We start from the raw sequence: 112,435 nt of genomic DNA, 5'->3' as shown, positions 1-112,435 counted from the left end.
GAACCTTGCCGAGCTTGATCAGCGTCACACCGAACCGTCCGGTGATCGGCTGGCTGATGCCATCCGGTGCCAGCGAGAAGGCAGCATTGGCGACGGAGGGATCGATAATGCCTGCTTTGGCAACCATGCCGAGATCGATGTCGGAGGCGGACAGGCCGCGTTCCTTGGCGAGGTCCTCGAACTTGAATGTATCGTTCAGCCTGGCGCGACCCGCTTCGGCGTCCGCCGCATTCGGGAAGACGATCTGCGAGATCTGGCGCTGCTCCGGCGTGGAGAGCTTGTCCTTGCGCTCTTCGAACACTTTCCTGGCGTCGTCGTCGGACACCGTCGACCACTTCGCCATTTCGTCGGGCGTCAAGGCGAGGAAGGCAATCTTGCGATATTCGGGGGCGCGGAACTGGGTCTTGCGCTCGTCGAAATAGGCAGCGAGTGCTTCAGGCGAGGGCGCGTCAATGGTCCCGGCCTGCGCAGCATCGAGCTTCACGTAATCGACGGTGCGGGTCTCGTTCTGGTAGCGGCTCAGCGCCTCGATCATCGTCTTCGGCGGTTCGACGCCTGACGTGACGGTGCCGGCGATCTGGCGGCGCAGCGATACCTTGCGCTGCTCGGCAATGTAGCGCTGCTCGGTGAAGCCCAGCGAGCGGATCAGCTGCTGGAAGCGCGGCGCATCGAAGCCGCCGGTCGGGCTCTGGAAGTTCGGATCCGCAATGATCTGCCGCATAACTTCGGCATCTGCCACGCCCAGGCCCTTGCGGCGCGCGTCCTCGTCGAGGGCGGCTTCGGCGACGACCTGCTGCAAGACCTGGCGGTCGAGGCCGAAGGCACGGGCTTGATCGGAGGTCAGCGGGCGGCCGAATTGGCGGCCGATCTGCTGCAGCTTGTCGTTATAGAGCTGGCGGAACTGCTCGGTCGTGATCTCGGTCGAGCCGATGGTGGCGAGCTTGGACTGCCCATAGCCCTTGAACGCATCGGCGATGCCCCAGATGCCGAAGCTGACAATCAGCACGCCCATCACGACGGCCATAATCGTCTTGCCAATCCAGTTGGATGAGGCTTTGCGCATTCCTCGAAGCATAGGGTCTTCTTATCTGTCAGGAGGGGAATCGGCTCGCACCAGCAGCCCATGGGCCGGAGGGCGTCGCCAAATAGGAGGCGCATCATAAAGTGGCAAAAGCCGGGTCGCAACCGGCTGGGGGCGGGGCGGATTGAAGCGGTTTCCGGCGCTACCGCGAGGCATTAGCGGCACATGGAACTTTCCGGCCCGCTGCCGCTTTGTTGAGCGGGGCGTTCGGGCCTGCCGGGAGAGATTATGCGGATCGGTTGGCGATCGGGAGTTGCCGCCTGCGGCATCTGGATGGCGCTGACGCCGGCAGGCGCGCAGTCAAATCCGGCGATGCAGAAGCCCACGGTGACGGAGTCGACGAATTCGCAGCCGAAAACAGAAACGCCGCCACTTCCCGGCGCCAATAGTTTCACCGAAGGTCAGGCTCGCAAGTCGTTGGAGTCACAAGGTTATGCCGACGTGTCGCCACTGGTGAACGACAGCCAAGGCATCTGGCGCGGCACCGCTATGAGCGGATCGAAGAAGGTCCATGTCAGCGTCGACTACAAGGGCAACGTCTCGGCGAATCCGCAATGACGGTGGGGATAGCGCGATGAGCAAGGTGACGATCTCCCGGCTGTTCGACGACTACGCCGACGCACAGAAGGCTGTGGTCAGCCTGCACGAGGCCGGCGTGGCCGAAGACGACATCAGCATCATCGCCAACAATGCCGACAAATGGTACGCGCCCGACTATGCCGCGGGCGCCGGCAAGGGCGCCGCGATCGGTGCCGGTTTTGGCGGTGTCGGCGGACTATTGGCTGGCCTCGGACTGCTGGCGATTCCCGGTCTCGGACCGGTCGTGGCTGCCGGATGGCTGGCAGCGGCCGCAGCGGGCGCCGTGGCCGCGGGTGCTGCCGGCGGCGTGATCGGGATGCTGGCCGAAGCCGGCGTCGCCGTGAACGATGCCGAGGTCTATGCCGAGGGTATCCGCCGCGGCGGTAGCCTCGTCAGCGCCAGGGTCGAGGTAGCCGACAAGAACCGGCTTGAGGCGTTGCTGCATCCATCCTCGGTCGATATCGCCAAGCGCCGCAGCGATCTGGCCGCAGCGGGCTGGAGCAAGTTCGATCCCTCGGCCCCGGACCTCACGGCTGACCAGATCAAGCAAGAGCGCGGGTTGAGGGTCTCCAAATCTGCCTGAACTCCAAGTCGGCTTGAGCTGGCGGATCGCCTCTGTTAGCTCAGATAACCTCTTTCAAATGACAGGATATGCTCATGACTGATGCCGTTCGGCCGCTGATCGCCGGCAACTGGAAAATGAACGGCCTCAAGGCGTCGATGACCGAGTTCGAAGCGATGCTGCGCGGCGCGCCGGATGTGCTGGACAAGGCCGACCTGCTGGTCTGTCCCCCGGTCACGCTGCTGGCGAGTTTCGCGTCGAAGGCATCGAGCTTCGGGCAGGAGGGCCGCCACGTCGTCTCAGTCGGGGCGCAGGATTGTCACAAGAACGTCTCAGGCGCGCATACCGGCGATATCGCGCCCGAAATGCTGGCTGATGCTGGCGCGACCGCTGTTATCGTTGGACATTCCGAACGCCGCGCCGATCACGGCGAGACCGATGCCGTGGTTCGCGAAAAGGCGCTGGCTGCCTGGCGCGCCGGGCTCACGGCGATCGTCTGCATCGGCGAGACCCAAGGCGAACGTGATGCCGGCAAGACGCTCGACGTCTGCGGCACCCAGCTCCAGGGCTCGCTGCCGGACGATGCCACCTCGGGCAACCTGATCGTGGCCTATGAACCGGTCTGGGCGATCGGCACAGGATTGACGCCGACAGTCCAGGATGTCGAGCAAGTTCATAAGTTTATCTGCGATCGTTTGACTGAACGCTTTAAGAACGAGGGGCCCTCGATCCGCATCCTCTATGGCGGTTCGGTCAAGCCATCCAACGCCAGGGAGTTGATGGCGGTTCCTAACGTGAACGGTGCGCTGGTGGGCGGCGCCAGCCTGAAGGCGGCCGATTTCCTTGCGATCGCGGCGGGCTGTCCCTAACTCCCACGGAATGCTGCAATTTGCGGTCGAGACCAGTCGGCGCGGGGGTGACAATCCCCCGGTCGATCGTGTAGACACCGCTGGATTCAAACCCCGCAAGACATGACTGCAGCCGGCGATCGGCGCTGCGTGCTTGCGATGGAAGGACACGATGCAAAGCGTCATTATCGTTATCCACCTCATGATCGTCGCGGCCCTGATCGGGACGGTGCTGCTGCAGAAATCCGAAGGCGGCGGCCTGGGCGTCGGTGGCGGCGGCGGTGGCGGCTTCATGTCCAGCCGCGGCACGGCGAACCTTCTGACCCGCACCACTGGCGTCCTTGCGGTGGGCTTCTTCCTGACCAGCCTGTTCCTGTCCTGGCTGGCGACCTATGAGCGCAAGCCGACTTCGATCCTGCCGGGCAACACTGCGCCGGTCTCGCAGCCGGGCTCGCCGCTGGCTCCGCCAACCTCGGGCGGCCTCCTGGATACGCTGAAGAAATCCGACGAACAGCAGGCTCCTGCAGCCCCGGCACCGCCACGCTCGCAATAAAGCAGAGGCGCCATGCAGGATGGGGACTACCGTCCTGCATCAGCAGATCCCATCAAGGGGCTGCAATCATTTCGTTTTTCAAGTCACCCACAGCCTCACCGATTCTCGGCTGACGGCTGCGATTCGTTTTGGCGAATCGGTTTCGGAGCCTTAAAGGTTAAGTCCCATGGCGCGGTACATTTTCATCACCGGCGGCGTGGTTTCCTCGCTCGGTAAAGGTCTGGCTTCAGCGGCGTTAGGCGCGCTGTTGCAGGCGCGTGGCTACAAGGTCCGGCTTCGCAAGCTCGACCCCTATCTCAACCTCGATCCCGGGACGATGTCGCCGTATCAGCACGGCGAAGTGTTCGTGACCGACGATGGCGCCGAGACTGATCTCGATCTCGGCCATTACGAGCGCTTCACCGGGCGGCCTGCCACCAAGCAGGACAACATCACCACCGGGCGAATCTATCAGGACATTCTCACCAAGGAACGCCGCGGCGATTATCTCGGCGCGACCATCCAGGTGATCCCGCATGTCACCAACGCCATCAAGGATTTCGTCCTGTCGGACAATGACGGCTACGATTTCGTGCTGGTCGAGATCGGTGGCACCGTCGGTGACATCGAGGGCCTGCCGTTTTTCGAAGCGATCCGTCAGCTCCGCAACGACCTGCCGCGCGGCGACACCGTGTTCGTGCATCTGACGCTGCTGCCTTACATCCCGAGCGCCGGCGAGTTGAAGACCAAGCCGACCCAGCACTCCGTCAAGGAGTTGCGCTCGATCGGTATCCAGCCCGACATCCTGCTGTGCCGCTGCGACCGCGACATTCCGAAGGAAGAGCGCCGTAAATTGGGGCTGTTCTGTAACGTCCGTGAAAGCGCCGTGATCGAGGCGCGCGACGTCGACAACATCTATGCGGTGCCGGAAGCCTATCACGTCGCCGGGCTCGACGACGAAGTGCTGGCCGCATTCGGCATGACGCCGAAGGCGCTGCCCGAGCTGAAGACCTGGAACACCATCAACGAGCGTATCCGCCATCCGGAAGGCGCCGTGACCATCGCTATCGTCGGCAAATATACCGGCATGAAGGACGCCTATAAGTCCCTGACCGAAGCGCTATCCCATGGCGGCATCGCCAACAAGGTGAAGGTCAATCTCGACTGGATCGAGAGCGAGGTCTTCGAGAACGAAGATCCGGCGCCGTTCCTCGAACACGTCAATGGCATCCTCGTGCCCGGCGGCTTCGGCCAGCGCGGCGCCGAAGGCAAGATCCGCGCAGCGCAGTTCGCGCGTGAGCGTAACGTGCCTTACTTCGGAATTTGCTTCGGCATGCAGATGGCTGTCATCGAAGCCGCGCGAAACCTTGGCGGCATCAAGGACGCCAACTCCACGGAGTTCGGCGAGACCAAGGAGCCGGTCGTCGGCCTGATGACCGAATGGCTGCGCGGCAACGAACTCGAGAAGCGCCACAATGCCGGCGATCTCGGCGGCACCATGCGTCTCGGCGCCTATCCGGCGACGCTGACCAAGGGCAGCAAGGTCTCGGACGTCTATGGCGGCGCCACCGAAATCTCCGAGCGCCATCGCCATCGCTACGAGGTCAACACGGCCTACAAAGACCGTCTCGAAAAGCATGGGTTGAAGTTCTCCGGCCTGTCGCCGGATGGCGTGCTGCCTGAGATCGTCGAATACGAGAACCATCCGTGGTTCATCGGCGTGCAGTATCATCCCGAACTGAAGTCGCGCCCGTTCGAACCGCACCCGCTGTTCGCATCCTTCATCAAGGCGGCGGCGGCGCAGAGCCGGTTGGTCTAATCCGCCGGCCAAGGTTGCGTGGCGCGGTTGGCAAGCCAATCATGCGAGCTACCCCAGAGGCCTGGTTACGGAAGGATGATCCATGCGTGCTTTCTATCACCCGGAGCAGGCGCTCCATTCGCCGCAGCAATTCATGCGTTACGGCCGCTTCGTGCCCGTGAAGGACACGCCGCTTCGCACAGAGCGACTGATCGGCGCGTTGGCACGTCACGGGATCACCCCTGAAGAACCTGCTGCTTACGGCACAGGGCCTGCGCTCACGGTTCATACAGCGGCTTTCGTTCGCTTTCTGGAAACCGCCTGGGAGAACTGGGCGCAATTGCCTGACCACGGACCGGAAGTGTGGCCGCAATATTTCCCTTACTGGAGCGGTCGCCCGGAAGATGCCACGCGACCGGATTGCCCGGCCAAAGGCTTCATCGGTCAGGTCGGCTGGTATCTTGGCGATCTTTCGGTCCCGATGGGGCCTGATAGCTGGCTTTCAATTCTGCGCGCTTCGGAAACGGCGACGGCGGGTGCCGACGCTATCCTCGCTGGCGACCGTGCAGCCTATGCGCTGTGCAGGCCGTCCGGCCATCATGCCCGCGCCGATCGTGGCACCGGCTTCTGCTATCTGAACAACAGCGCGATTGCGGCGCAGCGTTTGCGCGGCCGTTTTAGCAAGGTTGCGATCATCGATGTGGATGTTCACCATGGCGATGGCACGCAACAGATCTTCTATACGCGTCCGGATGTGCTGACGATCTCGGTGCACGGTGACCCGACCGATTTCGGGCCGTACTACACCGGTTATGCGAACGAGACCGGGTATGGTGCTGGAGAGGGCTTCAATCTCAACCTGCCGCTTACTCCAGGCGCTGGCGGCGATGAGATGATTGCCGCACTCGACACGGCGATCGAACGCGTTCGCGCATTTGGCGCCGATGCGCTTGTCGTGGCGCTCGGCTTCGATGCCCATCGCGATGATCCGATCGGCATCCTAAAGCTTGACGCAAAGGACTTCGGGAGCGTCGGCAGCAAGATGCAATCGCTGGGTCTGGCGACGCTCATCGTTCAGGAGGGCGGATACGGCATCGATGCGATCCAGGACTGCCTCGATTCCTTCCTGACCGGCTTCAGGTCGAAACGCTGATCGTAGCAGCTTCAATGCGGGAGCCTTGCTGTTTCCCGCAGGCGGAAAGCAGTCTCGCACCGGTTCCCGCATGGCGCTATGCCCATGCGGTCCACAGGATCGTGTCGCTTAGCTCTCGAAAAACACGAACGCCGCCCAGACCGACGGGTCTTTGGCGGCTGTGATCTTGCCCTGGATCGCTTCGATGCGGACCTTCCGGAGCGCGCTGGCGTAATCGAGTTTCTCGTCGGCCAGCACCTGATAGAACCGCGCCATGAAGTTGGCGGTGCCTTCGTCCGCGACCTCCCACAATGTCAGCAGCGAACGCCGGGCGCCGGCGATGGCAAGAGCGGTGGGCAAGCCGCGTACGCTGCCAATCCGGCTGGGATCGCCGAGCGCCGTTTGGCAGGCGGACAGCACGACAAGGTTGGCCGACGACAAATCCCAGTTCATCAGCTCGTGCGCATAAAGTACGCCGTCATTGTCGTCGCGCTGCGGCGGGCGGCTGAGATTGGGGCGCGAGGCAACGAGGCCGCTGCGCCAGAGCGCGTCGGTGCGGTTGGAGGCGGTCTTGTAGAAGCCGTGGGTGGCCAAATGGAGCAGGGACGCGCCTTTGGCGTCGGCGCGGATCGTCGCTTCGCCGCTGTCGCTGCCCGAGAGGATGGTAACGACAAGGTTGCGCTTCTTCAGATCGGCGCTGACCGTATCGACTTCGGTCTTCGTCGAGGGTAGCTCATTGGCGGCGCCGGCATAGTCGAGCCCGCCGACCAACAGCGCCTTGTCGCCCGATGCAAGCCTGTTGTCGTTGTTCGCAAAGAACAGCGCGTCGGCGCGCGTCATGATCCGGGTGTCGTAGATCTCGTCGAGATAGCGTCCCGTAGCGTCCTGCAACATCGCGAAGGGCAGGCTGTAGAGTTCGGCATCGGGGACAAGAAACAGTCGTTTCACGTCGGCGAGCTGCGGCTTCAGCGGTCCGAGTAGCGTGTCATGGAGGCGGCGGAAGAGCTTTGCGTGATCCGGCGCCGTCGCATCGACTGCGAGGAAGCTGTCGAGCGGGCCGAGATCGACCAGTGCTGGCGCGGTATCGTGGCGGCGGATCACGGCCTGCAGCCGCATCTCCGGTTTTTGCGCGATCGGATTAACGCGGTTGCGGCGGCCGCTGACGAAGAAGTCGACCAGCGCGTCGCTGGGTTCGAGCTTGCTGTCTATTGAAGGGAGCTTGAGATCAGCCGGCGCCTTGTCACCCATCTTCGCCGCAAGCGCCTGCCGCGCGTCCTGCAACTGCTTGAGGACGTCGCGTGCGTCGTCGTCGATCTTGCCCGACGACAGCAATTCCTGCTGCTGGCCGGATAGCCGCAATACGTTCTGCGCCAGTGCCTTGGTGGCGTCATCAGGCAGCCGGTCGGCCGTCTGGCGCAACAGTGTGCGTTCGCCGTCTTCCATCGTCTTCCAGCGCGACACCGCATCCGCATAGGCAATGGCCGCGGCTGGTTCGACCAGCGCGTAGCGGCCGAATTCATACAGGATGTCGTCGGCCAGTTTGCGCATGGTCTCTGCGACATAGCGATTGCCGGCGGTGCCGACCTCACGCAGCATCCAGCGGAACGCCTGCTGCTCGACATCCTTGAAAGTGGCCAGCGTGTCCTTATCGCCGCGCTTCATCTGGGTCATGGCGACACCGAGCAGGGCGTCGAACGTGATCGGGTGCTGACGCGCAATGGTCGTCTGCGAGCGATGATAAGCATCGATCCGCAGCACCAGCGCGCGGTCGGTCTCGCCACGTGTCTCATACTGATCGGCGGTGAGTTGTGCTGCCTTGATGCGCAGGAGATCCGGTGCGCCGTTCCAGTCTTTGATTTTGGCCATCGCCTCCAGATCGGTGCGGCTCATTTGCTGATCGGGATGGAAATAGGCTTTTGTATAGGCGATCCAGACATTGGCCTGCTGGACATGTTCAGAGGAGGGATCGGCGAGTTCGGTGGCGCAGCGCTTCTGTAGTTCGAGTGCGCGCAGCGTCTCGCCCTCGTTGCCCATGGCCAGATGGTTGAGGGCTAGATTGCTCGCGCTCACCAGCGCCTGGATGCTGCCATAGCCATAATGCGCGATGCGCTTGCGCAGCAACGGCTCGTCGATCCCCGCGGCGACATCGGGATGCCCGACCATGCGCAACGCTTCGGCATAGTTGTTCTCGGTGCGCCAGAAGAGCGGTTCACGGTCGCCGAGCGCCTTTCGCGCGTTGAGATAGATTTCCTCCGACAAATTGAGACCGGAAGCGACGGCGCCATTATTGGTCAAGAGCGTTGCGAGGATATCGCCGCCAGCGATGTCCTGCGCCGAATTCGGCCCATAGGCCGCACGCATACGTTTGCGCGCTTCGGTCGCGACGGGGATGCCGAGATCGTATTGATTGCTGCGTTCGAGGAAGCGCGCATATTCGAACCAGAATGTAACCGCATCGCGGCCGCCGTCGCGCGCGGCACGGGTCTTGGCTGCTTCGGCAAAAAACTCCGACGCGGTCGCATTGTCGCGTCGCCGCTCGAACGAACTGGCGGCATTGAGATAGGCCGTGATCGTGAGGCTGTGATAGTTGCTCTGCGTGACCTCGCGCAGTGCATTTTTCAGCCGGTCGCGGCCACTGCCGTCGTTGCCTGCGCGGAGCGCGTTGAACGCATCCTGGATCTTCGCTGTGAGTTCACGCTCGCTGGATGCGCGGCTGTTTTGCGCTTGGGCGTCGGGGATAAAAGCCGGAAATAGGATGAGGCCACCGGTGATGGCGATAGCAAGCCGGCCGGCAACGCCGGCGGTCCATTGCGCCCGGGATGACAAGGACACGTCCGGCCGGTCTTACTTGCAGCCCGACGTGCTGTCGCCGGCACGGGCCATCGGCTTGCCGTTGATGAACACGCCAGTGCTGCCGGAGATTGTCTTGCCGCCACATTCAGTGCTGCCGCCGACGACGGCTGCAGGCTTGCCGTTGATGTAGACGCCTTTCGCGCCTTCGATGATCTTGCCATCGGTGGTGGTGTCGCCGACGCGCGCCGCCGGTTTGCCATCGACCATCACGCCGGTGGCGCCCGACGTGATCTTGCCGGGCTGTTGAGCGGTGGCAGACACGGTCAGTGTCATCAGGGCGACTAACGACAGAAGGGGCTTTTGCATCGTGGATCCAAGTCGGTTGCGTCACAGGCGTCATGATGTAAGCCTGACGGTGCGCAGGCAAGGGATGATGCCGCAACGAGCCATGCGTTAGAGCCCGATAAGGCCGACAAAAAGGGAAGGAACCAAAGCCGATGATCTATGAATTACGCGTCTATCGCTGTTTGCCGGGACGTTTGCCAGCGCTGATCAAGCGATTTGAATCTGTCACATTGAAGCTGTGGGAGAAGCACGGCATCCGGCAGTCCGGTTTCTTTACGACGATGATCGGCGAATCCAATCAGGAGCTCACTTACATCCTCAAATGGGAATCGCTCGCCGAGCGCGAGAAGGTGTGGACCGCCTTCATGAGCGACCCCGAGTGGATGTCGGCGCGTGCCAAGTCCGAAGAGGATGGCCAGATCGTCGGCAATATCGTTAGCCAGCTGCTGGCGCCGACGGTCTTCTCGGCGCTGAAGTAAGCCTGGTCCCGGGGGGCAGGCTGGTCCGCCCGGTGCTGAAGCCGCTTTGGTCGGGTTGGAGGCGGCTTCCGCCGCAACCCTGATATTCCGACCGGCGGGATGGGCCTGATCCGGCTTGCATCCCGCCCGGTCCTGCGGTCATGGTCTCGCGCGAAAAGGAGACCGTTTTGACCGCATCGTCCACAGCCGCGCCCGTCGTCGCACTTGGCAATGTCCGCTTCGGCAACAGCTTGCCGATCTCGGTGATCGCCGGGCCATGCCAGCTCGAAAGCCGGGCGCATGCGCTCGAAGTGGCGCAGGCGCTGAAGGAGATCGCGACCCGGCTCAAGATCGGCCTCGTCTTCAAGACCTCGTTCGATAAGGCCAACCGGACCAGCGCCTCCGCCGCGCGCGGCATCGGCCTCGATGACGCGCTGCCCATCTTTTCCGAGATCCGCGAGACGCTCGGCCTGCCTGTTCTCACGGACGTGCATGAGAACGATCAATGCGCCCGTGCAGCCGAGGCGGTGGACGTGCTGCAGATCCCGGCCTTCCTGTGCCGGCAGACCGATTTGCTGCTGGCCGCAGCAGCGACCGGCAAGGTGGTCAATGTGAAGAAGGGGCAATTCCTGGCGCCCTGGGATATGGCCAATGTGGTCAGCAAGCTGACATCGTCGGGCAATGACAAGGTGCTGGTCACCGAGCGCGGTGCGTCCTTCGGTTACAACACGCTGGTCTCCGATATGCGCGCGCTGCCGATCTTGGCGCGCACCACCGGCGCGCCGGTCATCTTCGACGCCACCCATTCGGTGCAGCAGCCGGGCGGCAAGGGCACGTCGTCGGGCGGCGAGCGCGAATTCGTGCCGGTGCTGGCGCGTGCGGCCGTGGCCGTCGGCGTCGCCGGTGTGTTCATCGAGACCCATCCCGATCCGGACAATGCGCCGTCCGACGGCCCGAACATGGTGCCGCTGCGCGACTTCGAGGCGCTGGTGAAGAACCTGATGGCGTTCGACGCGCTGGCCAAAGCGACGGCGAAGGCGTGACCATGTCACATCGGCCCGCGGCGGCGCGCTGATGCTGCCGCCGGTCATCAAAATCATTGCGCTGGCCTCGTTTGCTGCCGCGCTATCGCAGCGTGCGCTTGATCCGGTGCTGCCGCATGTGGCCGACGATCTGCTCGTGACGGTCGCCGTCGCCGCAGGTCTGTCATCCGCGCTCGCCTTCACTTTCGCCATCGTACAACCGGTGCTCGGCGCCGCAGCCGACATGTTCGGCAAGGCGCGGCTGATGATCGTCTGCCTGGTGCTGCTCGGCCTTGCCAGCATTCTCGGCGCGCTCACCACCTCCTATCCGCTGCTGCTGGCGACCCGCGTGCTGGCCGGTATCGGGGCAGGCGGGGTGTTTCCGGTGACGCTCTCGCTGACCAGCGATCTGGTCGGGCCGAAGCTGCGCCAGGTCGCGCTGAGCCGCGTGATGGCTGGCGCCATGACCGGCAACCTGCTGGGATCGACCGCATCTGGCATCATCGGCGATTTCTTCGGCTGGCGCGGCGTGCTGGTCATCCTCGGCGGCCTTGCGATCGTCGCATCGGTCGCGGTGGCGTATGGCTTCAAGGGCGCCGCGATCATCAAGCCGACCGTGAAGGCTGACTTCGGCAAGCTTGCCCAGGGCTACAAAGTCATTTTCCGTAACCCGAACACGCTGATCGTCTATAGCGCGGTGTTCATCGAGGGCTGCTGCATCCTCGGCCTGTTTCCCTATATCTCGTCATTCCTGTTCGATCGCGGCGTCACCAGCCTGTCGATCGCGGGCCTTGTGATCGCCTGCTTTGCCGTGGGCGGCCTGTTCTACACAGCCACTGTGTCGCGCATGCTGGCGCGGCTCGGCATCAACGGCATGATGATCTATGGCGGCATCGTGATTGCAATCCAGCTTGCCGCGACCGCCTTCAGCCCCAACTGGCAGATCCAGGCACTGAGCCTGCTGCTGATGGGCTGGGGGTTCTACATGCTGCACGGCTCGTTGCAGATCTTCTCGACCGAGCTCTCACAGGAAGCCCGCGCCAGCGCGATGTCGCTGCATGCGTTCTGCTTTTTCATGGGCCAGTCGGTCGGACCGATCGCCTATGGCTTTGGCCTCGCCCATGCCGGCAAGATGCCGACGCTGCTGGTCAGCGCCGCGATCGTGTTCGGGCTGGGCTTCGCGGCGGCGAAGCTGCTGAAGCCAACCAAGCCGGCGGACGCGGGGGGCCTGCGCTGATGTAGCCCGGATGAGCGAAGCGATATCCGGGGCTCGTTGTCCCGCATATCGCTTCGCTCATCCGGGCTACAGGAAGAGCTCATCGGCTCAATCAGCACGTTCTCCAAAATGCCCACTGTTACCATTCGCGATGCCCGCCCAATCTTCCGGTAACACCCCCTCGCGAACATAGCGATGAAACGACGAATGCGGCCACTCGCGCACGTTCGGCACGAGACTATGCCTGACCGGATTGAAGTGAACGTAGTCGACGTGACGCTCGAAATCGCTTTCGTCGCGGATGGTGTGCTCCCAGAAGCGCCGTTGCCAAAGCGCGAGATCACCATTCGATCGGCGCGACATTGGAATTCCGGAATCGATCAGGCCGCTGCTGAAATGCCCCTTGATCCGTCGCCAGCGGCCAGGGAAATCGGTGTCACCAGCCGGCAACGTCAGGATCGCGTGCAGATGATCGGGCAGGATCACCACGGCGTCGATCGCGAAAGGCCGTGCATGCCGAGTCGCACGGAATGCGGAGCGAAGCACGCCGATGTGATCTACGAGAATAGTGGATCGCCGGTCGGCGAGTGTGACCGTAAAGAAGTACGTGCCACCGGGCACAAAATTGCGCCGATATCCGACCATCGGCTGATAGTAGCGCGGTCACAAAAATTTGCCATGGATCAGCGTAGCCCGGATGAGCGAAGCGACATCCGGGTCTGCCTAGCTGTCCCGCATGTCGCTGCGCTCATGCGGGCTACCGACTGCTAGCCCCGCCCACGATACGGCGCGACGCCTTGCTCCGGCACCCAGACGCCCTTGGGCAGCGTTCCGGTCTGCCAGAACACGTCGATGGGGATGCCGCCGCGCGGATACCAGTAGCCGCCGATGCGCAGCCATTTCGGCTTGATGGCAGAGGCGACGCGCTTGCCGATCTCGACGGTGCAATCCTCGTGGAAGGCACCGTGATTGCGGAACGAGGCGAGATACAGCTTGAGAGACTTCGACTCGACCAGCCACTGGCCGGGCACATAGTCGATCATCAGATGGGCGAAATCCGGCTGGCCGGTGATCGGGCACAGCGAGGTGAATTCCGGAGCCGTGAAGCGCACCACGTAATTGGTGTCCTTCTGCGGGTTCGGTACACGGTCGAGTTTGGCCTGCTCCGGGGAGGTCGGCCATTCCACGGCGCGGCCGAGCTGCAAGTCAGCCGGCAATTTGGGGGATTTGCGGGGTGTTTTTGACATAAATATCTCCGTTGCGGCGGTTCATAGCCAATCTCCGGCCCGTCGTCACGCCAGGCGGGGTTTTCCCGCCGGAAGGCTTGCTGTAGAAGCGGCGCCAACGACCCACCCCCAGCACAAAGAGGGCATCCATGACCGCCATCGTCGACATCATCGGCCGCGAAATTCTCGATAGCCGCGGCAATCCCACGGTTGAAGTCGACGTCGTCCTGGAAGACGGGTCGATGGGCCGCGCCGCGGTTCCGTCGGGCGCCTCCACAGGCGCCCATGAGGCGGTCGAGCTGCGCGACGGCGACAAGTCCCGCTATCTCGGCAAGGGTGTGCAGAAGGCGGTCGATGCCATCAATGGCGAGATCTTCGATGCCATCGGCGGCATGGACGTGGAGAACCAGGTTCAGCTCGACGAGATCATGATCGAGCTCGACGGTACCCCGAACAAGTCGCGCCTCGGCGCCAATGCCATCCTCGGTGTCTCGCTGGCCGCCGCCAAGGCTGCCGCGGAGTCCTTCGACATGCCGCTGTATCGCTATGTTGGCGGGACCTCGGCCCGCACGCTGCCGGTGCCGATGATGAACATCATCAATGGCGGCATGCATGCCGACAACTCGATCGACTTCCAGGAATTCATGATCATGCCGGTCGGCGCGTCCTCCTTCGCCGAAGGCTTGCGCTGCGGCGCCGAGATCTTCCACACGCTGAAGGGCGAGCTGAAGAAGGCCGGCCACAATACCAACGTGGGCGACGAAGGCGGCTTCGCACCGAACATCGGCTCGGCCGAAGCGGCACTGGATTTCGTGATGGCCGCCATCACCAAGGCAGGCTACTCCGCCGGCAAGGACGTGATGCTGGCGATGGATTGCGCTGCCACCGAGTTCTTCAAGGACGGCGCCTATGTCTATGGCGGTGAGAACAAGACCCGCAACATCTCCGAACAGGCCAAGTATCTCGCGCAGCTCGTTGCCAACTATCCGATCGTCTCCATCGAGGACGGCATGTCGGAAGACGACATGGACGGCTGGAAGCAGCTCACCGATCTGATCGGTTCGAAGTGCCAGCTGGTCGGCGACGACCTGTTCGTTACCAACGTCACGCGTCTTGCCGACGGCATCAAGAACGGCCGCGCCAATTCGATCCTGATCAAGGTCAACCAGATCGGCTCGCTGACCGAAACGCTGAGCGCCGTCGAGATGGCCTACAAGGCTGGCTATACCGCGGTGATGTCGCACCGTTCGGGTGAGACTGAAGACTCCACGATCGCCGATCTCGCGGTCGCCACCAATTGCGGACAGATCAAGACCGGCTCGCTGGCACGCGCGGATCGTACCGCCAAGTACAACCAGTTGCTGCGCATCGAGCAGCAGCTCGGCACCCAGGCGAAATATGCCGGCAAGGCTGCACTGAAGGCACTCGCGTAAAGCGCAGGCGCGGCCTTCCGGGCCGAGCAAGAACTACGCGATCAACGCCGTTCGCTGAAATAGCGGGCGGCGTTTTTCATTGAATGACCCTGACCGCGCAAGATGACAACGAGGTTCAATTTGTAGACGTCACCATGATACCCCATTGCGGTCGCGAAGGTATCACGTTGCGGGTTCAGCCTTCTCCGGGCAATGCCGACGGAGAGCGTAAATGCCCAACATCTTTAAGGTCCAAGGTTTCGGTGCACTGTCGGAGTGGAATGGACAGTTCTCCAGTGCGTCGGCCGATCAGGCGTTTCAGGCAATGGCGTCACTGGGATCGAATTCGATCGCGTTGACGACGCGGATATGGACCGACACCGGAACCAGCAATGATGTGCTGGCCGTTCCCGCCAAGACCGAGAGCGATGCGAGTCTGCTGGCTGGTTTTCAGAAGGCGCATGCCGCTGGGCTGGATGTTGTTTTCAAGCCGGGCATTACAGGTCTCGACGGCACGATCTCGCACAGTCTGGCGCCGTCGGACGTCGATGCCTTCTTCGCGTCCTACAAGGCCGAGATCGTTCACCTGGCTGAAATTGCAGAGCAAGGCGATGTCGCCAGTTTCGCCATCGGCAACGAGATGAGCAGCCTGTCGGGCGATGCCTATCGCAGCTACTGGGTCGATATCATCTCGGCCGTGCGCGGCGTCTATCATGGCGAAGTCACTTACGCGGCGGCAACCGACGAAGCATCCAAGGTCAGCTTCTGGGACCAGGTCGACACGATCGGCATCAACGCTTATCCACCCTTGACGGCCAGCACGACGCCGACGGTGGCCGATCTCGTGCATGCGTGGAACGAGGTGCCGTATAATCCGTATTACGCCAAAGCCTTCGACTATCAGTCGCCCGTCGATTTCTTTCATTCGCTGGCGCTGGATTACGGCAAGCCGGTTCTGATGACCGAGGTCGGTTATCGCAGCATCGATGGCACGGCGATCAATCCGGGCGGAGGCTCATCCAAGGCGCCTGCGGATCTCGCCGAACAGGCAGATGCCTACAACGCCTTCTTTCAGGTCTGGAGCGCGCATGGCGGTAGCTGGTTGAAAGGCGTCGAGTTCTGGCAGTGGGACCTCAACAACTTCTATTCGGAAACCGGCTATTCGGTCATGGACAAACCGGCGCAGGATGTGGTGGCGCAGTATTTCCAGGGAAACGGGGCGACGCCGGGCGTCACCATCACGGGCTCGTCGATCGGCGATACGATTGATCTCGGAGGCGGCAACGATGTCATCATCGGCGGGCTCGGTCATGACGAGATTTATGGCGGAGCCGGGAACGATACGATTGTCGCCGGGCCCGATATCGCCGGAAAGCTTACGAGTACGACCATCACGCTGACCGGCTACGGTTCGGTAGTGAACGGCATCGGCGCGCAGGCCCAGGTTCTGGTCAATGGCCAACCGGTTTCCGGATTGCTCGAATTCACACCGGCGGTCGATCCGGCCGGTTACCAGACCTACACCGTCACTTTCGACAATCCTGCCAGCATCTCCAGTGTCGCGATCAATCTCGCAAATTCCGAGCCCGGACGCGCGCTGCATTTCAAGGATATCGCCATCAATGGCGTCGATCTGGTGCCGGCCGACGGCACCAATGCCAGCTCGCCCGGCTCGTTCGATCTCTATGTCCGCAGCATCCAGTTCGACACGGCCAAGCATCAGGACTGGTTCTTCGGTGCCTCAAGCGACAACGACGTGGTGCGCGGCGGTGACGGCGATGACTACATTGCCGGCGGGATCGGCAATGACATCATCAATGGCGGCAACGGCACCGACACCGCGGTATTCTCCGGCAATGTGGCCGACTACAGCATCAACCGCAGTGGCGCTCAGACGATCGTCACTGACAGCGTCGCCGGCCGCGACGGCACTGACTATCTTACCAATACCGAGTTTCTGAAATTCGCGAATGCCAGTATTGCCGTCGATACTATCGGACAGGCACTTGCAAGCAGCTCCGGCAGTGAGAACTTTGCCTTCAGTCAGGCGTCCGCGCACACGGAGGTGCAGAATAGTGCGCAGGGCGAGGGCGCTGCGGAGGTCGCTCTTGCTCAGGTCCTGACGGCGTCGAGCCATCCCGTCGCGGCCGCGCCGGTGCATGACGACGCGCTCGGCGCTCCTGATGCCGCGCTCGCGCCGGCGACGCCTCCGTCACATCATGACGTGCTGATCGTCTGAGGATTCCGAATGGCTAAAACAATTCAGCCGAGGTGACGATCACCTCGGCTGAATGCGTTCCAATATTTGCTGCCTATTATTGCGGAGCAGCCGAGACTTGTGCAGGCTTCGGCGCCGCCGGCTTGCGGCGGATGCCACCGCCGGTCACGGCCATGACGCGGGCAATGGCCTGACGCTGCAGGCTGTCGTCCTTGTCGATCGAGAAGTGGTTGGTGGTGGCGTTCTCGTTCACATTGGCGAGCTTGCCCTTGAAGCGCGGATCGGCGGCCACGGCACGTCCCCAGCCGGCGGGTACGTAATAGTTCACGATCTGCTTCACGTTGTTGGGGACAGCATCGGGCGCCACCGGATCGAAGTTCACGATCAGCGCCACCGGGATGTTGTACTGCGCGAGCTTGCGGGCAATCGAGATGGTCACGTCGGCACCGGCCGAGTGGCCCATCAGGATGATCGGTTCGCGGTTACCGGCCTTGTACCGGGCGATCATGTCGTCCGCCTGGCCGCTCCACAGCGTGTGATTGCTGACCGAGGAGGCGACGCCGGCGGCTTCGAGCTTGTAGGCGATCTGATCCATGCCCAGCGAGAACACGTTCATGAGGCCGCGATACAGATAGACATGGCCGGGACGACGACCGGGAGCGGCATCGGCATCCCCGGAACTCGCGAGCGAGACCACAAAGAGCGACGACAGAATCAGCAAAACGGCCGCCGGAGAGGTCCACGACGGCCGTTTGAAGCCCTTGAGAGCAATCGACATAGTGCTTTCTTTCTTCGAAAAAACCCGCGACATGTTCAGACATAAAGGCCTGCCGTCAATCACAGTCCTGCCTCGATTCCCGGAATTGTGATGAAGGGGGTTGCGAAAGAGCGGCTGTGTGACCTGAGGGCGACAAAATCCTGCCGGACGCTTCCGTTTTGGGCATGGGCAGGTTTGTCGGCGCGGGCGAATTTGCTATGCACCGGATCAGAACGGTGCGTGATGCACTCGGGAGCGAACGGACGATGATCGCGCGGCGACATGTCTTTCACATTGGCGGCTACGACCCGATTCTGCCGGACACGCAGCTCGAGCGGTTCCGCCGTTCGTTGTCGAGTTTCGAGAAGACGTGGAGCGTGTCCGCGAAGGCGTCTGGGGTGCTTGATGCTACGAATGTGAGCGCATCCTGGCGGGCCGAGACCTCCGGGCCGAACTGGCAGACAGAAACCACCTACGAAATGCTGCGCTGGGATGATCTCATTCTGCAGGATCACTCGCGGGGCATGCTGTCGCGATTGGGGGCAGCCTTCGTCACGCTCGGCGACTGGCTGGTAACGGGAACCCTGTTCCGCTTCTTTTATGCGAGCTGGAAATATGCCGGCTTCTTCCTGTTCTCCTATCTGTGGATCGCGGGCTTTGCTGCATCTGGCGCGGCGGTGGGCTATGGCCTGACCTGGCTGCTCGGCATGTCAGGCGCGGCTGCATGGATCGCGGGCGGCGTTGTTGCTGCCGCCGTCTTCACGGCGCTGTTGCATCATTACGGCTGGCGCAAGCCGATCAATCATGTGTTCGACGACTGGATTTTCTCGCGGCAATATGTCCATGGCCAGCGCCCGAAGATGACGGCGCGCGTCGATGAATTCGCGAGGGTGATCGTGGCACGCGCACAGAAGGCCGATGTCGACGAGATCGTCATCGTCGGCCATTGCCTCGGCGCGGCGCTGGTCATGGAGGCGGTGGCGCGCGCACTCGCGCTCGACCCGGATCTGCCCCAACATGGCCCGACCATCTGCGTGATGACGGTGAGCGCGACCATCCCGAAATTCGCGTTGCATCCCGCCGGCAAGAGCGTGCGCGCAGCAACGCGCCTCGTTGCCGACACGCCGGCGATCCGCTGGACCGAATATCACGCCCGCGACGACGTCATCAGTTTCTACCGTTTCGATCCGGTGACCTTGAAGCGCCGCAGCCGCGATCGCGACGAGGGCAGGCCGAACATCCGGCGCGTCCAGATGCATGCCATGATGGGCATGGAACAGTTCAAGCGCTACCGTTTCAGCTTCATGCGCATTCACTATCAGATGGTGATGGGCAACCAGTGCCGCGCGCCCTACGACTATTGCATGGTGGTCTGCGGTCCTCTGCCGTTCGACGAGATCACTGCGGGCGAAGGCGGCCTCAAACGCTTCGGTGCGGATGGCGCGCTGCTGGATATGCCGCTGGCCAAAATCACATCCTCTCAATCGCAAGCCGGGGCATCCGTGAATGCCGCATGATGGCCTGATCGGACGACAATGACCGCGTCACTTCTTGGAACATATGTCTGGGCGATCGGTCTGATCGCCTGGTTCATCATTCGCTACCCCTATGCGCGCAAAGCCCGCCGCACGGCGACGCTGCGTGCGGTCGGCTGGAGCCGCGAACGCATTCTGCTGGCGATCGCCACCGTCGGCCTGTTCGTGGTGCCGCTGATCTGGCTGGTGACCGGCTGGCCGGCCGCGCTGAACTATCAGCTGAATTATGCGGCGGTCGTGATCGGCGCGGCGCTCTATGTGTTGTCACTCTGGCTGTTTCGCCGTTCGCACAAGGATCTCGGCAGGCAATGGTCGGCCAGTCTGGAAATCCGCGAGGCTCACCAGATCGTGCGTGCCGGCGTCTATCGCAGCATCCGCCATCCGATGTATGCCTCGTTCTGGTTGTGGGCACTGGCGCAGGCGTTCCTGCTGCCGAATGCCATGGCCGCGCTGGGCGGACTGGTCGCGATCGCGATCCTGTTCTTCACCCGCATCGACTATGAAGAGCGGATGCTGATCGAGGCATTCGGCGACGACTACCGGGCCTATATGCGCGAGACCAAGCGCATCATTCCGGGCATCTACTGACGCGGCACCAGACCGCCGGACATATTGAGGGGGATCGACCATGACTGACGTCACATCCGGACTTGAACTGCGTTCGCTCATCAAGAGCAGCGGCGAACTGGAAATCTCGCTGCAGCAGGTTGCGATCCCGGCGCCGGGCCCCGACGAGGTCGTCGTGCGCATAGAGGCTGCGCCGATCAATCCGTCGGATCTCGGTCTCCTGCTCGGCGCGGCCGATCCGGCCAGCGTAAAAGTCTCCGGCACCGGCGCATCCTCGGTCGTCACGGCGACCGTCCCGCAGGCCAACATGAAAGCGATGGGCGGCCGTCTCGACGAGTCGATGGCGGTCGGCAATGAGGGCGCCGGCACGGTGGTGAAGGCCGGATCGTCCGAAGCCGCGCAGGCGCTGCTTGGCAAGACCGTCGCGATGATCGGCGGTGCCATGTATGCGCAGTATCGCGTCATCAAGGCCAAGGAATGCCTGCCGTTGCCAGAGGGCACCACGGCCACCGAAGGCGCATCCTGTTTCGTCAATCCGCTGACCTCGCTCGGCATGGTCGAGACCATGAAGCGAGAAGGGCATACGGCGCTGGTGCATACGGCCGCCGCGTCCAATCTCGGCCAGATGCTCAACAGGATCTGCCAGAAGGACGGCATCGATCTCGTCAACATCGTCCGCAGCGAGGAGCAGGAAAAATTGCTGCGCGGCATCGGCGCGAAATATGTCTGCAACTCGACGTCGCCGAGTTTCATGGAAGACCTGACCGCCGCATTGATTGCCACCAATGCCACGCTGGCCTTCGACGCCACCGGTGGCGGCAAGCTGCAGGGCCAGATCCTGCAGGCGATGGAAGTCGCCGCCGTCAAGGCGATGAAGGTCTACAGCCGCTATGGCTCGACGACCCACAAGCAGGTCTACGTCTATGGCCGGCTGGATCTACGCCCAATCGAATTCGTCCCTGCCGGGATGGCCTGGGGCATGGGTGGCTGGCTGCTGTTTCCGTTCCTGCAGAAGATCGGCGTGGCTGATGCCGCCAGGCTTCGTGCCCGCGTGGTCGCCGAACTCAAGACCACCTTCGCCAGCCACTACACCAAGGTGATTTCGCTCGAAGGCGTGTTGCAGCTCGACAATCTCCGGGCCTATGCGAAGCGCGCCACCGGCGAGAAGTATCTGATCAATCCGAACATGCCGGGATGACACTCGCCGATCAGTCTGCCGGCGTCGTCACGGATGGCGCGCGGCTCTTGCTGCGCCATCCGCCGTATCTGTACTACATAGTATCGCGCAGCTTCTCGCGCTTCGCCTCGCAAATCGCCGCGGTTGCGGTTGGCTGGCAGATCTATGATCTGACCGGCAGCGCGTTCCAGCTCGGCATGGTCGGCCTCGCGCAATTCGTGCCGATGCTGGCACTGGTCTTCGTCGCCGGCCATATCGCCGATCGGTATGATCGTCGCCGTGTGGTGCAGATCTGCCAGTTGTTGCAGGGGCTGACGGCGATCCTGCTCGCCTGGGGCACCTATGCCGGCTGGATTACGGTGCCGCAGATTTTCGTGGCGCTGGTGTTGATCGGCGCGGCGACCGCGTTCGAGGCGCCGGCCGGTTCGGCGCTACTGCCGGGCGTCGTGCCCGAAGGCCATTTGCAGAAGGCGACCGCGCTCTCGACCGGCGTATTTCAGGTGGCGATGATTTGCGGTCCCGCGCTTGGCGGTATTGCCTATGCGCTGTCGCCGTCGACGCCCTATGTGCTGATGGCGGCGTTCTGGCTGATCGGCGGTTTGCTCAACAGCGCGATCAAGTTGGCGCGCGAGGTGGCGGTGAAGGATCCGCCGTCGCTGCGGACTTTGTTTGCCGGTGTCGGCTTTGTGCGTAGTAATCCGGCGATCCTTGGTACCATCTCGCTCGATCTGTTCGCGGTGCTGCTCGGCGGCGCTACCGCGCTGCTGCCGATCTATGCCCGCGACATTCTGCAGACCGGCCCGTGGGGGCTGGGCCTCATGCGTGCGGCCCCTGCAGTTGGTGCACTGCTGACGACCGTGGTGCTCACGCGCTACTCGATCAACCGCCGGGTCGGCATGCGGATGTTCCAGGCCGTCATCATCTTCGGCCTTGCGACAGCGGTATTTGCTGTGTCGCAATGGCTGTGGCTGTCAGTGGCCGCGCTCGCGGTGCTCGGCGCCGCGGATACGGTCAGTGTCGTGATCCGCTTCTCGCTGGTGCAGCTCGCGACCCCGGACGACATGCGCGGCCGGGTCGGCGCGGTGAACTACCTGTTCATCAACACCTCGAACCAGCTCGGCCAGTTCGAGAGCGGCGTCACCGCAGCGCTGTTCGGCACTGTCCCGGCCGCACTGATCGGCGGCCTCGGCACTGTTGCCATCGCGCTGCTCTGGATGCGGTTATTTCCGACGCTGCGCAATGTCGAGCGACTGGAATAGCCCCGCCTAGCGATCGGCAAAAGCCAGCTTGGCACCGAGCGCGGCAAACGCGCCGGCAAAAGTGCGTCGCATCCAGGTCAGCACCCGCGGCCGCGTGATGACGTGGTTGCGGATCGAAGCCGCAAACAGGCCGTAGAGCGCAAACACCACGAAGGTCATCAGCATGAATACCGCGCTGAGCAGCAGCATTTGCGACAGTGGATGTGTCTCGTCGGCGCTGATGAACTGCGGCAGGAAGGCGAGGAAGAAGATCGATAGTTTCGGATTGAGGATGTTGATCAGGATCGCTGTGGTCGTCACCTGCAGCGCGGACTGCGCGCTGTCGTCGGTCTCGACCTTCAGCGTGCCATGCTCCTGCAGCGTCTTCCAGGCCATATAGAGCAGGTAGGCGACGCCGGCATATTTGAACACCTGAAACGCCAACGCGCTGGTGTGTAAGAGGGCGGCGAGGCCGAGGATAGCAGCGGCCATATGCGGCACGATGCCAAGCGTGCAACCGAATGCGGCGACGATGCTGCTGCGGCCTCCGCGAGAAAATCCGGTTGCCAGTGTGTAAAGGGCGCCAGTGCCCGGCGATGCCACCACGACCAGCGAGGTGATGAGAAATTCGATGGTCACGATGATGGCTCCGGCTCGCAAACTTGGATCGTCAGAATGTCGCTTGCGATCCGGCGAGGCAAGCACGTCGTCAGTTGCAGACCTCGACATTGGTCAGGCCGATCCGCATGTCGCGCGACACCAAGCGGCAGCCGGGACGCACTGGACGGCAGCCGGCATTGTCGCAGACGATCTGGCCGGACGGCTGCGCGCGCGGCGCGCGGGCCTGAATTTGCGGGCGATCAAGCTCATCGCGCTCAAGACGTTCGCGGTGCGGCGCCGCGTTGCGCTTGGCCTCGGTGCGGCTGCGCTTCTTCTCGCATTCGTTATCATCGTTCAGGAAAGTGCCGGCCCGGCACACGATCTTCACGCAGCGCTCGCCGTTCGCCTCTGAGCCATGCGCACAAACCACCGGGCAGACGCGTGCAGACTTGGCCTTGATTGCGTCGAGCGCATCGGTGCTGGCGGCCTTGACATCGAATTTGGTCGACGCGTAGCGATTGAAGCGCTCGAGCGACTTGCGGGAAGCCGCAGTCCAAGTGTTGTCGACTGATCCCAACAGGCAGCCCACCCGTTGAAGCTCGACCTGGACCTGACGGGGCAGATCGGCTGGCGCGGGTGTTCGTGACACATCGGCCGTGGGGGCAGGGAGTGTCGCCAACTGCGGTCCGGCGGCAGGCGTGTCCGGTTTGCCGGCATCGACCCTGGCTTCCGCTGCTGCGCGGGCGCGCTCGCCGGCGGCGGCGCGTTCCTGCTCGGCGGCCTTGAGTTTCTCGGCAGCGATCCGGGCATCCTCGGCGGCCTTGGCATCGGCCGCTGCCTTGGTCTGTTCGGCCTTCCTGGCGCCTTCGGCAGCCAGACGGGCTTTCTCTTCAGCGGCGAGGCGGGCTTTCTCCGCAGCAGCGGTATGGGCGTCCTCGGCTGCGAGCTTCGCCAGCTGGGATTTGGCCAGCGACGCGTAGAAGCCGTCGGGGTGCTGCGTCAGGAACGCGTTCCAGCCGTCCCTGGTTGCAAGCTGCAAAGCCAGCTCGTAGTCGCGGCGAGTTTCCGCCTGGACGCTGATGGCTGGGGAAGAGGTCACTGCGGCTACCGGCACCAGCGGCACGTCGCCGCCGCCGAGCGAACCGTAGACATAGGGTTCCTGGCGGTTGCTGGTGTTCTTCATGACGTCATCGCGGACGAAGCCAAAGGCCTTGCGCAGGTCGAGGCCGGGCGTCGCGATATGGCGTACCAGAGCCGCCGTGAAGGGGCTGTTCTTGCTATCGCCATCCAGCGCCGTCGAGCCGGCCTTGGCCGAGTAGGCGATCAGCGTGTTGGGGCTGGCCGGTTCCACTTTGGCGAGGCCGCGGGAGATCGCGCGCGACGCGGTAGTGCGCTTCATATTCTTGACGAAGGGGTTGTCGCGGCAGGCGTCGAGGATCACCAGCCGCAGCTTCCTGGCCGGCTCGATGGTGACCAGGATGCGTTCCAGCGAGAATGCCTCGTCATAGACGTCGGTGTCGCGCTCCAGCAGCGCGTCGGTCGGGATCAGGTAATTGGTGCCATCGACCTCGATCCCGTGGCCGGCGAAATAGACCAGGGCAACGTCGGCGTCGCGCGCCTTGTCCGCGAAATCGCGCAGTGTCCGGCGCATCTCGGTCGCCTTCAGATCCCGTCGGGCTTCGACGATGTCGAAATTCGCTGTTTTCAAGGTCTCGGTCATCGCCGCGGCGTCGTTGGCTGGGTTGGCGAGCTTGACCACGTTCTGGTAGGCCGAGTTGCCGATCACCAGTGCGACGCGTTTGTCGGCCAGAGCGGGCTGGCTGAGCAAGCTGAAGCCGAACAGGACGGAAGCGACGAGACCAAGGTTGCGCATCGGAAGCCCGCAAATTGCGACGTCGAATTTGAGCAGCCTGGCCAGACGTCGCAGATCAGTCGGGACTGGCTTGCGTGGTTTGTCTCACGTGGTTTGTCGCGCAGCACTCTCCGCAGGTTCGATCGCAGCGGCGTTCCGCGCGTCATCCATTTAAGCGATATCAGCATAACGAGGATTTGTTTGGGCGGGCGAGGCGGGCGTGCCGGTTTGGCCCGATTGCGGTAGTCAAATGCAATCCATGCACTTGCATCTTTTGCCGGGATAGGTGACAGGTTCCATATGCGCTCCGCGCTTTTTGGAAGCAGTTATTCAGGGGATATCTCATGGCCACCTACAGCGTTGCCGTCATTGTCGGCAGCCTCCGCAAACAGTCATTCTCGCTCAAGGTTGCGAATGCATTCGCCAAGCTGGCGCCGCCGTCGCTCAAGCTGAACGTCATCACGCTGCACGACCTGTCATTCTTCAATCAGGACCTGGAAGCCACGCCGCCGGCCGACTGGGTCAAGTTCCGCGAAGCGATCCAGGCCTCGGATGCGGTGCTGTTCGTCTCTCCGGAATATAACCGCTCAGTTTCAGGTGTTCTGAAGAACGCCATCGACGTCGGTTCGCGGCCCTATGGCAAGAGCTCGTTCCTCGGCAAGCCCACCGGCATCGTGGTTAGCTCGCCCGGTCCGATCGGTGGCCTGGGTGCGGCCCTTAGCTTGCGCCAGACCCTGCCGGGGATTGTCGGTCCCATCATGCAACAGCCTGAAATCTATCTGAATGCTGTCGGCGACGCGTTCAGCGAACAGGGCGAGATCGTCAAGGAATCCATCCGTCCGGTGCTGCAGGCCTATATCGACGCTTTCGCCGTCTGGGTCGACAAGCTGAAGAAATAACCCGCGCAAATTCAGGTTGCGGCCCGGTTGTTAGGTTCGCCTTAACCGGGCCGTCGCATTTTCGGGGATGGTCAAGCATACCCGCCTCAAATCGATCCTCACCGGGCTCGTGCTCTATGCACTGGCGGCGATGATGATCAGCTATTTCGGGGTCAATGCCTATACCGGCAAATATGGCCTCAACGCACGCCAGGAGCTCGACCAGGAGATCGTCGCGCTGACCTCCGAACTGGTGCAGTTGAAGAAGGAACGCACCAAGGCCGAGCAGCGCGTGGCGCTCCTGCGATCTGGTGGACTCGATCCCGACATGCTCGACGAGCGCGCGCGCTACCAGCTCGACTACGCGCATCCGCGCGACCTCGTGAAGGTCATCAAGCCAAACTAAGATTCTCTCTTCGGCGGCGAGTCGTCCTCGCGTGAAGCAACACAGCTTTGCATCAAAGCTATGGATTGCTCGCGCCTGCTCATCGTGACGGCAACGTGACCACGACACGCGCTTTCATTCCTCAAATTACAAAACCGATCCAATTCGATTTCGAAAGTTTCGCGCCTTCGCTGCAGTGCGAAACAACCGTGTGGCATTCCGCGCGACGCAATCCCTTTCAAGCCGCAAGCACTTGGAGTAGGAAGGGCCATTCACTCTCGCATCCGGAATTTTCATGGCCGCACCGAAGAAAAGCGTCGCTCCCGCAGGGCAGGCAACGAGCAATGGCGCAACCCCATCATCGCCGCCAGATTTCACCCGCGATCAGGAGATGCACGCGCTTCGCGACATGCTGCTGATCCGGCGTTTCGAGGAGAAGGCTGGCCAGCTCTACGGCATGGGCGCGATTGGCGGTTTCTGCCATCTCTATATCGGCCAGGAAGCCATCGTTGTCGGTATGCAGATGGCATTGAAGGATGGCGATCAGGTCATCACCGGCTATCGCGACCACGGTCACATGCTGGCCTGTGGCATGGACGCCAAGGGCGTCATGGCCGAGCTGACCGGGCGCAAGGGCGGCTACTCCAAGGGCAAGGGTGGCTCCATGCACATGTTCAGCCGCGAGAAGAATTTCTATGGCGGCCATGGCATCGTCGGTGCGCAGGTCTCGCTCGGAACGGGTCTCGCTTTCGCGAACCGTTACCGCGGCAATGATCTCGTCAGCCTCGCTTACTTCGGCGATGGCGCGTCGAACCAGGGCCAGGTCTATGAGAGCTTCAACATGGCCGAGCTGTGGAAGCTCCCGGTGATCTACATCATCGAGAACAATCGCTACGCCATGGGCACCTCGGTGACGCGCTCCTCGGCGCAGACCGACTTCTCCAAGCGCGGCATCTCCTTCAACATTCCGGGCGAGCAGGTCGATGGCATGGATGTCCGCGCCGTGAAGGCCGCCGGTGATCGTGCGGTCGCCTGGTGCCGGGCCGGCAAGGGTCCGTTCATTCTGGAAATGCAGACCTATCGCTATCGCGGTCACTCGATGTCGGATCCGGCCAAGTACCGGACCCGCGAGGAAGTGGACAAGGTCCGCCACGATCAGGACCCGATCGAGCAGGTGCGCAACCGTCTGCTGGCCGCTGACGTGACCGAGCAGGACCTCAAGGCGATCGATGCCGAGGTGCGTGACATCGTCAACGCATCGGCGGATTTCGCGCAGCAGGACCCTGAGCCCGATGCATCCGAACTTTACACCGATGTGTACCGCTAAGCGCGCGGCTTAAAGACCGATCTGGAGTTATAATGGCCATTCAAGTTCTGATGCCCGCGCTGTCCCCGACCATGGAGAAAGGCAACCTCTCCAAATGGCTCAAGAAGGAAGGCGACACGATCAAGTCCGGCGATGTGATTGCCGAAATCGAAACCGACAAGGCGACGATGGAAGTCGAAGCGACCGATGAAGGGACACTCGGCAAGATCCTGATCCCGGAAGGGACCAACGACGTCGCGGTCAACACGCCGATCGCGACCATCCTCGCTGACGGCGAAGACGCATCTGCCGCCGCGAGCGCGCCAGCCCCCGCGAAGCAGGAGAAGGCCGCAGAATCCGCGCCGCCTGCCGCGGAAGCCAAGTCCGCTCCGGCTTTGAAGGACGAGGCTACTGCGCCGGCAGCTCCGACGGCGTCGATCCAGCCCGATCCCGAAATTCCTGAAGGCACCGAGATGGTGACCATGACCATCCGCGAAGCGCTGCGCGACGCGATGGCAGAGGAAATGCGCAGGGATGAAGACGTCTTCATTATGGGCGAGGAAGTCGCCGAATATCAGGGCGCATACAAGGTGACCCAGAACCTGCTGCAGGAATTCGGCGCCCGCCGCGTGATTGATACGCCAATCACCGAACACGGCTTTGCCGGTGTCGGCGTCGGTGCGGCGATGTCTGGCCTGAAGCCGATCGTCGAATTCATGACCTTCAACTTCGCCATGCAGGCGATCGACCAGATCATCAACTCCGCTGCCAAGACCCTCTACATGTCCGGCGGCCAGATGACCTGTCAGATCGTCTTCCGCGGCCCGAACGGCGCTGCGGCGCGCGTTGGTGCCCAGCACAGCCAGGACTACTCGGCCTGGTATTCGCAGATCCCGGGCCTCAAGGTCGTCGCACCCTATAGCGCCGCCGACTACAAGGGCCTGCTCAAATCCGCGATCCGCGATCCGAACCCCGTGATCTTCCTCGAAAACGAAATGCTCTACGGGCATTCCGGCGAGGTGCCAAAGCTCGACGACTACATCGTGCCGATCGGCAAGGCCAAGGTCGCACGTGTCGGCAAGGATGTGACGCTGATCTCGTGGTCGAACGGCATGACCTATGCGCTGAAGGCCGCCGACGAACTCGCCAAGGAAGGCATCGAGGCGGAGGTCATCGACCTTCGCACGCTGCGTCCGCTCGATACGGATACCATCATCGAATCCGTGAAGAAGACCTCGCGCGCCGTGACGGTGGAAGAAGGCTGGCAGCAGTCGGGTGTGGGCGCCGAAATCGCCGCACGGATCATGGAGCACGCGTTCGACTATCTCGACGCGCCGGTCGCGCGCGTGTCGGGCAAGGACGTGCCGATGCCTTACGCTGCCAATCTTGAAAAGCTGGCGCTGCCGTCGGTGGCCGACGTCGTGGCTGCGGCCAAAGCCGTTTGCTATCGGTGAGCCATGGCGGGTCCGAAGGAACAGCCACTGCCGCCGGATGTCATGGACCGCGAGGACGCCACCGAGGTGTTGCGCGCGTTCGTGCTCGACGGCGGGCTGTCCATCGCCTTCATGCGCGCCTTCGAGGAGCCCGACATGTGGGGGCTTTTGCTGGTCGACATCGCGCGCCATGCCGCACGCGCCTATGCGCGTGAGGCCAACTATTCCGAAGACGAGGCGCTGAACCGCATCGTCGAAATGTTCGAAGCTGAAATCGCGCGTCCGACTGACATGGGCAACACCACGCCGCGGTCGCAACAAGGTCACTGACAATGCCAATCAACATTCTGATGCCTGCGCTGTCGCCCACCATGGAAAAGGGCAATCTTGCCAAGTGGCTCAAGAAAGAGGGCGACAAGGTCAAGTCCGGCGACGTGATCGCGGAGATCGAGACCGACAAGGCGACGATGGAAGTCGAAGCCGTCGACGAAGGCACCATCGCCAAGATTCTGGTGGCGGAGGGTACGCAGGATGTTGCGGTGAACGCCGTCATCGCGGTGCTCGCCGCCGACGGCGAGGACGTGAAGGCCGCGAGTTCGGGGGCAGGGGCCGACAAGCCGAAGCCCGCGCCTGCTGCCGAGGCTCCCGCGCCGAAGCCTGCAACTGCTGCACCTGCGCCGACTGCTGCTCCCGCAGCGAAAGCACCGGCAGCGGCCGCTGCGCCAGCTCCGCAGCCGGCCGCTGCACAGAGCAATGGCGCCCGCGTATTCTCATCGCCGCTGGCGCGTCGTCTCGCCAAGGATGCCGGCATCGAACTCGGTCGCATTACCGGGTCGGGTCCGCATGGTCGTGTGGTCGCTGCGGATGTCGAGAAGGCGAAGTCCGGTCAGGGCCTCAAACCAGCAGCCGCGGCTGCCGGCGCTCCCGCAGGTGCAACTGGAGCGATCGGTGCACCTGCCATGTCCGATCAGCAGATTCTCGGGCTGTACGAGCAGGGCGCTTACGAGAGCGTGCCGCATGACTCGATGCGCCGCACGATTGCGCAGCGTCTCACCGCAGCCACCAACTCGATGCCGACCTTCTATCTCACCGTCGATTGCGATCTCGGCAAGCTCTCCTCCGCGCGCGAGGAGATCAACGCTGCGGCCGGCAAGGACAAGGACGGCAAGCCGCTCTACAAGCTCTCGGTCAACGATTTCGTCATCAAGGCGATGGCCATCGCGCTGAAGAAGATTCCGGAAGCGAACGTATCGTGGACGGAAGCGGCGATGCTCCGTCACAAGCATTCGGACATCGGCGTCGCGGTGGCGCTGCCGTTCGGCCTGATCACACCGATCATTCGCCAGGCCGAGATCAAGTCGATTTCGGCAATCTCCAACGAGATGAAGGAACTTGCCGCGCGCGCCAAGGCCAAGAAGCTCAAGCCCAACGAATACCAGGGCGGCGCGTCATCCGTGTCCAATCTCGGCATGTTCGGCATCAAGGACTTCACCGCGGTGATCAATCCGCCGCAGTCGTCGATCCTTGCGGTAGGCACAGGTGAAGAGCGGGCCGTGGTGCGCAACGGCCAGATCGTCGCTGCAACCATCATGAGCGTGACCCTTTCCTGCGATCACCGCGCCATCGACGGCGCGCTCGGCGCCGAACTGATCACGGCGTTCAAGAAGCTGATCGAAAATCCAGTCATGATGGTGGTGTGACGCGGCGTCACGGGACAAGTCGATGAAGTTGTTCGGCATGGTCTTGCTGGCGGGTTTCATCTCGCTGATTTGCGGAGTGGCGGTTACGTCAGCGGCCTCGTCGATCATGCCTTGTTACAGCGACAAAGCCGGTTGCGGTATGGGCGAAGCCTACCGGCTGTTGTTCGTACCCGGATACGCGCTGCTCGCAATGATTGGTTTTGGTATCGCGGCACCTGGCAAGCATCGCGAACGCGCGTTGAAGCTCGCGATGTTGGTGTTGGTACTGGTGGCGGTGTTTGTTATCGCGCTCGGGATGGCGTCGGATGCAAATTCGGGGCGGTCTCCAAATGCGGGCGACCTCATCGATGCAGTACAGATGTCGGTCTCGTACTGGGGCGTCGTCATCGTGCAATGGCTAATGCTGCGGCGTTACCTGCGTTTGCGCGAGGCCGAACGGGAAGCAATATCTTGAATCGCCGCAAGCGCGGCAACGCGTGTTTGAGTTGAACGGGAGCCACAATGGCCGATACATCTTTTGACGTCGTCGTGATCGGTTCCGGTCCCGGCGGTTACGTGACGGCGATCCGGGCTGCGCAGCTCGGCTTCAAGACGGCGATCGTCGAGAAGGCCTATCTCGGCGGCATCTGCAACAACTGGGGCTGTATCCCGACCAAGGCGCTGCTGCGCTCGGCGGAGATCTATCACTACTTCCAGCACGCTGGGGATTACGGCCTGTCGGCGGACAACGTGTCGTTCGACATCAAGGCGGTGATCGCGCGCTCGCGCGGTGTCGTGAAGCGCCTGAGCGGCGGCGTCGAATATCTGATGAACAAGAACAAGATTTCGATCATCTGGGGCGATGCGACGCTGGATGCGCCGGGCAAGTTCACTGTCAAGAAGACGGAAGCCGCGGCGCCGAAGGGCGCGCTCGGGGCGGGCAGCTACACGGCTAAGCATATCATCGTCGCCACCGGCGCCCGGCCGCGCGTGCTGCCGGGTCTCGCGCCCGACAAGAAGCTGGTCTGGACCTATTTCGAGGCGATGAATCCCGACAAGATGCCGAAGTCGCTGCTGGTGGTCGGCTCCGGCGCGATCGGCATCGAATTCGCATCGTTCTACAAGACCATGGGCGCCGACGTGACCGTGGTCGAGGTGCTGCCGCAGATCCTGCCAGTCGAAGACGCCGAGATCGCGGGCTTCGCCCGCAAGCAGTTTGAGAAGCAGGGCATCAAGATCATGTCCGGCGCTAAAGTGACAAAACTCGACAAGAAGTCGGATTCGGTCACCGTGACCATCGAGGATGGCAAGGGGGCTACCCAGCAGCTCACCGTCGATCGCGTCATCTCGGCGGTCGGTGTGGTCGGCAATATCGAAGGCTTTGGCCTCGAGAAGCTCGGCGTGAAGACCGAGCGCGGCTGTATCGTGATCGACAAATACGGCAAGACCAACGTACCCGGCATCTATGCCATCGGCGACGTCGCCGGCCCGCCGATGCTCGCCCACAAGGCCGAGCATGAGGGCGTGATCTGCGTCGAGGCGATCAAGGGGATGAACCCGCATGCAATGGACAAGTCGCTGATCCCGGGCTGCACCTATTGCCATCCGCAGGTGGCCTCGGTCGGTCTCACCGAAGCCAAGGCCAAGGAAGCCGGCAGGGACATCCGCGTCGGCCGCTTCCCCTTCGTCGCCAATGGCAAGGCCATTGCCCAAGGCGAGGACCAGGGCATGGTGAAGGTGATCTTCGACAAGAAGACCGGCCAGCTGCTCGGCGCCCATATGGTCGGCGCTGAAGTCGTCGAGATGATCCAGGGCTTCGTGGTCGCCATGAATCTGGAGACGACCGAGGAAGAGCTGTTCCACACGATCTTCCCGCATCCGACCATCTCGGAGACGATGAAGGAAGCCGTGCTGGACGCCTATGGTCGGGTGCTGAACACCTGAGCCGCTTCGCACGATCCTGACATCGAACGCCGCCTCGAAAGAGCGGCGTTTTTGTTGTCAGCCGCGACCTTCCAACTTTGGTCTAACTCTAAAGGGTTGCCGGGGTGCAACGAATGTGTCGTGGCGGCAACAGTCCCTCAAGATTTAACCCTGTCCCACTGTGGGTATTGCAACCGCCGCTATTTGGCCACACGCCTTCGTGAAATCATTTCTCGACAGCCAGAAGGCTGGAGCGCTTCGAAGATCGACGGGATGTCAGTGGGACTGTCCCGGATCGCCGAAGTGGCCTGAGAAACCAGGTTCGCGATGGACGCCAAGACGAACATCAAGTCGCGTTTGCCTAGCCGTCATATGACGGAGGGCCGGGAGCAGGCGTTGCGTGGCGCCTTTCCGTCCGCGATGAGTCTGGCTATGTCACAAGGCGAACAGCCCGTTGCCGGCCAAGTGCTGCGCGCGGAAGAATCTCGTGCTGTCGAAATCTTCAAAAAGACACCATATCGCACCGATTTGAAGCGGCTGAGCCGTTATGTCGCCAAAGACATATTGGAAGTTGCTGACATACCGTTGCTGAAGACGACATTGCTCGATCACAGCCGGTCGCGGGGAGCGTGCCTCACTGCGACGGGGCAGATGATCGCGGAGAAAATGAAGCCCGTGACGCGGAATTCCCATCAGGACGTCATTCGTTCTGCCGACAAGCCGATCGCCATTGGCGGTGACGCAGTCGGATCGAAGGGGAATCTGGCTTTCGACATCGTCGATTCGGAAGACGGCGCTCCCGTCCGGGGCGGCGCCGACGCGGCTGCCTTTAACGTAAAATTGACCGACAAAGAATTGGCCGCGCACCCGACCAAAGGGAAGTGTCGCGCGACTAACCATACGTCAGGGACGCTGTGGACATATGCCCGGCAGGTTGGATCAGCCATTGGTGGCGCCGTGACCCAACCCGGCCGGGCCCACGAGAAATACTGTTATGCGGATAGTTGAGCGTATCATTTTTGGTGTGTTTGCTTTGGGTGCCGCATCCGTGGCCGCGCCAGCCCTTGCCTTTGACGGTGCACCGGTTGGCAGCAGCGACGCAGCCCTGCCGGTTGTAACGACCATTCCCGGTGCTGCGCCGGTCTTGAAGAAAGCTGCCAAGCCAGAAACCTCGCTGACCGCGCTGCAATACGCCGCTGAGGGCGGCCATCCGATCGCCCAGTGGAAACTCGGCCGGATGTATGCCGACGGTAACGGCGTGGCGCAGGACGACCTGCGCGCCTTCGAATATTTCAGCCGCATCGCCAATGCCCATGCCGAGGACAGCCCGTCTGCGCCGCAGGCGACCATTGTCGCCAACGCCTTCGTGGCGCTCGGCCGCTATTACCTCGACGGTATTCCGAACTCGAAGATCAAGGCCGACACCGAACGCGCACGTGAGATGTTCTCCTACGCCGCGTCCTATTTCGGCAATGCCGACGCCCAGTACGATCTGGCCCGGCTGTATCTGAAGGGTATCGGTACCCCGCGCGACACCAAATATGGCGCCCGCTGGCTTGGCCTTGCTGCGCAGAAGGGCCAGCATCAGGCGCAGGCGCTGCTCGGCCAGATGCTGTTCAACGGTGAATCGCTGCCACGGCAGATGGCGCGCGGCCTGATGTGGCTGACGCTCGCCCGCGACAATGCCGGCCCGGACGACACCTGGATCCGCGACAGCTACAACAAGGCCATCGCCAAGGCCTCCGAAGACGACCGCGCCATGGCGCTGCAGATGCTCGAGCACTGGGTGTCTGGCAAACGGGACTGAGGGTGGGCGAGGACTGGATCGCCCGGTCAAGCCGGGTCATGACAATCTGTGTTTAGGGGGCTTGGCGACGTGGCCTCTACGCCGCCTCTAAATCCAGATCGACCCAGACCGGCACGTGGTCCGACGGCTTCTCCCAAGCGCGCACGTACTTGTCGATGCCGACGTCGACGAGCTTGTCGCTGGCCTGCGGTGACAGCAGCAGGTGGTCGATGCGGATGCCCCAGTTCTTCTGCCAGGCGCCGGCCTGGTAATCCCAGAACGTATACTGGCCGGGCTCGTCGGTGACGGCGCGCAGGGCGTCGGTCATCCCCAGACCGAGCAGGGACTGAAAACTGGCGCGGGTTTCGGGCTTGAACAGCGCGTCGTTGATCCAGGCCGCCGGGTTGTAGGCATCGGCCGCCGCCGGGATGACGTTGAAGTCGCCGGCGAGGATCAGCGGTTCCTCGGTCTTCAGTCGCATCCGGGTGAACTCCTGCAGCCGGGACATCCATTTCAGCTTGTAGGGATACTTCTCGGTATCGACCGGATTGCCGTTCGGCAGATACAGGCAGGCGACCCGGACCACACCGGATTTCAGCGACACTACGCCTTCGATGAAGCGGGCATGGAGATCCTCGTCGTCACCCGCCAGCCGAGGCGTGGCTTCCTCCAGCGGATATTTCGAGAGCAGGGCAACACCGTTGAAGGTCTTCTGGCCGTGGGTGACGACATTATAGCCGAGCGCCTCGATGGGCTCGCGCGGAAACGCCTCATCGAGGCACTTGATCTCCTGTAGGCAGACGATGTCCGGTGAGCAGTCGCGCAGCCACGTCACCAGATGGTCGAGCCGCTGGCGGACAGAATTCACATTCCAGGTGGCAATTCTCATCTGATGGGATTCCGGTAACAACAATGGCAAAAATACGTCAACGTGGCATACCATCATCCCCGCCAACATGATAAGCTTTAAGCCTAAAGCGCACAGACGCTGTCTTTAAAGCTGCCATGGGCGGGAAACGGGGGCGACCCGATCTTCTGTACCAGGTGACATGGACCATATGAAGAAACGCACATCGATCGCTCTACTCGTTCTCGTCGGCGCTGCCGCGGTTGCGGCCTATGCGACGCGCTCCTCCTGGACCGGTGGCAGTGCCAATACACAGGCCCCGCAGCGCGCGCGGATCGTTTCGGTCGAGCTTGCCAAGGCCGAACGCAAACCGGTCCCGGTCGATGTCGATTCAATCGGCACAGTGACGCCGATTTCGAGTGTCGCGCTCAAGTCGCGGGTGGAAACCACCATTACCTCGGTTCATTTTGAAGACGGCGCCAAGGTCAAGGAAGGCGACCTGCTATTCACTCTCGATTCGCGGCAGATTGATGCCCAGATCGAGCAGGCCGAAGGCACGCTGGCCCGCGATCAGGCCCAACTGGCCGGTGCGGAACGCGACGTGCGGCGCTTTACCGATCTGATCGGGAAGGGCGCGACCACGCAGGTGAGCGTCGATAATGCCAAGACCCAATCCGACATCCTGGCCGGAACCATCCGGGCCGATCAGTCGGCGCTCGACAATCTCAAGGTCCAGAAGAGCTACACCATCATCCGCGCGCCGTTCTCCGGCCGGATCAGTGCAGCCAATGTGAAGGTCGGCAATTTCGTGCGCCCGGCTGACACGGCGCCGCTCGCCACCATCAATCAGATGGCTCCGGTCTATGTGTCCTTCGCCATTCCGCAGCGTGTGCTTGCCGATCTGCGCGAAGCGATGGCGGCCGGATCGACGTCGGTCATTGCGACCATCCCGAACAGCGGCCGTTCTGAAACCGGCAAGGTGGCGATGGTGGAAAACACCGTGGATTCCACCACCGGCATGGTCACCGTGCGCGGCATCATGAGCAATCCGAACGAAACCCTGTGGCCGGGCATTCTGGTACAGACCAAGCTGATCGTGCGCACGGAGGACGGCGTTGTTGTGCCCACCGTGGCGGTGCAGCGCAGCCAGACCGGGAACTTCGTGTTCATGGTGAAGGACGGCGTCGCCCATGTTCAGCCTGTCGAAGTCGATCGCACCTTCCAGGGGATTTCGGTGATCACGTCGGGTTTAAAAGGGGATGAGGACGTCGTCGTCGACGGCCAGCTCTTGCTGACAAAAGGCACACGGGTCGAAGCCCGGGCCCGTAAGGCCGGGGCATAAGACATGACCCTCTCGGAGCTCTGCATCCGTCGCCCTGTGATGACCACGCTCATCACGGCGACGATCATCGCGTTTGGCATTTTTGGTTTCCGGCTGCTGCCGGTGTCGGCGCTTCCGAAAGTGGACTTTCCGACCATCGCGGTGACGGCGACGCTGCCGGGCGCCAGCGCCGACACGATGGCGGCCTCGGTCGCCGGCATCATTGAGCGTCAGCTCTCGACCATCGCTGGTATCTCTTCGATGTCGTCGAGCTCGTCGCAGGGAACGACCCAGATCATCATTCAGTTCGATCTCAACCGCAATATCGATGCGGCGGCGCTGGACGTGCAGACTGCGCTGACGATCGCACAGCGCCGGTTGCCGATCGAAATGACGATCCCACCGAGTTTCCGCAAGGTGAACCCCGGCGATTTCCCGGTGCTGTTCATTGCGCTGAGTTCATCGACGCTGCCGCTCTCGGCCGTCAATGAGTTCGGCGATATCACCATCGGACAAGCGCTGTCGCAGATTCCCGGCGTGGCGCAGGTGCTGATCTATGGCACGCAGAAATTCGCCATTCGCGTACAGGCCGATCCGGAGGCGGCGGCTGCACGAGGACTGTCGCTCGAGGACATCCGCACGGCGGTGTCGCGCGCCAATTCCTCAACGCCAGTTGGAACTCTGAACGGACCGAAGCAGGACATCTCGTTGCAGGCATCCGGACAGATGTCCAAGGCCGCCGACTATGGCCAGGTCGTTGTCGCTTGGCGCAACGGCTCGCCGGTCAAGCTGAACGAAGTCGCCAAGATTTATGACGCCGTCGAAAACGACAAGGTCGCGACCTGGTTGAATGGCGAGCGCGCCATCGTGCTGGCGATCCAGAAGCAGCCCGACGCCAACACGGTCGCCGTGGTCGACGGCGTCCGCGCCAAGCTGCCGTCGCTGCGTGCGCAATTGCCGCCATCGGTCGAAGTCAATATGATGATGGACCGCTCGATCTCGGTCCGCGAAGCCGTCGCCGACGTCGAGGAGACATTGCTGATCGCCGTTGTGCTGGTGATCTTCGTGATCTTTCTGTTCCTGCGCTCAGCCTCCGCGACCTTGATTCCCGCGCTGGCGGTGCCGATCTCGATCTTCGGCACATGCGCCGCGATGTATATGCTGGACTACTCCATCAACAACATGACGCTGCTGGCGTTGACCCTTTCCGTGGGCTTCGTGGTCGACGACGCCATCGTCATGTTGGAGAATATCGTCCGGCACATCGAACTTGGCATGAAACCGTTCGACGCGGCGCTGAAGGGCGCGCGCGAAATCGGTTTCACCATCGTCTCGATCACCTTCTCGCTGATCGCGGTGTTCATTCCCGTGCTGCTGATGGGCGGCATTGTCGGCCGCGTGTTCCGTGAATTCGCGGTGACGATCGCGGTGGCGATCATCGTCTCCGGTTTCGTGTCGCTGACGCTGACGCCTATGCTCTGCGCGCGCGTACTCAAGGCGCACAATCCCGAACACAAGGAAAATTTCATCCTACGCGGTTTCGAGCGCATATTTGCGGCCTGGCTGCGCGGTTACGAATGGGCGCTCGATCGCGTGCTCGCACACAAGGGCATCATGCTGGTGGTGACGCTCGCGACCCTCGGCGGCACTGTCTATCTCTACAACATCGTACCGAAGGGCTTCTTTCCGCAGGAGGATACCGGGTTCCTGACCGGTACGACCGAAGCCGCAACCGATACGTCCTTCGAAGCGATGAGTGCGCGGCAGCAGGCGCTCGCCGATCTGCTGAAATCCGATCCTGCCGTCGAATACATCAACAGCACCGTGGGTTCCGGCGGTCCGAATGCGACGGCGAATTACGGTCGTCTGTTCGTCGCGCTGAAACCGCGCAAGGATCGTGATCCCGCACAGGTGGTCATGGCGCGGCTGCGCCAGAAGTCGCTGGCCGTTCCGGGCCTGCAGGCCTTCTTCCAGAGCATCCAGAACCTGAACATCGGCGGCCGTCCGTCGAAGAGCCAGTATCAATATGTGCTTCAGGGCAGCGACACCGACACGCTGTATCGCGTGTCGCCGGAAATGCGGGATCGCATCGCCAATGTGCCGGGCCTGCTCGACGTGACGACAGACCTGTACATCAAGAACCCGCAGATGACGGTCGATATCGATCGCGAAAAGGCGGCGGTCTACGGCGTCACCGTCGATCAGGTTCGTAACCAGCTCTATAATGCGTTCGGCTCGCGCCAGGTCGGCACGATCTATATGCCGACCAACGACTATCAGATCATCCTGGAAGCACAGCCGCAGTTCCGGATCGATCCGAGCGATCTCTCCAAGCTTTATATGAAGACGTCGAACAACCAGACCATTCCGCTGAGCGCGGTCGCGCGTCTGGTGCCGACGGTCGGGCCGCTGCAGATCAACCATCAGGGCCAGCAGCCGGCGGTGACGATCTCCTTCAACCTGGTGCCCGGCTATTCGCTGGGCTATGCGGTAGACCAGATCACGCAAATCGAGGCGGACTCCAAACTGCCGGTGACCATCGCCACGGGCTTCTCGGGTACCGCGCAGGTGTTCCAGGATTCGTTGCGCGGGCAGGGCGTGCTGATCCTGGCTGCCGTGTTCGCGGCTTTCGTGATCCTCGGCATCCTCTATGAGAGCTTCATCCATCCGATCACGATCATCTCCGGCCTGCCATCGGCGGGTATCGGCGCGATCCTGACGCTGATGCTTTTCAAGATGGAAATGTCGGTCATCGCCATGATCGGCATCGTCATGCTGGTCGGCATCGTCAAGAAGAACGCGATCATGATGGTCGACTTCGCGCTCGAGCGTCGCCGCGTCGGCCTGTCGGCCGAACACGCGATCCGCGAGGCTGCGCTACTGCGTTTCCGCCCGATCATGATGACCACCTTCGCGGCAATCTTCGGCACGCTGCCGATCGCGCTCGGTGCCGGTGCCGGCGCCGAATTGCGCCAGCCGCTCGGCGTTGCAGTGGTTGGCGGTCTGTGTGTCTCGCAATTGCTGACGCTGTTCATCACGCCCGTGATCTACATCTATCTCGACCGCATCGACCGCAAGCTGAAACGCAAGCTGCAGCCGCAGCTCGACGAAGAAGATCACGATGATCGTCCGCGCGTCGTGGCAGCGGAATAGGGTGTCTTAATGCTGGTGAGAACACTCACTGCGGCCGCTCTGCTGGCCGCGCTTGTTGCTGCGCCGGCGCGTTCCGACGACCGGATCGAAATCTTCGACGCCCATATGCACTACAACTGGGAGCCGAAGCCGTATTACCAACCCGACGAAGTGCTAGAGGTTTTCAGGAAGAACCGCGTCACCGGCGTTCTCGCCACCAGCCGCCCGAATACCGGCACCCATGTGCTGATGGACGACAAGGCGAAGGGCAAGGCCGGCGATCTGCAGGTCGTGCCGTTCATCCGGCCATATCGTGTGCGCGCCGATATCGGCAGCTGGTTCAACGATCCCGTGATCTTCGATCTGGTGCAGGAGGAGTTCAAGCGCGGCTACTATCGCGGCGTCGGCGAATTCCATCTGACAGGCAAGGCGGCCGATACAGAGATGGTCAAGAAGACCGTCGACTTTGCGGTCGCCAACAATCTCTATCTGCACGCCCATGCCGACGACGAAGCGGTCGAGATTCTGATGCGGCATAATCCGCGTGCGCAGATCATCTGGGCGCATACCGGCTTCAGCCTCGCACCGGACCGGGTCGCAGCGATGCTGGCAAAATATCCAAAGCTCTGGGGTGAGTTATCCTATCGCAGCGGCATCGTGGACGGATCAGGCAAACTGACGCCGCAATGGCGCGTGCTGTTCGAGCGCTACCCCGATCGCTTCTTGCTGGGCTCCGACACTTGGGTGCCGGAACGCTGGGCGAGCTATGGCGATATCATGGATGGCTATCGCGCATGGCTGGCGCAACTGCCGCCGGCGGTCGCTAAACAGATCGCGCACGGCAATGCGCGGGCGCTGTTCGCCGAGAAATAGACCGATCTAAATGAGCCGAATAGAGGTCAGATCGAGAAGCTGGTCCCGCAGCCGCAGGACGCCGTCGCGTTCGGATTGACGACGCGGAACGAGGCGCCGATCAGGTCATCGACGAAGTCGAGTTCGGAACCGGCCAGGAAGGGGGCGGAAGAGGGGTCGACCAGCACGACGGCACTGTCGCGTTCGATCAGGATATCGTCCTCCGCCTTGGCGCGCTCGACGTCGAATTTGTACTGGAAGCCGGAGCAGCCGCCGCCTTCGACCGACACGCGGAGCATGGCGCCGTTGCCTTCGGTCTTGAGGATCTCGCCGATCCGGCGCGCAGCACGTGCGCTGACGGTGAGAGGGGCCTCGGTGACTGCAGTGTCGGTCATATCTGGCTCTCCGGGCAGGATTCGAACCATTTGAATCTGCCGCTTCCCATAGTTAAGTGCGGCAGGCTCAGGAATCAATTGGATCAAGGATAAACACGCCGTGTCGGTTGGAATGGCTGCTCCCCGCGCGCCCTATGCCTGCGACCCCGATCGCAGTCGCGGACGGCTGTTTTCCGAGGCTCCGAGCCGGACCCGCAGCGCGTTTCGCCGGGATTGCGACCGGGTCATCCACTCGACTGCGTTTCGCCGGCTCAAGCACAAGACCCAGGTCTTCGTGTTCCATGAGGGCGATCATTACCGCACCCGTCTCACCCACACGTTGGAAGTGGCGCAGATCGCCCGCGCCGTGGCCCGGCAACTGGGCCTCGACGAGGACTTAACCGAGACCCTGGCGCTGGCCCATGACATCGGCCATCCGCCGTTCGGCCATGCCGGCGAGCGGGCGCTGGACGCCTGTCTCGAGGCCCATGGCGGCTTCGATCATAACGCCCAGACCCTGCGTCTCGTGACGTCGCTGGAGCATCGGTATCCCGAGTTCGATGGCCTCAACCTGACCTGGGAAACCCTCGAAGGCATCGTCAAGCACAACGGGCCGCTGACGGACGCGTCGGGCGCCCCTGTGGGACGTTATGCCACCCATGGCGTGCCGTTCGGGATCACCGAATATGACCGCACCTTTGATCTGGAGCTGTCGAGCTTCGCTTCGCTGGAAGCTCAGGTAGCGGCGATTGCCGATGATATCGCTTACAACGCTCATGACATCGATGACGGACTGCGCGCAGGGCTGTTCACCATCGATGACCTCAAGGCGATGCCGCTGACGCAAGGCATGATCGCAGAGATCGATGGGCGCTATCCCGGTCTCGACGAGAGCCGCCGCGGCGCCGAACTGGTGCGCGAGCTGATTTCCTATCTGATCGGTGCGGTCGTCGGTGAGACGGAACAACGACTAGGCGCGTTGTTGCCGAAATCCGCGGAGGATATTCGCCGCTGCGGGCGCAAGCTCGTTGCGTTTCGTGCCGACGCGGCAGAAGCCGAGGCCGGGATCAAGGCCTTCCTCTGGCAGCACATGTATCGCCATGAACGCGTCATGCGGGTGATGGTCGAGGCCGAGTGTCTCGTCACCGATCTGTTCGCGCGCTATCAGCGCGCGCCCGAGGATCTTCCCCCGGAATGGCTGCCGCCCGAGGGAGCCGAGCCGGAATCGGAGGGCGAACAGGCGCGCCGGATCGGCAATTTCATTGCCGGGATGACCGACCGTTTTGCCATCACGGAACATATCCGGCTCTTTGACTCGACCCCCGAATTGCGTTAGGCGATCCCCGTAAGTGCCTTTCGGGGCTGCGAAATCTGCGATTTTCAGAAGTCTGTATCTGTTTGAAATCAAACAAGTGCAGCGGAACGCATACGAAACCGCTATCCATCCTTGATGCAATCCAGCCGGGAACAGTCCCGGCGCAAGTTCTGGTTCCTGTACGATCATGGCCACATCCGCTCCGACCCCGCATCTGTTTGCTAACGTGCTCGCGCGTGTTCATGCGATCTGCAACGCTCTCGTCAGTGAAGGCGTGCTGCCCGTAGGCATCGATCTGTCGCGCGTCGTCGTCGAGCCGACCAAGGATGCGTCCCATGGCGACATGGCGAGCAATGCCGCGATGGTGCTGGCGAAAGAGGCGAAAGCCAAGCCGCGCGATCTGGCTGACGCTATCGCTGCGAAGCTGCGCGAAGACGATCTGGTGACGTCGGTGGATGTCGCCGGACCCGGCTTCATCAATCTCACGCTGAAGTCGTCCGCCTGGGCCGATGCGCTGCGCGCGGTGTTGCGCGACGGTGCCTCGTATGGCCGGAGTGCGGTCGGAGCCGGTGAGAAGGTCAATGTCGAATACGTGTCGGCCAATCCGACGGGACCGATGCATGTTGGCCATTGCCGCGGCGCCGTGTTCGGCGATGCGCTGGCGAGCCTGCTCGATTGCGCCGGTTATGATGTGGCCCGCGAATATTACATCAACGACGCCGGTGCACAGGTCGACGTGCTCGCGCGCTCGGCGCATCTGCGCTACCGCGAGGCGCTCGGTGAAGCCATTGGCGACATTCCGGAAGGCCTGTATCCCGGCGACTATCTGGTGCCGGTGGGACAGGCGCTCGCGGCCGAGCACGGCGCTGCGCTGAATCAGATGCCCGAGGACAAGTGGCTGCCGATCACGCGCGCCAAGGCCATTTCCATGATGATGGAGATGATCAAGGGCGATCTCGCCGCGCTGAACATCTCCCACGAAGTGTTCTTCTCCGAGCGCTCGCTGATCGCAGGCAGCACCGATATGGTCGGCGCGACCATCGATTTCCTGCGCGCCAAGGGCGACGTCTATGAGGGCCGGTTGCCACCGCCGAAGGGTAAGCCGATCGACGATTACGAAGACCGCGAGCAGACCCTGTTCCGCGCCACCGCCTATGGCGACGATGTCGACCGTCCGCTGCTGAAGTCAGATGGCGGCTACACGTATTTTGCGTCCGATATCGCCTATCACAAGACCAAGTTCGACCGCGGCTTCCTCAACATGGTCGACGTCTGGGGCGCCGATCACGGCGGCTACATCAAGCGCGTGCAGGCGGCGATCAAGGCGGTGACGGCAGGGAAGGCCGAGCTCGACGTCAAGATCGTGCAGCTTGTGAAGCTGCTGCGCAACGGCGAGCCGGTGAAGATGTCGAAGCGCTCCGGCGATTTTGTCACCCTGCGCGAAGTGGTTGACGAGGTCGGCTCCGACGCCGTGCGCTTCATGATGCTGTTCCGCAAGAACGACGCTGTGCTGGATTTTGACCTCGCCAAGGTGATCGAGCAGTCCAAGGACAATCCGGTTTTCTATGTCCAGTACGGGCATGCCCGCGGCCATTCGATCTTCCGCAATGCGCGGGAGATGCTGGCCGACCTGCCTCTGGAAACCGAGGCGCGCACTGCCTATCTGAAAGACGCGGTGATGGAGCGGCTCGACGATGTTACCGAGCTGGGCCTGATGCGGCAGTTAGCATTGTACCCACGGATGATAGAATCTGCGGCCACGGCGCACGAGCCGCACCGCATCGCTTTCTATCTGTATGATCTCGCCAGCGAATTTCATGCGCTCTGGACGCGCGGACGCGATATGCCTCATTTACGCTTCATTATCACTAATGATGCAGAACTTACTAAAGCGCGATTGGCACTCGTCCAGAGCGTCGTCTCAGTCCTGGCTTCGGGCCTCGCCGTTCTCGGCGTTACCGCGCCGGACGAGATGCGGTAGACAGGGGACGGCCGCTCACATGGGGATCTGTGGGTGGTTCTTGATAGCAGCTGTTTCGTTTGAAAAGCGGGTTGGCGGCTTTCCCGAAGGGGATGCGACATCACAATGGCTAATCGATACCAGAACCGACCTTTCCCAACGGATGACGATTACGGCCGCGACGCTCAATCGCGGACGAAGGGCGAGGGCGATCCGCTCGCCGAACTCGCGCGGCTGATCGGGCAAACCGACCCGTTCGCGAGCAACAGCCGCCCGGCGCCCGCGCCGAGCCAGGCTGAACCGGCCTATCAGGACGAGCCGGAATATGAGGAAGAACCCGCGCAGCCCGGCCCGCCGCCGTGGATGCAGCGTGCAGCAGCCCATGAGCCGCAGCAGCAGGAATTCGAGAATCTTCATCCGGTGCAGCGTTACGGCGCTCAGCATCAGGAGCCGCAGCATCTGCAGCCGGAGGCCGATTATCATCAGGCGCCGGCATTTGCCGCGCATACGGATCATCAGGCGCAGGATTATCAGGGCCAGTACGACCAGGCTCACGCGCCGCATGATCCCAATCGTTATGACGATGCGCTGTATGGCCACGCCGATGGCGCAAAGGCCCAGCATCCGCACGACGATCAGTACCAGGACGATCCTTACGCCTATCAGGACGGCTATGCCGAGCAGGAAGAGGCGCCGAAGCGCCGCGGTGGCATGGCGACCGTAGCGGTCGTGCTGGCGCTGGCCGTGGTCGGTACCGGTGCTGCCTTCGCCTATCGGACGTTTATGGGATCGGCGCGCACCGGCGAACCGCCGGTGATCAAGGCCGAGCCTGGTCCGAACAAGATCGTCCCGCCGTCGGCAACAGCCGCGGCCGACGGCAAGCCGATCCAGGATCGTCTCGGCGGCGCAGCTCCCGAGCGGCTGGTGTCGCGCGAAGAGCAGCCCGTCAATGTGCAGGACGCCACCAAGGCTGGTCCGCGCGTGGTGTTTCCGCCGCTGAACCAGAACGCTAACCCGCCATCGACGGCCAGCGTGTCGCCATCCAACAAGCCGATGGTCGGCAATGGCGCGATGCAGGGCGATGAGCCCCGCAAGATCCGTACTTTCGCCGTCAAGGGTGACCAGTCCGACGCTGCGGCCACACCTGCCGCCCGTCAGGCGCCGGCCCGCATCGCCGCTCCGGCAGCGGTTCCTGCAGCCGCGCCCGCTGCGGCACCGCGCGCGACCAACGCCAATGCCAACGCATCGGTCAATGCCCCGATGTCACTGTCGCCGCAGGCCGCGCCTCCGGCTGCAGCCGCTCCTCCGGCGCCCTCGCGTATGGCCTCGACCAACCCGACCCAGCAGGCGCCCCCGGTCGCCCCCGGCGGCGGCTATGTGGTCCAGGTATCGTCCCAGCGGTCGGAGGGCGATGCGCAGGCGTCGTTCCGTGCCCTGCAGACCAAGTTCCCCTCTGTACTGGGATCGCGGGCTCCGCTGATCAAGAAGGCCGATCTTGGCGACAAGGGGACCTATTATCGGGCCATGGTCGGACCGTTCGGCTCGCAGGACGAGGCCTCGCAGGTCTGCGGGAACCTGAAATCTGCCGGCGGACAGTGCGTCGTCCAAAGGAATTAACGGCCGTTTCCTTGACCCTGGGCGTTGATGGGGGCTAATCGGCCCCATGAGCACGCGCGCATTTATCACCGGTGTATCTGGTCTGGAGCTGACCGCTGAAGAGCGCGCATTCCTGCGCGCGGAACGGCCATGGGGCTTCATTCTCTTCAAACGTAACGTTGATAATCCTGCCCAAGTTACTCGACTTGTGGAGGAATTGCGCAGTGCGACCGGCGATCTGGATGCGCCTGTCCTGATCGATCAGGAAGGCGGCCGTGTGCAGCGTTTGGGACCGCCGCATTGGCCGGCCTATCCGCCGGGCGCGGTGTTCAGCGTGCTCTACGACGCCGACCCGGAAGCAGGCCTCAGGGCCGCCTGGCTGAGCTCACGGCTCATTGCGAGTGATCTTGTGGACCTCGGCATCACCGTGGATTGCCTGCCGCTGGCAGACGTCCCCGTGGAAGGCGCCGATGCCGTCATCGGCAATCGGGCCTATGGCACCGAGCCCGGCAAGGTGGCGATCATCGCCCGTGCCGTGACCGAAGGTCTGTCGCAGGGTGGTATTCTACCAGTGCTCAAACACATTCCCGGCCATGGTCGGGCCACGGCCGACACCCATTTCAAATTGCCGATCGTAGATAACTCGAAGAGTGAGCTCGAAGCTTCTGATTTCGAAGCATTTCGTCTGCTCGCTGACCTACCCATGGCGATGACTGCACATGTTGTGTTTAGCGCTCTGGACGCCACCCAACCGGCCACGACTTCTGCGACAATCATCGAACAGGTGATTCGCGGCAGTATCGGGTTCCAGGGTTTGTTGATGAGTGATGACGTGTCCATGAATGCTCTGGCGGGATCGATTGCGGAACGCACGCGCGCGATCGTCAGCGCCGGGTGCGACATGGTCCTGCATTGCAACGGCAAGCTGGACGAGATGCGCGATGTCGTGAGCGAGACCCCGGTTCTGGCCGGGAAGGCGCTTGAGCGCGCCAAGGCGGCGGTCGCCGCTCGCCGTCAGCCGCAGCCGTTCGACCGCACCGCTGGCCGCGCGGAACTGGACGCCTTGATCGCTCGAGCAGGAGCAAGTGCATGAGCGCTGAGATTTTGTCGTTTGAAACCGGATTGCCGGCCGAGGTCGTTCCCGACGACGAGCCGTCGCTGGTCGTCGACGTCGAAGGCTATGAAGGCCCGCTCGACCTGCTGCTTGCGCTCGCACGTCAGCAGAAGGTCGACCTGCACAAGATTTCGATTTTGGCGCTGGCCGACCAGTACCTGCTGTTCATCGAAGCGGCGCGGAAGATCCGTCTGGAACTCGCTGCCGACTATCTGGTGATGGCGGCGTGGCTGGCATTCCTGAAGTCGCGCCTGCTGCTGCCGGATACGACCGTGCCGGGCGAGGGCCCGAGCGCCGAGGACATGGCGACCGCTCTGGCCAACCGGCTGCGCCGCCTCGAAGCCATCCGCGAAGCCTCGAACAGGCTGATGACCCGGCCGCAACTCAACCGCGACATCTTCCCGCGCGGCGTTCCTGAGGGCATCGCGGAGATCAAGCATCCCCGTTTCACGGCCACGCTTTACGATCTGCTGTCGGCCTATGCGACCCAACGTCAGGCCCGCGTGCTCACCCGTGTGCATCTGGCGAAGCGTACCGTCTGGTCGCTGAGCGAGGCCCGTGCCTCGCTGGAACGGCTGGTCGGGATGGCCGAGGACTGGAGCCGCCTCGACGAATATCTGCTGGCTTACGTCGCCGACCCCGCGCAGCGCGCGACGGTGATGGCCTCGAGTTTTGCAGCTGCGCTTGAACTGGTCCGTGAGGGCACGCTCGACCTCAGCCAGAAAGAAGCATTCGCGCCTTTGTATTTCCGCAAGCACATCGCCCAGCCTGTGCAGGTGGAGCCGGAAGTTCCGGCCGAGTAAGTGGAAGAAGGAGATCCAGACATGGCAAGCCTCGCCGAGAAACGCATCGACGATGTCGAGGATCAGATCGTGCAGTCCGAGGGACAATCCGAGGTCCAGTCGGAGGCGCGCCCCGAAGAATTGCGCCTGCTTGAAGCGCTGCTGTTCGCATCCACCGAGCCGCTCGACCAGTCCGCGCTGGCCAAGCGCATGCCGGATGGCGTCGATATCAAGGCGGCGCTGGCGCAGTTGCAGGCCGATTACGCCATGCGTGGCGTCAATCTGGTTCGCGTCGCCAACAAGTGGACGTTCCGGACCGCCGGTGACCTGTCCTGGCTGATGACCCGCGAGACCACCGAAACCCGCAAGCTGTCGCGTGCGGCGATCGAAGTGCTCGCCATCGTCGCCTATCACCAGCCGGTGACCCGCGCCGAAATCGAAGACATTCGCGGCGTCATCACGTCCAAGGGCACCCTCGACGTGCTGCTGGAAACCGGCTGGATCAAGCCGCGCGGTCGCCGCAAGACGCCGGGCCGGCCACTGACCTTCGGCACCACCGAGAGCTTCCTGTCGCAGTTCAGCCTGGAAGCGCTGGGCGATCTGCCCGGTCTCGAGGAGCTCAAGGGTACGGGTCTGCTGGATTCGCGTTTGCCCTCCGGATTCAGCGTCCCAAATCCGTCCGACGATCCGACGCTCCGCGAGGACGAGGATCCGCTGGAGGGTGGCGAGCTGGAACTGGCACTGTCGGCGCCCGATCCGGAATTCCCGGAATTGCAGATCAAGGAACCGGAAACCGGCGCCGTCGAATTCGCAGGTGAGGCCCAGGCATTTGCCGAGGCCAAGGCCGAATTCACTGAAACGGCAGATGTCGTGGAGCCAGAGAGCGAAGTGGCCGAGGTCACGGAGCTTGAAGCCGGTGATCTCGACGTGATCGGATCCGAGCAAGGCGAGGCCGAAGCGGCTGAAGTCGCAGAGCCCGAGTCGGATGAAGACGAGACCGCTGAGCCCGAAACTGCCGAACTCGACGACGATGAAGACGATGCCGACGACGCGGAAGATGACGAGGACGATCAGGACGAAGATGAGCCGGATGACGCTGAGCCGGACGCAACCGACCGGGACAACGACCGCAAGCACTGATCGCGGCATTAACGCTCGCGGCATTGCGCCGCGACATCCGCGATTCCACGAGGGTTAAGTCCTTGTTTTTGACACCCCCGCAGCCTACGTTCCGGTCAGATCAGGCCGGGTGACTGGCCGCGTGTTTGGAGGGTTAGCAGGATGGGTTCACTCAGCATTTGGCACTGGATCGTCGTGATCGGAGTGGTCCTGCTGTTGTTCGGGCGCGGCAAGATTTCCGACCTGATGGGCGACGTTGCGCAGGGTATCAAGGCCTTCAAGAAGGGCATGGCGGACGACGACAAGCCGGCAGACAAGCCGACCGAGCCGGTCCGCACCATCGACCAGACCCCGCCGGCGCCGACCGCCAACCGTACGGATGTCGGCAGCAAGGTTGTCTGAGGTTCCGAAGGGATTGTCCTGAGGGATCGTGGCGGCCATTGAAGGAGACGCGGGCACATCCAGCCCCGCGTGAGCGGATTTTTTCATGTTCGATATCGGGTGGAGTGAACTGGTCGTCATCGCGGTCGTCGCGCTGATCGCCATCGGCCCGAAAGAACTGCCCGGCGTGCTGCGCATGGTCGGGCAGTGGATGGGCAAGGCCCGCAAGATGGCCTCGGAATTCCAGGGCCAGTTCAACGAGGCGATGCGCGAGGCCGAAATGGCCGACGTCAAGAAGGCTTTCGACGACGTCAAGGACGCCGCCTCCGGCTTCACGACCAACAACATCATGACGTCGCTAACCAAGGACGTCAGCGATGCCATGGCCATCGACAAGGCCGACAATCTCGATACGCCTCCGGCCGTGCCCACCACGCCCGAGCCGCCGACACCCGAGACCTTCGTTGAGGCCGAGACGCATGCGCAGGAAACTGCTGTAGTGAACGAACCACTGGCCATTACCCGGGAAGTGCAGCCGTCGCCGGTCGAAACTCCCGCTGCCGCCCATGATGGCGCAGCAGCCCCCGACGCGGCCAATCCCGACGTTCTGAAGGACGCCAAAGCGTCATGAGTGCCGAAGATATCGAAGCCTCCAAGGCTCCCTTGATGGATCACCTGATCGAGCTGCGGTCGCGGCTGATCAAGGCGCTGCTCGCATTTGCCGTGGCCTTCATCTTCTGCTTCTTCTTCGCCAAGCAGATCTACAACGTGCTGGTCTGGCCGTTCGTCTGGGTCGCCGGCCCGGAGAACTCGAAGTTTATCTACACCGCGCTGCTGGAATACTTCCTGACCCAGCTCAAGCTCGCGATGTTCGGCGCCGGCTTCATCTCGTTCCCGGTGATTGCCGCGCAGATCTACATGTTCGTGGCGCCCGGCCTCTACAAGCACGAGAAGGGCGCGTTCCTGCCATATCTGATCGCGACGCCGTTCTTCTTTGCGCTGGGCTCGCTGCTGGTCTATTTCCTGGTGCTGCCGATGCTGATCCGGTTTTCGCTGGGCATGCAGCAGACCGGAAGCTCCGATACCGCGCAGATCGCGCTGTTGCCCAAGGTCGGCGAATATCTGTCACTGATGATGTCGCTGATCTTCGCCTTCGGCATCGCCTTCCAGCTCCCCGTCATCCTGACACTGCTTGGCCGCATCGGCATCCTGACCTCGAAGCAGTTACGCGAAAAGCGCCGCTACTTCATCGTCATCGCTTTCGTTATCGCGGCCGTGCTGACGCCGCCCGATGTGATCAGCCAGGCCTCCCTCGCGATCCCGCTGCTGATCCTTTACGAAGGTTCGATCATCGCGGTCAGCATGGTCGAGAAGAATGCCGCCAAGGCGGCTGCAGCCAAGGCTGCGGAGACCGGTACAGACGTGACGCCGGCGGAGTAGGGGCGTTCCCAAGCAACACTGCCAATCCATTTGATGTTCCAAATCAGCGGGTTTCGGGGTAGTCAGGGCCGCGTTGACCTCCGCCATTGACGGTGTAGGTCAACATTCCAGCGCCATCGCCAGGACTTTCTCCATGCACGACATCAAATCGATCCGCGACAATCCCGAAGCCTTTGACGCCGCGCTGAAGCGGCGGGGACTGGCGCCCCTGTCGGCATCGCTGCTGGCGATCGATGAGAGCCGCCGCACGGCGATCGGCCATGTCGAGAAAATGCTAGCTCGTCGTAACGCCGCCTCGAAAGAAATTGGCGACGCAAAAAAGAGGAAGGATCACGCGCACGCCGAAGACTTGATGATTGAGGTTACCCAACTGAAGAGCGTTCTTCCCGAGCTGGAAAAGACGCCAAGAGAACTTGAGGCCAAGCTCAATGGCCTTCTTGCTCAGATTCCGAACCTGCCGCTCGACGAGGTGCCGGAAGGCACCGACGAGCACGGGAATGTCGAGCGCCATCACTTCGGTGCCAAGCGCAATTATGCCTTCACGCCAAAGCCGCATTACGATCTCGGCGAAGCCATGGGCTTCATGGATTTCGAGGCTGCGGCCAAACTCTCGGGCGCACGCTTCGTCGTGCTCAAGAAAGGCCTTGCGCGGCTGGAGCGTGCCATCGGGCAGTTCATGCTCGATTTGCATACGAATGAGCACGGCTACACCGAAGTGAACCCGCCGCTGCTGGTGCGCGACGACGCGATGTTTGGCACCGCGCAGCTGCCGAAGTTCGAGGAAGATCAATTTCAGATTGAGATGTATTCGCCTGAGCAAATCGCTACCTATGTCGATAATTTTGCTCAGCAATATGTTCGAGGTGAAGTCGAGCGGTTTATCACGGAGAATGCTGGTAAGATTGAAGAGTTTTCTCGAAGCAAAGACTTTCCGACTATTGAAGCTCTCGTTCAGGCATTTGTCGCTGACGAGAAGGCAGAGGCTAGAGCGCGTGCTCGTCCTAAGATGATCGAGGAATTGAAGCGGTTAGCCGGGGACAATCGCCGTTGGCTCATCCCCACCGCCGAAGTCCCGCTCACCAATCTCGTCCGTGAATCCATCCTCGACGAGAAAGAACTCCCGCTGCGCATGACGGCGCTGACGCCGTGCTTCCGCGCCGAGGCTGGCGCTGCCGGCCGCGATACGCGAGGCATGATCCGCCAGCATCAGTTCACCAAGGTCGAACTGGTCTCGATCACCACGCCCGAGGAAAGCAAGAACGAGCATGAGCGCATGCTGTCCTGCGCCGAGGAAGTGCTGCGCCGGCTTGGTCTGCATTACCGCGTCATGACGCTGTGCACCGGCGACATGGGTTTTGCTGCGCAGAAGACCTACGACATCGAGGTCTGGATGCCGGGCCAGGGCGAAGGTGGCGCTTACCGCGAGATCTCATCCTGCTCGGTCTGCGGCGATTTCCAGGCGCGGCGCATGGATGCGCGCTCGCGCGGGCCGGATGGCAAGCCGCGCTTCGTCCATACGTTGAACGGCTCGGGCACAGCTGTTGGCCGCGCGCTGATCGCGGTGATGGAAAACTATCAGCAGGAAGACGGCTCGATTGCCGTGCCGGATGTGCTGCAGCCTTATATGGGTGGACTCAAAGTCGTCCAGGCCGGCTAGGCGACGTCGCAAGCCAACCGCTCACGCGCGGCTGGCTGTCACCAGCGCGCATTTGGCTTTCTCGGCTTTTATGTTGACAAAGCCCATATGCGTCATCGGAAACGCTTTGCGGCTTTTCGTGCTGACGGTCTCCGCGATGACGCGGCGCCGCTCCGTCACGTAACGCCCATCCCTGCTGCGGAAGGCGCAGGCGATTTCGAGGTCCTTGACCGGATAGTCATTGGCGTTGCGGACGGTGAAGGTCATCAGCGCCCTGGAGCCGAGACCACCGCGGCGAAACGATTGGCGGGAGAGGCTGAGACGGTTGAGCTCTGCGGCGTCGGGGACGCTGACGAGTTGTGAGGGAGTGGGTTTGGCAAAGTCCTCCTCACTCAGCTCGTCAGGCATTGTTGCCATCACCGCCGTATTGAGGGTGAGATCGGGCTTGGTCTCGGCCAATCTGGGAAGCAGCAGCCACCCCGTCAGGGCGACAACCGCGATCGCCGGCAATCCGATGATCAACACCCGTTCGAGCTGTTTCGCCATCTCCGTCGCCCTGTGGGGGCGCTGCGACCAAGGCCATCCGGGTCGAGCGCGCATGCTTCAGACGCAATTGGCACTCACCTACCTAGATAAGAAATCGCGGCGACGCCGAAATGTTCCGGCCCGCGGGAAAATCACCATTTTGGCCGCCGCGCTGCGCACAAGCAGCGCCCAAAATGGGGGTGGCAAAAGCGGGCACATGCTGGCAAAAACCGGTGCTGGCCAGCGGCCCTCCCGATCGAAAAGGCACCTCACGAATGCGCATTCTCTGCACCAATGACGACGGCATTCACGCCCCCGGCCTGAAGATCATCGAGCAGATCGCCAAGGAATTGTCCGACGACGTCTGGGTGGTGGCGCCCGAGCTCGATCAGTCCGGTGTGTCGCATTCATTGTCGCTGAACGATCCGTTGCGGCTGCGCGAAGTCGGCCCCCGACATTATGCCGTGCGCGGCACGCCGACCGACTGCGTCATTATGGGCGCGCGTCATATCCTGAAAGACAAGCAGCCCGATCTCGTATTGTCCGGCGTCAACAAGGGCCGTAACGTCGCCGAGGACGTGGTCTATTCCGGTACCATCGCCGGCGCCCTTGAAGGCACCATTCTCGGTTTCCCGTCGGTGGCGCTGAGTCAGGAATTCTCGATGGAAACGCGTCACAATCCGCAATGGGAGACCGCGCTGAAATTCGGACCTGACGTGCTGCGTAAGGTCATCAAGGCGGGCGTGCCGAAGAACACGGTCATCAACGTCAACTTCCCGGCCTGCGCGGCCGACGAGGTGAAAGGTGTCGTTGTCACCCGGCAGGGCAAGCGCAATCAGGGCTTTCTGCGCGTCGATGAGCGGCGCGATGGCCGCAACAATCCGTATTTCTGGATCGGTTTCGAGCGCATCGTCGCCGCGGAAGCCCCGCTGGAGGGCACCGATCTCGCAGCCCTTGCTGCGCGCTATGTCTCGGTTACGCCGCTGCGTCTCGATCGCACGGACGATATATTCTCCGAAGCGCTGACCAAGGCGCTTGGCTGAGATTTCGAGATAGGCGAGGGCTCGCCTAGACGGCGACGCCTTTGAGCGTCGTGGACAGCACCTGCGCCAGCGTTTCCATCTGGAACGGCTTCTGCAGCGTCGGGCGGTCACGAAATTCTTCCGGCAGGCCTTGCGCGCCGTAGCCAGTCGCGAAGATGAACGGGCGGTTGCGCGATGCGATCACTTCCGCGACCGGCGAAATCACCTTGCCGTTGACGTTAACGTCTAGGATCGCGATGTCGAACTTGGCAGTATCTGCCAGCCTGATCGCTTCGTTGATTTCACCGGCTTCGGCGGCCACGCTGTAGCCGAGTTCCTCAAGCATATCGGCGACCATCATGCGGATCATGACCTCGTCTTCGACCAGGAAGACGGAGCCGCCCGGCGGGTTCGTTGCAGTCATGGCCGGTTTCCTTGCCCCAATCTTCTGAACAAAATCGCAAATTCCCGGGTTGAACGCAATCTCGACGCATTGCCATTTTCGTGACCCAAAGACGCAGGTCGCGTGTCCGGTACCAGATAGAGCAAGATCAGGATATCAGCGCCCCGCCCATAACAGGCTGGTATGTTGCTGGTTCCGCGCGCGGAACAATAAAAGTTGTCGTTAGGCTATCGCGGTTCCGATCGCAGAAATACATCAATCTATCTTTGCTAGATCGAGAGTGTTTCTAACCTGTGCTGCGTGAGGCATTTCCATGATTACCGTCGGACAGCCGCCCGAACAGATGACGTTTCAGCTTGGTCTGCGGCGCCGTGGGATCAGCGATCGGCTGGTGCTGCGCGCAATGGAGGATATTCCACGTGATCGCTTCGTCGAGCCGAACGATCGCGCCCACGCCTGGCGGGATACGGCCTTGGCCATTGCCTGCGGTCAGACCATCAGCCAGCCCTTCGTGGTGGCCTATATGACCGAACAGCTGCAATTGAATACTGGTCACCGTGTGCTCGAGGTCGGCACGGGATCGGGCTACCAGGCCGCGATCCTGTCAAAGCTCGTCCGCGACGTGCTCAGCATTGAGCGCTATCGCACGCTGGCCGACGCCGCCCGGACCCGTTTGGAAGCACTCGGCCTCCACAATATCGAGGTCATGCTCGGCGATGGCCTCAATCCGGCTGCCAATTTGGGATCGTTCGACCGGATCGTCGTGACCGCCGCTGTGGAGGAGGTGCCCGCGGCGCTGACCGACCGGCTTGAGGAGGGGGGTATTCTGCTTGCGCCGGTTGGGCCTCACAATGGCGTCCAGACCCTGGTCCGGATCCGCAAAACCGGGGATCGGTTGGAGCGGAAGGACCTCGTGGACGTGCGTTTTGTGCCGGCACTTCCGGGCATCGCGCGCGAACTCTGAAAAAAGTTCGTGAACGGCTGTCACGTGTTGGTCGCAAGGTTAAAGGCTTGGTAACGGAGACGGTGTTTACTCAATTCAGTTGTTTGTTGCGTATGAGTGAGTAACCAATGTCCAGCGTTGTCGAGTTGCTTTACTCGCGCCGCGCTCCGCAGGTCGCGGTGCTGGCGCTGATGTCTATCGGTTTTGCCGGCTGCAGCGCCGACATGCAGACACGGCTATCTCAGAATCCAAATTTTGACTCGGGACAGTCCCGTGGCTTTGGCTGGCAAGGCGAAACCACCGGCTCGGTGCCGCAGCGAGCACCGCGCGCGCCGGTCGAACGCCATGAACTGCCGCAGTATCAACGCCCGGCCTATAATCCGCAGCCGCAGTATCAATCCCAGGCTTTGCCGCCGCCGATCTCGGCGCCGCAATCCTATCCGACAGCTCGTCCGGTTGCGTCGGCTGCACCCGTCAGCGGGGGCGGCAACGGTATGTATACGCCGCCGCCCGCACGTGCGCCGATCGAAACCACCGGCTCCACGGCGCCGCGCTCGGTTGCAGCGACCAACGGCCTTGCCCGTGATGGCGGCACCTCGATCATCGTCGGCACCAGCGATACGCTCGATGGTCTGGCAAAGCGCTACAACGTCTCGTCGGCCGCGATCCTGCAGGCCAATGGCTACAAGGGTCCCCGCGCGCTGTCGCCCGGCCAATCGCTGATCATTCCGCGCCAGGGCGGCGCCGCGCCGGCTTCGGTCGTCGCTGCTGCTCCGAGCAAACCTGCTGTCCGCGCATCGACCACGCATTTCGTCAATCGCGGCGATACGCTGATGAGCATCTCGCGCCGGACCAACGTGCCGGTCGCCGAACTCGCGCGCGCCAATGGTCTGGCGCCGACTGCCCAGTTGAAACTCGGCTCCAAGATCACGGTACCCGGTGCGCGTACGGCCAATGCAGCTCCTGTAGCCGCGCCGCTCGCTGTGCCCGTCGCAGCCGTGACGGCTGCTCCGGCTGGCGCAGTCACGTCCGCTGCCGTGGCCCGTGTTGCTTCTGCCGAACCCGCACAGAAGGCCCGTCTAGCAAGTGCCACGACGACGCCTGAAGAAATCGCGCCGGAATCGCCGACTAAAGCCGCTGACGCAACCGGCGCTTTGCCGACGTTCCGTTGGCCGGTGCGCGGCCGCGTGGTCACAGGCTACGGCGCCAAGACCAATGGCAAGTCGAATGACGGCATCAATGTCGCCGTGCCGGAAGGCACGCCGATCAAGGCTGCCGAAGACGGCGTCGTTGCTTATTCCGGCAACGAGCTGAAGGGCTACGGCAATCTGGTTCTGGTTCGTCACTCCAACGGCTACGTCACCGCATATGCCCATGCGAGCGAGCTGATGGTGAAGCGCGGCGAGACCATCAAGCGCGGTCAGGTGATCGGCAAGTCCGGCCAGTCCGGCGAAGTCACTTCGCCGCAGCTTCACTTCGAGATCCGCAAGGGATCGTCGCCGGTCGATCCGCTGCAGTTCCTCAACGGCGCGTAAGCGCAATCCACGAAGTGTAGTCGCATTCACGCAAGCCCGGCCTCGTGCCGGGCTTGATGCGTTTGATCTCGGGGCTGCGGCCCACTCCAGCTCCGGAATCTTCAACGCGCCGCTGCGTGTGGGCAGAGTTAGCCCGCGCGCACTCTGTTGACTGCCGCGCGATGTTGCCCATATGTGAGCATGTCGTGGTTCTTCGGGAAGGTTTGCCCGAAGCTAAGAGGGAAGCCGGTGAGGCGTTAAGCCAAGGCCGGAGCTGCCCCCGCAACTGTAAGCGGTGAGCCGCTGTCCATTAAAGTCACTGAGACCTGCAAAGGTTTTGGGAAGGCCGGACAGCAGCATTGACCCGCGAGCCAGGAGACCTGCCTCGACAACATAAACGTCCTCGGGCGGGGTGTCCCGGTGGTGCGGTTGCGATTCCGCGACTGCCGTCGTGGAATCCAGACGTGTCACTTTGGCCTTTTGCCCCCAATCATTGGGGTTAAGCCATGTCTACTGTGTCAAAGTCTACTTCTTCCAAGTCTTCTGCCAAATCTACGTCCTCGCTTCCTGTTGCTACATTGGGAACGCCACGGATCGGTCCGCGGCGTGAGCTCAAGATGGCGCTGGAAAGCTATTGGTCCGGTGCAATCGACGAGAATGCGCTGATCGATGTCGGCGTCGGGCTGCGTGCCGCAAACTGGGCACGTCAGAAGTCGCTCGGGATCACGGTCATGCCGTCGAATGACTTCTCTTTCTACGATCAGGTGCTCGATACCAGCGTCATGGTCGGCGCCATTCCCAAAGTCTCTGGCTGGAAGGGCGGAGACGTTTCCTTCGCGACCTATTTTGCCATGGCGCGTGGATCACAAGGCTATGCGCATGACGAGGCCTGCACGCACGGCTCTCATGCGGGTGGCACGTCGCAAGGCGTACCAGCACAGGAGATGACCAAGTGGTTTGATACCAACTACCACTTCATGGTGCCTGAACTGGCGCAGGATCAGACGTTCAGTCTCGCATCGCGCAAGCCGATCAAGGAATACGAGGAGGCGAGATCGCTGGGCTATCAGACGCGGCCTGTGCTGGTCGGGCCTGTGACCTACCTGAAGCTGGCCAAGAGCGCGGATACTTCATTCGATCCGGTGACGCTGCTCGATCGATTACTGCCCGTTTATGTTGAGGTACTCGGCGAACTGGCCGACAGAGGCGCCGAGTGGGTGCAACTGGATGAGCCGTGTCTGGTGCTCGATCTCGACGCAGCGGCCCGGCAGGCGCTGCAGCGGACTTACGCCGCCTTTGCAGAAGCGGTCCCGCAGCTCAGGATCATGCTGAATACGTATTTTGGCGAGCTGGGCGATAACCTCGATCTGGCCGTGTCGCTTCCCGTCGCCGGGCTTCATCTCGATCTGGTCCGTGGACCGGAGCAGTTCGACGAAGTCGCTGCAAAGGCGCGGAAGGACCTCGTCCTCTCGCTCGGCGTGATCGACGGCCGTAATATCTGGAGGTCCGATCTGTCCAGTTTGCTGGATGGGTTGGAGCCGATGGTCGATCTGCTGGGGCCGGATCGCGTGGAACTCGCGCCATCCTGTTCGCTATTGCATGTGCCGATTGATCTGGGCCTCGAGACCGATCTCGATCCGGACGTCAGAAGCTGGCTGGCATTCTCGATCCAGAAGATGGAAGAGCTGGCCGCGCTCGGAGCGGCACTGGCTGGCAGTCGCGCGAATGTTGCTGCAACGCTCGCGGCGTCGGATGCCGCGGCAGCCGCGCGACTGGCATCGTCGAAGATCCACGACCTTGCTGTCGCGAAGCGCGTGGCCTCTGTTGATGCGACCATGCGTCGTCGCGGCAGTGACTTTGCCACACGTGCGGGCGAACAGCATCGACGCTTCAAGCTGCCGGCATTCCCGACAACGACCATCGGCTCGTTTCCGCAGACCGCGGAAGTGAGAAACGCACGCGGGGCCCATGTCAGGGGTACACTCAGCGATGCCGCCTACAAGACGTTCCTACAGAATCAGACGGCGAGGGCGGTTCGCTGGCAGGAGAATATCGGTCTCGACGTGCTGGTGCATGGCGAGTTCGAGCGCAACGACATGGTGCAGTATTTCGGCGAGCAACTTTCCGGCTTCGCCTTCACCAAGCATGGCTGGGTCCAGTCCTATGGCTCCCGCTATGTACGGCCTCCTGTCTTGTTTGGAGATGTGTCCCGGCCGCATCCCATGACCGTCGAGTGGTGGCAATATTCGCAGTCGCTCACCGAGCGGCCAATGAAGGCAATGCTGACAGGGCCTGTCACGATCCTGAACTGGTCATTCGTGCGTGACGACATTCCCCGTGAAGTCGCCTGTCGCCAGATCGCGCTCGCGATACGCGATGAGGTGGCTGACCTGGAAAAGGCTGGGGCCGGCATAATCCAGATCGACGAAGCGGCACTTCGCGAAGGGCTTCCGCTGCGCAAATCGGAATGGAAGTCCTATCTCGATTGGGCCGTGGAGAGCTTCCGCATCTGTTCGTCGGGCGTGCGTGACGACACGCAGATCCATACGCACATGTGTTACTCGGAGTTCAACGACATCATCGACGCGATCGGTGCCATGGACGCCGATGTGATCTCCATCGAAACGTCACGATCGAAGATGGAGCTGCTCGATGCGTTCAGGACCTACAAGTATCCGAACGAGATAGGTCCTGGGGTCTATGACATCCACTCGCCGCGGGTACCTGAAACGCGCGACATGGTCGATTTGCTCAAGCTTGCACGGCAGCGGCTGGCGGACTCCCAGCTCTGGATCAATCCCGATTGCGGGCTCAAGACCCGCAAATGGGAGGAGGTGCGGCCTGCGCTCGTGAATATGGTCGCGGCGGCACGGGAGTTGCGAAACCTCGCCTAAAGGAAGTCGGGCGCCGCCCCGTTATCATGACGGGGCGGCATTCGCCGGTCACTTTGCCGCCGGTTACTTCGTCGCTAGCTTCACGCCCAGGCGTCCCGCGAGTTCCTGCACGAATTGCCAGGCGACACGGCCTGACCGCGAGCCGCGGGTGGTGGACCATTCCAGCGCGTCGCGTTCCAATTCGGCGGCGTCGGTCTTGATGCCGTAATGGCTGCAGTAGCCGCGCACCATGTCGAGATATTCGTCCTGGCTGCACTTGTGGAAGCCGAGCCACAGGCCGAAACGATCCGACAACGACACCTTCTCTTCGACGGCTTCGCCGGGATTGATCGCCGTGGAGCGCTCGTTCTCGATCATTTCGCGCGCCAGAAGATGGCGGCGGTTCGAGGTCGCATAGAGGATCACGTTGTCCGGCCGGCCTTCGATGCCGCCTTCCAATACCGCTTTCAGCGATTTGTAGGACGCATCGTTGCCGTCGAAAGAAAGATCATCGCAGAACACGATGAAATAGAAATCCGAGGCGCGGATCTGCTCCATCAGCGCCGGCAGGCTCTCGATGTCCTCGCGATGGATCTCGACCAGCTTGAGGCGGCCGGCGACGGACTTGCTGGCATTGACCGAGGCATGCGCGGCCTTGACCAGTGATGACTTGCCCATGCCGCGCGCGCCCCAGAGCAGCGCGTTGTTGGCCGGCAGGCCGTTGGCAAAGCGCCGGGTGTTCTCGATCAGGGTGTCGACCTGCTGATTGATGCCCTGCAACAGCTCGATATCGACCCTCGAAACCTTGGGTACCGGGGCGAGACGACCGTCGGGATGCCAGATGAAGGCTTCGGCGCTGGCCAGAGAATCGGCATTGGAGCGCTTCGGGGCCGCGGCAGCCATGCCGGCGGCAATGGCTTCGAGGGCGAGTGCGATACGCTCGTCGATCCGGGGGGTGGCGGCTGGTCGCGGACGTTTTGCCGCGGTCGTGCGGACGGTCTTGGATGAGCGGGTCGCAGGGGCCTTTTTGGCGGGGCGACGGCTTGTTTTATTGGGCTTTTTTGACATTTTTGACTTTCCTCGGCGCGCACCCATATCGAGCCCGGAACACATCCGCAAGCAGTACAAATCGCAGACAAATCAGAGGGGTTACCGCCGTTGCAATTGGGACGCCGGCCGCTATAGTCCGCGCGAATTTGCCCAACCGGCCGAACGCCAACGCGTCGCCGGTTATTCCCCAGCGTTCACGAGGACTTCCGATGTTCATTACCCCTGCGTTTGCCCAGGCTGCAGCTGGCGGCGACACCAACAGCATGCTCATGTCGCTGCTGCCGTTCGCGCTGATCTTCGTGATCATGTATTTCCTGATCCTGCGTCCGCAGCAGAAGAAGGTGAAGGACCACGCCGAAATGGTGAAGAACGTCCGCCGCGGTGACACCATCGTCACCTCGGGCGGTCTCGTCGGCAAGGTCACCAAAGTGGTCGATGACGAGCAGGTCGAGTTCGAGCTCGCCGAAGGCGTTCGTGTGCGCCAGCTCCGTACGATGATCTCGGGTGTGCGCACCAAGGGTGAGCCCGCCAAGGAGAAGGCGGACAAGTCCGAGGCCAAGGACGACTCGACCGCGAGCTGACGCGTTTACGCGTCGCCATTTCAAGAATCTGACGGGTCATCTCGATGTTGTATTTCACGCGGTGGAAGGCGCTGGCGGTCATTCTGACGGCGCTCGTGGTCTGCCTGTGCGCGGTTCCTAATTTCTTTCCCGAAGCCACCGTGAAAACCTGGCCGAAATGGGCGCAGCGCCATCTGGTGCTGGGTCTCGACTTGCAGGGTGGCTCGCACATCCTGCTCGAAGTGGACGCGAATTCGGTCAAGAAGGACAAACTTGATCAGGTGCGCGACGATGTTCGCCGTACACTGCGTGATGCCAAGATCGTCTATACGGGTCTCGGCGTTCGCGGCGACAATGTCGAAGTCCGTATCACCAAGGACACCGAGTATCAGACCGCGCTCACCAAGCTGCGCGAACTGTCACAGCCGCTCGGAGGCCTGATGGGACAGAGCGGCCAGCGCAGTCTGGAAGTCTCGGACGCAGGCAACGGCCTGATCCGTCTCTCGGTGCCGCCGGCCGCGATCAATGACCGCATTCGCCAGTCGGTCGAGCAGTCGATCCAGATCGTCGAGCGCCGCGTCAACGAACTCGGCACCGTCGAGCCGCTGATCCAGCGTCAGGGTCTCGACCGCATCCTCGTTCAGGTGCCGGGTCTGCAAGATCCGACCCGTCTCAAGGAACTGCTTGGCAAGACGGCGAAGCTCGACTTCCGCATGGTGGATACCTCGATCCCGGCCGAACAGGCGCAGGGCAGGGTGCCGCCCGACTCCGAACTTCTGATGAGCTCGCAGTCGCCGAAGACGCCCTATCTCGTGAAAAAGGAAGTGCTGGTCTCCGGCGCTGACCTGACCGACGCTCAGCCAGGCTTCGATCAGCGCACCAATGAGCCGATCGTCTCGTTCCGCTTCAACACCTCTGGCGCACGCAAGTTTTCCGACGCCACGGTGAAGAATGTCAATCTGCCCTTCGCCATCGTGCTCGACAACGAAGTCGTGTCGGCCCCGGTCATTCGTGAACCGATCACCGGCGGCTCCGGCCAGATCTCCGGCAGCTTTACCGTGCAGGGTGCTAACGATCTGGCGATCCTGCTGCGCGCCGGCGCGCTGCCTGCGCCGCTCTCGATCATCGAAGAGCGCACCGTCGGTCCGGGCCTCGGCGCCGACTCCATCGCCAAGGGCGAACTCGCCGCCTATGTCGGTTCAATCCTCGTCATCGTCTTCATGCTGCTGACCTACCGCCTGTTCGGCCTGTTCGCCAATATCGCGGTGACGATCAACGTCCTCATGATCTTCGGCATCCTTTCGCTGCTCAACGCTACGCTGACGCTGCCCGGCATCGCCGGCATCGTGCTGACGGTCGGCATCGCTGTGGACTCCAACGTGCTGATCTATGAGCGCATCCGCGAGGAACTGCGCGCCGGTCGCACCGCCATCTCGGCGATCGACGCGGGCTTCAAGCGCGCGCTGGCAACCATTCTGGATTCCAACATCACGACCTTCATCGCCGCTGCGGTGCTGTTTTACATCGGCACCGGACCGGTCCGCGGCTTCGCCGTGACCTTTGGCATTGGCATTATCACGACGGTTTTCACGGCCTTCACCGTGACCCGTCTGATCGTCGCCGGCTGGGTCAGGTGGAAGCGGCCGACCAGCGTGCCGATTTGAGTTTACGGAGCAGACTTTGACAACGACACAAATGGTTCTGGCCGGTCTGGGTGCACTGATCGTCATTCTGTCGATCGTGGCGATCTTCGATCTGTTGCCGTCGCTCCGCATCGTCCCCGACGATACGAAGTTCGATTTCACGCGCTTCCGCCGCATCTCGTTTCCGATCTCGGCGCTGCTGTCGATCCTTGCCATCGTGCTGTTCTTCACGCATGGGCTGAATTTTGGCATCGACTTCAAGGGCGGCACGCTACTCGAAGTGCAGGCCAAGTCTGGCACGGCCGATATCAGCGCGATGCGCTCGACGCTCGCCGCCCTGCAACTCGGCGACGTGCAGCTGCAGCAGTTCGGCGGTGCGGCCGACGTGCTGATCCGTCTGGCCGAACAGCCGGGTGGCGATGCCGCGCAGCAGGCTGCCGTTCAGAAGGTTCGCGCGGCGCTCGGTGACAGCGTCGAATACCGCCGCGTTGAAGTGGTGGGTCCGCGCGTGTCCGGTGAATTGCTGGCTTACGGCATGCTCGGCCTGATCGTCGCGATCATGGGCATCCTGATTTATCTCTGGTTCCGCTTCGAATGGCAGTTCGCCCTCGGTGCCATGATCGCCAACGTCCACGATATCGTCCTGACCATCGGCTTCATGTCGATCACGCAGGTCGATTTCGATCTCACCAGTATTGCGGCGCTGCTGACCATTCTCGGTTATTCGCTGAATGACACCGTGGTCATCTACGATCGTATTCGCGAGATTCTGCGTCGCTACAAGAAAATGCCGATGCCGGAGCTGCTGAACGAGTCGATCAATTCGACGCTGTCGCGTTCGATCATCACCCACGTCACCGTGACGCTGGCGCTGCTGGCGCTCTACGCGTTTGGCGGCCAGGCGATCCACTCCTTCACGGCGGTCATGATCTTCGGCGTCGTGCTGGTCGGCACCTACACCTCGATCTTTATCGCGGCGCCGCTGCTGATCTATCTCGGCGTCGGTGAACACCGCGAAGACGCCGACAAGCCAGCGGCGAAGTCGAAGCCCTGAGATGCCGGTCGATCCCGAAGCGCCGCACCTTCCGCGCTCGGCCGCCATCGAAGCCTACGGCAAGGGCGGCTTCCACTTCGACACCATGTCGCATCAGGGCTCGCTGCTCTGCCTGCCTGATGCGGTCTGGGCGTGGTCGGTGACCAAGGCCAGTGACATCGACCGCCATTCTCTGCGGCGCGTGTTCGAAGGCGCCGCGGGCATCGACACGCTGATCATCGGTACCGGCAATGACGTCTGGATCGTGCCGAACGATCTCCGCAATGCCTTGCGCAATCTGCATGTGGTGATCGATGCGATGCAAACCGGTCCGGCGATCCGCACTTATAACGTGATGATGGGCGAGCGCCGCCGCGTTGCCGCCGCGCTGATCGCGGTGCCATGAGTGGTGCGAATCAGAGCTCCGCGGCTTTCTGCGCGGAGTTGGTGCGCAGCCACGACTTCGACCGCTACGCGGCGACCTTGTTCGTACCCGCTGACAAGCGTCGCGCGCTGCTGGCGCTCTATGCGTTCAATACGGAAATCTCGCGCGTCCGCGAGCTGGTGAAACAGCCGTTGCCTGGCGAGATTCGGCTGCAATGGTGGACCGACATGCTGGTCGGCGTGGGCCATGGCGAGGTTGATCAGAACCCGGTTGCTGCCGAATTACTGCTGGCGATCCGCACGCATGACCTTCCCGTCGACCGGCTGTCCAAGCTGATCGATGTGCACATGTTCGATCTCTACAACGATCCGATGCCGGATCTCGCGCTGCTGGAGAGCCACTTTCGCGACACGCTCGGAACCTTGCTGTTCGCGTCGGCAAAGATCTTAGGCGATGGCTCGGAGGCCAGCGCGCATATTGCCGAGCATGCCGGGCTGGCTCAGGGCGTTGCGCGGATCATTGCGCGTCTGCCCTATGACACGATGCGGCGGCAATTGTTCATTCCGCAGGACATGCTGCTGCAGAACGGCAGCAGCGCCGATCAGATGTTTGCCGGCAAGATGACGCCGGGCATCCGCGCAACGCTGGATCGGCTGATATCAGGTGCACAGGAGCAGCTCGCGACAGCGCAGGGAATGCTCGCCGATGTGTCACAGGCTGCGCGTGCTGCATTCCTGCCGATGGCGCTGGTGAAGCACGATCTGGCGCAGATGGCGCGGCCGGATCACGATCCGTTCGAACTTCACATCAGATCGCGGTTGCGGACCCTCTGGACGCTGTGGCGCGCTTCGCGATCAGTGTGACGTCAGTTTCTGGTCTGTCGTCTCGAAATTGAACCGATCCCGAAGGTTCTTTCGCGACTCCAGAATGCCCTTCAGGAACGCGCGGTCGGCGTCGCTGGTCATCAACGGCTCCAGCAGATCGACCTGGTTCATTGCGACGAGCTGCAGCACCTCGGTGCGAATGTGGCCGGAGGCGTCGCGGGGCAGGGCTGCGACGACCTGCAGATGCTCAGGCGGCTTTGCTGCCTTTGCGGCAGCCAATTCACCCTGCAGCTTCGTTTCCAGCGCGACGTCATCGGCTTCCACGAATGCATAGAGGCCGACGCCGGTGCGCCGGTCGGCAAAGGCGACGATCGACGCGTCGCGCACCGCCGGGTTCTGCTTGATGATCTCGAGCAGAGGGGGCGCGTCGTTGACCAGACGCTTGCCGCCGCCCTCGCGGTCGGTGAAGTTGAAGATGCCGCGTGTGATGGCGCGATAGACCTTCTTGCCGGTCATCAGCCAGATCCGTGCCGGCAGCGACTTCTTTGACAGGATCGCCTTTTCCTTCGGCGTCAGCAGTTCTGGCGCGTAAGTGCGCTTGTGCTTCAGGAGGTGACGCAGATCTTCGTAGGCGGCGATGCGAAACAGCTGGCTGCGAGACTTGAAACAGACCGCGAGCTGGAAGTCGGTGACGTAGGCGAGGCCATCGCTGCCGCGCAGCCAGTTCTGCTCCTTGGCGAGATCGTTATGGCACACGCCCATGCGATGCAGCTTGCGTAGCGCCAGCTTCGCGGATTTGAAATAGCGCGCATCGTGATGCGGCTTGGCGAGATGCAGTGCGACACCGTCGATGAAGCCACGCACCAGCGCGCGGTCGCCGGCCCAGAGCAATTCAGGCCCGACGCGCAGATCACGCGCCAGCGTTAGTGCGCGGCGTTCCCGCGTGAACAGATGCAGCGCCAGCAGATATGACCACCACGGCACCTGGTCGAGCCGGCGCAGCACCGCATCGACTTCGCCTGATGACATGCGATAGCGGCCGCGCTCGACAGTCGAGAACACGTCGCGTTTCAGCAACACACCTTCGGTCCAGGTCTTGGACAGCGCAGCGGCGTCCTGTGGCGGCAAACTCATTGAACAATCCTGAAATTCAAATCGCCAGCGTCATGCCGCGGCTGCGACGGGCAGGCTGGCGGCGATCCAGCTATCCATGTCAGCCAGCGCCCGCGCGCTCATCGCCTGCTTCTTGGCAACGGTCTTCTCATTGCCGCGCAGCCGCGATCCGTCGGGCTTTTTGGTCGGCGCTTGGGCCAGCGGCGGGAACAGGCCGAAATTGATGTTCATCGGCTGGAACGAGCGCGGGCCTGCGTCGACAGTTTCGATGTGGCCACCGGTGATGTGGCTGAGTAACGAGCCCAGCGCCGTCGTCACGGGCGGCGGCGCCAGCGACTGGCTCTTGGCATCTGCCGCTGCATAGAGCCCGGCGATCAGGCCGACGCTGGCGGACTCCACATAACCTTCGCAGCCGGTCATCTGGCCTGCAAAGCGCAGGCGTGGCTGCGCCTTCAGGCGGAGTTGTTCATCCAGAAGCTTAGGCGAGTTCAGGAAGGTGTTGCGATGCAGGCCGCCAAGCCGTGCGAATTCCGCGTTCTGCAGGCCGGGGATCATGCGCAGCGCTTGCTGCTGCGGGCCGTATTTCAGCTTCGTCTGGAAACCGACGATATTGTAGAGCGTGCCGAGCTTGTTGTCTTGGCGCAGCTGCACGATGGCGTAGGGCTTCACGAGGGGATCGCGCGGATTGGTCAGTCCGACAGGCTTCATCGGGCCGTGACGCAGCGTTTCGCGGCCGCGCTCGGCCATCACTTCGATGGGCAGACAGCCGTCGAAATAGGGCGTGTTGGTTTCCCACTCCTTGAAGTCGGTCTTTTCGCCAGCCAGCAGCGCATCGATGAAGTCGTCATACTGCTCGCGGGTCATCGGGCAGTTGATGTAGTCGGCGCCGGTGCCGCCGGGCCCGACCTTGTCGTAACGTGACTGGAACCAGGCGATCTCCATGTTGATCGATTCTTTATGGACGATCGGCGCGATGGCATCGAAGAAGGCGAGCGCATTCTCGTCGGTCAGCCCACGGATGCCATCCGCGAGCGCCGCCGAGGTCAGAGGCCCCGTGGCGACGATGACATTGCGCCAGTCGGCGGGCGGCAGACCAGCGACTTCAGCGCGGTCGATAGTGATGAGCGGGTGGTCGTTGAGCGCCTTGGTCACGGCATCGGAGAAGCCGTCGCGGTCCACTGCCAGCGCCCCACCGGCGGGCACCTGGTTGGCATCGGCGCAGCGCATGATCAGTGAGCCCAGCTTGCGCATTTCGGCGTGCAGCAGGCCGACAGCGTTGTTAAGCGCGTCGTCAGAACGGAAGGAATTGGAGCAGACCAGTTCGGCGAGGCCATCGGTGCGATGGGCGTCGGTCATCTGGTGCGGCCGCATCTCGTGCAAGATCACGGGAATGCCGGCATTGGCGACCTGCCAGGCGGCTTCCGAGCCGGCAAGGCCCGCGCCGATCACATGGACGGCATTATCCGCCAAGGATGCGTATGAGTTTGGGGCTGTTGTCATGGCCCCGCATGTAGCGCGTTTCGGCGCGAAGTGGAATTCGCTTCGCGGAAATTCGGCCGGTTAGCCAAAGCTTTGAAAACGCTTTGGTTCGAACACGTCTGGCTCTGAAGATGGTGGCTTCAGGGAACCACGATCGCGCCCGCGCGAGGCGGGCGCAATCCGTGAAACGTCAGGCTGGACGTATGACCGTCCCGACGGATCAACCGTTGTAGGCGCCAGAAGCAACGCGCGGAATGTCCGAACGGTCGAGACCGATGTCGGAAAGCTCGCGATCGCTGAGCTGGGAGAGTTCGGCAACGTTGCGCTGATAGTCGCGGAACGCCTGGATCATGCGGATGAATGAAAGCAGCATCTTAGTTCTCCTTCGTTAGGCGATTCATCTCTTGCGAGGTGCTTCGCTGTTGAAGTGAATATAGATGACGATATCGCAGTGCAGCAGTGGAGATGTTGCGATGCAGCTACTCAAGGATCGCATAGCTCGCGCAAGGAATGATTAACCTCTTGGCGCTGGGAGGTGATTTTACAGGCATAGTGCGTATTAGGGCACCTCCCGTCACCAATTCATGCGTTAATTAGTCAGTTAAATCATGCGTTTGGAGCGGTTCCAATAGCTGAATGCGTTGGCCGGTGAAGTGGCATTGGATCAAGCCGTTCTTTCCGAAATAGAGCGTTGGATCCAACGGTTCTTCGTTAGGCTATTGCCATCATCGCTATGCGCGAATCGCATACGCAGAATAGATGTGAATTTATAATCATCCTTACGTGGGGCTGATCAGAAGCTTATTCCACGTTACAGCTGCGTGAGGATATTTATATCTGCAACCCGGAATTTCCAGACGGTAGCGATCGTGTGCTCGCGTTGCGTCGTGTTCGGCGAGACGGATGCGCGTTCAGTGATCGAGTTGAATTGTGGGATCGATTGCTGGCCTGCGATCGGATCGTGCTTCGATGCATAACGAAGAGCCGAAACCGCGACATGCGCGATCCCGCGGGAATTACATTTGTGTAAGTTTGTTGCTCGTGATGTCTGAAGCGACGAAAAACTGAGTGTTGTTGGTGGCGATCACAACCGCCTCACGTTCAATTCACTGCGCCTGTTATTCCCTGGATCGCAGCCGGACGTATCAATCCTCCTACAGAATCCGGCAATGACGCTGGCTCTGTTGCGAAGGGAAAGTAACATGATCACAAGATTACTGGGAACGGCCGCAATGGCTGTTGTTGCATTTGCTATGGTTCCGGCTTCGGCGGCTCGGATGGAAGGCTGCAGCGGCAAGAACCTGGAGAAGATCGAGACCGCGATCGAAGCGATGGCGGACGGCGATGCGAAGTGGGTTGCGTTCAAGGAGATGACCGACGCGCAGACCGCGTTACTGGATGGCAAGATGGGTGCATGTGCTGTCCATCTCACCAAGGCGATGCATATCGACACGGTGAAGTAAGATCACGGGAGGGGCCGCTTGCTGAGGAGCGGACGGCCCTTCCATCATCCCTTGCGAGCTTACGGTTCTTTGGCGAGCTGACTGGCGAAAGTGGCGATGGTCTTCGAATAGACCTCGCTCTTGTTCCACTGCTGAATGACCGCGAAGTTCGCAGTCCCCGGCGCAAAATCCTGATCGCGCTTCCAGCCATAGCTGGCGAGGTAGTTTGCTGTTGAGGCCAGCACGTCGGGCGCGCTGCGCAACAGGTCGCGATGGCCATTGCCGTCGAAGTCGACAGCGAATTTCAGGTAGGACGATGGCATGAATTGCGTCTGGCCGATTTCGCCGGCCCAGGCGCCATGCATCTCGGCAGGCGCGAGGTCGCCGCGGTCGACAATGCGCAGGGCATCGAGCAATTCACCGCGAAACATCTCGGCGCGGCGACAATCATATGCGAGCGACGCGATGGCGCGGATGGTAGGGAATTTGCCGACGTTCACGCCATAGTCGGTCTCCAGTCCCCAGATCGCCACCAGCACCGGACCGGGCACGCCATATTGCTGTTCGATGCGTCCGAGCACCGAGCCGTAACGCTTCAGCATGTCGCTGCCGCGACGCAGCCTTGGCGGCACCATGCGTCCGGAGAATTCCTCGAAGCTTTGTTTGAAGACCTGCTGGCCGCGGTCGCGCGACAGTACGCTGTTGTCGAGGGTGACGCCGGTCAGTGCCGCATCGACGGTCTTCTCCGAAATGCCCTTACCGACGGCTTCCGTCTTGAAGGCGGCGAGCCAACCATCGAAACTGCCGGTGCCGCAGGAGGGCGCAGCAAGGGCCGGCGCTAGCGGCGAGATCAGGACTGTACCAAGCAGGAACGTACAAAGCAGGGCGCGCATGGTCTCAAGGCTCTCATTCGATGATGAAATCGTGTGTCGCGAACGATAGTGCGCGATGAGCCTTCCGGTGAACCACGGCCAAAACAAGGCTTGCGCAGTGATATCAGAACAGCATGACGGCCTCTCGCGCAATTCTGCGAGAGGCCATCATTGGGCGAGATCAGACTATCGGGTCCACGTTACTCGTCGTTGCGCCATTGAAGATGATGAGCTGCCAGCCTTGGCGTGGTCAGCACCTAGCGCCGTGGCTCACGCCTCGGTGAAAATGTCGTCCGACATTCACAGCGCTGCAATGCAGCGGCCGGGCTTTCGCCTCAATTCGGGCGGACCTTGCTACCGATGTCAAACGATCTGCCGAGGACTTTGCCAGCTGGCTTGGGCAGTTGCTTGGAACGACTCTTCCCCGCAGTCTATCGCGTCGCATTGGCAAGCGAACGGTGGGCGGATACAAGTACGAACCGGCTGGTGCTGCCGGAACCAAACACGGCACGACTTCTTCAATCTGTCACGAAAGCTATTGGGAGCGACATATGAGCATTTTCGGAAAGATCATGGGCGCGATTTTTGGCACCAGCGCCAGTGCAGCATCCCCTGATGCCGCGCCGGCCGCCGGCGGTTCGGCTCCCGCAGGCGCCGCGCCGATGGACAGTGTTGACGTTGCTGCGATCCTCGACAAGGCCGTGGCGGCCAAGGGCGAGAAGCTGGAATGGAAGACCTCGATCGTCGACCTGATGAAGGCGCTCGACATCGACTCCAGCCTGACGGCCCGCAAGGATCTCGCCAAGGAGCTCGGTTACACCGGTGACACCAGCGATTCCGCCAGCATGAACATCTGGCTGCACAAGCAGATGATGACCAAGCTCGCTGCCAATGGCGGCAAGCTGCCGGCCGACATCAAGCACTAAACTTCCCATTTGGGACGGAGTTGAAGGCCCGCGCTCGCGCGGGCCTTTTTGCTGTGGTATACCAGCACGCATAAATACAAGGCCATAAACAAGACAAAACATACGAGGAGAAACGCCATGGACCCCATCAACCGCAGAACGATTCTGACCACCGGTGCCGTTGCCCTGGCTGGCAGCGCATTGGCGGGCGAGGTCGCGCAGGCGCAGGCCGGTCCCAAGGGCATATTCTCGGTCGCGACGGTGACGATCCCCATCGTCGGCGAGACCGACGTGTTTCCGGTACGCCGCATCTATTGCATCGGTCGCAACTACGCGGCGCATTCCCGCGAGATGGGATCGGACCCGACGCGCGAGCCGCCGTTCTTCTTCCAGAAGCCAACCGACGCGATCCAGAACGTCAAGATCGGCGAGGTCGCCGATCACCCGTATCCGTCGCTCACCAAGAACTATCATTACGAGGTTGAACTCGTCGCCGCGCTGAAATCCGGCGGCACCAATATCCCCGTCGATAGAGCGCTTGACCACGTCTATGGCTATGCTGTCGGACTCGACATGACACGCCGCGATCTGCAGCGCGCCATGGGCGATGAGAAGAAGCCATGGGAGATCGGCAAGAGTTTCGACCACGCCGCAGTCATCGGCCCGATCCATCCGGTCGCCAAGACCGGCCATATGACCAAGGGGCCGATCTCGCTCGCAGTCAATGGCACGGTGAAACAGACCTCCGATCTCGACAAGATGATCTGGAGCGTCGCCGAGCAGATATCGAAACTCTCGGACGCCTTCGAGCTGAAGGCCGGCGACATCATCTATTCCGGCACACCGGAGAATGTCGGCCCGGTCGTGAAGGGCGACGTGCTGCTCTGCAAAATCCAGGGCCTGCCGGACATGTCGATCAAGGTCGTTTGAGGTTTATCACCTAATCTCGTCATTCCCCGCCACTCCAATTGGAGTGGCTGAGGATGTGCGTAAGGCGGCGCAGCCGGCTGAAGCACAGACCCGGAATCCCGATGTAAAGAAAACTCAAAACATTTCAAGATTCCGGGTTCGCGCGAAGACGCGCGCCCCGAATGACAGCCTCCGGCTCAGCCGACCAGATCCGCATATTCCTCATGCCGTCGCAGATAATCCACCACGAAAGAACAACCCGCGACAACCTTCAGCCCATCCGCACGGATCAACGCCAGCGCTCCCTTCACCAGCTCTGAGGCAATGCCGCGGCCGCGCAGGGCAGGCGGTGTTTCGGTGTGCGTGATGATGACGCGATCGCCGGCACGGCGATAATTCGCAAAGGCGACGGTTTCGCCGACATCCAGCTCGAAGCGGTTGAGCGCCTTGTTGTCGAGAACGCCGCTCATGCCGCGTCTTTCAGCAAATCCTGATAATCCGCATGCTTCGCGATATATGCCGCGATGAAGGGGCACTGCGCCACGACCTTCAATCCCTGTGCACGGACGACATCGAGCGCGCCGCGGGCAAGCTGTGAGCCGATACCTCTGCCGCCCAATTCCTGCGGCACGACAGTGTGGACGAAAGTGATGGTATCGGACGTCCGGGTATATTCGGTGAAAGCAATATGGCCGTCGACCGCAAGTTCGAAACGGTGAAGCGAAGTATTGTTGTTAACGGCGCTGCTCATTCTCATTCCATCCACAGGTGTCCGGGAGAAGGTAGCAGTCATTTCCAAACGGGTGCAATGCAGCCGCCGCATGCTTCATCTGACCGGCGAAATCCGTGTTGCAGCGCAGGACTTTCTGTCGATCCGCGCGCTATGAAAAATGGCTTTGGCGTGGCCTTGCAAAGGCAAAGCGGGTTCCTACGTCAATTATAGACATACGCCCCGAAGCGGCCGGATCGGTCGTTTGACAGTTGGAGTGTCATGCCAACGGCCGCTGACGTATGCCTCTTGTTGGAGGAGGTCACGATGTCAGACTCTCGGTTTCTCGGTACGCATCGCACGTGGGAAGACTGGTTTGGCATGGCGCTTGGCGTCCTGATTGCGCTGTCGCCCTGGTTTCCTACGCAGAACGGTCATCAATATGCCGGGGGGACCCCCAGCGCCATAATCATTAACACGGTGGCGGTTGGCGTCCTGGTATTTGGCGTTGCCCAGCTTCAGTATGTCGCGCTGCAACGCTGGGAGGAGGTGGCCGCGATCGTTCTCGGCCTGTGGCTGATCGCCTCGCCACTTTTCCTTGGTTATTCCGGCGACGGCATGCTCAGATTCATCCATACCTGCCTCGGCGGTCTCGTGGTGCTGGTGGCAGCACTGCAGCTGTGGCAAGACTGGGATTTGAGCGACGGGGAAATGGCCCAGCACGGGCAGTGACAACAAGCGATCAGGCCTGCCGGTCTTGTCGTGAGGCCGGCGGGCCTCGTTTGTCTGTCGCCGGCCGTTAGCGCCTTGGCACAGGTTAGCGTCCTGGCACCGCCAGCGCCGCGATCACCTCGTCGATCCGGGAAAACAGATAATTCGGCGCGCGCGCTTCCAGCGCTGCTCCGCTGGTATAGCCCCACGTCACCGCGCCGAAATCGATCCCGGCCTCGCGCGCAGCGTCGATATCGCGGATCTCGTCACCGATGCTGATCGTGTCATCGACAGAGATGCCGGTGAGCTCAAGGATGCGTTGGAATTTCGCCGTCTTGCCGAACAGGCCGGCGCCGCAGGCGAAATAGGCGACGTGCTGGTCGAGATCGCCGAGCACGTGACGCACATTGTCCTCGCTGTCCGAGCTGACGATCGCAATCGTCATGTCACGCGCCTTTAATTCACAGAACATGCGGTCGACGCCTGGGAACAGCGAAATGCGGTCGATCTGCTTCGCCTTCATCTTGCGCATGTCGCGCGCAATCAACGGGATCCGCCATTTAGCGACACCGAGCAGCCGGATGAGTTCGCCGGCGCCGACGCTCCGCAACTCGTCGATGCGGTCGCGTTCGACGCGCTGAAACTTGTGCTTGTCGGCGACGGAATTGATGACGCTGAGGAACCACGAAAAGCTGTCGGACAGGGTCCCGTCGAAGTCGAAGATGGCGAGCTTATAGGGCATGGCTAACGGGCGGGAAGGTGGCCGGGGTCTCGGCTGGATGTTTGGCAGTGGCGGTCACGGGCTGGGTCTCGTCTGAGTCGTGGCCGATATGCGACCTTTCGCAAGGATGACCCCATCGGACCCGGTTTTCAACCCGCATCCGCGCGGCGAAACGATGCACGAGCGGCAGGCAAGCGTGCTAGACGGGTCACAACAGTTTCACATCATCCGCAGGAGCCAACATGGCAGACGATAGACCCAACCAGAAAGGCCCCAACACCAAGAAGAAGCAGAAGTGCAAGAATTGCGAAGGCAAGGGCCTGCTGAAGAAGGGCGAGAAGGTGGTGAAGTGCCAGCGATGTCACGGGACGGGGCTGAGGTAACTAGCTGAACTTTTTGCAAGAGATCGAAGGCTCGTAGTCCGCAAAGTGAAATGCAAGGTTTACGTCACTTGTGTATTGCGTCGTTTTTCCTAGCCATGCTCGCCGATGCCGCGTTTGTCAGCTGCAAAATAGACTACTGCGTAGGTCGGCGAAGGCCCTTCCAATTTCTTCAACCTCAGGTAGGTTACAGAAGGGGGTGGGGCGATGTTACGAATATTGCTGCTGGCTTTTTTCCTGGCGGGGATGGGGAGTAGAGCGGAAGCCCAATTATTCTCAATTGTTAGTCCCCGGTTTTCGAGTTTCGTCGAGGATGACGGCGAATATACTATGCGTAGTCCGATCGTGGAACCGGGTGGCTCTATTGCTCGACGAATACTAACTGACGAAGCTTTATATTTTTCGTTCGGTGTCGAAGTGACCGAAGGAACGCTCGATTATCTCACAAGGCGCAGACACCTTTCGGTACGATGCATTGTCTATGCTGACGGATATAGTGAAGAGTCGATAGAAATCGGCATTTCCCCGGCAACTTGGGCGCGTCAAAAAAACGCTATCACACAGGCGGTTCGTCAGAACGGATCATTTAAGTGGCGCACGTATCTGAATACATCGAAGATTGATGCGAAAGTTATATCGATAGTGATCAAAGATGACTTCGGGCGTAGCGTAAAGCCGGGCGGATTTCTTGGAAGTTTTGAAGCGAAAGTATCGATTGAACCCTGAAAGGGAGACTTCAATGAATCAAAATGAGTTGCTTATGCGTTTTGCCCCGCTAGTCGGGAGAACAGACATTCCCGATGACGTAAAGTCTTTGATCAGTGCGACGGTTAGCGAAGCAGATCCGCTTCGCAACGATAAATGGATTTATCGAACCGTAGTTGTCATTCTTGGCGTAGCTGTAATTGCGACCGTATTTGGCGGAATCTATTTGGCGATCTTGGCAAAGGCCGATCAATCGGTAAAACTTCCAGACGCGATAGTTGCCATCGGGTCTGCTGCCGTGGGAGCCCTTGCTGGCTTGTTAGCGCCATCTCCTAAGGGGGATTAACTATGACAAGGCGAGGCAGAGCAAAAACGGTTCTCGATCACTCCGCTGCTTCGCTCGCCTGCTTCCGCTTCTTCGGCTTCCCCGCCTTTTCCAGCACCGGCTTCAAGAACTTACCCGTGTAACTCCGCGGTGCCTTGACGATATCTTCTGGCGGGCCCCAGGCGACGATTTCGCCGCCGCCGTCGCCGCCTTCGGGGCCGAGGTCGATGACCCAGTCGGCGGTTTTGATGACTTCGAGATTGTGCTCGATCACCACCACCGTGTTGCCCTGCGCCACCAGCTCATGCAGCACTTCCAGCAGTTTGGCGACGTCGTGGAAGTGGAGTCCCGTGGTCGGCTCGTCGAGAATGTAGAGCGTGCGACCGGTCGCGCGCTTGCTCAACTCCTTGGCGAGTTTCACGCGCTGCGCCTCGCCGCCGGATAGCGTCGTCGCCTGCTGGCCGACATGGATGTAATCCAGTCCAACGCGATGCAGGGTTTTAAAAGTCTCGCGCACACGCGGCACCGCCTTGAAGAACTCGGCGGCTTCTTCCACGGTCAGGTCGAGCACGTCGGCGATCGACTTGCCCTTGAACAGGACTTCGAGCGTTTCGCGGTTGTAGCGTTTTCCTTTGCAGGTATCGCAGGTGACATAGACGTCGGGCAGGAAGTGCATCTCGATCTTGATGACACCGTCACCCTGGCAGGCCTCGCAGCGGCCACCCTTGACGTTGAACGAGAAGCGGCCGGCCTCATAGCCGCGCGCCTTGGATTCCGGCAGGCCGGCAAACCATTCGCGGATCGGCGTGAAGGCGCCGGTATAGGTCGCAGGATTGGAGCGCGGCGTGCGGCCGATCGGCGACTGGTCGATCTCGATGATCTTGTCGATATGCTCCAGGCCCTCGATGCGGTCATGCGGTGCTGCGCCTTCGCTGGCGCCGTTGAGCTTTCGCGCGATGGCCTTGTAGAGCGTGTCGATCAGCAGTGTCGACTTGCCGCCACCGGAGACACCGGTCACCGCGGTGAACAGGCCAAGCGGCACTTCTGCCGAGACATTCTTGAGATTGTTGCCACGCGCATTGATGACCTTGATGGTGCGGCGATGGTTCGGCGGCCGGCGCTCCGGCACCGGCACCGACATCTCGCCGGTGAGATATTTGCCGGTCAAGGAATTCGGATTCTGCATCACCTCCTGGGGCGTGCCCTGGGCGACGATGTTGCCGCCATGGGTGCCGGCGCCCGGACCGACATCGACCACGTAATCGGCCGCGATCACCGCGTCTTCGTCATGCTCGACCACGATCACGGTATTGCCGAGATCGCGCAGCCGCCGCAGCGTATCCAGCAGCCGCGCATTGTCACGCTGATGCAGGCCGATTGACGGCTCGTCGAGCACATAGAGCACGCCGGTCAGGCCTGAGCCGATCTGCGACGCCAGCCGGATACGCTGGCTTTCGCCGCCGGACAGCGTGCCGGAGGATCGTGCGAGTGTGAGATAGTTGAGGCCGACATCGAGCAGGAAGGAGAGGCGCTCGCGGATTTCCTTGAGGATGCGGACGGCGATCTCGTTCTGCTGCTTGTTGAGCAGCTCCGGCACGGTCTCGAACCAGTCGCCGGCCTTGCGCACCGACATTTCCGAGATGTTGCCGATATGCTTGCCGCCGATCTTCACTGACAGCGCTTCCGGCTTCAGCCGATAGCCCTCGCAGGTATCGCAGGGCACGTCGGAGAAATACTTGCCGAGCTCCTCGCGCGCCCATTCGCTTTCGGTCTCGCGGAAGCGGCGGTCGATATTGGTGACGACGCCCTCGAACGGCTTCTTGGTGTCATAGGCGCGCACGCCGTCTTCATAGGAGAACTTGATCTCGTCATCGGCGGAGCCATGCAGGATGGCGTTCTGCGTCTTCTTCGGCAGATCCTTCCACTTGGTGTCGAGCGTGAACTTGTAGAACTTGCCGAGCGCCGTCAGCGTCTGCACGTAGTAAGGCGACGACGACTTTGCCCAGGGCGCGATGGCGCCCTTGCGCAGCGTCAGCTCCTTGTCGGGAATGACGAGGTCGGCATCGATGGTCTGTTCGACGCCGAGGCCGCCGCATTTCGGACAGGCGCCATAGGGATTGTTGAAGGAGAATAGGCGCGGCTCGATCTCGGGGATCGTGAAGCCGGACACCGGGCAGGCGAATTTTTCGGAAAACAGGATGCGTTCCGCACCGGTCTTGTCGTGAATCTTCGCGACCTTCTTGTCGGACTTCTTCGCGGTGCTGTCTTCGGCGGGAGCAGCAGGCGCATCGGCATATTCAATGACCGCAAGGCCTTCGGCGAGCTTCAGCGCGGTCTCGAAACTTTCAGCGAGGCGCTGGCCGATATCCGGTCTGACAACGATGCGATCGACGACGACGTCAATGTCATGCGGAAACTTCTTGTCGAGTACGGGCGCTTCAGCGAGTTCATGGAAGGTGCCGTCGATCTTGACGCGCTGAAAACCCTTCTTGAGATATTCGGCGAGCTCCTTGCGATACTCGCCCTTGCGGCCGCGCACCACCGGCGCCAGCAGATACAGCCGCGTGCCTTCCGGCAGCGCCAGCACGCGATCGACCATCATCGAGACGGTCTGGCTCTCGATCGGAAGACCCGTGGCCGGCGAATAGGGAATGCCGACGCGCGCCCATAGCAGGCGCATGTAATCGTGGATCTCGGTGACGGTGCCGACCGTCGAGCGCGGATTCTTCGAGGTGGTCTTCTGCTCGATGGATATGGCAGGCGACAGGCCGTCGATCTGGTCGACATCCGGCTTCTGCATCATCTCCAGAAACTGCCGCGCGTAAGCCGACAGCGACTCGACATAGCGGCGCTGGCCTTCGGCATAGATCGTGTCGAAGGCGAGGGACGACTTGCCGGAGCCGGACAGGCCGGTGAACACCACCAGCTTGTCGCGCGGGATCGTCAGATCGACATTCTTGAGATTGTGTTCGCGCGCGCCGCGGATGGTGATGCTGCGCATGTTCACGGCAGCCTGCTGCCGCTTCGCCTTGATGATCTCGTCCATAACAGGCAATTCCCCGACGCGTCAGATGCGCACATCCGGGCGCGCACCGCCGGCCGGGCCGGGATCAACGCCGATTGATTGTCATTGGAACATAGGAAGAACGAGAAGAGATTTCCAGTGCTCCGCACAAACCTTCAACGGTTTGTTGGCGAAGGGGTTGCGGGTAGGGCGCTGATCAGCCCTCCAAAAGCAAAAAGCCCGGCGCGAAGCCGGGCTTTTCGGTTCAGAGGTAAGTCTGAAGCTTAGTACTTCGCGACGACCGGGCCACCCCAGTTGAAGCGGTAGTTCAGGCCAGCCTTGACGGTGTGCTCGTCGTTGCGGGACGACAGGCCGACGATGCCAACCGGCGACGGAGCAGCGAAGGTGGTCTTGCCGAAGTCGTAGTACTGGTACTCGACCTTGCCCGACCAATTCTGGGTGAACAGGTATTCGAGGCCGGCGCCGACGGTGTAACCGTCATGCTTGGTGCCAGCTGCGAAGGCAACCGGAACGCCGGTGCCGGTCACGACCAGCGATTCGCTGTAGTCGGAGTAGGCGTAGCCGCCCTTCACGTAGAGCAGTGCCGGACCCCAGGTGTAACCGATGCGACCGGTGACCGAGCCGAGGCCCTTCTGGTTCAGGTTGTAGGTGACGCCAGCCGGAACGAAAGCGACGTTGGTGTTGTTCGAACCGACCCAGCTGTACTGACCTTCGATGCCGAACACCCAGTTCGGAGCGAACTGATAATCATAGCCGATCTGCACGCCGCCGAGGAAGCGACCGTCCGAATTGTCGGTGGTGCCGCCGAAGCCGTTCGAACCGTTGAACGCGCCGCCGACGTGACCGCCGATGTAGAAACCGGTCCAGTTGTAGATCGGGGCGGGAACATAGGCCGGAGCCTTGGTGTAGGGACGAGCAGCGAGGTCAGCGGCCATTGCCGGAACCGAAGCACCCAAGGCGATCAAGGCAACGGTGCCCAACAGAAACTTCTTCATGTGAATTCTCCCCTTAAATTGCTTCGCGTCGGCGAAGCCCCAATGTCCCGGCGCAGGCGCCAAATCCAATTCAGTGATTGAAATATACGCAAGTCTGCCAAAAAGTCCGTCACCCAAATAACACACTCGTCTTCGATGTTTGGTCGTTTCTAAGTTAATGAAAGGTATATGAATTTTGGCGGAGCGCGGGTTCCCTTCGGGTTCCACTATTGCTCCACTCAGACGCGACAGCGACGACTCGGCACCTCGCCGTCGCCCAACAATTCGCCAAGGGGTGTTCTTGAGAACAAAAATGGAACATGCTATATGGGAGGACGATCATATAAGAGATCGTGGATAACCCAGTCGCGGGGGCCTGCGCGGGAGCGCGGACCGTATAGGGTCCCATCATCAGCGGCGTTTGCGCGCGGGCCGGGGCCTGCGCCGGCGCCCGATCAGCAAATTCAGATTCGAGAGTAGGAGAGCGGTATGGCGGGTAGCGTCAACAAGGTGATTTTGGTCGGCAATCTCGGCAAGGATCCCGAGGTTCGCCGGATGCAGAACGGCAACCCGGTCGTCAACCTGACCGTCGCAACCTCGGATACGTGGCGCGACAAGGGCACCGGCGAGCGCAAGGAAAAGACCGAGTGGCATCGCGTGGTGATCTTCAGCGAAGGTCTCGCCAAGGTCGCCGAGCAATATCTGAAGAAGGGCGCCAAGGTTTACATCGAAGGCGCGCTGCAGACCCGCAAATGGACCGATCCGCAGGGTGTCGAGAAATACTCCACCGAGATCGTGTTGCAGGGCTTCAATTCGACGCTGACCATGCTTGATGGCCGCGCGGGCGGCGGCGCAGGCGGCGGCGGTGGCTATGGCGGCGACGACATGGGCGGCGACTTCGGCTCCAGTGGCCCGTCGAGCGCTCCGCCGCAGCGCCGTGTGGCAGCACCGGCCGGCGGTGGTGGCCGCGGCAGCGACATGGATGACGACATTCCGTTCTGATCTATTGTGAGGACGTCCTGAACGTCTGCATCGCGCGCTGTGAGCTGATTGCTCGCAGCGCGTTTACTTTTTGAGGGTGCGGTTAGATGCGGCAACGTGGCGGGCCATATGATCTTTACAATGGAAGATTTCTGCGATGGTGAGCTGACACTGCCTCTTGAATGCGAGGGCCACCATGTCGCTGCAGCCATTGCTTGATGCCGTTGCCCCGATCCCGCTGCATGCTTTCGCGGCCATGGCCGCATTCGTGCTCGGTGTCGTTCAATTGATCGCGCCCAAGGGCACGCTGCCACACAGGACGCTCGGCTGGATCTGGGTGATCCTGCTCGCCACTGTTGCGATCAGCTCGTTTGGGATCCATGGCGATAGTTACCGGCTGTGGCGAGACTGGAGCCCGATCCATCTGCTGTCGATCATGGCGCCGGTGATGCTGGTGGTCGGAGTGGTCGCCGCACGCCGGCACCGCGTCAGGGCGCATGCCATCACCATGATTTCGATCTTCGCCGGCGCCCTGGTGATCGCCGGTGTGTTCACCCTCGTGCCCGGCCGGGTCATGCACACCGTGGTGTTCGGTCGCTAGATTGCCGCAAGACGGCCGCATGATTTTCGCAAGATTCGGCCGCCTTGGGCTGGCTTATTCGGGGCCACTTCACAAGCCCTGTATAGCTCCCGTAAGCATTTGAAAAATCAGCAGGAAAATAGAGCCGCGGGCGTTGTCTACGGGGTGGCTTGAAGGCGCGCGATGCGCTATATGATTCCCAGCAAAACCTGACCGGAAATCATCCTTGTCCGACACTGAAGACCAGAAGCCTGGGGAGCCACCAGCCCCCTCGGATATTCGTCCCGTATCCATCCTCGATGAGATGAAGCGTTCGTATCTCGATTACGCCATGAGCGTGATCGTGGCGCGTGCGCTGCCGGATGCGCGCGACGGTTTGAAGCCGGTGCATCGGCGCATTCTCTACGCAATGTACGAGAACGGCTTCGAGTGGAACAAGCCGTATCGCAAGTCGGCGCGAACCGTCGGCGACGTCATCGGTAAGTATCATCCGCACGGCGACCAGTCGGTCTATGACGCCATGGTCCGCATGGCGCAGGACTTCTCGATGCGCGTGCCGCTGATCGACGGTCAGGGCAATTTCGGGTCGGTGGATGGCGATCAGGCCGCCGCGATGCGATACACTGAATCGCGCCTGACCAAGATCGCGCAGTCGCTGCTCGACGATCTCGACAAGGACACCGTCGACTATCAGGACAACTATGACGGCTCTTTCCGTGAGCCACGCGTGCTGCCCGCGAAGTTTCCGAATCTGCTGGTGAATGGCGGCGGCGGCATTGCCGTCGGCATGGCCACCAACATCCCGCCGCACAATCTCGGTGAAGTCATCGACGCCTGCGTCGCGCTGATCGATGATCCGTCACTCACCATTGACGATCTGAACAAGATTATCCCGGGTCCGGATTTCCCGACGGGTGGCATCATTCTCGGCCGCGCCGGGATTCGTACGGCCTATCACACCGGTCGCGGCTCGATCGTGATGCGCGGCAAGGTCTCGATCGAGCCGGCGCGCAAGGACCGCGAAGCGATCATCGTCTCGGAAATCCCGTACCAGGTGAACAAGGCCACCATGGTGGAGCGCATCGCCGAACTGGTGCGCGACAAGAAAATCGAAGGCATTTCGGATCTGCGCGATGAATCCGACCGTGACGGGTTTCGTGTCGTCATCGAATTGAAGCGTGACGCGGTGCCGGAAGTGGTGCTCAACCAGCTCTACAAGTTCACGCCACTGCAGACCAATTTCGGTGCCAACATGGTGGCGCTCGACACCGGCCGTCCGCTGCTGATGAACCTGAAGGATCTGCTGACGATCTTCGTCGCGTTCCGCGAACAGGTGGTCACGCGTCGTACCAAGTTCCTGCTGAACAAGGCCCGCGACCGCGCGCATATTTTGGTCGGCCTTGCCATTGCGGTGGCGAATATCGACGAGGTCATTCGTGTGATCCGGACTTCGCCGGATCCTGCTACCGCGCGCGACATCCTGATGGAGCGCCGCTGGCCGGCGCAGGATGTGGCGACGATGATGATGCTGATCGACGATCCGCGTCATCGCCTCGAGGAAGACGGCACCGCGCGGCTGTCCTTCGAACAGGCCAAGGCTATTCTCGATCTGCGACTGGCTCGCTTGACAGCTCTGGGCCGCGAAGAAATCTCCGACGAGCTGGACAAGCTCGCCGTGGAGATTGCGGACTATCTGGAGATATTGCGTTCGCGCGCGCGCGTCCAGGGCATCATCAAGGACGAACTCGGCGCGGTGAAGTCGGAATTCGCGACGCCGCGCAAGACCGTCATCATGGAACAAGAGGGCGAGGTCGAAGACGAAGACCTGATCCAGCGCGAAGACATGGTGGTGACGGTGTCGCATCATGGCTACGTCAAGCGCGTGCCGCTCTCGACCTATCGGGCGCAGCGCCGCGGCGGCAAGGGCCGTTCGGGCATGGCGACGCGCGACGAGGATTTCGTCTCGCGGCTGTTCGTGGCTTCGACCCATACGCCGGTGCTGTTCTTCTCGTCGCGCGGCCAGGTCTACAAGGAAAAGGTCTGGCGCCTGCCGATCGCGCCGCCAAACGGCCGCGGCAAGGCGATGATCAACATCCTGCCGCTGGAGCAAGGCGAGCGCATCACCACGATCATGCCGCTGCCCGAGGACGAAGCGACGTGGGAAACCCTCGACGTGATGTTCGCGACGACAGGCGGTAATGTCCGGCGTAACAAGCTGTCGGACTTCGTCGACGTCCGCCGCTCGGGCATCATTGCGATGAAGCTCGACGAAGGTGAAGCCATCGTCGATGTGCAGATCGCCACCGAACATGATGACGTGTTGCTGACCGCTGCTGGCGGCCAGTGCATCCGTTTCCCGGTGACTGACGTGCGTGTGTTCCAGGGCCGCAGCTCGATGGGCGTGCGCGGCATTTCGCTGGCAGATGGCGACAAGCTGATCTCGCTCACCATCCTGCGTCACCTCGAGGCGAACTCCGATGAGCGCGCTGCCTATCTGCGCCGCGCCAATGCGGTGCGTCGCGGCGGCGCCGAGGAGCGTGCCGATGTCGCGGACGAAGCGGCGGCGGCCGTGGAGACCGAAGAGGCGACCGGCGCCATCGAACTCGGCGAGCAGCGCTATGTCGAGATGTCGGCCAGTGAGCAGTTCGTGCTGACCATCAGCGAGAACGGCTACGGCAAGCGGACCTCATCGTTCGAGTACCGAACCACCGGCCGCGGCGGCAAGGGTATCGTTGCAATGTCGGTCAATGGCCGCAATGGCAAACTGATCGCCTCGTTCCCGGTCGAAGACAGCGACCAGATCATGCTTGTCACCGACAAGGGACAGCTCATCCGCTGCCCGGTGGAAGGCATCCGCATCGCCGGCCGCTCGACACAGGGCGTCATCGTGTTCAACACGGCTGACGACGAGCACGTCGTGTCGGTCGAGCACATCGGCGAGGCGGGCGAGGGCGAAGAGGGCGAGAACGGCAATGGTGCGCCGGTGGCGGAGGGCTGAGACTCTCCGCAGCGGCTGGCACGTTGATAAAAAACCCGCGGTCATGCCGCGGGTTTTTCTTTTATGTATGTGATGTGCGGGATGGGTTGAGCGAAGCGAGAACCCAACACCTCGCGCTTGCTCGCTTTTCGGCGCTATGCGCCTGCGCTCTTCGGCGCCGGCGTATTGAGCAGCTGTTGCTCCCACAGATACGCAATGCCGCTGCCGCCTGCATGCTGCGTCATCACTTCCGTTAGCTTGGCGGCACTCTCAGCCCGCGCCCAGTCGCGCTGCCATTCGGCGGCCACTGCCAGCCAGGTCATCATGTTTGCGCCGGCCGCGATCATGCGCTGGATGGCGACCTGATGGGCCTCGACCGAAACGGCGCCCGAGGCATCGGTGACGACCGTTACGTCCCAGCCCTCGCCGAGGGCCTGGATCGTCGGCATAGCGACGCAGATCTCGGTCCACAGGCCCGCGATGATCAATTGCTTGCGGCCCGTTGCCTTGACGGCATCCACCGCCTTCGGGTCTTCCCAGGTGTTGATGAAGGTCCGGTCGATCACCTCCTGGCCGGGGAACACGTCGGTGATCTGAGGGAATAAGAGACCGCCACGCTCGGCGAGCACCGAGGTCAGGATGGTGGGAACGCCGAACGCCTTGGCGGCCTTCGCCAGGCCCGCGGTATTGTTGATCACCATCTGTGGTTCATGGCTGTTCACGTTGGCGAGCTGGTAGGGCTGGTGGTCGATCAGAATGAGGACCGAGTCTTCGGGACGAAGGAGCGACGCAAGGCCATTACGAAAGGTCATGAATATATCCTCTGGTGCCGTTATGAGTGAGATTGGTCTTCTTGATGGGACATGCGCCAACGGCGGCGCTGTCTTGACGGGGTATTGCCGTTCTTGGGCTTGATGAGGTAGTGCCCTTCCGTGGCAAGCTGTGTTGCGGAATGGGGAACGCCGAATTGGATATCGAAGCGCTCAGGACATTCGTGGAAGTTGCCGATGCCGGGGGCGTTTCGCCCGCTGCGCGTCGGCTCAGCGTCTCCAAGTCGATCGTCAGTCGGCAGCTTGCTCGCATTGAAGCGGAACTTGGCGTGCAGCTTCTCGCACGAACCACGCGCGGCGCTGCGCTCACCGAAGCGGGAGTCGCGTTTCGCGACCATGCAGCGCGAGCTTGCGCCGAGATCGACGCGGCCAGGGAATTGCTCCTGCCTGATGGTGAGCTTTGCGGCCGCTTACGCATCGCCGTGCCGCTGACTTTCGGCCCAACGCACTTAGCTCCCGTGCTTGCGGACATGGCGCGACGGCACCCGCAGCTCCACATCCATAGCGTCTACAGTGATCGCTTCGTTGATCTCATCGCCGAAGGCTTCGATTGCGCGATCCGGGTTGGCTATCTTCCGGACTCCAACCTGATCGCGCGACACGTCGGTCCCATCTATGGAAAACTGGTCGCGAGCCCGGACTATATCGAAGCGCATGGTTTCCCCGAGACGCCGGACGAGCTCGTTGCGCATCAGGCTCTCATGCAGGGCACAGAAGCCTGGCAATTCATGGATGGCGACAAGACAATCACGGTGCGCCCGCAAGGGCGCTTCAAAGCCGATAACGGCACGGCTCTTCGCGCCGCAGCATTGGCAGGACTGGGCATCGCTTGGCTCCCCGATGGCATCACCCATGACGATGTCGCCTCCGGCGCGCTTGTTCCGGTCATGACACGCCATCCGCCGCCACCGGCAGGTGTCTATGTCATCCGCCCGCCAAGTCAGCATCCCCCTCGAAAGGTACGAGTCCTCACCGAAATGCTCATCGCGTGTTTCGCAGAGGCTCCGCGCCTTGCGGGCGTCGATCGCTAGAACGCAGACAGGCGGCCTGGAAGTTCGGCCACGCTTGCTGCGAGCAGTCGCTACCGGCCGAGGCTTAAATCGCGAGCGTTTAGATCTCGATTTCGGTGCCGAACTCGACGACCTGTTTGGTCGGCACGCCGAAGAACGCTGCGGAGCGTTCGGCGTTACGTTGCAGGAACGCGAATACGGTTTCGCGCCACACCGCCATCCCGGCGACCTTGTCGCTGGGAATGATGGTCTCCCGGCCGATGTAATAGGTGATCTCGGCGAGGTCGATGCCGGGCAGCTTGCCCTGTTCGGAGGCCAGACCGAGCCCGTCCGAAATCGTTGGATACTGCATGAAGCCGTAATGCAGGATGACGCGCGTGATCCCTTCAATGACTTCGATAATCTCGGCGCGATCGGCATCCGGGACGCGCGGCACTTCGGAGATCAGCACAGTCACCAGAATGACGCGCTCATGCAGGACGTGGTTGTGCTTGACGAATTGCGTCAGTGCCAGCGGCACGCCATTCGGCATGGATGCCAGGAACACCGCGGTGCCATTGAGCCGCGCATGGCAGCGACTGACGGCCGTCTCGATCAGGTCCTCTTCGGGTTGACGCAGTTTGGCGCGGGCGCTTTCAACGAGTTTGACGCCGCTGCGCCAGGTCAACATCAGGAACGCGACTGCGCCGGCCAACAGCAGCGGAAACCAGCCGCCCTCGAACAGCTTCGTGGAATTGGCGGCGAAGAAGATGCAATCGATGATGAAGAAGATGCCGTTCACCGTCACGACGAGAAGCGGCGGATAGCCCCATTGCAGCGCGACCAGTGCCGCGAGCAGCGTGGTGATCGCCATCAGCAGCGACACGGCGATGCCATAGGCGCCTGCCAGCGCGTCCGATGTGCCGAAGCTGAGCACGGCGGCCAGCGTCGCCGCTGCCAGCAGCCAGTTCACCAGCGGCACATAGATCTGGCCCATGGCGTGGCTGGTCGTGTGCCGGATCTGCATCCGCGGCAGGAAGCCGAGCTGGATCGATTGCTGCGTCAGCGAGAACACACCGGAGATGATAGCTTGCGAGGCGATCACCGTCGCGACAGTCGCAAACGCCACCAGCGGATAGTGCAGCCAATCCGGCGCCAGTTGATAGAACGGGTTGTCGATGGCGGTGGGGTCGGCGATCAGCAGTCCCGCCTGGCCGAAATAGTTCAGCACCAGCGCCGGCAAGGCTATGGCAAACCAAGCGAGCCGGATCGGCATCCGGCCGAAATGGCCCATGTCGGCATACATCGCTTCGCCGCCGGTCACGGCAAGGAAGGCTGCGCCGAGAATGGCAAAACTGATGTGGAAGTCCTGGTGGATCAGGAATTCGAATGCATAGAGCGGACTGACGGCAGCGAGCACGCCGGGCGATTGTACGATGCCATGGATGCCGAGCAGCGCGAGCACGGCAAACCAGCCAAGCATCACCGGCCCGAAGATACCGCCGATAAAACCGGTGCCCTTGCTCTGCATCAGAAACAGCCCGATCAGAATGATGACGGTGAGCGGCACCACGGCCGGCGCCAGCGACGGTGCATCGACCTTGAGGCCTTCAATGGCTGATAGTACCGAGATCGCCGGCGTGATGGCGCCATCGCCATAGAGCAGGGCGGCGCCGACGAGGCCGACGATCAGCAGATGTACGCGCCATGTGCCCGGCTTTGCATCGCGCGCGTGGAGCAGTGCCAGCAGGGTGACGATGCCGCCTTCGCCGCGATTGTCGGCGCGCAGAATCAGAAGCGCGTATTTCAGGGAGATAATCAGGATCAACGCCCAGAGGATCAGCGACACCACGCCGAGCGTTGCTTCGGACGTGAGAGGCCCGCCATGGGCCGCTGCCTTCACGGCTTCCTTCAATGCGTAGAGGGGGCTGGTGCCGATATCGCCATAGACGACGCCGAGCGCGCCGATCGTTGCCGTGAGAGGAAGTCCGCCAGAGCGGCCTGGCGATGCGGCTGGAATGGCAGTCACTGGCAGCCCTCACGGGACTCGCGCTTGACAATTGCGCTTGACCGTCAGTCTGCGACGTTGCGTCGCGAATTACTATGAAATTTGTTGAAGCAGGTGTCGCGGGAATTTCACTGAACTATGCGTTGCGCGGGTTCGGGGGAGGTGTCGCGATTGTCCAGATTGAATATCAGTACGCCCCCGGCTCTGGCCGGGGCGCGGTATTCTTTTCCGCTTAGCGACGCTCGGTGGTCACCAGGCGGGCTTCGCGAATGGTGACGGTCTTGGTAGCGGCGTTGCGCAGGCAGGAGGCTTCGAAATTCGGCCAGGCCTGTTCCGAGCAACCGCGGCCCACGGCGCGGATATCGAGGCGGTCGGCCTTGGCGAGCGCTACCGGCACCGACGCCTCGACCTTCGGGGCAAAGCCCGGGAGAACGGTGAGGGCGGCTGCAATGAATGCTGCGACGGCAACTGCTGAAAGAGCCTTGATCATGACGGTCCCCTGTCATTCGGGCCATTTTGGCCCGGTTTGTTTGTCGCTTCCTGTGCTTGCCTGATTAATCAGACCCGGTTTCAGGAAGTTGTCGTCTCCGGGCAAAGTGGTTTCATCCGCCCCGGCTTGTGTTTCATCCGAACGCGCGTGACGACACATGAGGCTGGAAAGCCCAGTGTTTTCAGCATCGTCGCTGCGTACCCAGTAGACGCGCTGACCTGCCTTCCGGTTCGAGTCCGGCCGGAAAATAAACATCGGCTATTCGGCCCCAGCGGACGGAACCAAGTCGGCTTGCGGCCCGAACGGGGGCGGGGTAGGAGGGGGAATGCCTCGTATCGCGCTCTATCCCGGTTCATTCGATCCCGTCACCAATGGCCATCTCGACGTGGTCCGCCATGCCGTTGGCCTGTGCGACAAGCTCGTCGTCGCGATCGGTGTGCACCCCGGCAAGAAGCCGCTGTTCTCGACAGATGAACGGCTGGAGATGGTGAAGCAGGTGTTCGGTCCGATCGCCCAGGCGGCGGGATGCGACTTCGATTGCATCACCTATGACAATCTGACGACGACCACGGCGCAGAAGCTGGGAGCCACGATCATGATCCGTGGCCTACGCGACGGCACCGATCTGGATTACGAGATGCAGATCGTCGGCATGAACGAGACCATGGCGCCGGATGTGCAGACGGTATTTCTTCCGGCCTCGGTGAGCGTCCGCCCGATCACCGCCACACTGGTCCGGCAAATCGCCGCGATGGGCGGCGACGTTTCGGCTTTCGTGCCGGACGCGGTCGCCAAGAGCCTCAAGTCCAAATTCGCCGCTTAAACAAACGCCGGCTGACCGGCTTTCTCTGATCCGGAGTTTCCATGATCCGTATAGTCGCACTTGCTGCCGCGCTGATGTTCGCGGCTCCCGCTTTCGCGCAGGCTCCGGCAGCACTTCCGGCTGGCCTCGACAAGGCCAATTCGGTCGTTATCGATACGACCAAGGGCCGGATCATCATCAAGTTGCGCCCCGATATCGCCCCGCAGCACGCCGAGCGCATCAAGCTGCTCGCCCGTGAAGGCTACTATAACAACGTGCCGTTCCACCGCGTGATGGACGGCTTCATGGCGCAGACCGGCGACGGCAAGAACTTCAACGGGACCGGCGGATCGAAGTATCCGAACGTGCAGGCCGAATTCTCGCAGGTGCCGTTCAAGCGCGGCGTGGTAGGCATGGCCCGCGCGGGCGATCCGAACTCGGCCAATTCGCAGTTCTTCATCATGTTCGCTGAAGGTTCATCGCTGAACGGCAAGTACACCGTGGTGGGCGATGTCGTCGCCGGCATGGACGTGGTGGACAAGCTCAAGAAGGCGCCGCCCGGTTCGGCCAGCGGTGCCGTGACCGACCCTGACAAGATGGTCAAGGTTCAGGTCGCTTCCGACATCAAGTAAATACCATGATGCCGCGACGCAGGGTCGTTGCTCTGCTCGCGGCATCGTTGCTGTCTGGCGTCCTTCAGGGGCATCCGGCGTCGGCCCAGTCTGACGCCGTTAGCACCCTGGAGGGCATGTTCGGAAGACTGAAAGCATGCTGGCAACCGCCGGCATTGCCGCGCGGCCATCCGGGCATGGAGATCACGGTGCTCTTCAGCCTGACGCGCTCCGGTGAACTTCTCGGCAAGCCGAGAATTACCTTCGAGACGCCGGGTGCCTCCGAGGCCGACAGCGTCGCCTACCGAACGGCTGTGATGGAGACATTGCAACATTGCACGCCGATGCCATTTACCGGGGGCCTGGGCGACGCGGTCGCTGGACGCCCCTTCCGACTGCGGTTTGACGACCGCCGAAACTTACCCAAACCAGTAGAGAGACGAGCATGGCTGTTACCGAGAATACTTTGATCCTTGAAACCACCCAGGGTCCCATCACCATCGAGATGCGCCCGGATCTGGCCCCGGGCCATGTCGCCCGTATCAAGGAGCTGGTGCGCGAAGGCTTCTACGACGGTATCGTCTTCCACCGCGTCATCGACGGCTTCATGGCGCAGACCGGCTGTCCGCAGGGCACCGGCACCGGCGGTTCGGGCAAGAAGCTGAAGGCCGAATTCAATAACGAGCCGCATGTGCGCGGCACGCTGTCGATGGCCCGTGCGGCCAGCCCGGACTCCGGCGACAGCCAGTTCTTCATCTGCTTCGACGACGCATCCTTCCTCAACAAGCAGTACACTGTCTGGGGCAAGGTTACCGAGGGCATGGAGAACGTCGACAAGATCAAGCGCGGCGAGCCGGTGCAGAACCCCGACAAGATCGTCAAGGCCACCATGGCTGCCGACGCGGCCGCCTGATCGCGACGTAAGGCGCTTTCTTACCTCTCCCCACCGGGGAGAGGTCGCGCCGAAGGCGCGGGTGAGGGGGCGTTTCGCCCCCTTTTCCATGTTGCTCTCCCCCTCACCCGAAACCTTCGCTTCGCTGTGGTTTCGACCTCTCCCCGGAGGGGAGAGGTGAAGACAGGCGCTTTTCGTTAATTTCGAGCGCGATAGAATCCAAACCATTATGCGTACCGACATCTTCGATTTCGAACTTCCGGTCGAGAACATCGCGTTGCGGCCTGCCAGCCCGCGCGATGCCGCGCGGCTGCTTGTGGTTCAGCCGGGGATCGGCGTGCAGGATCATGTCGTCTCGGATCTGCCGGCCTGGCTGAAGCCTGGCGATCAGCTTGTCGTCAACGACACCCGGGTTATCTCGGCGCAGCTCAGTGGCCGCCGCATCGGCCGCGACACCGAACCGAAGATCGATGCGACGCTGATCAAGCGGCTCGATGGTTCACGCTGGCAGGCACTGGTGCGGCCCGCCAGGAAGCTCGTCGAAGGCGATACGGTTCGCTTCGGCAATGAAGGCCGCGTCTGCCTGCTTGGACACCTCGACGCCCAAGTCGAGCACAAGGGCGACGCCGGCGAGATCATCTTCTCCTTCTCGTTTCATGGCCCGGCGCTGGATCAGGCGATTGCCGAACTGGGCGCACCGCCGTTACCGCCTTACATCGCCGGAAAGCGCGCGCCGGACGAGCGCGACGCTGCGGACTATCAAACCATGTTCGCCGCCAATGACGGTGCCGTAGCTGCGCCCACTGCGGGATTGCATTTCACGCCGGCGCTGGAAGCTGCCTTGAAGGCGCGCGGCGTCGGCCTGCATCGCATCACGCTGCATGTCGGGGCAGGGACGTTCCTGCCGGTAAAGGTTGACGACACCGCCGAGCACAAGATGCATTCCGAATGGGGCATGATCTCGCGTGAGACCGCTGATGCTCTGAATGCGGCGCATGCGGCCGGCGGACGCGTCGTCGCCGTCGGCACGACCTCGATGCGCCTACTGGAAAGTGCGACATCGGAGGACGGCGTTACTCATCCGTTTGCCGACGAGACCGCAATCTTCATCACGCCGGGCTATCGCTTCCGTGCGGTCGATATCATGCTCACCAATTTCCATCTGCCGCGCTCGACGCTGTTCATGCTGGTCTCGGCCTTTGCCGGCATGGAGACTATGAAGCAGGCCTATGCCCATGCCATCGCGACCGGCTATCGTTTCTATTCATACGGCGACGCCAGTCTGCTGTTTCGGGACACAAGCAATCAATGACCGTCGCCAATCATTTTGAACTGCTGCGCACTGACGGCGCGGCACGCAGGGGCCAGCTGACGACGCCGCATGGCGTGGTCCGCACGCCGGCCTTCATGCCGGTCGGCACGCTCGGCGCGATGAAGAGCCTGCACTGGCGCGAGGTGCGCGATGCCGGCGCGGACATCGTGCTGGGCAATACTTATCATCTGATGCTGCGTCCCGGCGCAGAACGCATCGCGTCGTTCGGCGGCCTGCAGAAATTCACGACCTGGAACGGCCCGATGCTGACCGACTCCGGCGGTTTCCAGGTGATGTCGCTGGCACAGCTCCGCAAGGTGACCGAGCAGGGCGTCACATTCCGCTCACATATCGACGGCGCGAAGTTCGAATTGACGCCGGAACGGGCCATCGAGATCCAGCGGCTGCTGAATTCGGACATCGCCATGCAACTCGACGAATGCGTGCGGCTGCCCGCCGAACACGCCGACATCGACCGCGCGATGCAGCTGTCGCTGCGCTGGGCCGAGCGCTGCAAGCGCGCCTTCGAGACGGCGCCGGACGGCTACATGCTGTTCGGCATCGCGCAGGGCGGCGACGTGCCGGAACTGCGCCGCGCCAGCGCGCAGGGGCTGATCGATATCGGCTTTCATGGATACGCGATCGGCGGCCTCGCCGTCGGCGAGCCGCAGGCGGTGATGCTGGCGATGATCGAGGAGGTGGTTCCGATCCTCCCCTCGGATCGGCCGCGCTATCTGATGGGCGTCGGCACGCCGGATGATATGCTGGAAGCGGTGGCGCGGGGCGTCGACATGTTCGACTGCGTGATGCCGACCCGGAACGGCCGCCACGGCATGGCCTTCACACGCTATGGCCAGATCAATATGCGCAATGCGCGGCATCAGGATGATCCGCGTCCGCTGGACGAAGAGAGTACTTGGCCGGCGGCGCGCGATTACTCGCGCGCCTATCTGCATCATCTGGTGCGATCAGGTGAGACCCTCGGCGCGATGCTGCTGTCGGAAATCAACATCGCCTATTACCAGAGCCTGATGCAGGGTATCCGCGCATCCATCGAGGCCGGAACGTTCGAAGAGTTTCGGGCACGTACGCGTGAGTGCTGGGCACGGGGCGACATCCCGCCGCGGTAACCGCTCGTCGCGCGTGGAGAAAACACTAACCTGTCCATCAACCGGCCAAAAAACCGATATTTCAGGCGTGTCATAAACCGCCCCTTTGACAGATTGACCATTGAATAACGGCGAACGGCTTCAGGGGAAGGTCCTGCGTCTTGGGGCGCTCTGCAACGGTCGTGGGGATGCGATTGATCACCGTTCGGCTAAAACCAAGTCCGGCGGTTTTCATGTTCATCGATCGTTTGTCTCGCGGTAACCGGCCGCAAGCATTTCCATGGCCTTGTATTGCCGGAAAAACCTGCGGCTGGGCCGGGCTGGGAATCCTGCCCACCGCTCTCCTGCGGGCACGTCGCGCGTGACGCCGCTTGCACCGGCTATCTGTGCGCCGTCGCCGATCGTCAGATGAGGAGCAATTCCAGTCTGGCCGCCTATTGCAACAAAACTCCCGAGAGTTGCGGACCCGGCAATTCCGACTTGCGCGGCGATGAGGCAGTGCCTGCCAATCGTCACGTTGTGGGCGACTTGTACGAGGTTATCGAGCTTCGTGCCTTCGCCGATAAACGTGTTACGGGTCGACCCGCGATCGATGGTCGTGTTTGCGCCTATTTCGACGCAGTCCTCAATAATGACGCCTCCGACCTGGAGAATTTTTATATGTCCGCCTTTGTCGGGCACGAATCCGAAGCCGTCCTGCCCGATCGATACGCCTGGATGGACAATGACGTGATTGCCGACAGTTGCGTGCGCAATGATAGCGCCGGCGCCGACCGAGCTATGGCTCCCGATGGTTACGTCTGGACCGATCACGACGTTTGACCCGATATAAGTGCGTTCACCGATCTTGGCCCGGGGACCGATCACTGCGCCGGGATCGATGGTAACCCCGCAATCGATGATGGCCGAGGCATGAATCGTGGCGTTTGGAGAAATGCCGACGGTCTCGAAAAGTGACCCCGGGATAGCGGCCCCTGGATAGAGCAACGCGAGGATCCTTGAGTAAATCAAATACGGCTGAGGTGTCACAAAAGAGTAGGTCTCCTTTGGAACGGACGCGCTGAAGCGCGGGGAGACGAGACAAGCGCCTGCATTAGTCTGCCTCAAGGCCTCAAGATACTTGTGATTGTCCATATAGCTAAGCTCGCCGCGGCGCGCTGTCTCTAGCGCTGCTCCAGCCGAAATGAGGAAATCTTTTGTAACAAAAAGTAAGCCCGCGATGCCCGCGACCTCACTAGCGGTGATCGTGCGCTTAGGCACGAAGAAGGGAATTTGACCGGGCATGACCGACTCCAGTGCGGGTATCCCCTCGACCCGAGAGACGGCTTCTCCGCTGTAGACCCGACAGCTGGTTAGCACGGCTTGGGAACATCAGAAATGGCGAAGGTGTGACTGCGGCGTGGCCATTACCTGGTGCAGCTGTGACCAGGATCGCTAGTCTCTGGCTCTTAAGAGATGCGATGGTTGAGCGTCGTTGCAGTATCGAAGCGACGGGTCTGGTCGGAGCAACTGACGAGATTCGAGGGGGGATCGCTGGAATTGCTTCGGAGACATTCTCTCGGTTGCGGCGGGCGAGAAGAAATAGTCTCTATGACGCTGCAAAATCTCCAAAGCTCGAGCGCTGCTTGAAGCTTGCTACACCTCAGCGAAGGCCTTTCAGCGAACGAGAGATCTGACCCGCGCAGTTTAACTGCGGTAGCAGAAATCGTTCGCGCAGATCGCTGACCTAGACGCGTGCCGATGCTGCGCCGACGCGGACGCCGGTCGAGACGATATGCTGAGCCTCGGCGCGGAGCGGCTGCTTTTGTTTGGAGCGTCAATGACGCATGGGCGATACTGGCAGCGTTCGCCTTACTGGGCGTTTTGGTTGTGCCATTTGCGTGGAAGGCAGCCCTCGACGGGCAAGCAGAGGCACGGTGAATGTGATAGTCACACTCGGCGTCTCTCTCGGATCGCGGAGCAATCCAAGATCGGTTCACGCCGGTCCGCGCGAACAGTGCTAGCTAGTTGCAGACCGTCCGGCGAAAGGCGTGCTTGGTCACAAAGCCATAGCCGCATGTATCGCAGGTCCAGAGATAGCTGACGACGTCGTCGGTGAGAAAGGCCGACGCCTCGGCAGCAATCATCGAGTCCGCACAAACCGGGCAGGTCGGAAGATCGCTGCCACGCGGCGCGGGATGGGACGTTTTGGTCGTACGGACTTCAGCTGATGCTGACATCGTGACCTCCTTCGTCGTCTCATCGGACATGACACGATCCTAATCTGATTTATTTGACCGTGTCGCAACACAAATGCGTTGCTTTGAAGTTTTTTAAGTCAGCGCATGTTTGTGCCGCAGCGCGGTCACCTTTGTGCAATGCCACGTGCGTCACGAAGAATGCGCCTGTTACGATGAATGACATTTGTAAAATTTGCTGACATTGCCGGTCGTGCACCAGAGGCGAGTAGCCGCCATATCGCGCCCTTGTGTGGACGCATCTTTGGCGACACCGCGGAAGCGATTGTGCAGCCGCTCAGTGGGCGCTATCTCTCGACGGCAATGTTGGAAGGAATCTGACCGAGATGGCACAGCCCCCGCGACGCCCGCGCACGCTCCAGGATGCCCGCACCGAGGCGGAAGCGGCGTTCAAGAAGACGACCACCAAACCGGTCGAGGCACCGGTCGCCAAGGCCGCCGTTCCCGGCGTGCGCGAACTGGTGTCGTTGCGGATCGATCAGGACGTGCTGGAATATTTCCAGCAGGACGGGCCGGGCTGGCAGGACCGCATGAACGACGCGCTGCGCAAGGCTGCCGGCAAGTAGGCCTGCCGCTCCAGGTAGCGGGCTAGCGGTTAAGGAAGCCGCCAACGACACCGCCGATGAACCGGCCGGGACCTGCGGGATCGATGGCCGGGGCGGGCGCGGGCACGGCCTGGCGCCGGACAACGGGCGCTTCCTCATAGGTCTGCTGTTGCACCTGGCGGCGCACCGGCTTCGGTGCGGGTGCCGGTTCCTCCTTCAGCGCGACGACCTCGGTGAGTAGTGCGGCATGCTGCGCCTTGTTGAGATAGCCCGACGTCGGGTAACCGCGTGCCGCCTGCCACCGCGTGATCACGCCACGGGTCCCGGCATCGAAGCTGCCGGTCGCCTGGGTGTCGAAGCCAAGGCCGTTGAGGCGGCGCTGCACGTCGCGGCGCTTGACCTTGTCGAGGCCGATCTTGTCCTCGGTGAGCTGGTTGGCTTCCTCGGTAAATACGGCCTTGTCCACGCCCGGCGCAGCGGTACGCGGCGCCGTCGCGGCTTCCTGTAGCGCGGCGATACGGGCGAGGGCGAGCGGCTTGAACTGGCCGTTCGGATACATCGAGATGTAGGCGTTCAGTTCCTCCGGCCGGTTGGAGTCCTTGATCGAGCGCCAGAACTCAAGCTCGACATCGGAGCCGGCGGTGGCCGCCGCGGGCATGGTGGCGGTGGGGCTGGCCGCGGCAACGGCGACCTGCGCCTGCGCGTCCGGATTGAGATAGACTGCGCCGATCAGATTGGTGTGGCCCCAGGGCAGCTGGCCTTTGTTGGTTTCGTCCTGCACCTGTGCGCGCACTTTCGTCATCGCCTGTTGGATCTCGGCGCCGGGCGTGGTGATGTTGTTGAGCAGCGCGCGGGTAAACGGGCTGTTGCTTCCACTTTTGCCGTCGAGGGCGGTCTGGCCGGGGCTGGTGGCGAATGCGATCAGCGTGCCTTCGCCGGATTTCATCTCCGCAAGGCCGGACGACACCGCGACGCTGCGCGTGGCAGATCCGCTGGAGCGGATCTTGGCGGCAAACGGATTGTCGCGGCAGGCATCGAGGAATACCAGCTTCACCTTGGCATCGCCCATGGTCTGGTCGAGGGTGGTCTCGACATTGATGGCTGCGCCGAGCTTGACGTCCATCTCCGACTTCAGATTGGCATCGATCGGCAAAAGGTAGTTGATGTTGTTCACCGAGATACCGTGGCCGGCATAGAAGAACACCGCGACATCGGCGCCTTGCGCCTTGCGGCCGAAGTCGAGCAGCTTTTCGGTCATGCCGTCGCGCGTCAGGTTCGATCCTTCGATGACGTCGAAGCCGACATTGCGCAGCGCGCTCGCCATCGCCTTCGCGTCGATCGGCGGGTTCGGCAACGGATCGACATTCTTGTAGCTGCCATTGCCAACGACGAAAGCGACGCGCTTGTCGGCGAGCGCTGCATCCGCGCTGAACAGGATGGACAGCGCAGACAGGGCAAAAGCGAAATGGCGCACGATACGATCTCCCCACGAATCCGGTCATTCGACCATCGGCATGGAGGTAAGGTATCAAGTGCCGTCGCGCGCTAAAATGTCGGGACGCGCACTCGGAGAATAAAATCGAAAAAGGGGAACCCGATGCGTCAGGCCGCCGCACGCACCGGCGGTCGATCGGTACTGAGCAGGTTCAGCGTGTTGCCGGCGAGAATGAGAGCTGCGCCGAGCAGTGTGAACATGTCGAGCCGTTCAGAGTATAGTAACCATCCGATGGTGGCACTGAGTGGTACGCGCAGAAAGTCCATCGGCACGACCACCGTCGCATCGGCATAGAGCATCGCGCGCGCCATGCAGAAGTGGGAAAACGTGCCGCAGAAGGCGACCACGACAAGCCAGCCCCAGACATAGGCCGATGGCCACTGCCAGGAGTATAGCGCGGGGAAAACGCCGGCCACCGACTGCACCACGATCATCCAGAAGATGATCTTCAGCGCGCTGTCCGTGCGCGTCAGCGACTTGATCAATGTGATCGAGATGCCGAAGCCGAACGCGGCAGCCAGCGCGATCAGCTGGCCGGGATTGACGACGCCGGTGGTCGGGCGAACGATAACGATGACGCCGATCAGGCCGAGCACGATGGCGACGATCTTCCAGAGCGTCATGCGCTCGCCGAGAAAGAATGCCGCCATGATCGCGATCCAGATCGGCATGGTGAACTCGATCGAGACGAGCTGGCTGAGGGGAATGAGCGTGAGTGCGTAGAACCAGCCGAGCTGCGCGCCGTAATGCACGAGGTTGCGCGACACATGTGCCAGCGGCCGTGAGGTCTTCATGGCGCGAAAGCCGCCGTTGAAATACAGGATCGGCAACAGCATGACGAAGCCGAAGACGGATCGGATCTCCATCACCTGAAAGACATTGAGTTCGCGCAGCGTCTCGCGACCGCCAATGGCGACGAACAGCATCAGAAGCAGCCAGCCGGACATCCACAGCGCGGCGCGGGCCTTCGACGGGGGGCGATCCATAATCCCTGAGAACCAGTTTCTTGCGCTGCGATGATTCACGCAGCGGTGTCAGCCTTACGGACAGGCTCTATCGGCGACATCGCCGGGCTTTGCAACGGACGAATCCGGTGGGGCTGCGTTGCGAGAGATCGTGCGGACGCTCTCAGGCAGAGGACATACAGGCAAAACAAAACCCCGGCTGTTTGAAACAACCGGGGTTCGAATTCCAAACGAGCGGAACGATCAGCTGCGGCTGAGCGAAATGCTGGCGCCCCTGAACTGGCCTTCGGAGGTGATCGAGACTTGCTGCTTGTTGCCGGTCGTCGTCAGGATCAGCTTCGCGCTGAAGGCTGGCGAGGAAACGTCAACATTGAACTTGCCGGCGGTTGCCCGGCCCTCGAGTGACCCTGTCACGCCGCGAGTCGTCTCAGCCCAGCTGCCAGACAGCTCGCCGCCCCTGGCCTTCACATCGCTCTTCAGCTCGAACTTGTAGCTGTCGCTGGCGCAGAGCAGAGACTGGTTCAGCCCCGCGCCATCACCGCTCACGGCATAGGTCGCCTTGCAGCGAATACGCTCCTTGGAGCCGTCCTCGAGCGAGATCGTCCCGTTACCCGACCATACACCGGCCATACCGGCGAACGGCGCTGACTGGGCATATGCCGCCGCAGACGTCAGACCTAACGCCGCGCAGAGCACCGCGGTCCGAACGAGCGAACGCGGAGAGGTCGAGGTAGGCATCATGGGGAGCATTCCTGGTTGGGGATTACTGACGCGAAGCTTCCCACCGACCGCTGCAGGGGACGCCGCCTGAGGCGCCGTTCCACTTGCCCGACCCGGTGTTGCCGGACAGCTGGCCGTTGGCGAAAGCAGGTCCGATCGACACGCGGACGGTGCCTTCGCGGCCAACCTTGCCATTGACGTCGGCGCCGGGCGCAGTGATGCGGCCTTCGGTGACGGTCAACGGATAGCGAGCCGTCGGCTCGCAGCTACCGGTCTTGGTAACGATGGTCACATTCCAGAGCCCGTCATAGGCATTGTCGGCTGCGAACGAAGGAGCCGAAATCAACGCTGCGCTGGCAATTAGCGAAACTGACAAAGCGGAACGGATGCGGTCAAAACGCATTGAATCAAATCCTCGATGTTGTGATGGCCACCTTATTGGGGGGTAATGTGTCCAAAATTTGCTGCGTTGCCGCATAGACCCAAAACAACTCATGGGACGCAAGCCGCGAAAGGCGATTTGGTTCCCTTTATCGACAGATTTGGTTGATTTGGGCGGGTTCCGGTGCCTTTTTAACCAGTTTTGGAGGCTTCTAGGCCAGTTTTGGCGCATTGGTTGCGAATTGCTCGTCCTGGTAGGTTGCGGGCAAACGCTTGTGGACAGTCGCGAAGTCCACGACCTCGCCGAGCAGCTTGAGGCCCAGCGGCGCCAACGCGCGCTCCCAAAGTTCGCGAGCGGTTTCGCCTTTTTTCACGAAGCACCATTCCTGCGCGGCGATGGCGCCACCGTCCATGACATCGGCAAGGTGATAGATGGTGCCGCCGGCGATCGGATCGCCTTCCTTGATGGTCCATTCCACGGCAGCGATGCCACGGTGACGGGGCAACAGTGACGGATGGTAGCCAATGCCGCCAAGGCTGGCTGCGGCGAGCGCATCCTTGCCGATGCGGGCGTGGCTGTGCGCCGTGATGATCAGCTCGGTGCCCTCGGCGATCTCGGAGGCCACGACGAGCTTCGGATTGGCCTGGATTGTCACCGGGATGCCGGCAGCCTTGGCGGCTGCGGCGAGACGGTCCTCGGCATCTGCAACCACCACGGACGCGATCTCGACGTTGTGGGTCTTCAGCATATCGAGGGTCGTGACGCCGAAGTGTTTGGAGCCGACGAGGGTAATCCGCATGTTCGATTGTCCGGTGTTCAGAGGCTGAGGATGGTATGAAAACCGGAAGTTCCGGCGTGGCTCATTGCGGTGATGGTGGGCGGGATGGGGGTCGAACCCATGACCAGTCGATTAAAAGTCGAATGCTCTACCACTGAGCTACCCGCCCTAAAGTGCCGTATTGACGAAGCTGAACGGAAGAAACCGACCCTTGCGGGGCGCGGTGAGGCCGGTCAGCCACGGCCGCGATGGCGCCCGCAATGCAGCGTATCGCGTGACCGGCTGTGTAAAAGGCGGGTCCGCCGGGGTCAAGGGCGGGGTCCGATGTTATGGACATGAACCGCGCCCCATTGGCGTGGTTCAGCTCGCTTCGCGCTGGGCGTCGGGGTGGGACACGTCGATCGGCGGCATCGCCACCGGGCGCAGGCCGATCAGCTCGGCCGTGCGTACCGTCGTGTTGCGCCACCACTGGAAGTCATTGGCGCGCGAATTCTCCAGGATGGCAATCATCACCGCCGACAGGAACGGCAGGCTCTGCAGCACCAGCACGCCGGCGAAGATGTAGATCTCGGTGACCTGCTTGGAGTTGTTGGAGAACACCAGCACGCCGCAACTGATCAGCAGAAGTACACCGATCACGGCTTCCCAGAAGGCCTGGAATTCAATCGACATGGTCGACTTGCCGCCCTTGGAGGTCACGGTGAAGGGCAGGTGATCCTTGATCAGGCCATCGGCGACGGCGCGCGACACCGTCCACTGCACCGACATGGCGGCGATCATTGCGCCCAGCATCTGCCACAGGCCGATCTTCACGCGCAGCCGGTACAAGACGATGAAGTGCGCCAGCGAGATCACGAAGGAGGCGATGATCGGCAGCGTCAGGATATTGTCGGGGATTGAGATATCGGCGAAGGCGATGATCGGCACCCAGATGATGTTGAGGATCGCCACCACGACGCCAAGGCTCTCCGCACCGAGCCAGTTCAGCCAGCCCATGCCGAATTCGCGCTTCTGGTCCTGGGTCATCCGGCTCGCGCCCGGCATGAAGCGGCGCCAGTGCTTCTTGATAATCTGGAAGCCGCCATAGGCCCAGCGATGACGCTGTTTCTTGAAGGCCTCATAGGTGTCCGGCAGCACGCCGTAGCCGTAACGCTCCTTCGTGTAATGCGTTAGCCAGCCATGCTGCATGATGGCGAGGCCGAGATCCGAGTCCTCGCAGATGGTGTCGCCGGCCCAGCCGCCCGCCATGTCCATCGCGGAGCGACGGATCAGGCACATGGTGCCATGGACGATGATCGCATTGGCCTCGTTGCGCTGGACCATGCCGATATCGAAGAATCCGGCATATTCGCCGTTCATGATGTAGTGCATCAGTGAACGGTCGCCGTCGCGGTGGTCCTGCGGCGCCTGCACGAGGCCGACGCGCGGGTCGTTGAAGGCCGGGACAAGATCCTTCAGCCAGTTCGGCTCCACCACATAGTCGGCGTCGATGATGCCGATCACCTCGGCATCCGCCGCGGTGCGATCCATGGCGATGCGCAGGGCGCCGGCTTTGAAGCCCTCGACCTTCTCCGCATTGATGAAGATGAAGCGTTCGCCGAGCATGCGGCAATGATCCTGGATCGGCTGCCAATAGGCCGGATCCGGCGTGTTGTTGATGATCACCACGCATTCGAAATTCGGATAGTCGAGCCGGGCGACTGCGTCCAACGTCAGCTTCAGCATGTCCGGCTGTTCGCGATAGGCTGGAATGTGGATCGACACCTTCGGATATTTCTGCTCGGCGTCTGCAGCGGCCCGCAGCTTTTCGCTACGTTCGGCTGTCAGCAGCCGCAATGGTTTCCGGCCGAAGGCAATGGCCGCGATCTCCTCGATGCGCGCCAATGCGATCAGGAGCAGCGGGATCAGCAGGATGCAGCCGAGTGTGAGGGCGAAGGCCGATCCCCAGACAAAATAGTGGGTCTGCTGATAAGCGAAGATGGTTGCCGCCCAGGCGCCAACGGCATTGGCCGCGGTCGAGAGCACGAGCGCCTGCAGCGCCGTTGCGCCAACGATCTGCAGGATCGGCAGCGACAGGAGAATTCCAACCAGAAGTGCGATGCTCGCGTTCTTCCAGTGGTCCGGATTCACGATCGGGCCGGTCCAGGGGAATTTCGGTTCACGCGACGCATTGAGAACGCCCCAATAGGGACCGACGCCGCCCTCGAAGAACTTCCATGGCTGATCGATGGCTTCGACGATATTGTAGTCCATGCCGATCGCTTCAGCACGGGTCACGAAGTTGCGCAGCACCACGGCCTGCCTGAACGGGCCCGGTATGGCGTTGCGCAGATTGTAGCCTTCGCTCGGCCAGCCGAATTCGGCGATCACGATGCGCTTGCCGGGGAAGGTCTCGCGCAGCACGCCGTAGAGGTGGACAGCCTGGTCGACCGCCTGCGCATCGGTGAAGTTTTCCCAATAGGGCAGGATGTGCGCGGCGATGAAATCCACCGACGAGGCGAGCTGCGGATTGTCGCGCCAGATATTCCAGATTTCACCGGTCGTGACAGGAACCGTGACCTGGCGCTTTACCCGGCGGATATATTCGACGAGGTCCTCGAGCTTGAGTTCATCGCGATACAGCGTTTCGTTGCCGACCACGATGCCGATGACATTCGGGTTCTTTTTCGCCAGCTCAACGGCGGAGGCAATTTCACGCTCGTTGCGATCCGCGTTCTTGTCGATCCAGGCGCCGACGGTGACCTTGAGGCCGAACTCGTTGGCGATGGCGGGCACCATTTCCACACCGCCGGTCGACGAATACAGACGGATGGCACGGGTGATGGTCGACAGCTTCTTGAGGTCGGCGCGAATCTTCTCGACGGTCGGAATGTTGTCCACGTCGGGATGCGCCGTGCCCTCGAACGGCGCATAGGAGAGGCTGGGAATCATGCCCTTGAAATCGGGAGCTTCCTGCTTCTCGCGCAATACGCCCCATAGGGCGGCATGAACGGCGGTCACGAACAATAAAACGGCGACGACAGCGCGCATCGCAACTGAACCATAACGGGGCGAGCGTGGCCGGGAAGCGGACCCGTCCCCGAGGTCCGACCAGTACAACGGTAACGGAGACTATATCCGCCACACGAATTAACAACTCATACGCTGCCGTGGCCTTTTGAGGGCGGCAGCTTATTCAAGCACGATTATGCGCCGCCAGCTGAATGCCGCCTGAACGGTGCGCGCCACATTACTTCGGCGCTTCAGCAGGCGGTTTGGCGTCCGGCTGCGGAGCGGCCGCCGGCGCTGCGCCGCCACCGGCAGGCGCAGGTGTTGCCGGCTGGCTCAGCGCGGCAGGCTGCGGCTGCGCATTCGGATTGATCCAGCAGCCATGGACACGGCTGTTGAGACTGTCCGCAATTTTCGGATCGATCAGCGGGCCGAATTTGACCAGGCAGCGGAACGTTGCCTGCACATGACCGCCGGGGCAGCCGAATCGGTCGTAGAGATCGAGGTGACGGAACGCGGTGTCGAGATCGTCGCGCCACATCAGCACCACGACGCGGCGGCCAAGCCAGACACACTCAGGATTGCCGGCAGGACCATTGATGGCCTGAGTTGCCTCGACGAATTCGTCGGATTTCTTCTGGCTTTCTCGGGCAACGTCGGCAGGCGTCACGGGCGCATTTGCCGCAGGTTTCTGATCCTGCGCGCGAACCGCGCCGCTCTGGGCGATAGCGCCGCCTGCGCAGAGCAACAGGGCAAGTCCTGGGACGGCGAGACAACGCATAACCGCAGATTGGAACCGGAACACCAGTCGACGCATAAAGTCCCCGATAAGTTGGCTGCCAGGCCGTTCTGACGCCCTCGCCAGATGCCGCTCAAATGGGTCTCCAATACGGAGGCGACCACGGTTGAATCCCATGACGGACATTTTGAATTTTTGCAAGCAACCCCGGAAGTTTGTCTGATTTTCGCGGCGTGTCGGGCCGACAAGTCTGTGATTGCCGGTATGACGCACTTGGCAGATCGGCGGTGACGGGCTAATCGACGGGCGTCTCTGGAGGACGGAACCGATTTCCACCCGCACGCCGCTGGCGCTTCTCATCCTTTCCCTTGGTACGATCGCAGCGGTTTGGTGGTGGCTGGCCACGCCCGTCACGCTGGTGCGCGCGCCGATTGATCCCGCCGCCAAACTGGAATGCGTCTCCTATGCGCCGTTCCGTGGTGAGCAGACGCCGCTGAACTCGACCGCCATCATTCCCGCGGGCCAGATTGCCCAGGACATGGCGCAACTGGCGCAGATCACCAAATGCGTGCGGACCTATTCCATCGACAACGGCCTCGATCAGGTGCCGGAACTGGCCGGCAAGGTCGGGTTGAAGGTCATTCAGGGCGTCTGGCTCGGTAGCAACCGGCTGAAGAACCTGGCGCAGATCGCTGGCGTCGTGGACCTCACCAAGCGGTTTCCGAACGTGATCAGCAGCGTGGTCGTCGGCAACGAGGTGCTGCTGCGCGGCGAAATGACAGCCGCCGATCTCGTCGGCAACATTCGGTCGGTGAAGGCGCAGGTCGGCAAGATCCCGGTGACCTATGCCGATGTCTGGGAATTCTGGCTGAAGAATCGCGAACTCTATGACGCGGTCGACTTCGTCACGATTCACATCCTGCCATATTGGGAAGACTTCCCGATTCGCGCGAAGAGCGCCGCTGCCCATGTGGACTCGATTCGCAAGCGCGTTGCCGTGGCGTTTCCATCCAAGGAAATCCTGATCGGCGAAACAGGTTGGCCGAGCGCCGGGCGGATGCGTGATGGCGCGTTGCCGTCGCGCACCAACCAGGCACGGGTCGTATCCGAAATCCTCGATCTGGCCAAACGCGAGGGATTCCGCGTCAATCTGATCGAAGCCTATGACCAGCCGTGGAAGCGCGACCTTGAAGGTACAGTCGGCGGCTATTGGGGCCTGATCTACGATCAGCCGCGCGAATTGAAGTATCCACCGGGCGTTCCGATTACCAATTATCCGTCATGGAAGCTGCAGATGGGGCTCGGCATGGGCCTGAGCTTCCTGGTTTTCGTGACGGGCATGTTGACGCTTCGTCGACGGCCATGGTCGCCGCGACTGTCGGCCTGGCCGACCGTTGCCGTATCGGCCACGGTGGCCGGCATCCTGCTGGGCGTTGCTGCAGACAAGTTGATCTATGAAAGCTATGGCGTCGGCCGCTGGATCCAGTGGAGCGCGCTGCTGGCTGCCGGTGTCGCGTCGCCGCTGCTGTGCGCCTATGCGACGATGTCCGGCCGCTCGCTGCCGACCTTCCTCCAACTCGTCGGGCCGAGCCGGTTCCTGACCCGCTCGGTATCGACGGTGCTGCTCGGACTGACCCTGGCTGTGGCGGCGCTGATCGGCGCCGAGACCGCACTCGGTTTTGTGTTCGATCCGCGCTACCGCGATTTCCCATTCGCGGCGCTGACCATGGCGGTGGTGCCGTTCGCCGGACTGATGGCCGTCAACCGTCCGCAGGAAGGTGTGCGGCCGATCGCCGAGTCGGTGTTCGCCGGACTGCTCGTGCTGTCGGCCCTGTATATCGGCTTCAACGAAGGGCCGGATAACTGGCAGTCGCTGTGGACCTGCGCGATCTATCTGCTGTTCGGCATCACGCTGTGGCGGGCGCGGGCCGTGCAAAGCCCAGAATAAGCAGACCGATTGCGATGCCCGACAGGGCGACATTGTAGAGCACGATCCCGAAACCGGCCGCGATCAGTGCGACGGTGATCAGCACGATCGATGGCCGCAGCAGATTCAGCGTCGCAATGACGATCGCGGCGATTCCGAACACCGAATTCTTGAACAGATAGGTCATCACCAGCCGGCTCTTGCACAGGGTGCTCTGCAGGCCGGCGTCGCAGGCGAGCGCTGTCGTCGACAATTCGATGGCGAGATAGCGCAGATAAATGGCGTAGCCGACAGACAGGAAGCCGACGATGAGAAGCCATTGCACCTGACGGGCGGTGAGCTTGAACGGATCTTTTTTCATGCGGAAACCATGGTTCAAAACGCGGCGCGGAACAACCCGGCATGCGGTCGCGGTGAGAGATCGGACCTAGATAACACTTTAGCCGCGCGCGCCAAGAGATTGAAAATCTGATCTTTTGGTCCTTAACGCAGACCCAGGAACGAAGTCAGCGACGATTGCGGCTTCGGCGGTGCAACTTCTTCAGCGGGCTTAGGCGGCGGCGCCTGTTCGGTGCGCTCCTGTGGCTTGGGGGCGGCGCGCTTGCGTGGCGCCGGCCTGGCGTGCGCAGGCGCAGCTTCCGCGGGCGCCGCCTCGGCCTTCAGGGCAAGGCGCTGACCCTCGAAGATCGATGTCTCGCAGGGCCGGCTGCTCTCGGTCAGCGTGGCACAGATCTTTGCGGCCGCAGCGGCATCGATGAGCGGGCCGGCGACAAGACGCAATTGCATACCGAGTCCGGTCGGGCGTTCCTTCACCATCATGATCGGGCGCAGTCCATTCAGCGCGCGAGACTTGGACATGCCGCGCCAGATCGCGCGCAGGCCGTCCACCGAATTGGCGCCGCCGATATCGACGCCGAACTCAGTCCGGGCGACTGGCGTCGCAACGGCCTCGACGACTGCAGGGGCGGGCTCGGCCACAGTAGCAGGTTGAACTGATGCAGTGATCTCCGGGGCCGCCGGAGAAGGTTCAACGGCAGGCGCCGGTTCGCTCAATTTGGCGGCCGCAGCATCGGGCGGTGCCGTCATCGATTTCCATGCAACGAGCGGCGCAGAGGCTGGTGGATTGATTGTCGATGAAGCCGCCGCTTGTGCCGGTTTGGCGAGCGTCGTTTCGGCAGGCGGCGTGATGGCGGCCACGGGACCGATGACCGGCGTCGACGGAATGCTCGGAAGCTCTGCCGCCGGCTTTGGCTCGGTGGCTGCAGGCGGGGCAATGACCTGCGGCGCTGGTGCCGGCGTCATTGTGGCGGCTGTCGGTGCCGGAATGGTCTGGCGCTTGATCGATCCGGTGACCGAATCCAGTCCCTGTTCGACCGAGGTGACGCGGGCATAGAGCCGGTCGCGATCACTGTTGAGCGTCTCAATGGCCAGCGTCAGGCGGCGGGCCTCGACCTGGGTTTCCTTGGCAACGAGCTGGATCTGCTGCGACTGCCGCGCAAATGTCTCTGATGTCGCGACCTGATCGCGGCGCAACTGAACCTGCGACTGGCTTGCCAGAGTGGCGATCACCACCGCGCCCACCGCGGCAACGCCCCAGGAGCCCAGACGCCACATCATGCGGCGGTCGATCTTGTCTTCCTCAGCCAGAAATCCCGTCAGCCAGCCGCTATGCTCGGCTGAGAGAGTATCGGCCCACTTGTCGTGCTTATCCGCCATTCGACGTCTGCGTCGCCCCATCGCCCCTGCGAATCACAGTCCAACATTATCAGGAAACCGGCGGGAACCTGAGGTTGTCGGGCCACACGGCGCACTAAACCGGGTTTCCGGATTTGCCCAAAACGCTTTAAGACGGCCGCGGCGCATAAGCGCCGCCATAACGGGGATTCGGATGACGGGCAGAACCAGCCTCACCATCGTGCTCGCGGCCGGCGAGGGAACGCGGATGCGGTCTTCGACGCCGAAAGTGCTGCATCAGGTCGCCAGCCAGTCGCTGCTGGGCCATGTGCTCGCGGCGGCGCCGCATGGCGCAGGCTCTGCACTGGCCGTCGTTGTTGGTCCCGATCGTCAGGACGTGGCAGATGAAGCCAGGCGGGTGCGGCCCGATGCCGCAACATTCGTTCAACGCGAGCGTCTCGGCACCGCCCATGCCGTGCTGGCGGCAAAGGACGCCATTGCGAAAGGCGCGGACGATCTGCTGATCGCCTTTGGTGACACGCCGCTGATTTCAGCCGAGACGTTCGAGCGTTTGCGTGCGCCCTTGAAGGCAGGCGCTGCACTAACCGTGCTCGGTTTTCGTGCGGCCGATCCGACCGGCTATGGCCGGCTCCTGGTCGAAGATGATCAACTGGTCGCAATCCGTGAACATGCGGATGCCACACTGGCTGAACGTGAGGTGGATCTCTGCAATGCCGGAGTGATGGCATTCGCCGGCAAGACCGCGCTCACAATCATCGAGCAGATCGGCACGTCCAACAGCAAGGGCGAATACTATCTCACTGACGCCGTCGAGATCGTGCGCAGCATGGGCTTGCGGGCGAGTGTGATCGAGACGAGTGAGGATGAAGTCCGCGGCATCAACACCAAGGCACAGCTCGCGGAAGCCGAAGCGATCATGCAGGCGCGACTGCGCAAGGCCGCGCTGGATGCCGGCGTGACCATCGTCGCACCGGAGACCGTGCATCTTGCGGCCGATACGACGTTCGGCAACGACGTCACGATCGAGCAGTATGTGGTGATCGGGCCCGGCGTCAGTATCGCTGACGGCGCTGTTATTCACGCCTTCTCGCACATCGTGCAGGCGGCCATCGGCAAGAAGGCCTCGATCGGTCCTTACGCACGTATCCGGCCGGGAACGTCGGTCGGCGAGGGGGCGCGCATTGGCAACTTCGTTGAAGCCAAAGCGGCCATTCTGGAAGCGGGCGTGAAGGTCAACCACCTGACCTATGTCGGCGACACGCATATCGGTGCCGGCGCCAATATCGGCGCGGGCACCATCACCTGCAATTACGATGGTTTCAACAAGCACAAGACGATCATCGGTGCCGGTGCCTTTGTCGGTTCGAATTCGTCGCTGGTCGCGCCGGTGAAGATCGGTGCCGGCGCTTACATCGGTTCGGGCTCAGTGATCACCCGCGACGTGCCGGACGATGCGCTTGCGGTAGAGCGCAACGAGGTGTCGATGAAGGAAGGCTGGGGCAAGCGTTTCCGCGACAAGAACGCGGCGAACAAGAAGCCGAAGTGAGTACGAGCGCCCGCGAGGGCAGGCAGGCGTTTATGAAATCAGGACGCCGGTCCTTTGAGGTGCCAACCACGGCGGATCGGGCGCTTGGCGACAATTTCTTCCTGCGGCGTATGGGGCTCCGCGACATGCGGTTTCACCGCAATATCACGCTGCGGCGGCGGCCAATGCGCCAGTTTGCTCTGTGACATCTCGACATGTCGCAGCCGTGACCCGGCGATCGATCGGGGGGCTCTCGGGTCTCGCTCCTCCCACATGGACGTCTACTCCAGTCAGGCGTAGATGCTTCCGCAAACACGTTGATGGTTTGTTAAACGCGTCGCGCAAAATGCCCCTACAACCGCGGTAACTTGTCTCAATCGGCAATAATTATTGAGTAACAGTCGATTTGCGATTCTCGCTAAGAGAGTTCCAGTATTTCTGGGCAATTTGATACCACTTGGAGAGATACACCGCATGTGCGGCATCGTGGGAATTTTGGGACGCGGTCCGGTTGCTGACCAGATCGTGGACTCGCTGAAGCGCCTCGAATATCGCGGCTACGATTCTGCCGGCGTTGCCACGCTGGAAGGCGCGCATATCGATCGCCGCCGCGCCGAAGGCAAGCTGAAGAATCTCGAAGCCAAGCTCGGCAAGTCGCCGCTGGCAGGTCATATCGGCATTGGTCACACGCGCTGGGCGACGCATGGCAAGCCGACCGAAGCCAATGCGCATCCGCACGCCGCCGAAGGCGTCGCGGTCGTGCATAACGGCATCATCGAGAATTTCCGCGAATTGCGTCTCGAACTCGAAAAGAGCGGTGCCAAATTCGCCAGCGAGACCGACACCGAAGTCGTCGCGCACCTCGTCAGTTTCTATCTGCAGAAGGGCGCATCGCCGGTCGATGCCGTGAAGCAAGCGCTGCCGCGGCTCAGGGGCGCGTTCGCATTGGCTTTCGTGTTCAAGGATCACGACAACCTGATGATCGGCGCCCGCAAAGGCTCGCCGCTCGCGGTCGGCTATGGTGACGGCGAAATGTATCTCGGCTCCGACGCAATTGCGCTGGCGCCGTTCACGGACAACATCAGCTATCTCGAGGACGGCGACTGGGTGGTGCTGACCCGCAAGGGCGCCGAAATTCACGATGAGCAGGGCGCTGTCGTAAAGCGCGACGTGATGAAATCCGGCGCATCGTCCTTCATGGTCGACAAGGCGAATTATCGCCACTTCATGGCCAAGGAAATTCACGAGCAGCCGGAAGTCGTCGGTCACACGCTGACGCGTTATGTCGATATGGCTACCGAGCGCGTTGCGCTGCCGATGAAGTTGCCGTTCGACTTCAAGGACATTCAGCGCATTTCGATCACCGCTTGCGGCACGGCGAGCTATGCCGGTTTTGTCGCTAAATACTGGTTCGAACGCTTCGCGCGCGTGCCGGTCGAGGTCGATGTGGCTTCTGAATTCCGCTATCGCGAAGCCCCGGTGCGCAAGGGCGATCTGGCGATTTTCATCTCGCAGTCCGGCGAGACGGCCGATACGCTGGCAGCGCTGCGTTACGCCAAAGAGCAAGGCATGCACACGCTCGCTGTCGTCAACGTCACGACCTCGACCATTGCACGCGAGAGCGAGACTGTGATGCCGACGCTGGCCGGTCCCGAAATAGGCGTGGCCTCGACCAAGGCTTTCACCTGCCAGCTGATGGCGCTGGCGACGCTTGCAATCGCGGCCGGCAAGGCACGCGGCGAGCTGTCCGACGCCGACGAAGCCAGGCTGGTCCATGGTCTCGTCAAAATCCCCCGCCTGATGACCGATGCGCTGACGCACGAAGCTGCGATCGAGAAGCTGGCGCGCGACATCGCCAAGTCGAAGGACGTGCTCTATCTCGGCCGTGGCACCAGCTATCCGCTGGCGCTGGAGGGCGCGCTGAAGCTGAAGGAAATCTCCTACATCCACGCCGAGGGTTACGCTGCCGGCGAACTCAAGCACGGCCCGATCGCGCTGATCGACGAGACCATGCCGGTGGTCGTCATCGCGCCTTATGACCGGGTGTTCGAAAAGACAGTGTCGAACATGCAGGAGGTCGCAGCGCGCGGTGGCAACATCATTCTGATGACCGACGCCAAGGGCGCCGAGGAGGCCACCGTGGACTCCATGGTGACCATTGTGATGCCGGACATGGACGCGGCGTTCACGCCATTGGTCTATGCGATCCCGGTGCAGTTGCTCGCCTATCACACGGCCGTGGTGATGGGCACTGACGTCGACCAGCCGCGTAATCTGGCGAAGTCGGTCACGGTGGAGTAGGCTGGCGAGGCTGCAAGATTGTCGCAGGTGGCCGGTTTGGCCGCCTGGCTCCGCACAAGTGGCTTCCCCCGCACTGGCGAAATCCTGCTAGGATACCCATAAGGACTGACGGCGCGGTTTCGCGCGCCGCGCCAGATGGATTTGAAAACGCTGATGGAACGCCCCGATTTGCCGTTGACCCCGCCCGCTGGCGACCCGCCGTCCGAGGCGCCGCGCGGCTTCATGGCCCGGATTCGCAACTATTTCCTCACCGGTCTGATCGTTGCCGGTCCGGTCGCGATTACCTTTTACCTGACCTGGTGGTTCGTCACCTGGGTCGATGCCATCGTACGGCCGCTGGTACCGGAGGCCTATCGACCCGAGCAGTACCTGCCTTACGGCATTCCGGGCTCCGGCTTGATCGTCGCTTTCGTGGCGCTGACCCTGCTGGGTTTCCTCACCGCCAATCTGATCGGCCGCTCCCTGGTCGATCTCGGCGAGAACCTGCTCGGCCGCATGCCGGTGGTGCGCGCGATCTATCGCGGGCTGAAGCAGGTGTTCGAGACGCTGTTCTCAGGTTCGGGATCGAGTTTCCGTAAAGTCGGTCTCGTCGAGTTTCCGTCGCCGGGCATGTGGTCGATCGTGCTGATCTCGCAGCCGCCAAGCACCGAAGTAGCGAAGAGCCTGCCGGGGCAGGAGGAGCACATCTCGGTGTTCCTGCCCTGCGCACCTAATCCGACGACGGGATTCTTTTTCTATGTGCCGAAGAGCAAGATCATCGACATCGACATGTCCGCCGAGGATGCCGCGACGCTGATCATGTCAGCGGGCGTCGTGCAGCCGGGTTCAGATTCGCAGAAGAAGATCGCGGCTTTGGCCGAGATGGCGAATGCCGCGCGGGTAGCGAGTACGCCCGCGGCGAAGCAGCCAGCACAGGTGGATTAGGTCGTAAAGCTTTCTTTCCCTCCCTCAAGCGGCGAAGTCGCGCAGTGGGGAGGGTGGCGCGACGCGAGCTCTTGCGAGCGACGTGACGGGTGGGGTCGCGCAACACGCGAGAGCATTGCTTGTGCCACCCCACCCCGGCCTCCACTTCGTCGATGCTACGCATCGTCTCGTTCGGCCGACCCTCCCCACTGCGCAGCTTCGCTGCTTGAGGGAGGGAGACTTCTGGCGCTTGGGCGCCATCGCTGATGTGAATGTCAAACAGCCACTGCTCTTCAGACATGCGTCATCGCCCCCATTGTTTGCGGCGCGGGGGCGCCGTCGTCGCTTGCATTCCTAGCCCCTTGTGAGAGGGCGTGCGGAACGCCAGGTGCCCGTTGCACC

Annotated in this window: 106 protein-coding genes, 1 tRNA gene and 1 riboswitch (1 of these 108 cut by a window edge); of the genes, 68 read left to right on the top strand and 39 right to left on the bottom strand. The window is 61.9% G+C overall.

Annotated features, from left to right (window positions below):
* Positions 1 to 1,075 carry the 5' portion of a peptidylprolyl isomerase gene (locus A4A58_RS07445; RefSeq protein WP_068730837.1) on the bottom strand. It extends 851 nt beyond the left edge of the window, so only the first 1,075 of its 1,926 coding nucleotides appear in the window; its start codon is at positions 1,073 to 1,075; the stop codon falls past the left edge of the window.
* A gap of 234 nt (positions 1,076 to 1,309) precedes the next feature.
* Here A4A58_RS07445 and A4A58_RS07440 point away from each other — a divergent pair, with 234 nt between their 5' ends.
* From A4A58_RS07440 to A4A58_RS07415, 6 genes are all read left to right on the top strand, one after another.
* Positions 1,310 to 1,639 (top strand): hypothetical protein, encoded by a 330-nt coding sequence (locus A4A58_RS07440; protein WP_068730836.1) that lies wholly within the window; start codon positions 1,310 to 1,312, stop codon positions 1,637 to 1,639.
* 16 nt (positions 1,640 to 1,655) lie between these two features.
* Positions 1,656 to 2,243 carry a general stress protein gene (locus A4A58_RS07435; RefSeq protein WP_068730835.1) on the top strand — a complete coding sequence of 196 codons (588 nt, stop codon included), beginning with the start codon at positions 1,656 to 1,658 and terminating at the stop codon, positions 2,241 to 2,243.
* Positions 2,244 to 2,317: 74 nt separating this feature from the next.
* On the top strand, positions 2,318 to 3,091 hold the full coding sequence (gene tpiA / locus A4A58_RS07430) for a triose-phosphate isomerase (protein ID WP_068730954.1): 774 nt from the start codon (positions 2,318 to 2,320) through the stop codon (positions 3,089 to 3,091).
* A gap of 151 nt (positions 3,092 to 3,242) precedes the next feature.
* Complete coding sequence (secG, locus tag A4A58_RS07425; RefSeq protein WP_068730834.1) at positions 3,243 to 3,623, top strand: preprotein translocase subunit SecG; 381 nt, start codon at positions 3,243 to 3,245, stop codon at positions 3,621 to 3,623.
* Positions 3,624 to 3,789: 166 nt separating this feature from the next.
* A complete protein-coding gene (locus A4A58_RS07420; protein ID WP_068730833.1) occupies positions 3,790 to 5,421 on the top strand; it encodes a CTP synthase in 1,632 nt (543 codons plus the stop codon).
* 82 nt (positions 5,422 to 5,503) lie between these two features.
* The gene (locus A4A58_RS07415; protein WP_068730832.1) at positions 5,504 to 6,553 is read left to right on the top strand and encodes a histone deacetylase family protein; all 1,050 of its coding nucleotides are present in this window, start codon (positions 5,504 to 5,506) and stop codon (positions 6,551 to 6,553) included.
* Between the two features lie 108 nt (positions 6,554 to 6,661).
* On the opposite strand, the gene A4A58_RS07410 is transcribed toward A4A58_RS07415, so the two are convergent.
* A complete protein-coding gene (locus tag A4A58_RS07410; protein WP_139069797.1) occupies positions 6,662 to 9,364 on the bottom strand; it encodes a CHAT domain-containing protein in 2,703 nt (900 codons plus the stop codon).
* A gap of 12 nt (positions 9,365 to 9,376) precedes the next feature.
* Positions 9,377 to 9,691, bottom strand: a complete 315-nt coding sequence (locus A4A58_RS07405; protein WP_068730830.1) for a PAAR domain-containing protein — start codon at positions 9,689 to 9,691, stop codon at positions 9,377 to 9,379.
* Positions 9,692 to 9,822: 131 nt separating this feature from the next.
* Between A4A58_RS07405 and A4A58_RS07400 the strand changes: the two genes are divergently transcribed.
* The 3 genes from A4A58_RS07400 (at position 9,823) to A4A58_RS07390 (ending at position 12,387) form a co-directional block, all read left to right on the top strand.
* A complete protein-coding gene (locus A4A58_RS07400; RefSeq protein ID WP_068730829.1) occupies positions 9,823 to 10,149 on the top strand; it encodes an NIPSNAP family protein in 327 nt (108 codons plus the stop codon).
* 140 nt (positions 10,150 to 10,289) lie between these two features.
* Positions 10,290 to 11,171: a 3-deoxy-8-phosphooctulonate synthase gene (kdsA, locus tag A4A58_RS07395; protein WP_192855891.1), complete on the top strand. Its 882-nt coding sequence runs from the start codon at positions 10,290 to 10,292 to the stop codon at positions 11,169 to 11,171.
* Positions 11,172 to 11,202: 31 nt separating this feature from the next.
* Positions 11,203 to 12,387 (top strand): MFS transporter, encoded by a 1,185-nt coding sequence (locus A4A58_RS07390; RefSeq protein WP_068730828.1) that lies wholly within the window; start codon positions 11,203 to 11,205, stop codon positions 12,385 to 12,387.
* A gap of 87 nt (positions 12,388 to 12,474) precedes the next feature.
* Here A4A58_RS07390 and A4A58_RS07385 read toward each other — a convergent pair whose 3' ends face one another.
* Both A4A58_RS07385 and queF read right to left on the bottom strand, forming a co-directional pair.
* Positions 12,475 to 13,011, bottom strand: a complete 537-nt coding sequence (locus A4A58_RS07385; protein WP_068730827.1) for an REP-associated tyrosine transposase — start codon at positions 13,009 to 13,011, stop codon at positions 12,475 to 12,477.
* A 122-nt stretch (positions 13,012 to 13,133) separates the two neighbouring features.
* Positions 13,134 to 13,613, bottom strand: a complete 480-nt coding sequence (queF, locus tag A4A58_RS07380) for a preQ(1) synthase (protein WP_068730826.1) — start codon at positions 13,611 to 13,613, stop codon at positions 13,134 to 13,136.
* Between the two features lie 128 nt (positions 13,614 to 13,741).
* On the opposite strand from queF, the gene eno reads away from it, so the two are divergent.
* Together eno and A4A58_RS07370 are read left to right on the top strand one after the other, a co-directional pair.
* The gene (eno, locus tag A4A58_RS07375) at positions 13,742 to 15,025 is read left to right on the top strand and encodes a phosphopyruvate hydratase (RefSeq protein WP_068730825.1); all 1,284 of its coding nucleotides are present in this window, start codon (positions 13,742 to 13,744) and stop codon (positions 15,023 to 15,025) included.
* 211 nt (positions 15,026 to 15,236) lie between these two features.
* Entirely contained in the window at positions 15,237 to 17,243 is a 2,007-nt protein-coding gene (locus A4A58_RS07370; protein ID WP_068730824.1) for a glycoside hydrolase family 113, read from the top strand.
* A gap of 76 nt (positions 17,244 to 17,319) precedes the next feature.
* On the opposite strand, the gene A4A58_RS07365 is transcribed toward A4A58_RS07370, so the two are convergent.
* Positions 17,320 to 18,000, bottom strand: a complete 681-nt coding sequence (locus A4A58_RS07365) for a hypothetical protein (RefSeq protein ID WP_139069796.1) — start codon at positions 17,998 to 18,000, stop codon at positions 17,320 to 17,322.
* A gap of 215 nt (positions 18,001 to 18,215) precedes the next feature.
* Here A4A58_RS07365 and A4A58_RS07360 point away from each other — a divergent pair, with 215 nt between their 5' ends.
* Genes A4A58_RS07360 through A4A58_RS07345 form a run of 4 tightly spaced genes read left to right on the top strand, consistent with a single transcriptional unit; the run spans position 18,216 to position 22,517 of the window.
* Positions 18,216 to 19,496, top strand: coding sequence for a hypothetical protein (locus A4A58_RS07360; protein ID WP_244499692.1), 1,281 nt, complete (start codon positions 18,216 to 18,218; stop codon positions 19,494 to 19,496).
* An 18-nt stretch (positions 19,497 to 19,514) separates the two neighbouring features.
* Positions 19,515 to 20,102 (top strand): protein-S-isoprenylcysteine O-methyltransferase, encoded by a 588-nt coding sequence (locus tag A4A58_RS07355; protein ID WP_068730822.1) that lies wholly within the window; start codon positions 19,515 to 19,517, stop codon positions 20,100 to 20,102.
* A 40-nt stretch (positions 20,103 to 20,142) separates the two neighbouring features.
* Positions 20,143 to 21,279 carry a zinc-binding dehydrogenase gene (locus A4A58_RS07350; RefSeq protein ID WP_068730821.1) on the top strand — a complete coding sequence of 379 codons (1,137 nt, stop codon included), beginning with the start codon at positions 20,143 to 20,145 and terminating at the stop codon, positions 21,277 to 21,279.
* Positions 21,276 to 22,517: an MFS transporter gene (locus A4A58_RS07345; protein ID WP_068730820.1), complete on the top strand. Its 1,242-nt coding sequence runs from the start codon at positions 21,276 to 21,278 to the stop codon at positions 22,515 to 22,517. Before A4A58_RS07350 ends, A4A58_RS07345 begins: the two co-directional genes overlap by 4 nt.
* 6 nt (positions 22,518 to 22,523) lie before the next feature.
* Here the strand turns inward: A4A58_RS07345 and A4A58_RS07340 are convergent, their stop codons facing one another.
* Entirely contained in the window at positions 22,524 to 23,135 is a 612-nt protein-coding gene (locus A4A58_RS07340) for a LysE family translocator (RefSeq protein WP_068730951.1), read from the bottom strand.
* A gap of 70 nt (positions 23,136 to 23,205) precedes the next feature.
* Complete coding sequence (locus tag A4A58_RS07335) at positions 23,206 to 24,969, bottom strand: caspase family protein (protein ID WP_068730819.1); 1,764 nt, start codon at positions 24,967 to 24,969, stop codon at positions 23,206 to 23,208.
* A 323-nt stretch (positions 24,970 to 25,292) separates the two neighbouring features.
* On the opposite strand from A4A58_RS07335, the gene A4A58_RS07330 reads away from it, so the two are divergent.
* The 10 genes from A4A58_RS07330 to A4A58_RS07285 all read left to right on the top strand — a co-directional run bounded on the left by A4A58_RS07330 (position 25,293) and on the right by A4A58_RS07285 (position 34,359).
* Entirely contained in the window at positions 25,293 to 25,847 is a 555-nt protein-coding gene (locus A4A58_RS07330; protein ID WP_068730818.1) for an NADPH-dependent FMN reductase, read from the top strand.
* 67 nt (positions 25,848 to 25,914) lie between these two features.
* Positions 25,915 to 26,232: an FtsB family cell division protein gene (locus A4A58_RS07325; RefSeq protein ID WP_068730817.1), complete on the top strand. Its 318-nt coding sequence runs from the start codon at positions 25,915 to 25,917 to the stop codon at positions 26,230 to 26,232.
* A 274-nt stretch (positions 26,233 to 26,506) separates the two neighbouring features.
* Positions 26,507 to 27,538, top strand: a complete 1,032-nt coding sequence (pdhA, locus tag A4A58_RS07320) for a pyruvate dehydrogenase (acetyl-transferring) E1 component subunit alpha (RefSeq protein ID WP_068730816.1) — start codon at positions 26,507 to 26,509, stop codon at positions 27,536 to 27,538.
* 32 nt (positions 27,539 to 27,570) lie between these two features.
* Positions 27,571 to 28,971, top strand: coding sequence for a pyruvate dehydrogenase complex E1 component subunit beta (locus A4A58_RS07315; RefSeq protein WP_068730815.1), 1,401 nt, complete (start codon positions 27,571 to 27,573; stop codon positions 28,969 to 28,971).
* A 3-nt stretch (positions 28,972 to 28,974) separates the two neighbouring features.
* Positions 28,975 to 29,280, top strand: coding sequence for a DUF5076 domain-containing protein (locus A4A58_RS07310; RefSeq protein ID WP_068730814.1), 306 nt, complete (start codon positions 28,975 to 28,977; stop codon positions 29,278 to 29,280).
* Between the two features lie 2 nt (positions 29,281 to 29,282).
* On the top strand, positions 29,283 to 30,650 hold the full coding sequence (locus tag A4A58_RS07305) for a pyruvate dehydrogenase complex dihydrolipoamide acetyltransferase (RefSeq protein WP_068730813.1): 1,368 nt from the start codon (positions 29,283 to 29,285) through the stop codon (positions 30,648 to 30,650).
* A gap of 22 nt (positions 30,651 to 30,672) precedes the next feature.
* Positions 30,673 to 31,104 (top strand): hypothetical protein, encoded by a 432-nt coding sequence (locus tag A4A58_RS07300; protein ID WP_068730812.1) that lies wholly within the window; start codon positions 30,673 to 30,675, stop codon positions 31,102 to 31,104.
* 47 nt (positions 31,105 to 31,151) lie between these two features.
* A complete protein-coding gene (gene lpdA, locus A4A58_RS07295) occupies positions 31,152 to 32,573 on the top strand; it encodes a dihydrolipoyl dehydrogenase (RefSeq protein WP_068730811.1) in 1,422 nt (473 codons plus the stop codon).
* A gap of 306 nt (positions 32,574 to 32,879) precedes the next feature.
* Positions 32,880 to 33,560 carry a dihydroxy-acid dehydratase gene (locus tag A4A58_RS07290; RefSeq protein WP_068730810.1) on the top strand — a complete coding sequence of 227 codons (681 nt, stop codon included), beginning with the start codon at positions 32,880 to 32,882 and terminating at the stop codon, positions 33,558 to 33,560.
* Positions 33,547 to 34,359 (top strand): tetratricopeptide repeat protein, encoded by an 813-nt coding sequence (locus A4A58_RS07285; protein WP_068730809.1) that lies wholly within the window; start codon positions 33,547 to 33,549, stop codon positions 34,357 to 34,359. Before A4A58_RS07290 ends, A4A58_RS07285 begins: the two co-directional genes overlap by 14 nt.
* Positions 34,360 to 34,435: 76 nt before the next feature.
* On the opposite strand, the gene xth is transcribed toward A4A58_RS07285, so the two are convergent.
* On the bottom strand, positions 34,436 to 35,227 hold the full coding sequence (gene xth / locus A4A58_RS07280) for an exodeoxyribonuclease III (RefSeq protein ID WP_068730808.1): 792 nt from the start codon (positions 35,225 to 35,227) through the stop codon (positions 34,436 to 34,438).
* A gap of 169 nt (positions 35,228 to 35,396) precedes the next feature.
* On the opposite strand from xth, the gene A4A58_RS07275 reads away from it, so the two are divergent.
* From A4A58_RS07275 to A4A58_RS07265, 3 genes are read left to right on the top strand one after another with little or no spacing between them, the layout of a single operon-like run.
* On the top strand, positions 35,397 to 36,527 hold the full coding sequence (locus A4A58_RS07275; RefSeq protein WP_068730950.1) for an efflux RND transporter periplasmic adaptor subunit: 1,131 nt from the start codon (positions 35,397 to 35,399) through the stop codon (positions 36,525 to 36,527).
* 3 nt (positions 36,528 to 36,530) lie between these two features.
* The gene (locus tag A4A58_RS07270; protein WP_068730807.1) at positions 36,531 to 39,659 is read left to right on the top strand and encodes an efflux RND transporter permease subunit; all 3,129 of its coding nucleotides are present in this window, start codon (positions 36,531 to 36,533) and stop codon (positions 39,657 to 39,659) included.
* Positions 39,660 to 39,668: 9 nt separating this feature from the next.
* A complete protein-coding gene (locus A4A58_RS07265) occupies positions 39,669 to 40,511 on the top strand; it encodes an amidohydrolase family protein (protein WP_068730806.1) in 843 nt (280 codons plus the stop codon).
* 26 nt (positions 40,512 to 40,537) lie between these two features.
* Here A4A58_RS07265 and erpA read toward each other — a convergent pair whose 3' ends face one another.
* Positions 40,538 to 40,885 (bottom strand): iron-sulfur cluster insertion protein ErpA, encoded by a 348-nt coding sequence (erpA, locus tag A4A58_RS07260; RefSeq protein ID WP_068730805.1) that lies wholly within the window; start codon positions 40,883 to 40,885, stop codon positions 40,538 to 40,540.
* A gap of 112 nt (positions 40,886 to 40,997) precedes the next feature.
* Here erpA and A4A58_RS07255 point away from each other — a divergent pair, with 112 nt between their 5' ends.
* From A4A58_RS07255 to serS, 10 genes are all read left to right on the top strand, one after another.
* A complete protein-coding gene (locus A4A58_RS07255) occupies positions 40,998 to 42,200 on the top strand; it encodes a deoxyguanosinetriphosphate triphosphohydrolase (protein ID WP_068730804.1) in 1,203 nt (400 codons plus the stop codon).
* Positions 42,201 to 42,366: 166 nt separating this feature from the next.
* On the top strand, positions 42,367 to 44,160 hold the full coding sequence (gene argS / locus A4A58_RS07250; RefSeq protein ID WP_068730803.1) for an arginine--tRNA ligase: 1,794 nt from the start codon (positions 42,367 to 42,369) through the stop codon (positions 44,158 to 44,160).
* Between the two features lie 105 nt (positions 44,161 to 44,265).
* A complete protein-coding gene (locus tag A4A58_RS07245; RefSeq protein WP_068730802.1) occupies positions 44,266 to 45,756 on the top strand; it encodes an SPOR domain-containing protein in 1,491 nt (496 codons plus the stop codon).
* A gap of 46 nt (positions 45,757 to 45,802) precedes the next feature.
* The gene (gene nagZ / locus A4A58_RS07240) at positions 45,803 to 46,828 is read left to right on the top strand and encodes a beta-N-acetylhexosaminidase (RefSeq protein WP_068730801.1); all 1,026 of its coding nucleotides are present in this window, start codon (positions 45,803 to 45,805) and stop codon (positions 46,826 to 46,828) included.
* Positions 46,825 to 47,652, top strand: a complete 828-nt coding sequence (locus A4A58_RS07235) for a segregation and condensation protein A (RefSeq protein ID WP_068730800.1) — start codon at positions 46,825 to 46,827, stop codon at positions 47,650 to 47,652. The genes nagZ and A4A58_RS07235 overlap by 4 nt, the downstream gene beginning before the upstream one ends.
* A gap of 21 nt (positions 47,653 to 47,673) precedes the next feature.
* Complete coding sequence (scpB, locus tag A4A58_RS07230; RefSeq protein WP_068730799.1) at positions 47,674 to 48,771, top strand: SMC-Scp complex subunit ScpB; 1,098 nt, start codon at positions 47,674 to 47,676, stop codon at positions 48,769 to 48,771.
* 141 nt (positions 48,772 to 48,912) lie between these two features.
* Entirely contained in the window at positions 48,913 to 49,152 is a 240-nt protein-coding gene (locus A4A58_RS07225; RefSeq protein WP_068730798.1) for a twin-arginine translocase TatA/TatE family subunit, read from the top strand.
* Positions 49,153 to 49,237: 85 nt separating this feature from the next.
* Positions 49,238 to 49,762, top strand: a complete 525-nt coding sequence (tatB, locus tag A4A58_RS07220) for a Sec-independent protein translocase protein TatB (RefSeq protein ID WP_068730797.1) — start codon at positions 49,238 to 49,240, stop codon at positions 49,760 to 49,762.
* A complete protein-coding gene (gene tatC, locus A4A58_RS07215; protein WP_068730796.1) occupies positions 49,759 to 50,571 on the top strand; it encodes a twin-arginine translocase subunit TatC in 813 nt (270 codons plus the stop codon). Before tatB ends, tatC begins: the two co-directional genes overlap by 4 nt.
* 133 nt (positions 50,572 to 50,704) lie before the next feature.
* On the top strand, positions 50,705 to 52,228 hold the full coding sequence (serS, locus tag A4A58_RS07210; RefSeq protein WP_068730795.1) for a serine--tRNA ligase: 1,524 nt from the start codon (positions 50,705 to 50,707) through the stop codon (positions 52,226 to 52,228).
* Between the two features lie 21 nt (positions 52,229 to 52,249).
* On the opposite strand, the gene A4A58_RS07205 is transcribed toward serS, so the two are convergent.
* On the bottom strand, positions 52,250 to 52,753 hold the full coding sequence (locus A4A58_RS07205; RefSeq protein ID WP_068730794.1) for a hypothetical protein: 504 nt from the start codon (positions 52,751 to 52,753) through the stop codon (positions 52,250 to 52,252).
* A 254-nt stretch (positions 52,754 to 53,007) separates the two neighbouring features.
* Between A4A58_RS07205 and surE the strand changes: the two genes are divergently transcribed.
* A complete protein-coding gene (gene surE / locus A4A58_RS07200; protein ID WP_068730793.1) occupies positions 53,008 to 53,775 on the top strand; it encodes a 5'/3'-nucleotidase SurE in 768 nt (255 codons plus the stop codon).
* 25 nt (positions 53,776 to 53,800) lie between these two features.
* Here surE and A4A58_RS07195 read toward each other — a convergent pair whose 3' ends face one another.
* The gene (locus A4A58_RS07195) at positions 53,801 to 54,178 is read right to left on the bottom strand and encodes a response regulator (protein WP_068730792.1); all 378 of its coding nucleotides are present in this window, start codon (positions 54,176 to 54,178) and stop codon (positions 53,801 to 53,803) included.
* 292 nt (positions 54,179 to 54,470) lie between these two features.
* Here A4A58_RS07195 and A4A58_RS07190 point away from each other — a divergent pair, with 292 nt between their 5' ends.
* The 3 genes from A4A58_RS07190 to metE all read left to right on the top strand — a co-directional run bounded on the left by A4A58_RS07190 (position 54,471) and on the right by metE (position 59,508).
* Positions 54,471 to 55,121: a protein-L-isoaspartate(D-aspartate) O-methyltransferase gene (locus tag A4A58_RS07190; protein WP_068730791.1), complete on the top strand. Its 651-nt coding sequence runs from the start codon at positions 54,471 to 54,473 to the stop codon at positions 55,119 to 55,121.
* Positions 55,122 to 55,228: 107 nt separating this feature from the next.
* The gene (locus tag A4A58_RS07185; RefSeq protein ID WP_068730790.1) at positions 55,229 to 56,635 is read left to right on the top strand and encodes a M23 family metallopeptidase; all 1,407 of its coding nucleotides are present in this window, start codon (positions 55,229 to 55,231) and stop codon (positions 56,633 to 56,635) included.
* Between the two features lie 169 nt (positions 56,636 to 56,804).
* Positions 56,805 to 57,016: riboswitch (cobalamin riboswitch) on the top strand.
* A 104-nt stretch (positions 57,017 to 57,120) separates the two neighbouring features.
* The gene (metE, locus tag A4A58_RS07180) at positions 57,121 to 59,508 is read left to right on the top strand and encodes a 5-methyltetrahydropteroyltriglutamate--homocysteine S-methyltransferase (protein ID WP_068730789.1); all 2,388 of its coding nucleotides are present in this window, start codon (positions 57,121 to 57,123) and stop codon (positions 59,506 to 59,508) included.
* Positions 59,509 to 59,571: 63 nt separating this feature from the next.
* Here metE and A4A58_RS07175 read toward each other — a convergent pair whose 3' ends face one another.
* Positions 59,572 to 60,555 (bottom strand): ATP-binding protein, encoded by a 984-nt coding sequence (locus A4A58_RS07175; RefSeq protein ID WP_068730949.1) that lies wholly within the window; start codon positions 60,553 to 60,555, stop codon positions 59,572 to 59,574.
* A 191-nt stretch (positions 60,556 to 60,746) separates the two neighbouring features.
* Here A4A58_RS07175 and yajC point away from each other — a divergent pair, with 191 nt between their 5' ends.
* From yajC to A4A58_RS07150, 5 genes are read left to right on the top strand one after another with little or no spacing between them, the layout of a single operon-like run.
* Positions 60,747 to 61,118, top strand: a complete 372-nt coding sequence (gene yajC / locus A4A58_RS07170) for a preprotein translocase subunit YajC (protein ID WP_068730788.1) — start codon at positions 60,747 to 60,749, stop codon at positions 61,116 to 61,118.
* A gap of 44 nt (positions 61,119 to 61,162) precedes the next feature.
* Positions 61,163 to 62,761, top strand: coding sequence for a protein translocase subunit SecD (gene secD, locus A4A58_RS07165; RefSeq protein WP_068730787.1), 1,599 nt, complete (start codon positions 61,163 to 61,165; stop codon positions 62,759 to 62,761).
* Positions 62,762 to 62,777: 16 nt separating this feature from the next.
* A complete protein-coding gene (secF, locus tag A4A58_RS07160) occupies positions 62,778 to 63,794 on the top strand; it encodes a protein translocase subunit SecF (RefSeq protein WP_081421767.1) in 1,017 nt (338 codons plus the stop codon).
* A 1-nt stretch (position 63,795) separates the two neighbouring features.
* On the top strand, positions 63,796 to 64,179 hold the full coding sequence (locus A4A58_RS07155) for an Mth938-like domain-containing protein (protein ID WP_068730785.1): 384 nt from the start codon (positions 63,796 to 63,798) through the stop codon (positions 64,177 to 64,179).
* Positions 64,176 to 65,021: a phytoene/squalene synthase family protein gene (locus A4A58_RS07150; RefSeq protein WP_068730784.1), complete on the top strand. Its 846-nt coding sequence runs from the start codon at positions 64,176 to 64,178 to the stop codon at positions 65,019 to 65,021. Before A4A58_RS07155 ends, A4A58_RS07150 begins: the two co-directional genes overlap by 4 nt.
* On the opposite strand, the gene A4A58_RS07145 is transcribed toward A4A58_RS07150, so the two are convergent.
* The 3 genes from A4A58_RS07145 to A4A58_RS29595 all read right to left on the bottom strand — a co-directional run bounded on the left by A4A58_RS07145 (position 65,013) and on the right by A4A58_RS29595 (position 67,947).
* Positions 65,013 to 66,116: a serine/threonine protein kinase gene (locus tag A4A58_RS07145; RefSeq protein ID WP_068730783.1), complete on the bottom strand. Its 1,104-nt coding sequence runs from the start codon at positions 66,114 to 66,116 to the stop codon at positions 65,013 to 65,015. The genes A4A58_RS07150 and A4A58_RS07145 overlap by 9 nt on opposite strands.
* A gap of 30 nt (positions 66,117 to 66,146) precedes the next feature.
* Entirely contained in the window at positions 66,147 to 67,595 is a 1,449-nt protein-coding gene (gene trmFO / locus A4A58_RS07140) for a methylenetetrahydrofolate--tRNA-(uracil(54)-C(5))-methyltransferase (FADH(2)-oxidizing) TrmFO (protein WP_068730782.1), read from the bottom strand.
* Positions 67,596 to 67,794: 199 nt separating this feature from the next.
* On the bottom strand, positions 67,795 to 67,947 hold the full coding sequence (locus tag A4A58_RS29595) for a DUF1127 domain-containing protein (protein WP_081421766.1): 153 nt from the start codon (positions 67,945 to 67,947) through the stop codon (positions 67,795 to 67,797).
* A 796-nt stretch (positions 67,948 to 68,743) separates the two neighbouring features.
* Here A4A58_RS29595 and A4A58_RS07135 point away from each other — a divergent pair.
* Positions 68,744 to 69,037: a hypothetical protein gene (locus A4A58_RS07135; RefSeq protein WP_244499691.1), complete on the top strand. Its 294-nt coding sequence runs from the start codon at positions 68,744 to 68,746 to the stop codon at positions 69,035 to 69,037.
* Positions 69,038 to 69,096: 59 nt separating this feature from the next.
* Here the strand turns inward: A4A58_RS07135 and A4A58_RS07130 are convergent, their stop codons facing one another.
* Positions 69,097 to 69,909, bottom strand: a complete 813-nt coding sequence (locus tag A4A58_RS07130) for a lytic murein transglycosylase (RefSeq protein WP_068730781.1) — start codon at positions 69,907 to 69,909, stop codon at positions 69,097 to 69,099.
* Positions 69,910 to 70,439: 530 nt separating this feature from the next.
* On the opposite strand from A4A58_RS07130, the gene A4A58_RS07125 reads away from it, so the two are divergent.
* Positions 70,440 to 70,814 carry a DUF3597 domain-containing protein gene (locus A4A58_RS07125; protein ID WP_068730780.1) on the top strand — a complete coding sequence of 125 codons (375 nt, stop codon included), beginning with the start codon at positions 70,440 to 70,442 and terminating at the stop codon, positions 70,812 to 70,814.
* Between the two features lie 117 nt (positions 70,815 to 70,931).
* Positions 70,932 to 71,723, top strand: a complete 792-nt coding sequence (locus tag A4A58_RS07120) for a fumarylacetoacetate hydrolase family protein (RefSeq protein WP_068730779.1) — start codon at positions 70,932 to 70,934, stop codon at positions 71,721 to 71,723.
* Positions 71,724 to 71,899: 176 nt separating this feature from the next.
* Here the strand turns inward: A4A58_RS07120 and A4A58_RS07115 are convergent, their stop codons facing one another.
* Together A4A58_RS07115 and A4A58_RS07110 are read right to left on the bottom strand one after the other, a co-directional pair.
* Complete coding sequence (locus tag A4A58_RS07115) at positions 71,900 to 72,172, bottom strand: GNAT family N-acetyltransferase (protein WP_068730778.1); 273 nt, start codon at positions 72,170 to 72,172, stop codon at positions 71,900 to 71,902.
* Entirely contained in the window at positions 72,169 to 72,453 is a 285-nt protein-coding gene (locus tag A4A58_RS07110) for a GNAT family N-acetyltransferase (RefSeq protein WP_068730777.1), read from the bottom strand. The genes A4A58_RS07115 and A4A58_RS07110 overlap by 4 nt, the downstream gene beginning before the upstream one ends.
* Before the next feature lie 285 nt (positions 72,454 to 72,738).
* Between A4A58_RS07110 and A4A58_RS07105 the strand changes: the two genes are divergently transcribed.
* Complete coding sequence (locus A4A58_RS07105) at positions 72,739 to 73,143, top strand: SPW repeat protein (protein WP_068730947.1); 405 nt, start codon at positions 72,739 to 72,741, stop codon at positions 73,141 to 73,143.
* Between the two features lie 85 nt (positions 73,144 to 73,228).
* Here the strand turns inward: A4A58_RS07105 and A4A58_RS07100 are convergent, their stop codons facing one another.
* Positions 73,229 to 73,864, bottom strand: coding sequence for an HAD-IA family hydrolase (locus A4A58_RS07100; protein ID WP_068730776.1), 636 nt, complete (start codon positions 73,862 to 73,864; stop codon positions 73,229 to 73,231).
* Between the two features lie 221 nt (positions 73,865 to 74,085).
* Here A4A58_RS07100 and A4A58_RS31065 point away from each other — a divergent pair, with 221 nt between their 5' ends.
* The 3 genes from A4A58_RS31065 to A4A58_RS07095 all read left to right on the top strand — a co-directional run bounded on the left by A4A58_RS31065 (position 74,086) and on the right by A4A58_RS07095 (position 75,274).
* Positions 74,086 to 74,226, top strand: a complete 141-nt coding sequence (locus A4A58_RS31065; protein ID WP_165826921.1) for a hypothetical protein — start codon at positions 74,086 to 74,088, stop codon at positions 74,224 to 74,226.
* 204 nt (positions 74,227 to 74,430) lie between these two features.
* Positions 74,431 to 74,949 (top strand): hypothetical protein, encoded by a 519-nt coding sequence (locus A4A58_RS30210; RefSeq protein ID WP_139069795.1) that lies wholly within the window; start codon positions 74,431 to 74,433, stop codon positions 74,947 to 74,949.
* 13 nt (positions 74,950 to 74,962) lie between these two features.
* Entirely contained in the window at positions 74,963 to 75,274 is a 312-nt protein-coding gene (locus tag A4A58_RS07095) for a hypothetical protein (protein WP_068730775.1), read from the top strand.
* A gap of 37 nt (positions 75,275 to 75,311) precedes the next feature.
* On the opposite strand, the gene uvrA is transcribed toward A4A58_RS07095, so the two are convergent.
* Together uvrA and A4A58_RS07085 are read right to left on the bottom strand one after the other, a co-directional pair.
* The gene (uvrA, locus tag A4A58_RS07090) at positions 75,312 to 78,299 is read right to left on the bottom strand and encodes an excinuclease ABC subunit UvrA (protein ID WP_068730774.1); all 2,988 of its coding nucleotides are present in this window, start codon (positions 78,297 to 78,299) and stop codon (positions 75,312 to 75,314) included.
* 242 nt (positions 78,300 to 78,541) lie between these two features.
* Complete coding sequence (locus A4A58_RS07085) at positions 78,542 to 79,273, bottom strand: outer membrane protein (RefSeq protein WP_068730773.1); 732 nt, start codon at positions 79,271 to 79,273, stop codon at positions 78,542 to 78,544.
* A 468-nt stretch (positions 79,274 to 79,741) separates the two neighbouring features.
* Here A4A58_RS07085 and A4A58_RS07080 point away from each other — a divergent pair, with 468 nt between their 5' ends.
* The 3 genes from A4A58_RS07080 to gyrA all read left to right on the top strand — a co-directional run bounded on the left by A4A58_RS07080 (position 79,742) and on the right by gyrA (position 83,811).
* The gene (locus A4A58_RS07080) at positions 79,742 to 80,254 is read left to right on the top strand and encodes a single-stranded DNA-binding protein (RefSeq protein ID WP_068730772.1); all 513 of its coding nucleotides are present in this window, start codon (positions 79,742 to 79,744) and stop codon (positions 80,252 to 80,254) included.
* 175 nt (positions 80,255 to 80,429) lie between these two features.
* Positions 80,430 to 80,834: a DUF2306 domain-containing protein gene (locus A4A58_RS07075; RefSeq protein WP_068730946.1), complete on the top strand. Its 405-nt coding sequence runs from the start codon at positions 80,430 to 80,432 to the stop codon at positions 80,832 to 80,834.
* A 205-nt stretch (positions 80,835 to 81,039) separates the two neighbouring features.
* Positions 81,040 to 83,811 carry a DNA gyrase subunit A gene (gene gyrA / locus A4A58_RS07070; RefSeq protein WP_068730771.1) on the top strand — a complete coding sequence of 924 codons (2,772 nt, stop codon included), beginning with the start codon at positions 81,040 to 81,042 and terminating at the stop codon, positions 83,809 to 83,811.
* 134 nt (positions 83,812 to 83,945) lie between these two features.
* Here gyrA and A4A58_RS07065 read toward each other — a convergent pair whose 3' ends face one another.
* Complete coding sequence (locus A4A58_RS07065; RefSeq protein ID WP_068730770.1) at positions 83,946 to 84,602, bottom strand: hydrolase; 657 nt, start codon at positions 84,600 to 84,602, stop codon at positions 83,946 to 83,948.
* A 155-nt stretch (positions 84,603 to 84,757) separates the two neighbouring features.
* On the opposite strand from A4A58_RS07065, the gene A4A58_RS07060 reads away from it, so the two are divergent.
* Entirely contained in the window at positions 84,758 to 85,651 is an 894-nt protein-coding gene (locus A4A58_RS07060; protein WP_068730945.1) for a LysR family transcriptional regulator, read from the top strand.
* A 79-nt stretch (positions 85,652 to 85,730) separates the two neighbouring features.
* Here A4A58_RS07060 and A4A58_RS07055 read toward each other — a convergent pair whose 3' ends face one another.
* The 3 genes from A4A58_RS07055 to A4A58_RS30205 form a co-directional block, all read right to left on the bottom strand.
* A complete protein-coding gene (locus A4A58_RS07055; RefSeq protein WP_068730769.1) occupies positions 85,731 to 87,638 on the bottom strand; it encodes a potassium transporter Kup in 1,908 nt (635 codons plus the stop codon).
* Between the two features lie 211 nt (positions 87,639 to 87,849).
* A complete protein-coding gene (locus A4A58_RS07050) occupies positions 87,850 to 88,107 on the bottom strand; it encodes a hypothetical protein (RefSeq protein ID WP_068730768.1) in 258 nt (85 codons plus the stop codon).
* A 12-nt stretch (positions 88,108 to 88,119) separates the two neighbouring features.
* Entirely contained in the window at positions 88,120 to 88,362 is a 243-nt protein-coding gene (locus A4A58_RS30205) for a hypothetical protein (RefSeq protein WP_139069794.1), read from the bottom strand.
* 70 nt (positions 88,363 to 88,432) lie between these two features.
* Between A4A58_RS30205 and coaD the strand changes: the two genes are divergently transcribed.
* The 5 genes from coaD to tgt all read left to right on the top strand — a co-directional run bounded on the left by coaD (position 88,433) and on the right by tgt (position 92,854).
* Positions 88,433 to 88,930 carry a pantetheine-phosphate adenylyltransferase gene (gene coaD, locus A4A58_RS07045; protein ID WP_068730767.1) on the top strand — a complete coding sequence of 166 codons (498 nt, stop codon included), beginning with the start codon at positions 88,433 to 88,435 and terminating at the stop codon, positions 88,928 to 88,930.
* 41 nt (positions 88,931 to 88,971) lie between these two features.
* On the top strand, positions 88,972 to 89,541 hold the full coding sequence (locus A4A58_RS07040) for a peptidylprolyl isomerase (protein WP_068730766.1): 570 nt from the start codon (positions 88,972 to 88,974) through the stop codon (positions 89,539 to 89,541).
* Between the two features lie 424 nt (positions 89,542 to 89,965).
* Positions 89,966 to 90,433 carry a peptidylprolyl isomerase gene (locus A4A58_RS07030; RefSeq protein WP_068730764.1) on the top strand — a complete coding sequence of 156 codons (468 nt, stop codon included), beginning with the start codon at positions 89,966 to 89,968 and terminating at the stop codon, positions 90,431 to 90,433.
* Positions 90,434 to 90,641: 208 nt separating this feature from the next.
* Positions 90,642 to 91,724, top strand: coding sequence for a tRNA preQ1(34) S-adenosylmethionine ribosyltransferase-isomerase QueA (gene queA / locus A4A58_RS07025; RefSeq protein WP_068730763.1), 1,083 nt, complete (start codon positions 90,642 to 90,644; stop codon positions 91,722 to 91,724).
* Positions 91,721 to 92,854 carry a tRNA guanosine(34) transglycosylase Tgt gene (gene tgt, locus A4A58_RS07020; RefSeq protein ID WP_068730762.1) on the top strand — a complete coding sequence of 378 codons (1,134 nt, stop codon included), beginning with the start codon at positions 91,721 to 91,723 and terminating at the stop codon, positions 92,852 to 92,854. The genes queA and tgt overlap by 4 nt, the downstream gene beginning before the upstream one ends.
* Positions 92,855 to 93,070: 216 nt before the next feature.
* Here tgt and lpxD read toward each other — a convergent pair whose 3' ends face one another.
* Together lpxD and A4A58_RS07010 are read right to left on the bottom strand one after the other, a co-directional pair.
* Complete coding sequence (lpxD, locus tag A4A58_RS07015) at positions 93,071 to 94,117, bottom strand: UDP-3-O-(3-hydroxymyristoyl)glucosamine N-acyltransferase (RefSeq protein ID WP_068730944.1); 1,047 nt, start codon at positions 94,115 to 94,117, stop codon at positions 93,071 to 93,073.
* A 719-nt stretch (positions 94,118 to 94,836) separates the two neighbouring features.
* Positions 94,837 to 95,052 (bottom strand): hypothetical protein, encoded by a 216-nt coding sequence (locus A4A58_RS07010; RefSeq protein ID WP_068730943.1) that lies wholly within the window; start codon positions 95,050 to 95,052, stop codon positions 94,837 to 94,839.
* A gap of 344 nt (positions 95,053 to 95,396) precedes the next feature.
* Here A4A58_RS07010 and A4A58_RS07005 point away from each other — a divergent pair, with 344 nt between their 5' ends.
* Entirely contained in the window at positions 95,397 to 95,636 is a 240-nt protein-coding gene (locus A4A58_RS07005) for a BrnA antitoxin family protein (RefSeq protein WP_068730761.1), read from the top strand.
* Positions 95,637 to 95,658: 22 nt separating this feature from the next.
* Here A4A58_RS07005 and A4A58_RS07000 read toward each other — a convergent pair whose 3' ends face one another.
* The 8 genes from A4A58_RS07000 to A4A58_RS06965 all read right to left on the bottom strand — a co-directional run bounded on the left by A4A58_RS07000 (position 95,659) and on the right by A4A58_RS06965 (position 103,760).
* A complete protein-coding gene (locus A4A58_RS07000) occupies positions 95,659 to 97,089 on the bottom strand; it encodes a caspase family protein (RefSeq protein ID WP_068730760.1) in 1,431 nt (476 codons plus the stop codon).
* A 128-nt stretch (positions 97,090 to 97,217) separates the two neighbouring features.
* On the bottom strand, positions 97,218 to 98,096 hold the full coding sequence (locus A4A58_RS06995; RefSeq protein WP_068730759.1) for a DMT family transporter: 879 nt from the start codon (positions 98,094 to 98,096) through the stop codon (positions 97,218 to 97,220).
* 222 nt (positions 98,097 to 98,318) lie between these two features.
* The gene (locus A4A58_RS06990) at positions 98,319 to 98,813 is read right to left on the bottom strand and encodes a hypothetical protein (RefSeq protein ID WP_244499690.1); all 495 of its coding nucleotides are present in this window, start codon (positions 98,811 to 98,813) and stop codon (positions 98,319 to 98,321) included.
* Positions 98,814 to 98,838: 25 nt separating this feature from the next.
* Positions 98,839 to 99,198, bottom strand: a complete 360-nt coding sequence (locus A4A58_RS06985) for a hypothetical protein (RefSeq protein WP_068730757.1) — start codon at positions 99,196 to 99,198, stop codon at positions 98,839 to 98,841.
* Positions 99,199 to 99,388: 190 nt separating this feature from the next.
* Positions 99,389 to 99,976, bottom strand: coding sequence for a formyltransferase family protein (locus A4A58_RS06980; RefSeq protein ID WP_068730756.1), 588 nt, complete (start codon positions 99,974 to 99,976; stop codon positions 99,389 to 99,391).
* 73 nt (positions 99,977 to 100,049) lie between these two features.
* Positions 100,050 to 100,124 (bottom strand) — tRNA-Lys (locus A4A58_RS06975).
* A gap of 191 nt (positions 100,125 to 100,315) precedes the next feature.
* Positions 100,316 to 102,985, bottom strand: a complete 2,670-nt coding sequence (locus A4A58_RS06970) for a glycosyltransferase (protein ID WP_068730755.1) — start codon at positions 102,983 to 102,985, stop codon at positions 100,316 to 100,318.
* A gap of 199 nt (positions 102,986 to 103,184) precedes the next feature.
* Positions 103,185 to 103,760, bottom strand: coding sequence for a beta-1-3, beta-1-6-glucan biosynthesis protein (locus A4A58_RS06965; protein WP_068730754.1), 576 nt, complete (start codon positions 103,758 to 103,760; stop codon positions 103,185 to 103,187).
* A 220-nt stretch (positions 103,761 to 103,980) separates the two neighbouring features.
* Here A4A58_RS06965 and A4A58_RS06960 point away from each other — a divergent pair, with 220 nt between their 5' ends.
* The gene (locus A4A58_RS06960) at positions 103,981 to 105,630 is read left to right on the top strand and encodes a beta-(1-6) glucans synthase (RefSeq protein WP_068730753.1); all 1,650 of its coding nucleotides are present in this window, start codon (positions 103,981 to 103,983) and stop codon (positions 105,628 to 105,630) included.
* On the opposite strand, the gene A4A58_RS06955 is transcribed toward A4A58_RS06960, so the two are convergent.
* Together A4A58_RS06955 and A4A58_RS06950 are read right to left on the bottom strand one after the other, a co-directional pair.
* Positions 105,590 to 105,970: a hypothetical protein gene (locus A4A58_RS06955; RefSeq protein ID WP_068730752.1), complete on the bottom strand. Its 381-nt coding sequence runs from the start codon at positions 105,968 to 105,970 to the stop codon at positions 105,590 to 105,592. The two genes, A4A58_RS06960 and A4A58_RS06955, sit on opposite strands and share 41 nt — an antisense overlap.
* 122 nt (positions 105,971 to 106,092) lie before the next feature.
* Positions 106,093 to 107,325, bottom strand: coding sequence for a hypothetical protein (locus tag A4A58_RS06950; protein WP_068730751.1), 1,233 nt, complete (start codon positions 107,323 to 107,325; stop codon positions 106,093 to 106,095).
* 172 nt (positions 107,326 to 107,497) lie between these two features.
* On the opposite strand from A4A58_RS06950, the gene glmU reads away from it, so the two are divergent.
* Complete coding sequence (gene glmU / locus A4A58_RS06945) at positions 107,498 to 108,850, top strand: bifunctional UDP-N-acetylglucosamine diphosphorylase/glucosamine-1-phosphate N-acetyltransferase GlmU (RefSeq protein WP_068730750.1); 1,353 nt, start codon at positions 107,498 to 107,500, stop codon at positions 108,848 to 108,850.
* A 38-nt stretch (positions 108,851 to 108,888) separates the two neighbouring features.
* On the opposite strand, the gene A4A58_RS30755 is transcribed toward glmU, so the two are convergent.
* On the bottom strand, positions 108,889 to 109,038 hold the full coding sequence (locus A4A58_RS30755) for a hypothetical protein (protein ID WP_158005661.1): 150 nt from the start codon (positions 109,036 to 109,038) through the stop codon (positions 108,889 to 108,891).
* Positions 109,039 to 109,303: 265 nt separating this feature from the next.
* Here A4A58_RS30755 and glmS point away from each other — a divergent pair, with 265 nt between their 5' ends.
* Both glmS and A4A58_RS06935 read left to right on the top strand, forming a co-directional pair.
* Complete coding sequence (gene glmS, locus A4A58_RS06940; protein ID WP_068730749.1) at positions 109,304 to 111,130, top strand: glutamine--fructose-6-phosphate transaminase (isomerizing); 1,827 nt, start codon at positions 109,304 to 109,306, stop codon at positions 111,128 to 111,130.
* Positions 111,131 to 111,283: 153 nt separating this feature from the next.
* Entirely contained in the window at positions 111,284 to 112,054 is a 771-nt protein-coding gene (locus tag A4A58_RS06935) for a DUF502 domain-containing protein (protein WP_068730942.1), read from the top strand.
* Positions 112,055 to 112,435 lie beyond the last annotated feature (381 nt).

It is taken from the genome of Tardiphaga robiniae (assembly GCF_001618955.1).
Classification (GTDB): domain Bacteria; phylum Pseudomonadota; class Alphaproteobacteria; order Rhizobiales; family Xanthobacteraceae; genus Tardiphaga; species Tardiphaga robiniae_A.
This window is presented reverse-complemented; position numbering and strand designations above follow the sequence as displayed.

Excerpts from the sequence above, each read along its gene's own strand:
- A4A58_RS07100 (WP_068730776.1), bottom strand. The coding sequence starts at position 73,864 with ATGCCCTATAAGCTCGCCATCTTCGACTTCGACGGGACCCTGTCCGAC.
- A4A58_RS07110 (WP_068730777.1), bottom strand. The coding sequence starts at position 72,453 with ATGAGCAGCGCCGTTAACAACAATACTTCGCTTCACCGTTTCGAACTT.
- queA (WP_068730763.1), top strand. The coding sequence starts at position 90,642 with ATGCGTACCGACATCTTCGATTTCGAACTTCCGGTCGAGAACATCGCG.
- yajC (WP_068730788.1), top strand. The coding sequence starts at position 60,747 with ATGTTCATTACCCCTGCGTTTGCCCAGGCTGCAGCTGGCGGCGACACC.
- secD (WP_068730787.1), top strand. The coding sequence starts at position 61,163 with ATGTTGTATTTCACGCGGTGGAAGGCGCTGGCGGTCATTCTGACGGCG.
- A4A58_RS07030 (WP_068730764.1), top strand. The coding sequence starts at position 89,966 with ATGGCTGTTACCGAGAATACTTTGATCCTTGAAACCACCCAGGGTCCC.
- A4A58_RS07350 (WP_068730821.1), top strand. The coding sequence starts at position 20,143 with ATGACTGACGTCACATCCGGACTTGAACTGCGTTCGCTCATCAAGAGC.
- A4A58_RS07010 (WP_068730943.1), bottom strand. The coding sequence starts at position 95,052 with ATGTCAGCATCAGCTGAAGTCCGTACGACCAAAACGTCCCATCCCGCG.
- A4A58_RS07225 (WP_068730798.1), top strand. The coding sequence starts at position 48,913 with ATGGGTTCACTCAGCATTTGGCACTGGATCGTCGTGATCGGAGTGGTC.
- argS (WP_068730803.1), top strand. The coding sequence starts at position 42,367 with ATGGCCACATCCGCTCCGACCCCGCATCTGTTTGCTAACGTGCTCGCG.
- surE (WP_068730793.1), top strand. The coding sequence starts at position 53,008 with ATGCGCATTCTCTGCACCAATGACGACGGCATTCACGCCCCCGGCCTG.
- A4A58_RS30755 (WP_158005661.1), bottom strand. The coding sequence starts at position 109,038 with ATGTCACAGAGCAAACTGGCGCATTGGCCGCCGCCGCAGCGTGATATT.
- A4A58_RS07205 (WP_068730794.1), bottom strand. The coding sequence starts at position 52,753 with ATGGCGAAACAGCTCGAACGGGTGTTGATCATCGGATTGCCGGCGATC.
- uvrA (WP_068730774.1), bottom strand. The coding sequence starts at position 78,299 with ATGGACGAGATCATCAAGGCGAAGCGGCAGCAGGCTGCCGTGAACATG.
- A4A58_RS07085 (WP_068730773.1), bottom strand. The coding sequence starts at position 79,273 with ATGAAGAAGTTTCTGTTGGGCACCGTTGCCTTGATCGCCTTGGGTGCT.
- A4A58_RS07400 (WP_068730829.1), top strand. The coding sequence starts at position 9,823 with ATGATCTATGAATTACGCGTCTATCGCTGTTTGCCGGGACGTTTGCCA.
- glmS (WP_068730749.1), top strand. The coding sequence starts at position 109,304 with ATGTGCGGCATCGTGGGAATTTTGGGACGCGGTCCGGTTGCTGACCAG.
- queF (WP_068730826.1), bottom strand. The coding sequence starts at position 13,613 with ATGTCAAAAACACCCCGCAAATCCCCCAAATTGCCGGCTGACTTGCAG.
- tatB (WP_068730797.1), top strand. The coding sequence starts at position 49,238 with ATGTTCGATATCGGGTGGAGTGAACTGGTCGTCATCGCGGTCGTCGCG.
- A4A58_RS07270 (WP_068730807.1), top strand. The coding sequence starts at position 36,531 with ATGACCCTCTCGGAGCTCTGCATCCGTCGCCCTGTGATGACCACGCTC.
- A4A58_RS07245 (WP_068730802.1), top strand. The coding sequence starts at position 44,266 with ATGGCTAATCGATACCAGAACCGACCTTTCCCAACGGATGACGATTAC.
- lpdA (WP_068730811.1), top strand. The coding sequence starts at position 31,152 with ATGGCCGATACATCTTTTGACGTCGTCGTGATCGGTTCCGGTCCCGGC.
- A4A58_RS07095 (WP_068730775.1), top strand. The coding sequence starts at position 74,963 with ATGAATCAAAATGAGTTGCTTATGCGTTTTGCCCCGCTAGTCGGGAGA.
- A4A58_RS07125 (WP_068730780.1), top strand. The coding sequence starts at position 70,440 with ATGAGCATTTTCGGAAAGATCATGGGCGCGATTTTTGGCACCAGCGCC.
- A4A58_RS07370 (WP_068730824.1), top strand. The coding sequence starts at position 15,237 with ATGCCCAACATCTTTAAGGTCCAAGGTTTCGGTGCACTGTCGGAGTGG.
- A4A58_RS07365 (WP_139069796.1), bottom strand. The coding sequence starts at position 18,000 with ATGTCGATTGCTCTCAAGGGCTTCAAACGGCCGTCGTGGACCTCTCCG.
- xth (WP_068730808.1), bottom strand. The coding sequence starts at position 35,227 with ATGAGAATTGCCACCTGGAATGTGAATTCTGTCCGCCAGCGGCTCGAC.
- metE (WP_068730789.1), top strand. The coding sequence starts at position 57,121 with ATGTCTACTGTGTCAAAGTCTACTTCTTCCAAGTCTTCTGCCAAATCT.
- A4A58_RS07315 (WP_068730815.1), top strand. The coding sequence starts at position 27,571 with ATGGCCATTCAAGTTCTGATGCCCGCGCTGTCCCCGACCATGGAGAAA.
- secG (WP_068730834.1), top strand. The coding sequence starts at position 3,243 with ATGCAAAGCGTCATTATCGTTATCCACCTCATGATCGTCGCGGCCCTG.
- A4A58_RS07155 (WP_068730785.1), top strand. The coding sequence starts at position 63,796 with ATGCCGGTCGATCCCGAAGCGCCGCACCTTCCGCGCTCGGCCGCCATC.
- A4A58_RS07075 (WP_068730946.1), top strand. The coding sequence starts at position 80,430 with ATGTCGCTGCAGCCATTGCTTGATGCCGTTGCCCCGATCCCGCTGCAT.
- A4A58_RS06950 (WP_068730751.1), bottom strand. The coding sequence starts at position 107,325 with ATGGCGGATAAGCACGACAAGTGGGCCGATACTCTCTCAGCCGAGCAT.
- A4A58_RS07115 (WP_068730778.1), bottom strand. The coding sequence starts at position 72,172 with ATGAGCGGCGTTCTCGACAACAAGGCGCTCAACCGCTTCGAGCTGGAT.
- A4A58_RS31065 (WP_165826921.1), top strand. The coding sequence starts at position 74,086 with ATGGCAGACGATAGACCCAACCAGAAAGGCCCCAACACCAAGAAGAAG.
- A4A58_RS06955 (WP_068730752.1), bottom strand. The coding sequence starts at position 105,970 with ATGAAAAAAGATCCGTTCAAGCTCACCGCCCGTCAGGTGCAATGGCTT.
- lpxD (WP_068730944.1), bottom strand. The coding sequence starts at position 94,117 with ATGCCCGGTCAAATTCCCTTCTTCGTGCCTAAGCGCACGATCACCGCT.
- A4A58_RS07150 (WP_068730784.1), top strand. The coding sequence starts at position 64,176 with ATGAGTGGTGCGAATCAGAGCTCCGCGGCTTTCTGCGCGGAGTTGGTG.
- A4A58_RS07390 (WP_068730828.1), top strand. The coding sequence starts at position 11,203 with ATGCTGCCGCCGGTCATCAAAATCATTGCGCTGGCCTCGTTTGCTGCC.
- A4A58_RS07345 (WP_068730820.1), top strand. The coding sequence starts at position 21,276 with ATGACACTCGCCGATCAGTCTGCCGGCGTCGTCACGGATGGCGCGCGG.
- A4A58_RS07440 (WP_068730836.1), top strand. The coding sequence starts at position 1,310 with ATGCGGATCGGTTGGCGATCGGGAGTTGCCGCCTGCGGCATCTGGATG.
- A4A58_RS07065 (WP_068730770.1), bottom strand. The coding sequence starts at position 84,602 with ATGACCTTTCGTAATGGCCTTGCGTCGCTCCTTCGTCCCGAAGACTCG.
- A4A58_RS07080 (WP_068730772.1), top strand. The coding sequence starts at position 79,742 with ATGGCGGGTAGCGTCAACAAGGTGATTTTGGTCGGCAATCTCGGCAAG.
- A4A58_RS07285 (WP_068730809.1), top strand. The coding sequence starts at position 33,547 with ATGCGGATAGTTGAGCGTATCATTTTTGGTGTGTTTGCTTTGGGTGCC.
- A4A58_RS07330 (WP_068730818.1), top strand. The coding sequence starts at position 25,293 with ATGGCCACCTACAGCGTTGCCGTCATTGTCGGCAGCCTCCGCAAACAG.
- tpiA (WP_068730954.1), top strand. The coding sequence starts at position 2,318 with ATGACTGATGCCGTTCGGCCGCTGATCGCCGGCAACTGGAAAATGAAC.
- A4A58_RS07195 (WP_068730792.1), bottom strand. The coding sequence starts at position 54,178 with ATGACTGCAACGAACCCGCCGGGCGGCTCCGTCTTCCTGGTCGAAGAC.
- A4A58_RS07335 (WP_068730819.1), bottom strand. The coding sequence starts at position 24,969 with ATGCGCAACCTTGGTCTCGTCGCTTCCGTCCTGTTCGGCTTCAGCTTG.
- A4A58_RS07120 (WP_068730779.1), top strand. The coding sequence starts at position 70,932 with ATGGACCCCATCAACCGCAGAACGATTCTGACCACCGGTGCCGTTGCC.
- eno (WP_068730825.1), top strand. The coding sequence starts at position 13,742 with ATGACCGCCATCGTCGACATCATCGGCCGCGAAATTCTCGATAGCCGC.
- A4A58_RS07275 (WP_068730950.1), top strand. The coding sequence starts at position 35,397 with ATGAAGAAACGCACATCGATCGCTCTACTCGTTCTCGTCGGCGCTGCC.
- A4A58_RS30210 (WP_139069795.1), top strand. The coding sequence starts at position 74,431 with ATGTTACGAATATTGCTGCTGGCTTTTTTCCTGGCGGGGATGGGGAGT.
- A4A58_RS07305 (WP_068730813.1), top strand. The coding sequence starts at position 29,283 with ATGCCAATCAACATTCTGATGCCTGCGCTGTCGCCCACCATGGAAAAG.
- A4A58_RS07310 (WP_068730814.1), top strand. The coding sequence starts at position 28,975 with ATGGCGGGTCCGAAGGAACAGCCACTGCCGCCGGATGTCATGGACCGC.
- A4A58_RS07190 (WP_068730791.1), top strand. The coding sequence starts at position 54,471 with ATGATTACCGTCGGACAGCCGCCCGAACAGATGACGTTTCAGCTTGGT.
- A4A58_RS07185 (WP_068730790.1), top strand. The coding sequence starts at position 55,229 with ATGTCCAGCGTTGTCGAGTTGCTTTACTCGCGCCGCGCTCCGCAGGTC.
- A4A58_RS07255 (WP_068730804.1), top strand. The coding sequence starts at position 40,998 with ATGGCTGCTCCCCGCGCGCCCTATGCCTGCGACCCCGATCGCAGTCGC.
- tgt (WP_068730762.1), top strand. The coding sequence starts at position 91,721 with ATGACCGTCGCCAATCATTTTGAACTGCTGCGCACTGACGGCGCGGCA.
- A4A58_RS07265 (WP_068730806.1), top strand. The coding sequence starts at position 39,669 with ATGCTGGTGAGAACACTCACTGCGGCCGCTCTGCTGGCCGCGCTTGTT.
- A4A58_RS06990 (WP_244499690.1), bottom strand. The coding sequence starts at position 98,813 with ATGCCTACCTCGACCTCTCCGCGTTCGCTCGTTCGGACCGCGGTGCTC.
- A4A58_RS07235 (WP_068730800.1), top strand. The coding sequence starts at position 46,825 with ATGAGCGCTGAGATTTTGTCGTTTGAAACCGGATTGCCGGCCGAGGTC.
- trmFO (WP_068730782.1), bottom strand. The coding sequence starts at position 67,595 with ATGACAACAGCCCCAAACTCATACGCATCCTTGGCGGATAATGCCGTC.
- A4A58_RS07405 (WP_068730830.1), bottom strand. The coding sequence starts at position 9,691 with ATGCAAAAGCCCCTTCTGTCGTTAGTCGCCCTGATGACACTGACCGTG.
- coaD (WP_068730767.1), top strand. The coding sequence starts at position 88,433 with ATGCCTCGTATCGCGCTCTATCCCGGTTCATTCGATCCCGTCACCAAT.
- A4A58_RS07175 (WP_068730949.1), bottom strand. The coding sequence starts at position 60,555 with ATGTCAAAAAAGCCCAATAAAACAAGCCGTCGCCCCGCCAAAAAGGCC.
- A4A58_RS30205 (WP_139069794.1), bottom strand. The coding sequence starts at position 88,362 with ATGTTTATTTTCCGGCCGGACTCGAACCGGAAGGCAGGTCAGCGCGTC.
- serS (WP_068730795.1), top strand. The coding sequence starts at position 50,705 with ATGCACGACATCAAATCGATCCGCGACAATCCCGAAGCCTTTGACGCC.
- A4A58_RS07105 (WP_068730947.1), top strand. The coding sequence starts at position 72,739 with ATGTCAGACTCTCGGTTTCTCGGTACGCATCGCACGTGGGAAGACTGG.
- A4A58_RS07145 (WP_068730783.1), bottom strand. The coding sequence starts at position 66,116 with ATGAGTTTGCCGCCACAGGACGCCGCTGCGCTGTCCAAGACCTGGACC.
- A4A58_RS07420 (WP_068730833.1), top strand. The coding sequence starts at position 3,790 with ATGGCGCGGTACATTTTCATCACCGGCGGCGTGGTTTCCTCGCTCGGT.
- A4A58_RS07050 (WP_068730768.1), bottom strand. The coding sequence starts at position 88,107 with ATGATCAAGGCTCTTTCAGCAGTTGCCGTCGCAGCATTCATTGCAGCC.
- A4A58_RS07300 (WP_068730812.1), top strand. The coding sequence starts at position 30,673 with ATGAAGTTGTTCGGCATGGTCTTGCTGGCGGGTTTCATCTCGCTGATT.
- A4A58_RS07135 (WP_244499691.1), top strand. The coding sequence starts at position 68,744 with ATGACGCTGGCTCTGTTGCGAAGGGAAAGTAACATGATCACAAGATTA.
- A4A58_RS07290 (WP_068730810.1), top strand. The coding sequence starts at position 32,880 with ATGGACGCCAAGACGAACATCAAGTCGCGTTTGCCTAGCCGTCATATG.
- pdhA (WP_068730816.1), top strand. The coding sequence starts at position 26,507 with ATGGCCGCACCGAAGAAAAGCGTCGCTCCCGCAGGGCAGGCAACGAGC.
- A4A58_RS07355 (WP_068730822.1), top strand. The coding sequence starts at position 19,515 with ATGACCGCGTCACTTCTTGGAACATATGTCTGGGCGATCGGTCTGATC.
- scpB (WP_068730799.1), top strand. The coding sequence starts at position 47,674 with ATGGCAAGCCTCGCCGAGAAACGCATCGACGATGTCGAGGATCAGATC.
- nagZ (WP_068730801.1), top strand. The coding sequence starts at position 45,803 with ATGAGCACGCGCGCATTTATCACCGGTGTATCTGGTCTGGAGCTGACC.
- glmU (WP_068730750.1), top strand. The coding sequence starts at position 107,498 with ATGACGGGCAGAACCAGCCTCACCATCGTGCTCGCGGCCGGCGAGGGA.
- A4A58_RS06935 (WP_068730942.1), top strand. The coding sequence starts at position 111,284 with ATGGAACGCCCCGATTTGCCGTTGACCCCGCCCGCTGGCGACCCGCCG.
- A4A58_RS07415 (WP_068730832.1), top strand. The coding sequence starts at position 5,504 with ATGCGTGCTTTCTATCACCCGGAGCAGGCGCTCCATTCGCCGCAGCAA.
- A4A58_RS29595 (WP_081421766.1), bottom strand. The coding sequence starts at position 67,947 with ATGCTGCTTTCATTCATCCGCATGATCCAGGCGTTCCGCGACTATCAG.
- A4A58_RS07325 (WP_068730817.1), top strand. The coding sequence starts at position 25,915 with ATGGTCAAGCATACCCGCCTCAAATCGATCCTCACCGGGCTCGTGCTC.
- erpA (WP_068730805.1), bottom strand. The coding sequence starts at position 40,885 with ATGACCGACACTGCAGTCACCGAGGCCCCTCTCACCGTCAGCGCACGT.
- A4A58_RS07005 (WP_068730761.1), top strand. The coding sequence starts at position 95,397 with ATGGCACAGCCCCCGCGACGCCCGCGCACGCTCCAGGATGCCCGCACC.
- A4A58_RS07040 (WP_068730766.1), top strand. The coding sequence starts at position 88,972 with ATGATCCGTATAGTCGCACTTGCTGCCGCGCTGATGTTCGCGGCTCCC.
- A4A58_RS06995 (WP_068730759.1), bottom strand. The coding sequence starts at position 98,096 with ATGGATCGCCCCCCGTCGAAGGCCCGCGCCGCGCTGTGGATGTCCGGC.
- A4A58_RS06985 (WP_068730757.1), bottom strand. The coding sequence starts at position 99,198 with ATGCGTTTTGACCGCATCCGTTCCGCTTTGTCAGTTTCGCTAATTGCC.
- tatC (WP_068730796.1), top strand. The coding sequence starts at position 49,759 with ATGAGTGCCGAAGATATCGAAGCCTCCAAGGCTCCCTTGATGGATCAC.
- A4A58_RS07435 (WP_068730835.1), top strand. The coding sequence starts at position 1,656 with ATGAGCAAGGTGACGATCTCCCGGCTGTTCGACGACTACGCCGACGCA.
- A4A58_RS07385 (WP_068730827.1), bottom strand. The coding sequence starts at position 13,011 with ATGGTCGGATATCGGCGCAATTTTGTGCCCGGTGGCACGTACTTCTTT.
- A4A58_RS06980 (WP_068730756.1), bottom strand. The coding sequence starts at position 99,976 with ATGCGGATTACCCTCGTCGGCTCCAAACACTTCGGCGTCACGACCCTC.
- A4A58_RS07130 (WP_068730781.1), bottom strand. The coding sequence starts at position 69,909 with ATGCGCGCCCTGCTTTGTACGTTCCTGCTTGGTACAGTCCTGATCTCG.
- A4A58_RS06970 (WP_068730755.1), bottom strand. The coding sequence starts at position 102,985 with ATGCGCGCTGTCGTCGCCGTTTTATTGTTCGTGACCGCCGTTCATGCC.
- kdsA (WP_192855891.1), top strand. The coding sequence starts at position 10,290 with ATGGTCTCGCGCGAAAAGGAGACCGTTTTGACCGCATCGTCCACAGCC.
- A4A58_RS06965 (WP_068730754.1), bottom strand. The coding sequence starts at position 103,760 with ATGCGTCGACTGGTGTTCCGGTTCCAATCTGCGGTTATGCGTTGTCTC.